We start from the raw sequence: 115343 nt of genomic DNA on the forward strand, positions 1-115343 counted from the left end.
GACTTCGTTGTACCCAAGCAGATGCGGCCACTGCGCGCCCAAGCCCGCCACCACCGGATGCTCCGCCACGACTTGCGGCGTGAATCCTTCGGGCACTTCCACGCGGTCGTCCCAGGCGAGACATCGCACCGGCAAGACTTCCTCGACCGGCGTATTGCGAAACCGTGCGCTGCCGTTGATGCCCTGAAAGCTCAGATAGCCGCCGATCATCATCAGCCCGCCGCCCGCTTCAACGTATTCGCGCAGCAGTTTGAGCCGGTTCGGCGTGCGCTTGCTGTGAACCCATGTGTCGGGATGCAGCAGCAACGTGTTCGCGCCAATGTCCGACAGAATGATCGCGTCGTATTCCTTGAGCCCTTCGAGCGTCGTCGGAAACTGTGTCTGTGCATCGTGACTCGGCATATGCGTGATCGCGTACTCCGCAGAGTCCTTGAACAGCGCGAGAAACTGTTCCGAACCCGTGTGATACGTCACCGATGCGAACAGGTCGAAACCCTTCACATGCGTCGCCGTGCTGGTCCACGATTCTCCGGCGAGCAGGACTTTCTTCGTCATTCAGATTCTCCGATTCTCCGTTTGCTTACGCCGGATGCCGCCGCGAAAACACGCGAACGGGATTGGTCACGAGCAGGGTTTCGATCTGCGCGTTCGTCACGCCATGACGCCTCAACCGCGGCACGAAATGTTCGAGGATGTAGCCATAGCCGAACCCGCCGTAACGCGTGAGCATCATCTTGAGGAACACGTCCTGCGAGAGCAGCAGATTGCCGATGAACCCCGCGTCGATCAGCCCGCGAATGGCGCGCGCGTTTTCTTCGTCGGAAGGCGATTGCGCGTCTTCGTCCGCGTAGTAATAGTCCATGCCGATCATGTCGTATTCGAGCCACGCGCCGCGTTGGGCAATCGAATGCTGATACTCGATGTCCGCATGGCTCGGATTCATGTGACACAGCACCGTATGCGCGAGGTCCGCGCCTTCATGCTCGACGATATCCAGCACACGATGCCCATGCCGCACCCATCCCGGCAGATGCACCGAAAGCGGCACGCGCGTGGCCGCGCTCGCACGCGCCGCCGCGCGTAGCGACTTTTCTTCCGCCGCCGTGAACGCCGCCGAGACGCCGATCTCGCCGATCAGTCCCGCGATCACATCGGGTTTGCGTTGCGCGCCGCCGACATCGAAGATCATCTGTTCGGCGAGTTCGTCGATGGACCGCTCGCGCACGTAAGCAGGATGCGAAGGCTCCAGATAAAACCCCGTCGACATGACGATATTCAGCCCCGTGCGCCGCGAGATACGCTGCAACGCGAGCGGATCGCGACCGATGCCGAGATTGGTCGGATCGACCACCGTCTGGCCGCCTAAGTCGCGAAACTTCATCAGTTCTTCGGCGGCGGCATCGACATCGAAAAGCTGGCAGTTGTCGCGGTTCATCAGCGGATTCATGCGCAGCGCGCCCAGAATGCCGACATGCACTTTCTGCTCGCCGATATGGCGCTCGCCGCAGCACGCGGGCGCGACCCACTTGCCGGAGGCATCGACCAGAATGTGTTCGTGCATCAGCGTGATGCCCATTTGCTCGACCGGCAGCGGGCCGAGCACGGTCATCACGTGACCGCTTTCGACGCCGATAGGCAGCGTCTCCGGATGTCCGAATACGGGTTTCGTCGATGTCATGCTTCAGCCCTTCTTGCCGCGCCGCGTGGAGAAGATGCGCGTGTTCAGCCAGATCGCGAACAGCATGATGGCCCCTTGAATGATCTGCGTATAAAACGGCGAGACGTGAACGAGGATCAGCCCGTTGCCGAGCACCGCGATGGTCAACGCGCCGAGCAAGGTGCCGAGAATCGTCCCGCGCCCGCCGAACAAATTCGTGCTGCCGAGCACGACCGCCGCGATCACCGCGAGTTCGAACCCCACGCCCTGATTCGACGATCCGCTGCCCAGCCGCGCCGTGGTAATGAGCCCCGCCAGCCCCGCCGCGATCCCGCTCAACACATAGACTTTGATGATGACGCCACGCGTATTCACGCCCGCGCGCCGCACGCCTTCCGCATTCGTCCCGATGCCGATGATGTAGCGCCCGAAGCGCGTATGCCGCAACACGACCCATCCGCCGAACATCACGGCCACCGCGATGACAGCAGGCAGCGGCAAGCCGAGAAACCACTCGCGGCCGAGCGCGACGAACCAGCCGTTACCATCGACGGGCACGGAATAACCTTGCGTGATGAGCAACGCCGCGCCGCGCACGATCGACAGCGTGCCGAGCGTGACGATAAACGCCGGCATGCCCGCAATCGCGATGAAGTAACCGTTCACCAGCCCGATCAGCCCGCCGAGCACGAGCCCGCCGATCAGCACGAGCGTGTCGTTCATGCCCGCATGCAACGCGATGGCCGCGAGCGCGCCGACGAACGCGAGCGTCGAACCCACCGACAGATCGATGCCCGCCGTGGTGATGACGAGCGTCATCGTCGTGGCGACGATCAAGAGCGGCGCGCTCTGCCGCAGCACGTTCAGCAGATTGCCGGTGGTGAGAAACGTGTCGGTGGACAACGTGAAGGCCACGACGCAGATCGCGAAGAACGCCGCGATGCTCGCGACGCCCGCGCGATGACCCAGCCGGTGCGACAGGGACAGCGCGTGGCGTGCGGGAGTTTCGGTGGACACGGTCGTACCCATGGTCAATGTTCGGCGTGAGGGCGCGCCGAACGCGCGTTGAATTTGTGCCCGACGATCAGATCGACGATTTCCTGAAGATTCGTCTCGCCGATGGGCCGGTCCGCGATGGCTGTGCCTTCGTACATCACCGTGATGCGGTCGCAGACCAAAAAGAGATCCTGCAAGCGGTGGCTGATGAGAATCACGCTGACGCCGCGCGCGCTCACCGTGCGCACGACTTCGAGCACCGCTTCGACTTCCGCGACTGCGAGCGCCGCCGTGGGTTCATCCATGATGAGCACTTTCGGGTCGAACGACACCGCGCGCGAAATGGCAATGGCCTGACGTTGCCCGCCCGACAGATTCTCGACATCGAGCTTCGTATCAGGAATGCGGATGCCGAGGCCATCGAGCATGCTGCGCGCGTCGTGGTGCATCTTCGCGTGATCGAGCATCGGCATGCCGAGGACGCGGCGCATCGGTTCGCGGCCGAGGAACAGGTTGCCCGCGACATCGACCGTATCGCACAGCGAAAGGTCCTGATAAACCATCTCGATGCGATGCAGCCGCGCATCGCCCGGATCGTTGAAATGAACCGTCTTGCCGTCGATCTCGATGGAACCGCTGTCGGGCACGACCGCGCCCGACAGCACTTTCGACAAGGTGGATTTGCCCGCGCCGTTGTCGCCGACGAGGCCGAGCACTTCGCCCGGCGCGACATCCAGATTCACGCCGCGCAGGGATTGAATCGCGCCGTATTGCTTGGTGATGCCGCGCATCCGCACGCGCAGCGGCACGGCCGTGTCTGCAACCGCCATGTGCGTCCCCTTACTTGAACACGCTCCGGTACTTCGCCACGTTCGCCTTGGTGACGATGGTCACCGGCACGGAAATGTTCTTCTCCACCGGCTGCTTGGCGATCAGCTTGAGCGCCGCGTTCACGGCCGCCTTGCCCTCGCCTTCCGGGTCTTGCTGCACGACCGCGACGACGAAGCCCTGATCGATACCCTTGATCGCCTGCGCGCTCAGATCCCAGCCGAAAATCTTCACGCGGTCGGTCGCGCTTTGCGCCGAGACGGCGGCAACCAGACCGATCAGCGCCGGTTCGCCGGTCGCATACACGACCTGCATGTTCGGATTGCCGGAGATGAGGTTTTCAGCAGCGGTCTGCGCCTGATCCTGCACGTTCTGGCCATCGACCGTGGAGACGATCTTCGCGTTCGGCGCGCCCGCGAGTCCCGACTTGAAGCCGTCCAGACGCACGTTCTGAATGTACGAATTCAGCGCGCCAACCACGCCGACGCTGGCCTTTCCGCCCATCGACTTCTTGATGTAATCCGCCGTGACCGTGCCGATATCCTTGCCGACCTTGAGATTGTCGACGCCTACCTGAACATCGTTGTCGCCGTTGACGATGGCATCGATGGTGACGACCGGAATGCCCGCCTTCTTGGCCTCCGCAATCGCGGGCTTGATGCCGTTCACGTCGATGGCGACCACCAGCAACGCATCCACCTTCTGCTGGATATACGTTTCGATGGCGTTGTTCTGCGCGTTCGGATCGTTGTTCGAATTGAAGATGGCGAGGTCCGCGCCCGCAGCCTTTGCGGCTTTTTGCGCGCCATCGTCCATTTGGGTGAAAAACAAAGCTTCCTGATTGATCTGGACCAGTGCGATCTTTTTCTTGTCGGCTGCGTGCGCGCCCGACATGGCAAACATCGATCCGGCGGTCGTCAGGGCGACCATCGATACGATTCGGCGTAACAACATGGCGTTCATCACAGCCCTCCATCGCGGGTTTGTAAACCGGTTTACCTAAGTTACTTCCGCCATGCCGCTCGTGTCAATCGGTCAAAATAAAAGTCGGCTGTGGTGAAAGTGGTTGGTAAAGCTAAGCAAGCTTGCGTCTGACGAATCTGCCGTTGCCAACGGCTGCGAGTGACCGCTGGGAGCGCTGGCTTGACGTACGTCATCCCTTGGACTATCACCAATTCATTTGGTCGGAAGCCACGCATCGAGTTTCCTATGACGACACTCCTGGTCTTCGCTATAGGTTTGCCTTGGTTACTGATCGTCTTCGGCTGCTGGTTCGGCTATCAGCTAGTGCGCCAACATGGGCGCATCTTGCTGAGTCTTGAGCGGCTCGAAAACGGATTTGCGGGCGGATTGCCGGAGCCGGGCCATGCTGCATCGACTGCCCCGAGTGGACTTCCGATAGGCTCCAAGGCCCCGGACTTCGAACTGCCCGACCTTTCGGGCACGCTTCATCGGCTGTCGGCGTTTCGAGGCCGGACTGTTTTGCTCACCTTCTTCAACCCTGCCTGCGGTTTCTGCACGGGCATGGCGCCGGAACTGGCGGCTTTCGCATCTGAAGGACAAGATGGCAAGCCAATGTTGCTGGTGATAAGCACGGGAGACGCCGAGGCGAACCGCAAATTTTTCCAGACGCACGGCATCGGCTGCCTGGTGTTGCTTCAGAAGGATACGGAAGTGGCCGCGCAATATGAGGCTCACGGCACGCCGACGGGCTACCTCGTCGACGAAAACGGAACGCTCGCCAGTGAGCTGGCTTTGGGTGCGGAAGCGTTGATGGCGTTAGTGACGTTAGCGGCGTCACCGACGCCCCATGCTTTGCGCGGAAACAAACCCTTGAACAAAAGCAGGCTGAATCGCAGCGGACTCAAAGCCGGAACGCCTGCGCCAAATTTTCGCTTGCCGAGTTTGGAAGGAAGAGAACTCACGCTTGAGAATTTTCGGGGCAAGCGGTTGCTGCTTGTCTTCACCGATCCCGGTTGTGGCCCATGCGAGCTTTTGGCTCCGCACCTGGAACGTGTGCATCGCGAGCGGAAAGATTTGGTGGTGCTCATGGTCAGCCGGCAAGACATCGAGATTAACCGGCAGAAGGTGGCCAAGCTCGGACTGACGCTCCCGATAGTGCTTCAGAGAAACTGGGAGGTCTCGCTTCAATACGCCACGTTCGCCACGCCGGTGGGTTATCTCATCGATGAGCGTGGCGTGCTGGAATCGGATATGGCGGAGGGTTCCGACGCCATTCTGGCCTTGGCGGCCAGACCCAGCGCTTCTTCGAACGACGATCAACTTCATGCCGAAGGTTATTTGTCATTGCGCGAACAACCTCTCTGATTCAATGCCCGCACATTTCAGGAAGCCGCCATGAAAGCCCACTCCACCGACTCAAACGCAAGGCAAACTCAATTCGATGAGTGGACCAAAGCAATCGCGCGCCAACCGGCCCGGCGCAAAAGCCTACAACTGCTGGGCGGTGGTCTGTTCGGTGCGTTGTTGACCTCGCTCGCAAGGAAAAGCTGGGCCGCGAGCAGTACGCCTACCGGCACTCAAGTCGATATCGCGCCTGCCGCCGCGCAGAAAGGACTCTCGATCTGCCGCAATCAGGAGTACGCGCTGTGCGCCGGTGTGCGCTGCTTTGTTTATAACAGCGTTGCCTATTGCCGCTGCAACTTGCTGTTCGGCGATAGTGTCAGCCGCAAATTGTCATACCCCGGCGGGGACGTGTGCACCTTCAACGCTGCAGGCGCGGGCAACGGCTTCGTGGTGAGCACCTTCAGCGTGCCACCCTCCAGCGTCGGAGGATCGGGGGACCGCGCGCTCTACTTTTGCCCTCCGTCGCCGGCTTCCGGCGCCTACGCCTCGTGCGACGGCGGGGTCTGTTTCTCAAGCACACGAGGCCAATCGTTTCCCGGTCTGGGCCGGCTCGGACAAGACCAGATCGTGTGCTCGTGCACGATCGCGTCGGGGTCCGCCGACAAGGCGGGCCACCAGATTTATGGTCCCAAACCCTGTCAAACCACTTTTTTCGACAACTGCAAAAGCACGGTCGCCACCGGAGAAAACGGCACGTACCTCTACGAAGCCGCGCCGACCGGCTCGTACGAAATAGGCGCGGTGGTGCTGAACGGCGTGCCTGCGCGCTTCAACATGTGCTTTCCCTGAGCGTTCTTAGACCGTTCTTGGACGTTAGTGCATCAACGAGGCGGCGCGACGGACGCTCGTTCGATCAACCGAACCGGCAAACGCCGAATGGTGGGCGCGGCATCGCCAGTCAGACGCGCAAGCAGCAACTCGACGCCCGTGCGCCCGAGATCGCGCGCGGACTGGCGCATCGTGGTGATGGGCGGCATCAGCAGGCTGGCGAACTCCATGTCGTCGAAGCCGACGATCGACATATCGCGCGGCACCTCGATGCCTCGATCGCGCAAGGTTTCGAGCAAGCCGACCGCAAGATAATCGCTCGCGGCGAAAATCGCGGTCGGCGGCAATGGCAACGCGAGCAGCCGCCCAAGCGCCGTCGCGCCGAACTCGCGCTCGTAGGAACCGAAGCAGACGAGCGCTTCATCGAACTCAATGCCTGCTTGCGTCAGCGCCCGCCGATATCCCTCGCAACGCTCCTGCACCGTGAACAACCCGCGCGGCCCGCTGACATGCGCAATCCGCCGATGCCCCGCCTGAACGAGATGCTGCGTCGCCAGAAAACCGCCCTGCTCGTTATCGACGAGGACCTTGGGCACTTCCGCGCCCGGCACGTCTTCATCGATCACGACGATATTGCTGCGCGTGCCGATCAACGCGCGCAACGAACCCTGATCCGGCCGGTTCGACACGAGAATCAGCCCGTCGAGATGTTGCGTGTCGAGCCAGCCAACGTACAGCGATTCACGCTCCGGCTGATTGCGCGTGATGCACAAGGACAGCCCATAACCATGCTCGGACGCGGCGAGTTCGACTTCATCCGCGATCTCGGCGAAGAAGGGATTGGCGACGTCCGGCATCGCGAGACCGATGGTTTCGCTGCTGCCCAGACTCAGGCGGCGCGCAAGACTGTTCTGCCGGTACTTCAGCGCCACGATGGCGGCATCGATGCGTTCGGCCGTTTCCGGCGGCAACGCGAGACTGCGGTTCAGATAGCGCGAGACGGTCGCTTTCGAGACCTTGGCGTACTCCGCGACTTCGCGAATCGTGGACACTTTGGGCACGGCGCTGTCCGATGCGGAAAAGTTGCAGTGTAACGCGCGGCTAAAAGACGAATTCCGTCAGGCTTCCAACAGATCGTCATATCTTCAGCGGGCACAATCCTTCCCGTATCGCGGCGCCGATTGTCGAGCGCTGCCTGTCGCATGCATCGGAGGAGAAATGGGCTGGAAGAAATTGCTGACGGAAATGCCGGTCTGGACCCTCGCGCGCTTCTATCCGCCGCGACACGATCCGCACCGCGACACGCCGCGCGAAATCCTCGTCCTGCGCCCGAACGACTTCGGCGAACTGCTGACCACCACGCCCATTTTCGAGGCGCTGAAAAAGCGCTTTCCGACGACGCGCATTGTCGCGGGCATCGGGCATTGGGGCCGGCCGATTCTGGAAAACAATCCGTATATCGACGAGATCGTCGAGATCGATGCGCCGTGGAACAACAAGATCGTCAAGGAACGCTCGCCGCGCGACATTCTGCGGTTTCTTTGGAAATCGCCGCAGGTCGCGGCGCTGCGCCAACGCGGCGGATTCGATGTCTGCATCGACGTGCTCGGCAGCTTCATGGGCGCGATCCTGATGATGCGGCTCGGGGCGCGCTATCGCATCGGCGTGCGGGGTTATCGCGGGGGTCATACGGGATGTCAGGAATATATCGATTTCGCACGCCGTCAGTCTGGACGTGCGGCGTTGGCGCAGGCGGAATTGCTGGGCGCGACCGAGCTTCCGGAAGCGCGGCCGCAGCTTTTTCTCACGGCGGATGAGCGTTCGCGTGCGGCGAAGTTCTGGAATGCCGCGCCGGTGAGCGGACGTGTGGTGCGCGTGCTGGTCGGCGTCGGAGCGGGCGTGCAGACCAAGGCGTGGGAACCGCGTCAGGTGGCGGCGGCGCTCGTGAAAATCGCATCGGCCGTGAAGCAGGCAGGCGACGTGTGCGACATTGTGATCGTCGGCAGCGAAGCCGACCGGGCGGCGGCGAACAAGGTCATCGCCGCAGTCGGGCAAAACGCACCGGTGCGTACGCTCGCCGGCGCCGTGCCGATGCGCACCGTCTTCGCCCTTGCCGAAGGCGCGAGCGTCGTACTGTCGAATTCGTCGATGCTCATGCACGTCGCCGCCGCGTTTCGCCGGCCGACCGTCGCGGTAGTGGGCGGCAGCATCACGCGCCCCACGGTCCACGATGCCATCTGGGGCTATCCGGAGCAGTATCGCAGCGTGTCGCCGGAAAGCTATGTCGAGAATCAGCATGAAAAGAACTGGCCGAGCGTGGATCGGGTGGTGCAAGCGGTGTTGGAGTCGGTGAATGTGCAGCAGCGCGTAGTAGCATCGACAGATCAAAGTCTTTCCTGACTTCGATCTTTCTTCGGGATGCCAACATGATTCGAGCCGCGCTCGGTGCTCTGCTGCTCATTCTGGCCGGATGCGCGGCGCAGGCGAGTTCGTCATCGCAGGATGGCGCGAGCCCATCCGCCGCGCCTACGCAAGTGCCTCACAGAAATCCCAAGATGGACGGACCGCCGGGCGAGTAAGCAGCCGCACGACGGCCGCACGCCCGAGAATCTGGTTCACACCGACGAGCGACGCCGGTTGCGTCACGACGTGCCACATCAACACGCCGCGCGCGTCGACCCACGGCACCCACAGCGCCACGATATCGCCTTCGACCAGGAACGCGACCCCGGCTTCCTTTCCGACCGAAACAGCCTCGGCGTGCGCCGCGCTCGCGACGGTGGGCTCCGGCGTGTCGCTGATGACGTGAGCGCGGTTGAGCACATCGAGCAGCGCCTTGTGATCCTGCGCGGAAATCGCATCGCGCAATTGATCGACGACACGCCGTTGTGCCACCGCGTCACTGCGCTTCGACAACGCGCCCGCGCGCGCCAGCTTGGATTTGGCGCGATGAATCAATTGCCGGCAATGCACCGCGTGCTTGCCGATGGCCTCGCCAATGGCGGCGTAATCGCTATCGAACGCCTCGCGCAGCAGAAACGCCGCGCGTTCGTCGGGCGAGAGCCGTTCGAGCAAGAGCATGAGGCCGTACGACAGTTGTGCGCCGTCGAGCACGCCCTCTTCCGCCGATGGCGCGAGCGCGTCGATCCACGGGTCCGGCAACCAGCCGCTTTCCTGCGCGGCGCGTTCTGTCTGCAACGCCCGCAGCCGGTCGATGGACAACCGTGTGACGATGGTGGTCAGCCACGCGGCGGGCTCGCGAAGTTCGGTACGGTCGGATGCATGCCATTTGAGCCACGCATCCTGCACGATGTCTTCGGCTTCCGCGCGGCTGCCGAGCATGCGGTAAGACAGGGACAGCAGGCGGCGGCGTTGGGTGTCGAAAACATCGAATGAGTCGGTCATGCTGAATGCTCCGTGCAAGTTGGGCCGGCGTCTTTAGTCTGCCAGAACGCCGTCGTTCATGCGTATGACGAAGCAAGCGCCTGAAACGTGACACGCCGCTTGAAAAATTTGTCTGTCACATGGCCGGGATGCGCGCCGTCATGTAGGTATTGTTCCTCGCCAATGGACGCCTTCATGCCGAACACGCTTTATCCGTCATCCGTGCCCGCCGCGCTCGGGCTGGTTCCCACTGTCGTCGAACATTCGGGACGCGGCGAACGCGCCTACGATATTTACTCGCGCCTGCTGCGTGAGCGCATCGTGTTTCTGGTCGGTCCCGTGGATGCGCAATCCGCCAGCCTCGTGGTCGCGCAACTTTTGTTTCTCGAATCGGAGAATCCGGACAAGGACATCGCGCTCTATATCAATTCGCCCGGCGGTTCGGTTTATGACGGACTCGCGATCTACGACACCATGCAGTTCATCAAGCCCGCCGTTTCCACGCTGTGCACCGGGTTCGCGGCGAGCATGGCAACGTCGCTGCTGGCTGCCGGACAAAAAGGCAAGCGTTACGCGCTGCCCAATGCCCGCATCATGATCCATCAGCCCTCGGGCGGCAGTCAGGGCACGGCGGCGGACATCGAAATACAGGCGCGCGAGGTGTTGTATCTGCGGAAAAGGCTCAACACGGCACTCGCGGACTGCACCGGGCAAAGCGTCGAGCAGATCGAGCGGGATACCGAGCGCGATAACTTCATGTCGGCGGATGAAGCCAAAAGCTACGGCCTGATCGACGATGTGCTTGCCGCGCGAGGTTCAAGTGCCTTAACCGCGTGAGTTCAGCGTCTTCAAGGTTTCGGCGAAGCGGTTTTCCTTCTCCGCGAAACGCAGGAACCCGACTCGCTTGACCAGCACTTCCGAAGGCGTCGGCTGCGTGTTCAGAAGAGCGATGACTTCATCCGCGAATTCGTTCAGCGGCTGGTAACCTTCGCGCGTTTCCTGACCCGGTGTGAGCGTCGTCTGCACGGCGGGTGGCGCGAGTTCGATCACTTCGACCTTCCCCTTGAGCACTTCGCGCAAGGACACGGTGTAAGAGTGAATCGCGGCCTTGGTCGCGGAATACGTCGGCGTGAAAATCAGCGGCACGAACGCGAGACCCGATGTGTTGTTGACGATCACCGCATCCGGCTGGCTCGAAAGATGGTCGATCAACGCGTTGATGAGGCGAATGGGCCCGAGCAGATTCGTCGTGATGGTCGCTTCGGCATCCGTAAGATCGCGCTTTTCGTCGAGCTTTTCCATGCGCATGATGCCCGCGTTATTGATGAGCACATTGAGCGCGGGACGTTCCGCTGTTACGCGCGCGGCGAAGGCATCGATCGATTTCGGATCGTCGATATTGAGTTCGACCGGCACGATGTTGTCGCGCCCCTGCGCCGTTTTTTTTAGCGTATCCAACCGGCGTCCGGCGATCAGCACGGTATTCCCCTGATCGTGCAGCCGATGCGCGAGCGCTTCGCCGATTCCCGAACCGCCACCGGTAATAAGGATGGTATTGCCCTGGGCTTTCATGTTTCGCTCCGTTGAAGTGGATGCGTCATCTTTTCACTGCTACGATATTTTGGGAAGAAGGCACCGAAAAGTCGGGTACTTACCAAAAGGAGAGTGAGATGAACGTTTCGGACGGAACGCGCGAGAAACCGTGGCCGGACAGCGATCCCGCCATCAACGCGCTCGTCATGGATATCATCGGGCGCGTGGCGGACAAATGGACGATGTTGATCCTCGAAGTGCTCGCCGATCACGGCGAACGCCGCTTCACGCAAATCAGCAAGCTGGTTCCGACCATCAGCCAGAAGATGCTCACGCAAACGCTGCGGCAGATGGAGCGCGACGGATTGGTGAAGCGCACGGTCCACCCGGTGATTCCACCGAAAGTCGAATATCAGCTCACGGATTTGGGCATGAGTCTCGGCGCGGCCTTTTGCGGCGTCTGGCTATGGGCGGAAGGAAACTTCAGCAAAATAGAAGCCGCGCGCGCCGATTTCGATGCGCGTCAAAAGACAAGCCATGTGGCGTGATGCGCCCTACTCGTCCAGCTTGACCAAGGTCGATTGTGAAGCTTCGGCACGACGCGCGAGACAGCGCGTTTCCTTGATGACCTGCGGCGCGCCCAGCAAAAAACTATCGACACGCATGTCGATTCGCCGGTCGAGTTCAGTCGGCGCAGGCAGCGCGTAAATCCATTTCCGCACGCCGATATAAAACACGCTGGAGTGCATCGACCAGATCAGTTCGATTTCATCTTCCAGTTCTTCTTCGTTGCGCGGTTCGGGAATATCGTATTCACGGCGCATTTCACGCGCGATGACAAGAAAGTGCCGCTCGCGCAATCGAGCGACATAACGCTGATTGATGCCTTCACGCGTCAAGCCCGCGGATATGAAAATGCGAATCCAGTCGCTCTTGAGGATATAGCGCGCGTAGTCCTTCAAATAGCGCTTGAGCCGGTCCGAAAGCGGTATCGTTCCATCCGCGAGCCAGTCTTCCCAAACCGGGTCCCACTTGCGCACGAATACTTCGTCGTACACACGGTCGAGCAGCGCTTCTTTTGTCGGAAAATAGTTATACAAAAGCGGTTGCGTGATTCCCAGTTCCCGCGCGATTTCATGCGTGCTCGTGCCCACGCCCCGCTCCGCGAAAAGCTGAATTGCCTTCTGGACGATCTGCCTTTCGCGTTCTTCCTTCGAGAGCCGAACGGTGGCGGCTTTCGCTCGGGGCTTGCTTGCTTCCGCCGGCTTCGCCTTGGTCGCTTTCATGCGCGTCTCCTCGAAGTACGGCGACTTCGCATCGTGCGAAATCGTCTTATTTATCGGCTGATAGTATAGACCAGCATGCCGTTCGGGTGAGCGCATGAGGCTTCGAAAATGCCTTATCCCAACTCGATGTCGCGGGTCATCCGGAGACGCGGCGCACGCCGGGCTTTCGTCAGGAACGCGAGCATGGAAAAGGCGATCGACACCGCACCCTGGAACCGCCACGCTGCATCGAAACCCCATTCGGTGGCGATCTTCGTGAACAGTGGCGGAATGGTCGCCCCGCCAATCGCCACGATGCTGAGCATGAGGCCCACGGCGGTCGGCACATCGGAGAGCATGAAGCGGCTGCCGGCCTCGCCCGGAATCGACACCCACGGCACGAACGCCGCGATCAATGCCGCGCCGACCACCGCCGCCGCGATCTGCACGCCGAACAGGTTGAGGTGCGGCATCAGCAAGAACATGATGCCTTCGACGACGCACGCGGAAACGAAAGTCGGCAGCAGTCCGAACACACGGTCCGTCAACCAGCCGCCGATGAGCCCGCCGAGAATGCCGCTGAGCATCAGAATGACGCCGATGGAATCCGCCGCGGCGGCGCCCACCTTGAGCTTTTCCTGCGCATAGTGACCGAGCAATTGCGCGGCGCTGAAGTAGCTGCCGTATGCGCCGAGCAACGCGAGTCCCATGATCCACAGCACCGGATTGCCGAACACCCGTCGCAGCGAGTTCTTGCCCAGATGATGACCTTCGAGCACGTCGCTGTCGCTTGCGGGCGGCGTGGGAAAGAACGCCAGTAGGAACACGAGCGTCGCGAGGCCGATCGCGGCGCCGGTGAGCAAGCCGTGCCGCCATCCGAGCGAAGCCACGACCGGTCCCCATGCGAACAGGCCGATGGCCGCGCTTACCGTGAAACCCGCGCCCTGCATGATGCCGTTTGCCGTCGCCAATTCCTTGCCGCGAAACCATGCGGCGGTCAGCCCGATCGCGCTGCCGATATAAACCGATCCGCCGATGCCGCACAGCAGCCGCCCGAACAGCAGCATCCCGTAAGAAGGCGACCACGACGAAAGCGCCGCGCCGATCGTCTCGACCACGATGCCGAAGATCATCCCGGCGCGCATCCCGTAGCGTTCCGCAAACCAGCCGCCGGGAATATGCGCGATTCCATAACCGGCGATAAACATGCCGACGATGCCGCCCACTTGCGTGAATGACAGGTTCATCTCCTTGGCTATATCGCCGAACGCAGGCACGATACAAAACCAGTTCAAGGTGAACTGTAAAAACGATATGAAAATAATGCCCAGCGCTAGCCAACGATTTTTCATGACCGCCCTCTGCTCGGTGGTGAATGGAAATTAAACAAAGCTCCGCCCTTGCGGCTTTGAAGTCCGCAATTCTTTAGCGTGTTTTTTCATGCTTGCAGACCAAACTCAAGCGTTCGGTCCGATTGATTTCTTAACTATCGCTACGACTGAATGCTCAGGATTCCGAAGATGAAGCGGGAAAGCTATAAAGCCGGTTCCAGAAAAGCAGCGGACGTCGTTCACTGGTGGCGAGACTCTTTACTTCGGCAATGAATAATCGATGCGAGCCGGCATCGACACCGGAAATCACCGAACATTCCGCCGATGCCGTCACACCCGACATCAACGGCTCGCAATCCTCGCCCTGACACACCCACGTGGCGCAGGAAAAATCGTAGGGCTCGCCCACGCGCGGCCGGCCCGCGAAGGTATCCGCGATATGCGCCTGATCTTCGGCGAGCATGTGTACCGCGAACGTACCGGTTTCGGTCAGCGCCTGACACATGCGGCTGTTTCGGTTGATGCACACCGAGATCAACGGCGGATCGGCCGAAACCGAGAGAAACGAACTGATCGTCAAGGCCATGCGCTGGCCTTCGAAACTCGTGGTCACCACGCATACGGGCGAAGCCGATTGCCGCATGGCGGTGAGAAAGGCATCGCGCGAAATGGGTTCGCGCTTTTCAATGGTGGATAAAGTGGGCATGTCGTGTGTCCTTTTTTGCGCGCGGGTGACTTAGTCGTCCAAAGCCGGAGAGCCGCTTGGAAGACCCAGCAGTACCCGGCCATAGGCCGATGCATTGACGTCCCAGTTCTGCGTGATATGACGATTGGCGACCGTCATGTCCAGCACGCAACGCGCAATGGGATTACGTTCGTAAATCACGCCACCGCCGCCCGCTTCCAGCACGAGATTCACCGCCGATGCCGCGAGCCTTCCAGCGTACGTCGCGACGGCCCTGTAACGCGTTCTGTCCTCGACGGTCGTCGTTCCGCCATTCTGAAACAGTGCTTCGACTTCTTTGAGCACCGAATAGATGAGTTGGCGCGCCGACAGCACAGCCGTCTTCGCTTCCGCTACTTTCACTTGCTGCGTCGTGAAGCTGGACACACCGCTGCCCGACATGGTGGAGGCCCGCTTGCGCGCGTGATCGATATAACGCTCGACGGCGGCCTCGGCAATGCCCAACGCCGCGCATCCGATATAGCATCCGAACAGCGCATACGTAGGAATCCTGTATTGCCAGCCCTTGTTCACCTTCGAGCCGGGACTGCGGCCATGGCCTTTGAGGTCTTCCATCGTGACCGTCATGTGTTTGGGAACGAATACGTCCTTGAGCACACAGTCCTGACTCGACGAACCCTGCAAACCGATGGTGTACCACGTATCGAGGATCTGAACCTGGCTGCGCGGCACGGCGAAATGAAGCTCCTCTTTCTCACCTGAATCGCCAATCGGGCAATCGCCGGTAAAAATAATCCAGTCCGCGATTTCCGAGCCGCTCACGAACGGCCAGCGCCCGGAGAGCGTATAACCGCCCTCCACCTTCACCGCGCGGCCTATGCCCGGAATCAAAATGCCGCTGACGAGCGCATCGGGCGTTTCACCCCAGATTTCGTCCTGCGCCTGTTCGGGCCATCCTGCCAGCATGAGGTTGTGCTGAATGTTCTGCGCGAGAATCCAGGCCGTGGAACCGCAACCGCGCCCGATCTCACGCAGGATGTCCGCGCCTTCGACCAGACCGCCTTCCGCGCCGCCGTAACGCTTCGGCTGCCAGAGCCGCGCGAGGCCGGTTTCCTTGAGCCGCAAGCGGACTTCCTCGGGCGGCCGGCGCATCGATTGGGTGAGCTGCTCCATTTCGCGCAGGAACGGAATCATTTCCTGCGCGTGGCCGACCAGTTCGGCGCCATTGACTTGACTGTTCGTCATCTTGATCAAGGTTTCCATTCGATGTTCTCCGTGCTGAGTCTATAGATTGGTTCGGTTGGTTCAGTCGTTTTCAGTCGACGCGCTGTACGTGAGCGCCTTGCATCGCATCCTGTTCTTCCACGGCCGGAAAATTCATTTCGATCGTCAGGCCCGATGGATCGGCGAAGAACATTTGCCTTAATCCGAGCGCGGGCAAGATCCGCTCGCGATACTCGATCTCACCGCGTTTGAGCCGGCGGCGAAAGCCTTCGATATCGGTGGCGAGGAACGCCAGATGGTCGAGCGCGCCCGTCCCTTGTCCGGCGAACGCTTTCTCGCCGAGGTAATCGGCGAGGCCGCGTCCCTCGCCTTGCGTGCCGATCAGATGCACCACGCCGAAGTCGGCCTCGTCGCCGCCCTGATACAGCCAGATGCCCGGGAAATCCAGCGGCGGGCGGTATCCCACGCGCAAGCCGAGAATCTCGACATAGAAGCGTTTGGATTCTTCGAGGCGCGACGTTCGAATCGAAAAATGTCCTAATTTCCTGATTGGCATGGCTTTACCTTTATTAATCGCCCAATAATCTCAAAAACGACAGCGTTGAGCCTGACTGCAGCGAGCTTTTCTCCCGTATGCCCCATAAAAGCAAGGCGCGCACCATCATGCATCTTTGCTCTGTGCTTATTGTTTGATAAACAATACACAAGATCAAAAATCATGTCCAAGAGATTTGCGATCAGGACAAACCCGGGTTCTGCGAGCGGTAAAGAGGGAAGCGTTGAGGCGCGAGCCTTAGCGAACGGACGTCCACTTGACGGCAAGATGCCGGCGTTCCGTCCATTCGATCAGGCATTGCGTGAAGACTCTGATCTTCGCGGGCTGATAGCGGCGGCTTTGATAAGCCAGATTGATGGTGAGGCGCGGCAACTGCCATTCGTCGAGAACGGGCACGAGCCGCCCCGCGACAATATCGTCGTAAATGATGTAGAGCGGCTGAATCACGATGCCCAATCCCGCCCTGCCCGCCGCGACGATCACTTGCCCTTCGTTGGAATCGAGCACGCTGGTGATCGGAATATCTCGCGTTTCTTCGCCGCGCGTGAAATGTAGGAGATAGGGGTCGGCTGCGAGGTTATAGACCAGCATCCGGTGCAGGCTCAAGTCTTCGGGACGAGATGGCTTCCCGTGTTCGTTGAGGTACGCGGGCGACGCCGCGAGCACGCGTGATGTATCCGCCAGCTTGCGTATTGTGATTCCCGAATCGCCTTCGTGTTCGCGCGTGCGAATGGCGATATCGATTCCTGCTTCGATAAAGTCCGGATAGCGATTCGCCGCCGTGACCTGCACGGAGATGTCCGGATACTTTCGATTGAACTCAGTCAGAAATGGCGCGATGTGGAGCGCGGCGAAGGACACCGAACTGGTCACCCGCAATATTCCGCTTGGGCGCAAGGTTGCTTCGTTCGCGGCGGCATCGGCTTCGGCCATCTCGGAGAGCACTGCCACGCAGCTTTTGCGGTAGGCGTGTCCTGCATCCGTGAGCCATTGCCGGCGCGTGGTGCGCTCGATCAGGCGAGCGCCAAGACGTTCTTCCAGCGCGCTCAACGTGCGGCTGGCCGCTGCATTCGACATTCCGAGGTGGTCCGCCGCCTTGGACAAACTGCCCAGTTCGGCCGTCAAAACGAATAATTCGATTTGCGTCCAGCGGTCCATTCTTGTGATTTATCCGCCTGATGGAAAAGTCATTTCACTATAGCGCATTTCTTTTCCACTTTAAGGCACTTAACCTTATCCTTCTCAATACCCGAGCGCACACAGGAGACACGAGCGATGCGCAACATCAGCGAAGACAACATTACGCAGGCCGTGCTCGCGTCGATGAGCGACCAGTGCGATGGCCGCCTGCGCACGATCATGACGAGCCTCGTGCAGCATCTGCATAGCTTCGCGCGCGAAGTCAAACTCACCGAAGCCGAATGGTTCAAGGCGATAGAGTTTCTGACCGATGCCGGGCATATCACCGGCGACAAGCGGCAAGAATTCATTCTGCTTTCCGATACGCTTGGTCTGTCGATGCTCGTCATGGCGCAGAACAACCGCAAGCCGGCCGAATGCACGGAGGCCACCGTATTCGGTCCGTTCTATGTCGCGGATGCGCCGGAATTTGCAAACGGTGCGGATATCGCCAACGGCGCGCGCGGTCAGCCATGTTTCGTGAGCGGACAGATACGCGGCCTGGACGGCACGCCAGTCGCGAACGCACGAATCGACGTGTGGCAATCCGACGAAGACGGCTTCTACGATGTCCAAAAAACGTCTGACGCTTCCATGCAGGCGCGCGGACGCTTGCGTAGTGATCCTGAAGGATACTTTCACTTTCGCTCGATTCTCGCGGAAGCCTATCCCATTCCGCATGACGGTCCCGTGGGCCGCATGCTCGAAGCCTTGGGACGGCATCCGTGGCGGCCGGCGCATCTACACTTCATGATCGAGGCGCCGGGCTTCGAAACGCTCATCACGCACGTGTTCCGGGACGGCGATCGATATCTCGATTCCGACGCCGTGTTCGGCGTTCGCTCGACCCTGATTGCCGACTGGACCCGACACGAAGCAGGCATGGCGCCGGATGGATCGAAGATGGAAAGCCCGTTTTACACGGTCGAATACGATTTCGTGCTGAGTCCTGCACATGCATGACTTCATCTATCAATCCCAGCCTTCGAAAGTCATCTTCGGTGCAGGCGCGCTGGCTCAAGTGGCGCCTGAAGTCGAAGCGCTGGGCGCTCGACGGGCCCTGATCCTTTGCACGCCTGAACAGACAGCACAAGCAAGCGAGGTTTCGAAACTCCTGGGACCATTGAGCGCTGGCATCTTCGCCGAAGCAAAAATGCACGTTCCGATAGAAACCGCGCGACGCGCACGCGAGCATGCGCGAAGCATCGGCGCAGACTGCGCGGTGGCAATCGGAGGCGGCTCCACGGTTGGGCTGGGCAAGGCCATCGCGCTTGAATCGAGCTTGCCGATACTTGCCATTCCGACAACCTACGCAGGCTCCGAAATGACGCCGATTTATGGCCTGACAGAAAACGGAGTCAAGCGCACGGGACGCGACTTGCGCGTCCTCCCGAAAACCGTGATCTACGATCCGATGTTGTCACTCGGATTACCGCGTGATTTGTCGTTCGTGAGCGGTCTCAATGCAATCGCGCACGCTGCCGAAGGACTTTATGCACGCAATGGCAATCCGGTCATGTCGTTGATGGCGGAAGACGGAATACGCGCTTTGGCAACAGGTCTGCGCGGCATCAAGAAAGACGCTCGCGATCCGCAAGCACGCAGCGACTGCCTATACGGTGCATGGCTGTGCGGTGCCGTGCTGGGTCATGTAGACATGGCTTTGCATCACAAGCTCTGTCACACCCTGGGCGGGAGCTTCGACCTTCCTCACGCGCAGACCCACGCCATTGTCCTGCCCCACGCACTGGCCTACAACAGCCACGCCGCGCCCGATGCCATGACACGAATCGCTCGCGCACTGCGAACCGAAAGCGCCGCGCCCGGCATCTTCGAACTTGGCCGCGAACTTGAGATTCCTTCAGGACTACGCGACATCGGCATGAAAGAGAGCGATCTCGATCGGGCCTGCGAGATTGCTCTGTCGAATCCGTACTGGAATCCCAGACCGATCGAGCGAGAAGCGCTTCGCTCCTTGCTTCAGGAAGCATGGAGCGGAAGCGCGCCTGTTTCAGATTACATCGGGTGCGCGGCTACGTAGCTCTTATACGCCGAGTACGCCGGCTTTTGCGTCTTGCCGTCGGCCTGCATCAAGCCGTAGTTGCCGTCGCCATCGTCATAGAGTTCGAACGACTGAATCGACTGAATGTTGTACGTTGCGGCAAGGCTCTGGAACTGCGCCATCATCAGACTGCCCGACAGATACGACGCGATCTGCTGATAGCTGCCGTAATTCGGACGCACGCCGAATTCGTTGATCCAAACCGGCTTGCCGAACGACGAGAGAATCGAAAGCATGTTGTAGCAACCGCTGCCGCCGCATGCGTGCGTCATGTCACCCTGATCCGAATACCAGTGCCACGCGGTGATGTCCCAGCTCACGGTCGGATGGCCATGCGTGCCGTCCGGTTGCGATCCGTCCGCCAGCATCTGGAAGAACGAGTAGTGAAGCCACGTGCCGTCCACGATGATCTTCGCCGACGTGTTCGTCGTCTTCACGCCCGCAATCAGGCCGCGGATCACGCCGCGCGCAATCATGAACGGCTGGTTCGAATAGTGTGTCCAGTTCGTGCCATCGACGTTTCCGTTGAGGGTCGCCGCTTCCAGTTCGTTGCCCACTTCAATGTACTTGTAGTTATAAGTACCGGCGACCTGCTTGCCAAGCGTGTAACCCGCGTTGTAGGCATCCTGCTCCGTGTTGAAACCCAATCCCAGCATGATCACGGGATACACCGTCACGCCGCCTGCGGCCATCGTTTGCGCGACCTTCGCCACGACCTTTGCCGAAGCGAGGCTGTATGTGTCGTTGCGGTAGATCTTCACACCGAGATCCTGCAGTTGTGCAAGCTGCGTGGTGGCCGCCGTGTTGTCGTACGCGCCGCCGTTCGTGTTATGACCGTTCGCGCCATAGAAGATCGAGGTGCTCGTCGCGGCCTTGGCGGTCGATTCCGGCAACGCGCTCTTGGCAACTGCGCCGTCGAGCGCGCCATCCGTGCCGCCGCCGCAGGCAGCAAGCAACACACTCGTCATCAGGGCCGTGGCGATCGACGAGACTTTCAGTGCGGAAAAGAGATTGAAAGAGCTTTTCATGGTCAGCTTTCGGTTAGTCATTTCAGTTAGTAGTGCTACTTTCTAGGAGCAATGCATGAGAACCACGACACACATCCCGGATCATTCGGCAGTTCAAAGTTCAAACGATCGGGCAGTAACGCAAACGATTGCTTCGGTGTCGGTCTTGCTTTCCATCTAACGACGCACGCGAAGACAATCTGAAGCCATGCGGTACTTCTGTCGCGGTCCTGCGAGCAAAACCCAAGCGCTCTTGTTGGCGAAGTCAAACAACCAATTGGTTCGCCTTAACGAGGCCCACGAAATGACTAAACGACTTCAGTTCAAAGGCCCGTGCCGGGAGATGGATGTTCTCAATTAAAAGGTATTTATTACCTATTCAGAGAAACATAAAGTCTCTATCCGGCAAACGTTTCCCAATTCAGGTCAACAGTGTGCAGAGTATCGTCTAATTTTTGGGCTGTAAATATTTGTTACGGGTAAAAACGTTATAGCAACTGCTTAACAACGCAATAGTTACTGTTTAGTCGCGAAATGACGCTAAAAATCCAGTGATTTGGCCTAAAGTTCTCTGAACTGGCTCGATGAGGTGGAATTGAACCAAGACATTTCGGTAATAAATGCAGTTTGATCGGTCTGATCCTGGCTATTTATGTTCGAACATTCGTGTTTTTATGATGATGAACAGTTCGAATTGAGACCACCGCCCTCGGGCATATAGACCCTTTTTAATGGTCAAGACACCGCGACGCCTGCTGCATTCGCAGCACGGTAAAAAAAGGATATCCGCAGCTAGCAATAGACATTAAGCAAGCCGGAATAGGAGGGAGCACTCGGTATGTTGGATCGTGCTTTAGCGCTCAAAGAGAAGCTGCATGAGCGTGCCACAATCGTGTCGCATGGTCTCTGTATGATCGACAAGGCCATCAACGACAGGTGTAGCCGCCGCGGCTCATGTCGCCGACTCACTTATAAAAAGCTAAGTGGTTTTTACTTTTGGGGCGACCGCTCTTGATTGCGGTGTGATGCCCCCGCAGAGAACAATAAAGATGCCCAACGGTGCAATAGAGCGCGAAAGCCTCGCGCAGATCGAGCGACACATTGAGATGATCGAAGCGTTCGTCGCGGACTTGTCAGCGGACATCGGTTGGCTGACACCGATGGAAGAACAAACGCTTCATGCAGAAAAAATGCTGCTCGAATCGCTCTATGAAGACCGGCAGGCCATTCTCGAAGGCCTGCGATTGAAGCACGACGCTTCCTTCGACAGAACTTAAGCACGAAGGATTCGAGGAGGAGAAGCACGCCCTCCTCCTCGTCACTGCGCTTTACAGCTTCAGTCCACCCACCAGGCTGCCGACCGAGTCCACTGACTTGGTGACGTTCTTCACGTCCACGCTGGTGTGTTGCGAAGCATCGACTTGCGTCACCGGCGCGACGTTGATCTGCGGGCTCGCGAACGACACGCCGCTTTGCAGGTTGCCATTGAAGGCAGAGTTCGAGAACAGCGACGTGCCGCCCTTCACAGCATCCATTTCGGCGCGGTCGAGGTTTTTCTCGGCAGACAGGTTCTTGATCGTCAGCATGATGGTCTCCTTAGCGCTTTAAATTAGAGCTTCACGCCAGCCATCAGGCTGCCGATGGACGTAAGCGACTTGTTGACGGTCGTGGCATCGACATTGGTGTGCGACGAAGCATCGATTTGCGTAACCGGCGCGACGTTCGACTGAGCCGAACCGAAGGACACGCCGCCTGCCTGAACGTTGGCATTGACGCCGGAATTCGAGAAGAAGGACGTACCGCCCTTGATGGCAACCATGTCTGCGCGGTCGAGGTCTTTGTCAGCGGCGATGTTGGCGATCGTGATCATTTTGAAGCTCCTTAAGCAGGTTGGGTGGATGAGAGCGTTTGGTTTGTTGCGCTCCACCACTCTATTGCGAGAGCCGTGCCAGGATATGCCGCGTATCCGCAATATCTTTATAACTCTATGATTTACCTCGCTAAAGCTTTTCACGCTTAGCTAATCGTCCGGCTCACGCTTCAAACTTAAGTTCGTTAGGTTCGAACACATTCCGCCAAGCATGTCGGGACATCAAAGACACTTCGAATCAACTGCTGATTCGAAGTCGAAAGCACATGCCAAGGCATCCGGGCACGCAGGAATTTTGAATCCATGATGCAATGACGCCTTCCCGCACGGACCCTCCCTTGTGTTTTCCATGCCCAGAACTCACTCGCACTCACCACGCATTTATCGACATCGCGGCGCACTGGGGCGAGCATGAGCGAGAAGCTCGAAATCAAACCGCTCCTCGGCCTGCTCGGGGTATTGCTCACTGCCATGGGCGGCGAGTTCAATGGACAGGTGTCTTCATCCGCGCTCGTGGACATACTCGGCGGCCTTTCGCTCAGCCATGATCCGGGCACGTGGATTCGCAGCCTCTACGTGAGCGGCGAAGTCATCGGCATGATCGTCGCGCCCTGGTGCTCGGTGACGTTCTCGCCTCGCCTCTTTCTCATGTTCGTGATCGCGCTCAATCTCGTCACGAGCGCATTGATTCCTTCCACGAACATTCTGCCCTTGATCTACACGCTGCGCGTATTGCAAGGCCTCTCGGGCGGTCTCGCCATTCCACTTCTGATGGCCAACGCACTGCGCGTGCTCTCGCGACCCATTCGCCTTTACGGTCTGGCGGTCTATGCGCTCACCGCCACTTTCACGCCCAATTTCGCGCCGACACTCGCGGCCCTTTGGGTCGATGTAGTCGGCTGGCGCTTCGTATTCCTGCAGGCCATTCCCATTCTCGCGCTTGCGGCCGCCTTGATTCTTTATGGAATGAACGGCACCGCCGCCACGCTCGATGTGGCGCGCGCGAATGCGCAGGCCGCGACCATCGAAGCCGCATTGCCCGCGCTGCGGATATCGCAAGCACGCCTGATCAATGCGATCGGACTGTTGCTCGGTGAAACGCCGCGCGCCCTCACCGACGAACTGGCCGGCGCCCAGGCGCAGCCCGATGTACCGCCCGCCGTGCCGGTCGGATTACCCGCCGGTTTGCTGCGCCAGCGTCCCGACATTCGCGAAGCAGAAGCGCGCCTTCATGCCGCGACCGCGCAAATCGGCGCGGCGCAGGCCGACTTTTATCCGGACATCTCGCTCACCGGAAACTTCAATCTGGAAGGCCTGCAATTCAAGAATATGTTTGCGATGCCCGATCGCGCGTTCAGCGTCGGCCCCGCGGTCAGTTTGCCGATTTTCGAGGGCGGCAGGCTCAAAGGCATGTTGCACCTGCGTGAGGCACAGCAACGCGAGGCGGCCATCGATTTCAGGAAAACGGTGCTCACCGCGTGGCAGGAAGTGGACGACGCCATGACCGCCTATGCAAGCCTTCAGGAGCAGCGCACCGCGCTTGCCATTGCCGAGCGTGAGGATCATCGTGCCTTGCTGGCTGCGCGCGAACAATACGTGCAAGGCGCGGCGGATTATCTCGATGTCAACACCGCGCTTGCCGCCGAACTGGAAAGCCGCCGCGCGATGACCGACAACCAGATGGCCGTGGAAAACGCTTTGGTGCAGCTTTATCTCGCGCTGGGCGGCGGCTGGCAACTGGCGGATGCCGTGGCCACCACACCGTGATCGGAACGTTCAGGCCAGCGCTTTTTCCAGAAAGACATCGTGCTGCCTTGCACCGTACGCGGTGTAGGAGATGGACGGCTCGAAACCCGCGCGCCAGAAGAACGCTTTCGCGGCACGGCTCGCCAGTGACGTTTCGACCAGCAACGTATGGTAGCCCGCAGCCGACGCACCGAGTTCGAGCTGAGTCAAAATCGCGCGGCCCACACCTGCGTTGAGCGGTCGGCTATAGATTCGCTTGAGTTCCGCGATACCGAAGTCGAAACGTCGAAACGCGCCGCAACCCACTGCATCGCCGTGCATGTCGCGTGCGACGACAAAGGCGCTGCGCGCGGAACAGACTTCCTCCAAGAAAAAGCGCGATTGGCCACTGCAGCCCGCATGCAGCGAAACCATCGCGCTCAGTTCATCGAGAAGAATACGCGCGTCTTCGGACCAGGGGTCTTCGCGTTGAACGACAATCAGGGCTGTCCGGGTCACGATGGGTGCTCCATTCGCTGTGTGCCGGCGATATGACGAGCAATTTCAAAGCCTGATCGGTATCGGTTTGATCCACGCGCCGCACGATCGATCGTTGTCCCAAGCGATTAAGGCTGCATCGCACGCACGTGCACCGGAATGGCCTTGGCCGCCGGAACCTTGCTGCGCTTGGCATGATGCGCCAGCGGAATCAATGGATTGCATTCCGGGTAATAGCCCATCGCGCAGCCGGCGGGAATATCGAACGCATGTGCGCGCAGTCCGTCTATGCTGCGCGAAACGCCATCGTTCGATACGGTGGTGACGGTCAACGCCTGATCCTCCGCGATATTCAATCGCGTCATGTCATCGCGATTCATCAGGATGACTTCACGTGTGTTGTACACGCCACGAAAGCGATCGTCGAGACCATACACGGTGGTATTGAACTGATCGTCGCCGCGCGTGGTCATCAGGCGCAAGGTCCGCTTGCCATCGAAGGACATATCCGGATCTTCGCCCATGCCTTCCGGCGTGATGAAATTTGCCCGGCCGTTCTTGGTCTTCCACTCGCGCTTGGCCGCCGGTATCGGCCGATGAAAACCGCCCGGCTGCGACATGCGCGCATTGAAGTCCTTGAACTGATCCGGATAGGTCTTCTCGATGGCATCGCGCACGAGCGAATAATCGGCGGTCCATGCATCCCAATCGACTTTCCCGCGACCCTGCAAGGTTTCCTTCGCAAGACCCGCCACGATGGCAGGCTCCGACAACAGCAGGTCGCTTGCCGGTTGCGCGAATCCTTTGGACGCGTGAATGCATGCCGTGCTGTCCTCCACCGTGACGCTCTGCGGACCGCTTGCCTGCCGGTCCACTTCGATTCGCCCGATGCATGGCAACAGATAAGCCGCTCGCCCATGCAGCAAATGACTGCGGTTCAGATGAGTGGCGATCTGCACGGTAAGCGGCAGCGTCTTCCATGCAGGTTCCAGCACATGATGGTCGGGCGTTGCGCGCGCGAAATTGCCGCCGAGACTGATGAACGCATCGAGCCCGCCATCGCGCAAGGCGGCGCAGGCATCGACCGTGGACATGCCTTCTTCGCGCGGCGGCTCGAACGCATAGAGTTCGGCCAGCTTGTCGAGCGGCACGAGCGCCGGCTTCTCCGTGATGCCGACCGTGCGCTGCCCTTGCACGTTCGAATGACCGCGAATCGGACAGATGCCCGCGCCCGGCTTGCCGATATTCCCGCCGAGCAGCATCAGGTTCGTGAGCATCTGCACGGCGAGCACGCCTTCACGATGTTGCGTGATGCCCATGCCGAACAGAATCATCACGGCCTTGGCGCGTGCGTATTCCGTGGCGGCGGCCTCGAGCGCACTGCGCGTGAGGCCCGACTGCCCTTCTATGTCGCGCCATTCGGCGGCGCGCATGGCATCGGCGAAAGTCTCGAAGCCATGAGTGTGTTCGGCGATGAACGCGGCATCCAGCACACGCGGTTCGTCGTTGCGTTGCGCGCGGTCATCGGCGTCGATCAATGCCTTGCAGACGCCCGTGACCGCCGCGATATCGCCGCCGATCTTCACTTGCAGATACTGCGTGCTGATGGCCGTTTGCTTGCTCGACAGCATTTCCACCGGCGATTGCGGATTCGCGAAACTCACGAGCCCCCGTTCCTTGACCGGATTGAACGTGATGATGCGCGCGCCGCGCTTTCTCGCTTCCTGCAAGGGATGCAGCATGCGCGGCGCATTCGTGCCCGTGTTGTGGCCGAAGAAAAAGAAGCAGTCCGTATGTTCGAAATCGTCCAGCGTGACCGTGCCCACCGGCGCACCGATGGTCTCGGGCAGCGCCACGGACGTGCTTTCGTGGCACATGTTCGAACTGTCGGGAAGATTGTTCGTCCCATAGAGTCGCGCGAATAACTGAAACATGTACGATGTTTCCAGCGACGCACGCCCGGACGTATAGAAAACCGTGCGCTTCGGTTTGAAGTCGCGCAGCATCGCGCCGATTTCCTCGAACGCCTGTTTCCACGGCACGGGCACATAGCGGTCGGAGTGCGGATCGTAGCGCATCGGCTCGGTCAGCCGGCCTTGCGCTTCGAGTTCCATGTCGGTCCATGCTTCGAGCGCGGCCAGCGTGTGATGTGCGAAGAAGTCCTGATCGATTCGCTTCTTCGTCAATTCCCACGCGGTGGCCTTGGCGCCGTTCTCGCAGAATTCGAACAGATGCGGGTCTGCGGGCTTGGCCCACGAACAACTCACGCACGCAAAGCCATCCGGCTTGTTCTGATGCAAGAGAATGCGCGCTCCATTGAGCGCGACGTGCTCTTTCACGAGCGCGGACGCGACTGCCTTCACCGATCCCCATCCGCCCGCCGGATGATCGTATTTTCTGATGTTCGGCAGCTTGCTCATGCTTGCTATTCCCTCAATGGTCGTGGATGTCGCGACGTTTCATCGGCGCATTATTTATGCATCGGACAACCGTTGAACTGGCCTCGAAACGCCGACGACATTTCATAAGCCGGCTTGCGCGAACGCATGACCCCGCCTAGCGGACGATGAACCGCCAGCCCGTGCCACGGACTGAACGCCATGCCGTCATCGATGGCGGCCGCGCGGGCATCGTCCCATGCGGGTTGCGGCGCCACCTTGATGCGCGCCACAGTGACATATGGGCTCTGGTCTTCCGGCCATTGCACGGACGCATCTTCAATAGGCATCGTTTCGATGTCGGTCGCAAGTTGAACGCGCACTTCCCATTCGCCGGTATGCGTGGCGAAGAATTCGTTCACGGCATCGCGCAGCGCATCGGGATGACCATTGACATCGAGCGGGGCATCGGTCAAGGCAGTCAGGTCGGGCGAAACCGGCGCGACGCTGAGCTTGCCGAAGTACGGTCCGTAGAGAATCGGCACGCACGTATAGAACGTTTCGCCGAGAATATGCGTTTCCGGATGGCCGCCGAGATTCTTCAGCGTCCCGCTCTCGCCGCCCACCGCCTCCACGACTTTCTCCGCGCCACGCAATACGGCGGACAGGATCTTTTTGCCAGCCGGTGCGCGGTCGGTCGTCTTGGCCAGCAGCTTCAGATTCGAGAGAAAGGCCTTGGGCGTGGCCGCCGTGAACGCCGGTGCGTTGACCATCACGAGATCTTGCGTGTTACCGCCTTCGCTGCCCGGCAGGCGCACGCCTTCGACATCCTCGATCTTGATGGCGAGGCCGCGCGGCGTCGAAACACTGTCATCGAGAATATCGCCGGGGTTCGTCGAGTACCGCATGACAACCTTGTGCGCGCCGGGTTGCGCGAAGATACCTTGAGCCAGCTCCACGGGCAGATTGTCGAGCACGGTAAGCTCGCCGTGGAGCAGTCCATGACTCTTGGCATGCACGCTGCGCACCGCATGCTCATAGTCGCTCGACGTCGTTTCGAGAATGCTGTGCATGGTTTCGACGAGTTCGCGCGTGGTCTCGGCTTCGTCTTCGGGAATCTGCTCGTAAGTCGGGTCGAACGGCAGCGGATGAATCGTCGATGTGTTGTTCATGTGGGGCTCCTGGGGAATGGTGTCGGGGTTTTGAGAGTTACCGCAATGGGTATGCCCAGGGTGGTATGACCAAACGAAAATCTGTTGTCGTGAATGACGCTGAAGATGGCATTTATGACCGTGGCCTTCGTGCCGGACCCTGCTTAGAATCAGCGCATCGAATCGAATCCGACATTCGGACGGGGCAATCAAATGGAACACGCCGAGGCGAATCAACTGGACAATCCGACATGGTTTTCACTCGTCACGCGTCAAAGGCATCTGGCGCGAGGCAACGACCTGGCTGTTCGCTACGATCCGGAAGTGGCGCCATTCGCGGCGGTGAAACGCATGACGCCGGAGGCTTTGAAATGCCTCGGAGAACTGATGAATCCGGGTGAATCGGTCTTGCTGCAGACTTCAGACAATGTTCCTTCAGCCGATGGCCTGCGTTCAGAATGGCTGTTCTCGGCCTTGCAGATGACAGACCGCGCGCGCCTGCCGCCTCAGGAAACGAGCGACGTGCATCGGCTTGACGCAAGCCACGTCGGCGAAATGCTCGAACTCGCCGGAAAAACCAACCCGGGACCGTTTGCGGGCCGCGCCATCGAAACGGGCAACTACATCGGACTACGCGAGCACGGGCGGCTCATCGCCATGGCGGGCGAGCGCATGAACCTCGATGGCTTTGTCGAGATCAGCGCCGTTTGCGTGGACGGCGATCATCGCGGCAAAGGTCTTGCCGGCCGGCTGATGAACATCCTGCGTCACGAAATCGCAGAGCGCGGCGATACGCCGTTTCTTCATGTGCGAGAGGACAATGCATCGGCGATCGCGCTTTATCGAAGATTGGGTTTTGAAGCACGCAAAGTATTTCCGCTATATCGCGTGACCCGAAGCGCGTAACGGTTGGTTATCAAGCGCAATCTTCAGACGGAAAGCATTCGTAAAGTACGTGCGTTAGGATAACGGTTTGCCTTTCGCTCCGGCTGAAAAGGACGCCCGTGTCATCTTTCAATTCGAGTGCACCGCCAACGGCCTGGAGTCGCACTGAGAAACCGGCGGACGAACGCGTGCCCGTGCTGTTTCATATCGTCGATTTCGGCGATGGCGGGATTGAATCGTCACTCGTGCAATGGCTGCGCGTATTCGACCGCGCGCGTTTTCGCGTCACGCTGTCGGTCATGTTCAATTCGCCCGCGTTCGAAAACCGTTTTCGCGCGCTCATCCCATCCGACGTCGAGATTGAAATCCTCGCCGACAAAGACTGGCTCAACGTATTCCAGACGCGCCGCTACGCGAAGCGTCTGTCGAAGCTCGGCCGCGTGGGACGCGATGTGTTCAACACGCTGGCCGTGCGTCCGTACATCAAGCGGCGGGTCGCGGCGCTTGCGCGACGTCACGCGCTGATCGTGGATTACGACATGTCGCTGCGGCGGATCGCGGGGAATTTCGGCGTGGCGTGGCTCGGCGTGAATCATTTCAGCTTCGATGCGCGCCTGGGCGGCCGTCCGGCCAAACAGCGCCGGCTCGCCGCGCAATACGCGCACTACGACGGCATCGCCGCGCTCAACGAGCACATGGCCGATGAAGCCCGCGCCATGTTCGGCAGCGTGCTGCAACACGTTTTCGTGCTGCCGAATCCGATCGACATCGCGCGCATTTGCGACAACGCACGGGCCGAACACGATTCGCCCTGCGACGCGCCCTATATCGTGTCGGTCGCGCGTCTCGATGAAATTCAGAAGGACCATCGCACGCTGTTGCGCGCCTATGCGCAACTGGTCGCGACAACGGACATTCGCGAGCATCTCGTGATCGTCGGGGATGGCGCGTTTCGCGGCGAGCTCGAAGCGTTGGTGCGTGAACTCGGCATCGTGTCGCGCGTGCATTTCTCGGGGTATCGCGACAACCCGCAAGCACTGGTCGCGCCCGCGCGCGTGCAGGTGCTCAGTTCGCGCTACGAAGGCATGCCGATGGTGCTGCTCGAAGCGCTCGCGCTCGGCAAGCCGGTGATCGCGAGCGATTGCCCGACCGGCCCGCGCGAGATCCTCGACGACGGGCGCTCCGGCATTCTCGTGCCGGTGGGTTCCGTCGATGCGTTGGCCGACGCGTTGCGGCGCGTGCTTACCAGCGAGGAACTGCGCGTCTCCATGTCCACACGCGCCCTGCGGCGCGCCGAGGAATATGGAATCGCGGCCAGCAACCGGCGCTTCGCGGGGTGCGCTGAGCAATTGCTTTCGGCATCGCGCCGCCGGTGGGCCAGCAGTCTTAGCTAACGATCGGTTCCGCGCTGTCGCCCGGCATCACGAGTTCGGGAATCTGACTGAAGCGGTACGATTTCCCGTTTTCGTCGAGATCGAACACCCAGATCATGTCGAAGCGCTTGCCTGGCCATTTCTGCGGCGCGGACGTGTTGCCGAGAATCGCGTTCGCAATGAGCGGAATGTGATGATGTTCCCAGCCGATCAGCACGACGCCTCCGCATGCCGTCGCGGCGCGCACCAGTTGCGTTTCCTGCCCCACGTCGAAGGTCGTGTTCACTTCGAGCGCCAACTTCTGCGCCACGATGCTCACGGTTTCCAGCGGACGCATGCTCGTCTCGCCCGACGCGTTGGAAGCCGCGAAAACGGTCTGCGGTGTCGCGATTTCAGGAACCTGCAACGGTCCGCGACTCGGCGCGAACAAAACGGCTAACGCACCCGCGCGCGCCCAGCCGGTCACGCGCAGCGATTCGGCGTTCTGTTCACCGTCGACATTCACGCCATAAGGCGGCAACGCGCCCTTGGGCTTCTCGCCGTGCCGGATCACCATGATCTTCTGTGCCTTCGCCATATCGCCTCCGAAATGTTCAACCGGCGTGAAGCTGATTCAGAATCTGCGTCCAGTCGGGCGGTTTCATCGTGTCGAACCAACTGTCGTGATCGGCCGTGGGCAACAGCATGAGTTGCGCATGATCGTGTTCGCGCGCGAAGCGGCGCGCGTGCGCGACCGGAATCAGCGTGTCCTGCTCCGCGCCGACAATGATGAGCGGCCCGCGATACCGCGCGACCGCCGCGACCGAGTCGAACTCGTCGTGCAGCATCCAGCGTACCGGGAACACGGGGTATTGTTCGGCGGCCACGCTTGCCAGCGAATCCCACGGGGTGATGAGCACCACGCCGTCGATCGCCGCTTCATTGCCTTTCACGACCTGCGCCGCCATGCCCGCGCCGAGCGACTCGCCCACCAGATAGAGCGGCCCCGGCCATTGCGCGCGCGCCGCTGAAAAAGCCTCGCGCGATGCCTGCATGGCCGCCTTCATCGTGCGTTCGCCGGGCCGGTTGCCATGCCCCGGATATTCGACGATCATCACGCGATAGCCCGTTCGCAGAAAGATATCGGCGAGCGGCAGCTTGGTCTCGGCCGACTCCTCATTGCCGTGATAGACCATGAACGTGCCGCGCGGCGCCTGTCCCGAAGGCGTGGCTACATAGCCGAAATAATCATCGCGCACGGTCCACAACGCGATGTCATCGCCGGGATGGATGGTCGCCCGCAGATCGGCGGCATCCGGCGTGGAGGGCAGAAGCAATCTGTCCTGCATGAGATAGAGCGCGAGCGCCGCGACGAGGTAGGCGGCGACAGCAAAACGTAGAAAATATGAAAGCATCCGCATGTAAAATTCGCGCGATCGGTTGGACGGGCCACCGCGCCAGTATAAGGACACTCGCCGTGGCGAATCCGCTTGCTGCCCGCACCTTCAAGCCACCTTGCACTTGCCTGCCAAATCAATTCTTAAAGCTTGACGTTTCGATGCCGTTAGAAGACGAAAGTCATACGGCGTATCAAATAAATGGAAGTCAAAAACTCTCGACGCTGGGCACCGCGCGGCCGTAGAAGATGGCTCATCGCAGGAGCGGCGCTTTTTGCCGCTGCCGCCATCCGGACGATGCTTCACCCGCTGCTCGGCCCCATCATGCCGGGAACCGCTTTTCTGATCGCAGCCGTGCTCGTGGAGTATTACTGCGGTCTCGCGCCTGCCGTCTGCGTCGTGCTCGCGGGGCTGTGTCTGGCGGATTTCCTTTTCGTGCCGCCGTATGGACGGATCGAGTACATCGACGCGTCGGACGTCAGGCTGCTGGTGTCGTATCCGCTCATCACGATTGTCGTGCTCACGCTGGTCGAGCGCTTGCGGCGCGCGCAGTATCGCGCCGAGCTGCTGGCGGCGGTGGCGCAATCGCGCTACGAAATGCTGCTTCGGCACGATAACGAACGGCTGCTGGCGCAACGCGCCACGGGCGAGATGCACCGCATGCTGCATCACATCGCGCAGTACAACCGCTCGCTCATTCTCATCAAGGCGATCGATCCGGCGAACAGCGCGTCGCCCGGCAGTCTCGTTGCCGCAGCGGCCACCGCGACGCCGGGCCGCGCCATCGACGACGACTTGCAGGCGGGCGTGGCCTATGGCGCGAAGCATTCGCAGGTGCACCAGGAAGACCTCGCGCGCGTGAGCGACCGGCTGCTGCCGGGGCATCACCGCATGCGGTTCCTGGCGGGCGCCGAGGACTGGCGTCCGGTCGAATGTGTGTGCGAACGATTCACCACGACTTCCGGCGAATTCCTGATTTTGCGGGCAGAAGACTGACCATGAACACGCCTCGTTTTTCTGCCACAGCGAGCAACGACCACGCTGTCCTGCTGTTGCACGGCTTGTCGAGTTCGCCGCTGGAACTGCGCTTTCTCGCCCGCTTTCTGGCTGAGGAAGGCTTCGCCACGCACACGCCCGAACTGCAAGGCTACAGCGCCGGCGCCGGTCATGAGCCAATGGAAAAGTGGATCGATGCCGCTCTCGCGCAGTTCGACGAGCTTGCCACGCGATATCGGCATGTTTCGGTGTGCGGACTTTCGATGGGCGCGACACTCGCCGCCGCCGTCGCTCAACGGCGCCCCGCCGCGCGCTCGCTGCTGCTGCTCTCCGTCACGCTCAACTACGACGGCTGGGCCATTCCCTGGTATCGCTTTCTGCTCGACTACGTGTACTACACGCCCATGCGTTCGCGCTACCGCTATCGCGAACACGAACCGTATGGCCTGCGCAACGAGGCCTTGCGCTCGAAGATCGCGCGCGCGTTGCAGAAGAACGAGATCAGCGAAGTCGGACCCGCGTCCATCTCGATGCCCGCGCTGCACGAAGCCAGCCGGCTCGCCGATTCGGTGCGCAAGTCGCTCAAGTCCATCGTCGCGGATTGCCTTATCATTCACGCCATCGACGATGAAACGTCCAGCCCGCATAACGCGCGACTCGTGGCGGCGAATGTCGGAGCATCGTTTCTGCGGACCATCTGGCTCGACGATTCCTACCACATGATTACTTCGGATAACGAACGCGAAGTCGTGGCGCGCGAATGTGCGCTCTTTCTGCGCGAAAGCGCGGCGGCGAGCGTTTCGAGCGACACGCCCACGCCCGTGGTATCGCGCGCTTTGGCACGCCGTCTGAGGCAACTGGCGACCGTCGCGGGGAAAGCATGAAGCGCGTTGTCGCGGGACTTGCGTGCGGTCTATTGTGCATGACGACCGTCGCCCATGCAGCGGATAGCGACTGGAAAATCTCCATCGGACCCGGCGTGTATTTCTTCCCCGAGTTTCCCGGTTCTTCCAAGCTTCAGGCGTTGCCCTTTCCCGTGCAGGACATCTCGTGGAAAGACACCGTGTTTTCGCAAGGCCCGGACGTGCTCGGCGTCAACGCGTTGCATGGTGAGAACTATCACGTCGGCATGTCCGTGAGTTTCGATTTTCAGTCGCGATCGTCCTCCGATGATTCGCGCCTCATCGGTCTGCCCAATGTGCACTACGGGCCTAAACTACGGCTCTTTGCAGACTACACGTGGTGGGCGTTCACCGGCGCGACGGCGATTTATCAGGACATCGGAGGAACGGGTCAGGGTCTCACGGCCATGGCCGACTTTCTCGTTTCCGCGCCGCTCGGCAAACTGCTTGTTTCGATGGGCCCCGGCGTGACATGGGCGAACGCCACCTACACGAACACCTTCTTCGGCATCTCGTCGCAAGAGAGCGCCGCATCGGGACTCGCTCGCTACAACACCGGTTCCGGTCTGAGAGATGTCCACTTCAATGTCGATGCGACCTATGAGTTCGACAAACACTGGTCCGCGAACGTCGCGGCCGTGGTCGGACGTCTCGAACGCTACGCCGCAGGCAGCCCTGTCACCGAACGCCGGCTCGATCTGAACGGCGTGGCGTCCGTAGCCTATCGCTTCTGAACGAAAGCCAACGGTTCACTTTGCTTTTTGTTCGGCCTACACTGAATTGGTCGTCCCCTTCCACCTGACCTCGTCGGTCTTCAAAGCAGATGCGTTTGACGTGCTCCGCGAGCCGTGCAAGCCAGGGTCGGTTCGTGCCTAACACCAATTTCAACGGGACTGAACCATCATGGCAGACACGAGCTACATGGCACGGAAATCCGTCGCCGATATCGTAGGAAGCGCCGATGCGGGAGAAGGCCATTCGCTGTCCAAAACGCTGGGCGCCACCAGCATCACGGCGATGGGGATTGGCGCGATCATCGGTGCGGGCATTTTTGTTCTGACGGGAACGGCCGCTGCGCAATTCGCGGGCCCGAGCATCACGCTGTCCTTCGTGCTGGGCGGGATTGCGTGCGCGTTCGTTGGCCTCTGTTACTCGGAACTCGCGGCGATGCTGCCCGTTTGCGGCAGTAGTTACACCTACACGTATGCCACACTCGGCGAGATCTTCGCGTGGATCATCGGCTGGGATTTGATTCTCGAATACGCGATGGGCGCGGCAACCGTAGCTGTCGGATGGTCGGGCTATATCGTGAGTCTGCTGCATAACGTGGGCATCACGGTGCCGCCGACGCTTGCGGCCGCGCCCGGCACCGTCATCAAGCTCGCGGATGGCACGACTGCGACCGGCATCGTCAATCTGCCTGCGGTGCTCATCATCGCGATCCTCACGACCATGCTCGTTCTGGGTACGAAGGAATCGGCGCGGCTCAACAACATCATGGTGGCGGTGAAGCTCGTGGTCGTGGTGGCGTTCATTGCGCTGGGCATCTTCTATATCAAGCCTGCGAACTGGCATCCGTTCATTCCGGCGAACACGGGCGAATTCGGCAACTTCGGCATGAGCGGGATTTTGCGCGGCTCGGCGGTGGTGTTCTTCGCGTTCATCGGTTTCGATGCGGTGTCGACCGCCGCGCAGGAAGCGAAGAAGCCGCAGCGCGACATGCCGATCGGCATTCTCGGCTCGCTCGTCATCTGCACGGTGCTGTACATCCTCGTGGCCGCCGTGCTGACGGGACTCGTGCCTTATGGCGAACTCAACGTGCCCGATCCCATCGCCAAGGGTGTGGATGCCATCGGCATGAACTGGTTCTCCATCCTCATCAAGATCGGCGCGCTCACGGGTTTGACCACGGTGATTCTCGTGTTGCTCTACGGACAAAGCCGCATCTTCTTCACGATGTCCACCGATGGTTTGTTGCCGAAGATGTTCGCGCGCGTGCATCCGCGCTTGCAGACGCCGCATTTGAGCCAGATCCTGATCGGTTCGATCGTGGCGATTGTGGCGGCGCTCACGCCCATCAGCGTGCTCGGTGAGATGGTGAGTATCGGCACTTTGTTTGCGTTCATCCTCGTGTGTGGCGCGGTCATTTACCTTCGCCGCAGCGATTCGGACGCCAGTCGTCCGTTCCGCGTGCCGGGCGTGCCAATCGTGCCGATTCTGGGCATTCTGTTCTGCCTCTTGCTGATGTCGGGTTTGCCGCTGGTGACGTGGGTGCGGCTGGTGGTTTGGCTCATCATCGGTATGGTGATTTATGTTTCGTATGGCCGGAATCATTCGAAATTGCGGTTTCCTGCGGGGCGTTGAATCGCTGCTAATTCTGCTCACATGCACGTGAAATATCCTCGTTTTACGATGTGTTTCGGGCTGGCTAGACTGATGACTAGTCGGCCTGTCGAGGAGTTTTATCGTGGATGCGAGCTTGTTCGAAATGCCTGCGGTATTGGTGATTCTTAGTGTTGTGTGTGTTGTGATTGTCAGGGCGTTTACTGCGGCGCGAACCGATGATTTGTAAGCAGCAGCGCTCGTGCTGATAGACGGTGTTTGTTTTTTTTCTGTCTGTCGTGCATGGGGCTGCTGTTGGTTGTGTCTTTATTGCAGTAGCCGCCTCCCCGGCGGGGGGGTAACTTTCTTTGCTGCTGCAAAGAAAGTCACCAAAGAAAGCAGCTTTTTAAACCATGCACGATGGCTGGGGAGGGTTGGTCTGGATTAACCGATACAGTGGCCGCAATAGGGCTTGCCACGCATAACAGACCGCTTAGGCAACCTGGCGATTACGCGCTCGAATCCTTCAGTCTTCGTGGACCGCATTCATTCATTCGGCCATGCGCTGCGCGCGCCGAGAGCTTTAGAACGGAATCCCGCAGCGTATTAGCGCCCAGCCACATCACACCGCATCGCACCTCTCCCATTGGGCCCTACCTTGGTAAGCGCTTTTGGGCAAAGCGCACACACCCACGCAAGTCAGCCTTTAGTCGGAGCACTAATCAAGGTAGGACCGAATAGCAATCTTGCGGAGAAGCGTGATGTGGCTGGGCGCTGATACGCTGCGGGATTCCGTTCTTACGTTCTCGGCGCGCGTAGCGCATGGCCGAAGGAATGAATGCGGTCCACTAAGTCAATAGAAATAGAGCGCGTGATCGCTAGGTTGCCTAAGCGGCAAGTTATGCGTGGAACGTCCTATTGCGGCCACCGTATCGTTAATCCAGACCAACCCTCTCCCGCCAGCGTGCATGGGGTAAAAAGCTGCTTTCTTTGGTGACTTTCTTTGCAGCAGCAAAGAAAGTTACCCCCCCGCCGGGGAGGCGGCTACTGCAATAAAACCCCAACAGACAGCAGCCCCTTGCACGACAGAACAAAAAAACCAAACGCAGCCCCAAAAACCGATAACCGCGGACCCGCGTCCCCCACATACGACATTCCCCTGAAACATAAAGCAACTATCTTTCCGCCCGCGTAACCCATCTCTCGGCGCACGCCGGGCGCACCTCGCGTCTGCCACCCCACAACGGAGAAAACCCATGCAGACGCCGGCCATTAAGCTGCTCGCCGCCATCGGCGGAACCGCACTCGCGCTCGCCCTGAGCGCCTGCCACGGCGATTCGGACTCGCCCACGCCGACTCCCACCGCCAAAGCTGCATGCGGCGGCGCAACGGTCGCCAGCACCGACATGCACTGCCCGCCCGGCTTCGTCCAACCAAAGTCCTGAATAGACAGGGGCAGTCCTGCGACGCCGCGCTCGCGGCCTCCGAGCATCCACATTCCGATCAAGACATGGCCACTCAATCACGCCGTAACTTCCTCAAGCTCTCCGCCGGTCTCGCCGGTGCGACCGCCGCAACAGCGCTCGTCCCCGATTCGATCCGCCGCGCGCTCGCCATCGAACCGAGCACGGTCACCGGCACCATTCAGGATGTGCAGCATATCGTCGTGTTCATGCAGGAAAACCGCTCGTTCGATCACTACCTCGGGCATCTGAACGGCGTGCGCGGCTATAACGACCGCTTCCCCGTCACGTTGCCGAACGGTCAGCCGGTGTGGTTTCAGCCGCGTCAGGAAGACGCAACGAAAGTCATCGCGCCGTTTCGTTATGACACGACGAACGCCAGCGTGAATGCGCAGTGCATCGGCGGATTGCCGCATACGTGGATGACCACGCACGGCGCCATCGACGGCGGCCGCGCGGACAAATGGGCCGCGCAAAAAACGAACATGACGATGGGTTATCACACGCGCGCGGACATCCCGTTTCACTACGCGCTGGCCGATGCCTTCACCGTCTGCGATCACTACTTCTGCTCGATTCCCGGCAACACGCACCCGAACCGCATGTATCTGATGACCGGCATGGTCGATCCGCTCGGCACGGGCGGCGGGCCGCTGCTCGACAACATCGATTACATCGACAATCAGTTCGATACCACGAAGCTCAATCCCTTCTCGTGGACGACGTATCCCGAACGTCTGGAAACCGCGGGCGTCTCGTGGCAGGTCTATCAGCAAGGCACGGACTTCGATAACTACACAGGCAATTACGGCACCAACATGCTCGCGTGTTTTCAGAACTTCGTGAATGCGCCCGCAGGTTCGTCGCTGGCTTCGCGCGGCATGAGCACGCGCAATCTCACGCAGCTCAAGGCCGATGTGCAGGCGGGCAATCTGCCGCAAGTGTCGTGGCTGCTGCCGCCCGCCGCGTATTCGGAGCATCCGAAATTCACGCCGCTTTATGGCGCGAACTACATCGCGACGATTCTGGATGCGCTCACATCCAATCCCGATGTCTGGAGCAAGACGGTTCTGTTCATCATGTACGACGAGAACGATGGCTTCTTCGATCACATGGTGCCGCCGCAAGCGCCGACGCTGCCGAACACGGGCGCGAGCACGGTGGATATCTCGCTGGAACGTCACACGCTGGTCACGGCCGCGCAGCAAGGCACGTACACCGCCGACAATCTGCCGTATGGTCTCGGGCCGCGCGTGCCGATGTTCGTCGTCTCGCCGTGGTCGCGCGGCGGCTATGTGAATTCGCAGGTGTTCGATCACACGTCGGTGTTGCAGTTCATCGAGAAACGGTTCGGCGTGAACGAGCCGAATATCTCGCCGTGGCGTCGTACCGTGTGCGGCGATCTGACGACTTCGCTCGACTTCAGCAAGTCGGATGCAACCTTCCCGACGCTGCCGAGCACGACGACCTACATCACGCAAGCCGATCAGCAATGCGCCCGGCCGACTTCGCAGACCGCGCCCGCCAGCACGGCGACGCAGACGATCGAGGCGCAGGAAACGGGCACGCGTCCGGCGCGCGCGATTCCGTATGAATTGCACGTGAACGGGCAGTTGCAATCGGGCGGCTATGTGGTGACGTTCGCAAACTCCGGCAAGCAAGGCGCGCATTTTTGGGTTTATACGTCCGACCCGACCGCCACGCCGCGTCACTACACGGTGGAAGCGGGCAAGCAGTTGTCAGACACCTGGGCGCTCGATGCCAACGGCAACTATGCGGTCAACGTGTACGGTCCCAATGGCTTTTTCCGTCGGCTTTCCGGCAACGCGGCGGCGGATGCGGCGGCTCATCCGGAAATCACGACTTGCTATGACGTGGCTAACGGGAACGTGTATGTCGCGGTCGCCAATACGGGGACGGCTGCGTTGACGGTGACCGCAAGCGATAACGCCTATGCGCAGGCACCGCAGACCATTTCGGTGCCTGCGGGCAAGACGGTTGAAGCGCATTGGGATTTGTCGTGCAACGCGCAGTGGTACGACTTGACGTTCGCGATTCAGGCTAACCCGGCATGGGTTCGACGCATCGCCGGGCATGTGGAGACGGGGCTGGCGAGTACAACTGATCCGGCGGCGACTGCGCCGGTTTCCAAGGCGATCTGATCGCTTTTTGACGAGCGCCGCTGCCTGCCATGAGGAGCAGCGGCGATTGTCTGGTTGTGCCAAACATCTTTCGCGGATGATGTTGGTTTATAGCGATCACAAAGCTAATTGATGATGCTCGTCGAAGCGCTTTGACTCAAGCCTAAATAAAATTTTTATTGTTTAATTTCAATAGATTGCAGCAATCCGACAGCCTTCGAAGATCATGCTGGCATACCTCTCGCATTAGAGTGGTAGAGCGCAACAAACCAAACGCTCTCACCCACCCAACCTGCTTAAAGGAGCTTCAAAATGATCACGATCGCCAACATCGCCGCTGAAAAAGACCTCGACCGCGCAGACATGGCTGCCGTCAAGGGCGGTACGTCTTTCTTCTCGAATTCCGCTGTCAATGCCAACGTTCAGGCAGGCGGCGTGTCCTTCGGTTCGGCTCAGTCGAACGTCGCGCCGGTCACGCAGATCGATGCTTCGTCGCATACCAATGTCGATGCCACGACCGTCAACAAGTCGCTCACGTCCATCGGCAGCCTGATGGCTGGCGTGAAGCTCTAATCCACTTATTGAAGCGCTAAGGAGACCATCATGCTGACGATCAAGAACCTGTCCGCCGAGAAAGACCTCGACCGTGCCGAAATGGATGCTGTAAAGGGCGGCACGTCGCTGTTCTCGAACTCTGCCTTCAATGGCAACCTGCAAAGCGGCGTGTCGTTCGCCAGTCCGCAGGTCAACGTCGCGCCGGTGACGCAGATCGACGCTTCGCAACACACCAGCGTGGACGTGAAGAACGTCACGAAGTCGGTGGATTCGGTCGGCAGCCTGTTGGGTGGACTGAAGCTGTAAAGCAAAAAGGGGAAGGCTGCGCGCCTTCCCCTTTTTTTACTCCATCTTTTCGATTTCCCGCGCTACGTCCTGCAATTTCTTGAAGGCCACGTAACGGCGATCGTGCAACGAAGCGATATCGCCCGTCGCCGGAGCATAGCGTCTGTCCACTTGCGCCATCGCGCTCATGGCCGTTCTCACATCGCCGAACAGGCCGCCTGCGACTGCGCCGAGCATCGCGGAGCCGAGCAGCACGGGCTCATCGGCTTGAATGGCCAGCACGCTTTTTCCCGTTGCATCCGCGAGTAATTGACGCACGAGATCGAGCCGCCCTGCGCCGCCACTTATCATGATTTGCTCGATGGGCGCGCCTGCCACGCTTTGCGCATCGATGATCTGACGCAACCCGTAGCCGATGCTGCACACGCCCGCCACATACAACGCGACGAGACTGTCCGCATCCGTTTCCATGCCGAGGCCCGCGATGACCGCGCGCGCATGCGGATCGGCGAACGGCGCGCGATTGCCGAGGAACTCGGGCACGACATGCAGCCCGTGCGCGAGCTTCACCACATCCGACAACCCGCGCGATTCGCGGCTTGCGAGGTCCGCGAGCATGCCCGGCAGCGATTGACCTGCTTCATGCGCACGTCGCGTTACTTCAGGCGCTGCAGGATGCATGGCGAGCAAGCGTTCGATGGCCGCGCCCGCGACCGACTGCCCGCCTTCGTTGAGCCACGCTTCGGGCACCATCGCGGAGAAATACGGACCCCACACGCCCGGCACGAAGACCGGTTCGCGCGTGGTCGTCATCGTGCAGGACGAGGTGCCGAACACATAGGCGAGGCTCGCTTCGGGATGGCCTTGCGCGCCGACCGTGCCGATGCCGCCCGCGTGTGCATCGATAATCCCCGCTGCCACTGGCGTTCCCGGCAGCAGCCCAAGTTCCGCCGCAGCGCGTTCGGTCAGCCCGCGTCCGAGCGGCGTCCCCGGCTCGACGATACGTTGTCCGATGCGCGCGAAGGCTTTATCGGCGAGCACACCCAGGCCCATCGTTCGAAAATAGCCTTCATCCCAACGATGCTCGTGCGCAAGATAAGTCCATTTGCAAGTGACCGTGCAAGTGGACCGCGCGAGATCGTCCGTCGCGCGCCACGTGAGGAAATCGGCGAGATCGAAGAACTGCCACGCATCGGCGAAAACGTGCGGGCGGTTTTCGAGCAGCCATAAGAGCTTCGGCGTTTCCATCTCCGGCGAAATACGCCCGCCGACAAACTTCAGCACTTCATGCCCAGTCGCGTTGATGCGTTCGGCCTGCCCAAGCGCCCGATGATCCATCCACACGATGATGTCGCGTTCCGCCTCTTCCGACGGCCCCACGGGCAACGGCTTGCCGCCCTCGCCCAACACGACGAGCGAACACGTGGCATCGAAACCAATCCCCGCGATGGACTCCGGCGCGACATCGGCCTGCGCCAACGCATCCTTCACCGCATGACACACGGCTTGCCATATCTCCGTGCTCGATTGCTCGACAATCGCCCCGCTCTCGCGATAAAGCGTGATGTCGTGCTTCGCGGTGGCGATGGTCGCGCCCGTCGCATCGAAAATACCGGCGCGGGCGCTGCCGGTGCCGACATCGATGCCGATCACATGTTTTGCATTCATGGTTCTTTCAATGATGTGCGATTCACAGATCGACGCTGTTCGGCAGAATCACCAGATCGCGGATGGTCACGTTGCGCGGCCGCGTCAGCATGAACAACACCGACTCGGCCACTTCGCGCGGCTGCATCAGACTGCCGTTTGCGAGCGCTTCTTCCATTTTCGCTTTCGGCCAGTCATCGAGCAAGGCGGTGACGACCGGACCGGGCAGCACTGCGCCGACGCGCACGCCATGCTTCGCCACTTGCCGCCGCGTGGTGTGCACGAACGCCTGCACAGCGAACTTCGATGCCGTGTAGATCGGCTCCCAGACGACCGGCACCATGCCCGCAATCGAACTCGTGAACAGAATATCCCCGGACTTCTGCGCGACCATATGCGGCAACACGGCATGCACGGAACGGAACGCCGCGTTGATGTTGAGGTTCAGCATGCGGTCCCATTCATCGGGATTGCCTTCCACGATTTCACCGCCGACATACGCGCCCGCGTTCGCATGAAAAATATCCAGCCCGCCCGCGAGATCGATAATTTTCGGCAACATCGATGAAACTTCGGATGGCTGAAGAAGATCGACGGACAACGCAAACGCATTCTCACCGAGTTCCGCGCAGCACGCATCCAAACGCTCTTTCGCACGATCCACAAGCACCACTTTCGCGCCCGCTTCGATCAACACGCGCGCACACTCCAGACCGATACCCGACGCCGCGCCGGTGATGGCGGCCACTTTTCCCTTCAGCGATTCAGACATGAATGGCTCTCCTGATTGATATTACGCGCGGCCATGCGACACGCGAGACTGACGGGCCAGCGAATCGACGATCACCGCAATCGCCAGCACCGCGCCGGTAATCATGAAGCGCAGCGACGACGACAGATTCAGCAGCGTCAACCCGCTCGCAATCGATTCGATCACGATAATGCCGAGCACCGCCGAATACGCGCTGCCGCGTCCGCCGAAGAGACTCGTTCCGCCGATCACCGCCGCCGCGATGGCGTTGAGGTTCACGTCGCCCGTGCCGGCCTGCTGACTCGCGGAAGCAAGACGCGCCGCCGTCAGAATGCCGCCCAACGCCGCAAAACTTGCGCACAGCACGAAGGCGCTCGTATAGATCGCATTCACCTTGATGCCCGCACGGCGCGCGGCTTCGCGATTGCCGCCGACCGCGTTCATCGAACGGCCCCAGCGTGTGCGCGTCAATGCGTAATCCATGATGACGGCAAGGCCGAGGAACACGCCGAACATGAGCGGCACGCCGCGTCCCGTGTTGAGATACGCCACCACGATTTCCAGAAACACGGTGATCGCACCGGCGCGCATCGCAAGGCTCGTCACGGATGGCGCAGACAACCGCGCGGCACGCCTGCGTTCACGCGTGCGCAGACCGAGCACCAGAATCATCACGCCCGGCAGCAGCGCGATGATGTGCGACACCAGCGCCGGGATAATCATCAGTTGCCCGAAGTTCACGATAGTCGTGGAATACGGCAGGTTGATCGAACCGGTCGCGCCGAGCACGTAAAGCTGCATGCCCAGAATCGCGAGCAAACCCGCCAGCGTCGAGACGAAACTCGGCATGCCGAGCTTGTTGAGCAGAAACGCGTACAGCGCGCCGATCAACCCGCCCACCACGATCGCCGCGATGATGGCGAGCACGATCGGCCAGCCTTCGTTCACCCATAACGTGCCGACCATCGCGGAGGCGAAGCCGCTCATCGAACCAACAGAGAGATCGATCTCCCCGACCAGCAGCACGCAGACGATGCCCAACGAAATCACGCCAATCGTCGAGCAATCGAACAGCAGATTGACGAGGTTGCCCGCCGACAGAAACACCGGATTCAGACTCGTGAACACGGTCCAGATGATGACCAGACCCGCGATCACCGGCAGCGATCCCAGATCGCCCGATTTCACGCGGTCGATGAACGCACTGATGGTTTCGCCCGCGCCGCTTGCGTGTTTGACGCGGACATCGCTGCGGTCGAGCAGCGTGGATGGCGGCGCGCCCTGTTCTTCCGGCGACGCCGCGCCTTGCGGTTGCTTGCTCATGATGATGTCTCCACTACGCGTTTTGCTGGGCCTGACGCCGGCCGGCGCGCCGCGACACGGCGTTCTCGGTCGCGCCGGTAATCGCGGCCACCAGTTCCTGATTCGACGAGTCCGGAAAGAACACGCCGTTATTCCGCCCCAGCCGCAGCACGACGATCCGGTCCGCCACCGCGCGCACGTCTTCCATGTTGTGGCTGATCATGATGACCGCGTGCCCGCGATCACGCACACGCTCGATCAGGTTCAACACTTCGGCGGTTTGCGCCACGCCCAAAGCGGCGGTTGGTTCATCGAGCATGATGAGCTTCGGGTCCAGCAACAAGGAACGTGCAATCGCGACCGTCTGACGCTGCCCGCCCGATAGCGAAGCCACCACATCGCGCACGCTCGGAATGCGCGCCGACAACTCATTCAGCAAGGTCCACGCGCGCACTTCCATCTGCACTTCATCCAGACGCATGGGATTCATCTCGCGGCCGAGATAGATATTGGCGACCACATCGAGGTTCTCGCACAGCGCGAGATCCTGAAACACGGTCGCGATGCCGAGATCCAGTGCCGCGCCTGGATTCGCCAGCGTGACCTCGCGGCCATCGAAGGTGATCGTGCCCGCGCTCGGTTGATGCACGCCCGCCAGCACTTTGACGAGCGTGGATTTGCCCGCGCCGTTGTCACCGACGAGCGCGACGACTTCGCCTGCGTGGACATCGAGTTCGATATCGGTCAGCGCCGAGACCGCGCCGAAATGCTTGGATACGCCGCGCAGACTCAGCACGGGCTGGCCGGAACGGCCATTGGGAATGGAATGTTCAGTCATGACGAAAACCCTTTCATGGCGACGGAATCCGGACGGTGCCGGATGCCGTCGCGGGTCGGACATCAGTTCGCGATGCCCAGCTTCTTGCAGCCCTCTGCATAGCGGTCGGTGCACAGTTCCTTCGCGTTCGCGAAGCCCTTGTCCACGACTTCGGCCTTGAGGTTTTGCGCGGTGATGACGGCGGGCTTGAACAATTGCGTCGGAGTCTTGAACAACGTGGTTTCACCCTTCGGCGCCTGGCCGGAGAGGAAGCCCACCGCCGCCTTCGCCGCCGCTGCCGCGACGATCTCGCTCGGCTTCAGGATCGTGTTGTACTGATCGCCCGCGATGATGAGTTGCAAACCGGCGATGGTCGCATCGTTGCCCGTCACCGGCGGCACGGGGTTCACGCCCGCCGCCTTGAAGGCCGCGACGGTGCCGCCCGCCGTGCCGTCGTTCGCGGCGACCACGCCGATAATCTGCGTGTTGAATCGCGTGATCTGGCCGCTGACCCATTGCTGCGCTTTCGGCGGCGCCCATTCCGGCGTGTCGTATTCCGCGAGCGTCTTATAGCCGCTGCTGCCCAGCCCTTCGTGAATGCCCTTCTTGATGAGGCCCGCCGCTGCATCGGTCGGCGAACCGTTCACTTCGAGCACGCCGCCTTTGCTCGCCGCCACGCCCGTCGACTTGAGATGCTCCACCAGCGATTGCGAAATGGCCTTGCCGATCCCTTCGTTATCGAACGAAACGTAGTAATCGGCGGGCGTCGAGGGCACCGGCCGGTCATACGCAATCACCTTGATGCCCTGACTCTGCGCCATATGCACCAGCGAAGCGGCGGAAGTCGAATCCACCGGATCGATGACGATGACCTTCGCGCCCTGCGCAATCACCGAGTTGAACTGTTGCTGCTGGGTCGCGGCATCGGCATTGGCGTTTTGGTAAAGCACTTTGCAATCGGGACAGAGCTTGCCCATTTCCGCCTTGAAGCCGGGGAAATCGTGTTGTTCGTAGCGCGTCGAGGCCTGATCCGGCATCAGGAAAGCGACCGTTCCGCTGGGCGCGGCGATGGCCGAAACACTGCTCATCAGGCCCAGACTCAGCGCGCCTGCGCCGATCAGGCGGTGGGATTTAAGCGGGTTCATCGCATGTCTCCTTTTTTTAACACTTCGTGGTGTGCGGCTTGTTGGGTTGCATCGACAGGCGCGCCGTCTTCGCTTGTCGATTCGTAGTCCGTATATAGATGGCGCGTCGTGAGCGCGGGCCGGGCTGACTGCTAGTTGCTTAATGCCAATTCGGACGACTGCTCCGCGCTGGCCGCATTCAGCCGTTGATCTCCTCGCCAACGCGACGGCGAGCGCTGTTTGAGCAACAGGAATTGCCGATTGAAATTCGAAAGATTGTTGAAACCCACCTGATAGCAGATGTCCGTCACGCTCAGTTCATCCGACATCAAAAGCTGACAGGCGAGATCGATGCGCAGCCGGTTCACATACTGAACGAACGGCATACCCGTATGCCGCCGGAAGTAGCGCGAAAACGCGCTCGGGCTTTGTCCCGCGAGTGCGGCCAGTTCGGTTTCGTGCAAGTCTTGCGAAAGATTCTTGCCGATGAAGGTCAGCACATGGTTGATGCGCGTCTCGCCATAACGGTCCGGATCGGCGCGATAGGCGGCGCTCGCGAGCTTCGCTGGCGCTTCGCTTCGGGTAAGCAGGTCCAGCAGTTCCGCGAACAGCGCGATGCGCCGGATGCCCTGCGCGTTGAGCATTTCGCGCATGATCGGCTCGGCGGCGGCTCCGGCTTCGGGTGCAAACAAAAGCCCGCAGCGCGCATCGTCGAGCAAGCATTCGGCGCGACGGAACTCCGGAAACGCTTCGGTGGCGCGCTGCATGAAGCCCGCATCGAACTGAAGCACCAGACATCGTTCGCCGATGCGATCGCCGCCCGGCACGTTGCTCACCCAGTTGTGCGGCACGTTTGCGCCGACCATCACCAGATTGCCGGGCGCGAAGTTGCCGATATGATCGCCGACGAAGTATTTACCCGTGGTGGCCGTGATGAGATGGATTTCGTATTCCGGATGGAAGTGCCAGCGCACCGTCCTGTATGGATAGCCATGCGACCATACCTTGAACGATTCGTCGCGCGGCACAGCGACTAGCTCCAGATCTGGTTCGGTCACTCTGCCGCGATGGGCGTCGGCGCGCGCCGGTGCTTTCCGGTCGAAGGTCATGGGTTGTCTCCTGCGGATTTTTTTTTGCGTCTTCGCGCGTTTCGAATTCGGCTGCCATGTATTTAAAGTAGCGCGGACGGGGTTATTTCACCACTTAAAATAAGACTGTGGGCTGATACTTTTTTGCATTCGGGTTAGTGCTTAGGGGTTTTGGGTCAAGAATTGTGCAGGGCAACAGGGGGTGGTTTTTGTTGTTCTGTCGTGCAAGGGGCTGCTGTTTTTTGGGCTTTTATTGCAGTAGCCGCCTCCCCGGCGGGGGGTAACTTTCTTTGCTGCTGCAAAGAAAGTCACCAAAGAAAGCAGCTTTTTACCCCATGCACGATGGCTGGAGAGGGTTGGTCTGGATTAACGGATACAGTGGCCGCAATAGGACTTTCCACGCTTAACCCGCGCGTAGGCAACCTCGCGATTTTGCGCTCGAATCCTTTTGCCTTAGTGGACCGCATTCATTCTTTCGGCCATGCGCTGCGCGCGCCGAGAGCTTTAGAACGGAATCCCGCAGCGTATCGGCGCCCAGCCACATCAAACCACATCGCACCCGCCCCATTGGGCCCTACCCTGATTAGCACTTCCATAACACGGCACACCGAAGGCGTTAGGCTTTGCTCGAAGTGCTGACCAAGGTAGGACCGAATAGCAATCTTGCGGGAAAGTGTGATGTGGCTGGGCGCTGATAGGCTGCGGGATTCCGTTCTAAAGCTCTCGGCGCGCGTAGCGCATGGCCGATAGAATGAATGCGGTCCACTTAGCTTTGATTATTCGAGCACGCAATCGCCAGGTTGCCTAAGCGGCTCGTGATGCGTGGCAAGTCCTATTGCGGCCACTGTATGGTTAATTCAGACCACACTTTCCAGCCAGCGTGCGGAGGGGTAAAAGCTGCTTTCTTTGGTGACTTTCTTTGCAGCAGCAAAGAAAGTTACCCCCCCGCCGGGGAGGCGGCTACTGAATAAACAACACAAACAACAGCAGCCCCTTACACGACAAAAACAAACTAAATGCAGCGCCATCTAACTACCCACCCCACCAAAGCGCCAGCAAAAAAAACTCACGCTATCTTAAGCTTCGAAGGCTCCGGAAACGCCTGTTTCCTCCAATCCCCCGACTTCGGAATCGGCAATCCAAGATTCTCCCGCAACGTCGAACCCACATATTCCTTACGGAACAACCCACGCCGCTGCAACTCCGGCACCACCAAGCGAACAAAATCCTCATATGCCCCCGGCACATGCGTCGGCGCAATCACAAACCCATCCACGCCACCTTCGACAAACCATTGCTCCATCTGATCGGCCACAGTCTTCGGCGTGCCGCAAAAAACCGGAAACTCGTCAATGCGCGCACGCTTCGAAAAGTCCACGAAATCGCGCACAGAAGGATTCTTCTTCCCCGACAACGTAACCACGCGATCACGAAAACCGGTCCATCCCGAGATGGCGGCCATTTCGGGATCGCTAAAAGGATCGTCATAGCCGCGCTTCGAGAAGTCCGTGTTCAGCACTTCGCACAAGAGCGCGAGCGAATCGATCGGCTTGGCGAGCGCATCGATATATTCGCGTTCCTTTTGCGCGATCTCGTCCGATTCGGCCACGATCGTGTAGCACGCCGTAGAAATTTTCACGTCGTCAGGATTGCGGCCCGCGTCCTTGAGCGCTTGCTTCATTTCTGCGTACTGCTTCTTGCCGACCGCCAAATTCGGATACACCACGAAAATCAAATCGGCCCAGCGCGATGCAAACGTGCGCCCCCGTCCGCTCTGCCCGGCCTGAATCAGCACGGGATGGCCTTGCTGCGAACGCGGCACCGTGAACGGTCCACGCGACTTGAAGAATTTTCCTTCGTGATCCAGACGATGCACCTTCGACGGATCGGCGAAGCGGCCGGTTTCCTTGTCGAGAATAAGCGCGCCCTCTTCCCATGTGTCCCAGTGGCCCATCACCGTTTCGACGAATTCATCGGCGCGGTCGTAGCGCAAATCGTGCTCCAGATGCGCGCTTTCGCCAAAGTTTGCTGGTTCCGAATCGTTGAGCGAGGTGACCACGTTCCATGCTGCGCGGCCTTTTGTCATCAGATCGAGCGTGCTGAAAGTGCGGGCGATATGGAACGGCTCGTAGTAGGTCGTCGAGTAAGTTGCCCCCAAACCAAGTTTCGATGTCGCCATCGCCATCGCAGTGAGAATGGAGACGAGGTCCATTTTCACGGCACGCACGCCGTGTTCTACCGTTTGCGCGTGATCGTTGCCATAGATATCCGGCATGGCGAGACGGTCATCGAAGAAGGCGAGATGGAACTTGCCCTCTTCGAGCGTGCGCGCGATGCGCTGGTAATACTCGGGCGTCGTGAAGTCCTGCATGGCAGCGCTGTGACGCCATGAGCCGGGATAGGTCGAGCAGTTCTGTGCTTGCAGAAAGCCGATCAGCGTCATTTGTCGATTGGGTAGAGTCATTTCGGTATCCTCGTTATCGGGTTGAGCGTCACGCATTGAGCGAGACTTCGCCTGCGGGCGCGGTTTCGGTGTTTCGGCGGATGGGTGCGCGCGTCATCAGGAGACTCACCAAAGCTCCCGCCAGCGCGAGCACGCCTGCGATATAGAAAGCGTTGTCGTAGCTGTGCGTGATGGCGACGACATAACCCGTCGCGATAGGCGCGATCATCGCGAACGATGCACCGCCCGTAATCAACAGCCCCGTGCCGCGCCCCGCTTCCGCCGATGACGGCAGCAAGTCGCCCAGCAAGGCAATGTTCATCGCGATGGCGGCTTGCGCGCCGGTCAGCGAGAGCGTGAAGACCGCGACCATCAACCACACGTCATCGACGAAGGGCGTCAGGAGCACAACCGCAGTCAGCAGCATGGAGGCCGCCACCACATTGCGCCGCCCGCCGCGATTGCACGCTTCAGTGGTCAAAATGCGATCACTGAGACGTCCGATGCCAATCGCAAGAATCACCGACAACGCATACGGCAGCGCCGTGAAATAGCCACTTTTCACGATGTTGAGATGCCGCTCCGTCTGCAAATAGCTCGGCAGCCATGTGAGAAACAGGAATTGCGCATACGAGCAGAACGCTTGCGTGATGAGCAGACCCCACACGCTCGTCGATTTCAGCAGATCGGGAATGGTGAGCGTCGGGCCTTCCGACTGATCGGGCAAGCCGCCATTGCGTTCGTTGAGAATGAACGCGCGTTCATCTTCATCGATGAAAGTGGCAAGCTCGGGCTTCCTGAACCACTTGAGCCAGCAGATCAGCCAGATCGCGCCCGAACTCCCGACGATCACGAAGCCCATGCGCCAGCCGAACATCTGCACCGCGAACGCGACGATCAGCGCACCGATGGCCGGTCCCGCATACGATCCGCTATTGAGCGTCGCCGCTGCAATGCCGCGCTCGCTTGCGGGCATCCATTCGCGGATTACTTTGCCGCCTGCCGGATACGACGACGCCTCGCCCGCGCCCATCACAAGCCGCGTGACGAGAATCGAGAAGTAGCTCCATGCAAAGCCCGTGGCGATGGTCGCCAGCGAAAAGATAGCCATGCCTGCGGCATTGACCCAGCGCGTGCCCCACTTGTCGAGCGCCAGTCCCCAGATAATCAGGCTAACGAAATAAGTCCAGATGAATGACGACAGCAGAAAGCCCATCTGAATCGGGCTGATGCCGAATTCATGCGCAATAGGCTGCGCCGCCACCGACAACGCCACGCGGTCGATGTAATTGATGCTGGTAAGCGAAAACAGAAAGATATAAATAAAGATGCGGCGATTTCGCATGTGTCTCCTCCGGTGCTCCGTGCGCGTGATGCCACGCGCCGGATGGTCTTTTATGAAGCAAGTTCCTCCACGCCCAACGCATACACGCGGTTGGCCGTTCCAGCGAGCATGTCGCGCCGCGCCGTCGCCGGATAAGCCATGCTGATGAGCTTGAACGCATTCCACACGGACACGTAATTGCAACTGCCCTTGTCCACCGGAAAATTGCTTTCGAACATGGCGCGCTCCGCACCGAACAAATCGATGCACGTCCGCACATAAGGCGTCCAGCGTTCGACGAGTTCGAGACAGCTCGCGGGCTTGTCCGCATCGGCGAAAGAGAGACCTGTGCGCGGCATGGCGAGGCCGCCCATCTTCACGATGACGTTCTTGTTTTCCGCCACGCGCGCAAGCGATTTGCTCCACGCAGCGCGCACCTCGGCACCTTTTCCCGCATACGGCCCGATGCCGAGCGGCCCACCGCAATGATTCAGCACGATAGCCAGTCGCGGATGCCGCGCCGCCAACGCCGCCGCCTGATCCAATTGTGTGTGGTACACCCACAAATCGAGCACGAGGCCCATTTCGGCGAGCAACGCGCAATAGCGGTCCAGTTCGGGCGATGCGATGGTGCCTTCGTTCGGTCCATCCGCAGGCGCGGCGAACGCGGGATCGGCATGCCACGCCGCACGCACGCGCACACCGCGCACGCGTCCCTGTCCTGCTTCGAGATGCGCTTCGAGTACACCACGCGCATTCGCCGCCAGCGGATCGCCACACGCGACGATGCCCTTGACCAATCCCGCATGCCCAGCCGAACGCGCCTGTTCCACCGCGAAGCGCGTCTCGCCGACCGGTTCGAATCCGGCGGGCGCGTCGGCATCGAAATGGGCTTTGCATTCGACGAACACCGTCGCGACCACGCGATGCCCGCTGCTCACATCGGCGATGAGTTCCGGCGCGTGATAGAACGCGCTCTCCACATCCCACAAATGATGATGCGGATCGATGACGGCAAGCTCCGGCTCCACCGCCGGTTCCGCGACCTGCGCCAGCCATTCGGGCCGCACGCGCGGGAAATTGCTGCGCTCATATTTCGCGTCGAACATTAGCGCTCCTTACGCGGTCATCGGCCAGAAACTGCCGAACTGTCCACTGAGATAGACGAGCGGCGCCATCGGTTGCGGTTCGATTTCCAGATGCTCGACCGCGCCGATCAGAATGGCGTGCGTGCCGTATTCGACGAGATCGTGCAGGCGGCAGGCAATCGATGCGACGCTGCCATCGAGCGTGGGCAAGCCGGAATCGCCCGTGCGCCATGCACCGTTGCTGAAGCGTGCATCGCCATCGGGTTTGCGCGAGAACGCCACGGCCAAATCCGCATGCGGTTGAGCGAGGAGATTGACGCAGAAGCGGCCGCTCATGACCAAGGCATCGAAGGCGGAAGCGTGGCGATTCACCGACACCACGAGCGCGGGCGGGTCCATCGTCAGCGACGTGACGGCGGTTACCGTCATGCCGTGACGCACGCCATCGTGTACCGTCGAGACGAGCGCGACGCCGCCCGCAAGACGCCGCATCGCCTGACGGAAAGTGGCTTGCAGGTCTTCGGCATCGACTAAGCGCGGCTGAAGGTCGGCTTCGCTCATCGCGTGTTCTCCAGTTGAATGGGAATGTCGATGTCGAGCAAGGGCGCGTGCTGCTGCGAACCGTACACGTCCGTATCGCCGATATCGCCCGAGGAAATCTCGCGCGGCAAGGTCGCCTTGAACGCACGCGCGGCGCGATACGGCGTGAACTGAACCTGCTCCGGCTTCACGTTATAAAGACGCGCGAACAACTCCGCCTTCAGGATGCCGGTGGCCGCCACGCGGTCGTAGATATCGTCGGTTTCGAACACGATATCGAGCGTGACCATGAACGGCCCCGCGTTCTTGCTGCGGCAAACGCTCGCGAAATCCTTAATGGCTGGCATGGCGGTCTCCGATATCTTCATAGCGGATCGGGAACAGCGACAACGCGTTCTCCGGTTCCACGAGATGGCAAATGGAAAAGCGATAAACCTGTCCCAGATCGAGGTCCGACGGCGAGAACGGAATGGCCATGTTGCCTTCCTTGCAGAGCCGTCCCGGAAACTCGGAGTGCAGAATGGTCGTGCGCGCGATCGCCAGCACGGCCTTCGCGGTATCGCGGTCTTGCGCCACGACTTCAGCGATGATCGCCGTCTCATGCGGATGCCGTTCCGCCAGCGGCAGCGGCTCGCGATCGCCCATCACGCCGTTCTGGCCGTAGACGCGGAAGTTGAGCGTGTAGGTATCGGACGGTGCGCCGAACGCAGTGGCTTTCTCGTTGACGATCTCGCGCGAGCGGGCCAGATAGCGGTCCATCTGCGCCTGCAGGACAGGATCGCGCGTCGCACACAGCGTAATCACGCGATGCCCGCGCGCTTCCACGCCTTCGAGCTTCACCGTGTACGGCGCCGCACGCCAGCGCATGCCGGACACACGCACCGCGCGCTCGCTCACCGCTTCGAACGTGCATTCGGAGGTATCGAGCATGCCGCCCGGCTCGTGATGATGAATCGGGCTGCTGTTCTCGTGCAGCGCGAAGTACGCGACCGAACGCGGCGTGCAGGCCTGCTCGGGATGCATCGGCTCCAGTTCGACGTGATCTTCGCGCAGCGTCGCGAGCAGGCATCCTTCGCGCTTGGGCAGCGCCGGTTCCGCGCCGCATTCGAGCATCTTGCCCGCGTACCAGCCGAGTTCCGGCGAGAAGCCCGCGCGGATCGCCATGGCGGCCCACGGCGCGGGATCGGTGCTGCGGCCCGAGAGGATCACTTGCGCGCCGGCATCGAGCGCGGCGATGTACGGTTCCGGGCCCATTGCGCCGACCACGCGCACGGCCTGATCGACGAGTTCGGGCGTCATCGCCGGCAAGCCGTACAGCGGGCGCGTCTTGCCCGCATTCACATGCTCGATGAGCACGTCCTTGGGCAATTCCGAGTTGATGACCGCGAGCTTGAATGACAGACTTCCTTCGCGGGCGATTTCCTTGACGATCTCCACCATCATCTGGAGATGCGGTGCGCCACCCGCGCCGCCGCATGTGCTGACGATCACCGGAATGCCACGCGGCACCGCTGCGGCGAGCATGATGCGCATATCGCGCTTGGTCGCCATGCGCGAGGTGAACGATTCGCCCGAGGCGAGATAGTAAGGACCGGGGTCGGAACTGCCGCCATCGGCGCCGATCAGGTGGGGATTGCGTTCCAGGCCTGCTTCGAATGCGCTCTGCGCGAAGCCGTAGCCGAGAATCGCGGTTGTGCTGAGCAATCTGAGTTCTTCCATTGCGCTGTCGTCTCCGTTGTACTCCTCGATGATCGAAGCGTAATTTGACGGGCTGCAGGCTGCTTGCATATCTGTTATGCATATCGGGCAGAATGACTGAAAAATAGCGAGGAGAGACGCACGTGGAGCTCAAGCAGCTCAGATATTTCAAGGTGGTGGCGCGCGAAGGCAGCGTGTCGCGGGCGGCGGCCATTCTCGGCATCAGCCAGTCCATGCTCACGCGTCATATTCAGATGCTGGAGCAGGAACTCGGGCCGCCGCTGCTGTATCGGAACGGACATGGCATGTCGCTGACGGAAGCCGGACAGAAGTTTCTCGCGCGGGCGAGCGATATTCTGGAACGCAGCGACGACACCGTGAACCACATGCAAGCCTTGCGCGCAGTCCCAGGCGGCACGGTGACGATGGGCGTTCCACCCATGCTCGGCGACTTTCTGCTGGTGCCGCTGGTGCGCCGCTTTCGCGCGGAATTCCCCGATGTGCGGCTGCGCATGCGCGAAGGTCTGTCGGGCTATATGCTCGAATGGCTCTTGAGCGGGCAGCTCGATATCGGCGTGTTGTACAACATCGGGCCGCACAGCACGATCAGCATCGAGCCGTTGTTGTCAGACGATCTGCTGCTGGTCGGGCCGACTTCCGCCAGCGTGCTCGAACCCGCGATGAAGCCGATCACTTTGGCCGAAGCCGTCGAACTGCCGTGGATTTTGCCCGCGCGTCCGCACGGTCTGCGCACCATCGCGGAAGATGCCGCACATGCGCGGTCGTTGTCGCTCAACATCGCCTTCGAGATGGACGCGATGATGGCGATTTTCGAACTCGTCGAATCCGGTCAGGGCTTTTCGGTCGCGCCGTATGCGGCGGTGCGCAGCCGGATCGAGCGCGGCACGATGAAGGCGCGGCCTATCGTCGAGCCGAATTTGCCGGGCGTGTTGTCGATCGCGTTTTCGCCGAAGAAGGAAGCGACGCTCGCCATGAAGGCGCTGTATCGGATCGTGCGGCAGGAAACGGATGCGCTCGTGCGCGACGGTGTCTGGCGCTCGATTGCGTGAGGCATACTGGCGGCAATTCTCTTTGCGACAGAAACCGATGTCCGATACGCCCACCGAGCGCCGCCCCGCCACCGCGCATGACGTAGCCCGTGCAGCGGGCGTGTCGCAATCGGCCGTGTCGCGTGCGTTCACGCCGGGCGCAAGCGTGTCGCCCGCGACGCGGGAACGCATCGTCGCGGCGGCGCGGGAACTGGGTTACCGGCCGAATCTCGTCGCGCGTTCGCTGATTACGCGGCGCTCGAATCTCATTGGCGTGACGGTGCCGGCCAACGCCAATCCGTTCTATCACGCGGCGCTTAACGCGCTGACCGCCGCGTTCGCGCGTGCGGGTTTCGGCGTGCTCATGTTCACGAGCGACCCCCTGCGCGGCTCCGATCCGGTGATGGAAGAAGTCCTGCGTTATCAGGTCGATGCGCTCGTGCTGATCTCCACGAGCCTGTCCTCGCGCTTCGCCGACGAATGCATGAACATCGGTTTGCCGGTGGTGATGGTCAATCGCAAGACGGACAGCGAAGCGGCTTCGAGCGTGACGGGTGAGAATCGCGACGGCGCGCGTTGTATCGCGGACTTTTTGCATGCGGGGAAGCATCGGCGATATGCGTATGTCGCGGGATTGGAAACCTCATCGACGAGCCGTGATCGTGAGGAAGGGTTCTTCGAGTTTTTGCAGGAGAAAGGCGTGAAGGCCATCGAGCGGCGCGTGGGTCACTACACGGCGTCGGGCGCGGAAGAAGCGGTTTCATCGCTGCTGTCCGCGAGCAAGCCGCCCGATGCCATCTTCTGCGCCAACGATCACATGGCGCTGGCCGCCATCAGCGTGGCGCGCGCGCGTTTCGGGCTGAACGTGGGCGAGGATGTGTCGATTATCGGTTTCGACGATATCGACATGGCGCGCTGGCCGGTCTTCGATCTCACCACCTACAGCCAGCCGCTCGACGACATGGTGCGACGCGCCGTGGCCGCCGTGCTGGCGCAACTCAACGGCACATTGGACGGCGCGTTGCATGAAGAAGCGCTGGGACGGCTTATCGTGCGCGGGTCGGCACGCAAGCCGCGTGCGGGTCTCGTCACTGCCGATGATGGCGCGCTTATCTGGTCAATGCGCGGGTAAACGTTAGCGTCGTCATCTCGCTCCCAAACTTGCAGGCATCGCGAAAACGGATTAATCTTCGAATCAGTTGCATACGTATGCAAGCATCAACGACATGGAGCAGACATGGCCAAATGGCTCAAGCATGGCGCGACGGCGGAAGTCATCAAGTCCGCGGCGAAGGCAGTGCGCGAAACCGTCGAAGCGACGCTGGACGACATCGAAACGCGCGGCGACGCCGCCATCCGCGATCTGTCGATCCGCTTCGACAAGCTCGACCGCGAAGACTATCGATTGACGCAGAAGGAAATCGACGGCTGTCTGGCTCAGTTGACGAAGCGCGATATCAAGGACATCGAATTTGCGCAGGAACAGGTGCGCAACTTCGCGCAGCATCAGCGGGATTCGATCAAGGATATCGAGGTGGAAACGCTGCCGGGCGTGATTCTCGGGCATCGCAACATTCCGGTGAATGCGGCCGGTTGTTATGTGCCGGGCGGGAAATATCCGCTGTTGGCGTCGGCGCATATGTCGGTGATTACGGCGAAGGTGGCGGGCGTGCCGCGCATCATCACGTGCGCGCCGCCGTTTCAGGGCAAGCTCGCACCGGCGATCGTCGCGGCGCAGCACATGGCGGGCGCGCATGAGATCTACTGTCTCGGCGGGATTCAGGCGGTCGGCGCGATGGCGATCGGCACGGAACGTATCGCGCCTGTGGACATGCTCGTGGGTCCGGGCAATGCGTTCGTCGCGGAAGCGAAGCGGCAGTTGTTCGGGCGCGTGGGCATCGACCTGTTCGCGGGGCCGACGGAGACGCTCATTATCGCCGATGAAACCGTGGACGGTGAAATGTGCGCGACTGACTTGCTCGGTCAGGCCGAGCATGGACCGGATTCGCCTGCGGTGCTGCTGACGACATCGGAGAAGCTCGCTCGCGAAACGATGGCGGAGGTCGAGCGTTTGCTGGGGATCTTGCCGACTGCCGATATCGCGCGGAAATCGTGGGCGCAGTTCGGTGAGGTGATCGTCGCGGAATCCGAGGAGGAGATGGTTAAGGTTGCTAACGATCTTGCGTTCGAACACGTTCAGGTGATGACGCGTGATCCTGATTACTTTCTCAAGAACCTGACGAATTTTGGGGCGCTGTTTCTTGGGCCGCGCACGAATGTGGCTTATGGGGATAAGGCCATCGGCACGAATCACACGTTGCCGACGAAGAAGGCGGCGAGGTATACGGGCGGGTTGTGGGTTGGCAAGTTCATCAAGACGTGTACGTATCAGAAGGTGATGACGGATGAGGCTTCGGCGTTGATCGGCGAGTATTGCTCGCGGTTGTGTGCGCTGGAAGGGTTCGCGGGGCATGGGGAGCAGGCGAATTTGCGCGTGCGAAGGTATGGGAAGCGGGATGTGCCTTATGGGGGGGCGGTGGAGGAGAGTGAGAGTACGGCTTTTTGAGGTGTGTTGGGCTGTGCTCGATCTATTGGACGGCTTCAGTCTAGGAAGAGAAGTAGCTCGTGATCGTGACAGGCCAACGTTGATCTGCGGCACGGACGATTGCCCCGCCGCAATGGTGGGGCAAAGTTCACTCCGAATATTTGCCGGTGTATTTGAGCGATCCTACAGACCCTGTGACGCCGAGGCCATCGATGAGCCCTTCGCTAACTCCGGTCAGAGCGATAAACGCTTTCGCCCGTAGCGACGCCAAAGGTGCGAAAGCAGCGACCGTAGAGGCTGCGAGCATGACCGGTTCAGGGATGCCGACGAACATGACCGTGACACCTTTGGCGATAAAGAGACCACCGCCCAAGTCCACAATGAAAGCAGCGCCGATGAAATCATCGATGGTCAACTCAGAGCCCTGAAAGGTGTTATTCACATAGACCTTCCCACTGCCCCAAAAATCAGTGGTCGCTCCGGAGCCGCTGATACTTGCTCCTCCGGGCAAAGGTATCTCAGGAAGTTGATATTTTTTTGGCATCCTGGCTAAACCCAGACCGAATCCGACATTGAGAAAGTCGAATCTGTGCGGCTGCTTGGCAGGATCGTCCAGCACAATCATGCCTCGGGTAATCGCGGCAGGTCCGAGCGAAAATGCGGCACTCGCACCTGTGTCGAAGGTCCAATTGCTTTTTCTGTAACTCATGGTTCTTATGAGAGGCGCGACACTGACTTACCGCGCAGGCCGGCGACGATGAACACGATGGCGACGATGATGGGTTCGAAGGTGAACAAGTTCATTATTTCGTCTACCTGCGGATCGAGCTTTGGGTCGTCCTTTTGATAACGCACGCCAACTCGATCCCCTACCGCTACGGAAAAGAACGCGTGACCACGGAAGGAGATGCGATTGCCATTGCTGGCCGTGAACTCAACTTCCGGATGGTGGCCACCGTGATTCAACTTTGTGACTTCTCCGACTGCCACTGCAGAGTGTGTGTAGAAATCCACTTGCATCTGCAAGAACGGCGAAAAGAATAGCAATACGACCACACCTGAAAGCACGCTGTACCAGTTGACACGTTTGAGATCAAACTTCACGGTTTTCTCGCAGGTCGTAGGCGGCGGCAATGCTTGTATCTCCCGGAAAAGGTATTTCAGTGAGTTGACACTTTTTTGGCATCCTGACTAAATTGAGGCCGAACCCGACATTGAGGAAGTCGAACCGGTGTGGCTGCCTCGCAGGATCGTTCAGCACGACCATGCCTCGGGTAATGACAACAGGTCCAAGCGCAGCCGCGACGCTCGCACCGGTGTTGTAGGTCCAACTGCTTATTCTGTAACTCATGATTTGTTTGAGAAGTACGATACCGACTTGCCGAGCAGACCCGCGATGATGAACACGATTGCAATAACGGCGGGTCCGATGTCGATCGGACCAAGTATTCCGTTGACTTTCGGGCCTTGGCTCGGGTTGTCCGTTCGATAGCGCACATCGAGTCGATCCCCTTCGTCCACGGAAAAATATGCGTGTCCGTGAAAAGAGATTCGTTCGCCATTGCTAGCCGTGAATTCAACCTCTGGGTGGTGTCCGCCGTGATTCAACTTTGTGACTACGCCTACGGTCACCGTGGAATGCGTGTAGAAATCGGCTTGCATCTGCCAGAACGGCGACCAAAGGAGCAATACGATCACACCCGCAACCACGCTGTACCAGTTGACACGTTTGAGATCAAACTTCACGGTTTTCTCGCAGATCGTAGGCGGCGGCAATAACGCCACCGCTGCCGCCCTTGTCGTTCTGGACGGTGTATTCCTGTTTGATTCTCGCGAACCGTAGTTTGATGTTCTCGATGTACACGCCGCCCGAGCCGACGGGATTGACATGGCTTATCCTGACGTTCTCCATTGTGAACTTCAGAAACGGGAGCGGCACTCCGCCCGGCTTGCGCAACGTCAAGATGGCTTTCTCTACTATTTTTCCAGTCGTTGCATAACGCATGAAGTTCGGACTTGCGCAATCGACAAGGTGCGAAAGGTCCATGTCATGCACTGTCGCCTTGCCAGCACCGCCAGAATGAGCGGAGTCGGCGCGAATGCTCCACGACCAAGCGAGTATCTCAATCTCACCGACGTGACCAAACTCTTGGGACTCGCCTTTGATGCCGTCCATCTTCAGAAAAATGTCTGCCATACGTCTCCGTTGTTTAGTTTTTTTAAAAAGACCGCACGAGGCGGGATGAAGGCTCCTACAGCAGTGATGTGAATCATCCCCGGGGAAGAGGTCACGGCGCGCATTATCTGTGGAGCATGAGAAAAGCCGAACACGGAAATTCTTAATCTGGTGTCCGACAAGTAACTTGCACATGGTAGCTGGCGGATGATGAGTTCGAAACACGTGCAGAGCACAGGAATGCGCATGATGTGCAAGGTCTATCTCCGCATACTCGGAGGGACCTTCGCGTTCGCCTGCTGGTTCTGCCAAACCTGAGGTCTATCTCCGCATATGCGGAGGAACCATGACCCACGCGGTAGCCTGCTGTTTGCCTACCGGTCTATCTCCGCATACGCGGAGGAACCAAGCGCCAACTCGGGATTGATCTGCATCACGAGGGTCTATCTCCGCACACGCGGAGGAACCCGGTCGAGACTTTCTCGATGCTCTCGGCGGCCCAGTCCATCTCCGCACGCGCGGAGGAACCGTCGACTAGGCAAATGACCGCTTCTTCTCCGTAGGTCTATCTCCGCGCGGAGGAGCCCATTTTTTCCACGGCTACGCTTTTGCCCTATTCGGTCTATCTCCGCACGCGCGGAGGAACCGAATGTCGCCCGCAGGGGTATGGGCCATTCGAAGGTCTATCTCCGCACGCACAGAGGAACCGCATTTGTTCTCAAAAACGTCGGTAAGTCTTTGGGTCTATCTCCACACACGCGGAGGAACCCAGCGTCCAGCGCATGAAAAATGCGGTGATACCGGTCAATCTCCACACACGCGGAGGAACCATGCGCGACCACGAGACCGCATCAAAAGTCGTCGGTCTATCTCCGCACACGCGGAGGAACCGCATGATCCGCGATCGCAGCTCTTGTCTGTTTGGGTCTATCTCCGCACACGCGGAGGAACCGAAGCGGGGCTGTTGCGGTACATCGCGGAGCGCGGTCTATCTCCGCACACGCGGAGGAACCTCGCGGCGATATCGATCCGGGTCGCGTGCTCGGGGTCTATCTCCGCACACGCGGAGGAACCGCATTACGGTCTTCGACGTAAAGGCAACCACGCGGTCTATCTCCGCACACGCGGAGGAACCGTTGAGCATGAGGAATGACTGCGTTTCGATGTAGGTCTATCTCCGCACACGCGGAGGAACCGTAGCCGAGCGCGTCCGCGTTAAGCGTGAAGCGGGTCTATCTCCGCACACGCGGAGGAACCTCACGCCCCTCGACTATCTCGGTCGGCACCAGTGGTCTATCTCCGCACACGCGGAGGAACCATGAAGGCATAGCGCGGATGCCGCAGAATCGCAGGTCTATCTCCGCACACGCGGAGGAACCGTTCTGCACCAGAAGTTTGCTTCCGTCTGCCAGGGTCTATCTCCGCACACGCGGAGGAACCCAAGGAAACAACGTGCAGTTTCATGCGCTCTCCGGTCTATCTCCGCACACGCGGAGGAACCATCCCAATGCGCAACCCGATGCAGTGAAAGCGGGGTCTATCTCCGCACACGCGGAGGAACCCTCCAGGGTGAGGCACGCTGCCTCTCCGACCTGGGTCTATCTCCGCACACGCGGAGGAACCGCATTCAAAACACCGCTGGAAAACACGCCCTGAGGTCTATCTCCGCACACGCGGAGGAACCCAGAACCCAGCGCTCACGCAGGTGGCGGGTGATGGTCTATCTCCGCACACGCGGAGGAACCTCAAGCTCGCATTGCACGCCCGGAAAGCACAGCGGTCTATCTCCGCACACGCGGAGGAACCCCTAGATCATAACGTCTTGACCCACAAAGAGAAACAGCCAAACCCATCTCCCAAACGAGCACGAATATAAAGACTCGATTTAACTGCTAGCAAGCAATTAATTCCATCGCAATCAATAAGCAAAAAACGCAACGCTAGATCAAATGCCGCGGTCAAAACCCGAAGCTCGACCAACGCCATCACGCATCACTCAACTTCATCCATCTGCCACCATCGACACCAACCCCTCCGGCACCACCTCCCCCAACGCCCGAAACGTCGTCTCCGTAATAATCCTCCTGAACGTCCGTTCCGCGACATCCGGATCACCCGTCTTCAGCGCATCCACGAACTCATGATGATGATGCACCACACTCCCCCCACGCACCTCATAACTCTCATTGCCCTGCTGATATAACCTCACAAGTGAACTGATCGAATGCCAAGTATTCCGTAACAACGCGTTATCCGCCAACGTGCAAACCAGTTCATGAAAATCCCAATCGACGTCCCTGAAAACCCCCGCATCGCGATTCCGCTCCGCACGCTCAAGCTCCGCCAGCGACGCTTCCAGCCGCACAACAACCTCCACCTCATGCCGGCACCGCACCGCGACAAACCGCGCCGCGAACCCTTCGAGCACGGCACGAACACCGGTCATCCGCACGAAGTCATCGCGCGACACAGCCGCCACATAAGTCCCCTTCCCGCGCACCGTAAAAACAAGCCCATTCGCCTCAAGCGATTTAAGCGCCTCCCGCAGCGGCCCGCGACTCACGCCCAGCCGCGCGGCCAACTGAGTCTCCACGATCCGCTCACCCGCCCCAAGCTCGCCAGCACGAATCGCCGTGACGATGCGCGCCTCGACCAGCCGCGGCAACGAATGCTGCTGCGGAAGATCCCATGTCTGATCGTTCGCGTTCATGGTCAACCGCGCGGCATCAGATCGCGCCTTCTTCCCTGAGCGTCGCAAGCTGTTCCGTATCGAGGCCGAGCAACCCGCGATATATCTCATCGTTATGCTCACCGAGTTCCGGCCCGAGCCAGTCGATGCCACCCGGCGTCGCCGACAAACGCGGCACGACATTCGGAATAGCCAGTTCTCCGATACGTTCATCGCTCACGTACTTGATGTTCTCGCGCGCCGCATAGTGCGGGTCCTCGAAAATTTCATCGACGCCATAAACCGGACCGCACGGCACCTGAAACTGCTCGCATCGAGAAAGCACTTCATCGCGGGGAAATTGCGCGGTCCAGTCGCTTACGGTCTGGTCCACCATCGCGCGGTCGCGCTCGCGGCCCGAAATATGCCCCCACTTGCCGCTGCCCGCGACCTCCGGCATGCCCATCGCTTCGGCTAAACGCGCGAAGATTTTGTCGCTCGTGCAGGCAATCGCGATCCAGCGTCCGTCCTTCGTCGGATAGTGACTATGCGGCACCACGTTCACCGTGCCCGGACCCATGCGCTGCCGCACGAAACCATTCTGCTGAAACGAAGGCGCGAGTTCATCGAGGATGCGGAAAATAGGTTCATAAAGCCCGATATCGATGAACTGCCCTTCGCCGGTCCGCTCGCGCGCCTGAATCGCCAGCAAGGCACCGAACGCGCCGTAGAGTCCGGCCATATAGTCGGGGATGGTCGCGGAACCCGGCGTCACCGGCGGCCGGTCCGGATAGCCCGCGAGAAACGACAACCCGCCGAACGCGTTGCCAATGCGCCCGAAACCCGGCCGGTCGCGATACGGTCCCGTCTGCCCGAACCCCGAGATGCGCACCATGATGAGCCGCGGGTTCACCTCATGCAGCACGTCCCAGCCCACGCCCCACTTCTCCAGCGTCCCCGGCTGAAAATTTTCGACGAGGATATCCGCATCCGCGACGAGCTTTTTAAGCAGCGCCGCGCCGCCGGGCTTGCGCAAATCGAGCGTCACGGACTTCTTGTTGCGGCACTCGGACAACCACGGCAGCGTCACGCCCGCCTCCGTCATCGAGCCGAAACGGCGCAGCGCGTCGCCCACTTCGGGCAGTTCCGCCTTGATGACTTCCGCGCCGAACTCGCCGAGTTGCGTCGAACAGAACGGTCCCGCCAGAAAGCTCGATACATCGATCACGCGGATGCCATCGAGCGGGCGCACATTGCGCATCGTGTCGCCGGTTGTTGATGCGGTCATTCGAAGTCTCCTGTCAAGATTGATTGGCGCGCGCATCGATCTGCGCCGCGAAATCGAGCACGCGCTTGGCGCGATAAGCCACCGGATAATCGATGAACGCACCATCGAGCCGGATCGATGCCACGCCTTCCGCCTCGGCACGTTCGAACGCGGCGACCACTTGGCGCGCATGTTCGATCTCTTCATGCGTCGGCGAGAACGCGCGATTCACCACCTCGCACTGCGCGGGATGGATGCACAACTTGCCCTGAAAGCCCATGCCGCGCGCACGATTCGCGGAACGCGCGAGACCTTCTGCATCGTCGAGGCGAATCCATACGGTATCGATAGGCGCCTGCAAGCCCGCCGCACGCGACGCCAGCACCAGCGCACTGCGATACGCCTGCAATTCGGCTTCGTCCTCGCTCCACGCCAGATTCATGTCGAGACAGAAATCGCCCGCACCGAACGCGAAGCGCTTCAGACGCGGCACGCGCTGCGCAGCGGATGCGCACATCGCACCGATAGCAGCGAGTCCCGTGCCCGTTTCGACGATCGGCATCAACTCCACCGAATCCGCCGCAAGGCCGCGTTCGCGTTCGTATTGCGCGATGAGCCAGTCCGCCGTGTGCAATTGTTCCAGCGATTCGAGCTTAGGCAGCACGATGCCATCGACGCCCGGCGCGACCACGGCTTCGATATCGCGGAACGCATAATCCGTGTCGAGCGCGTTGATGCGCACGTAACCGCGCGCACGATGCTTGACGCTCAGCGCTTCGACCACTTGCGAGCGCGTCGCGGCCTTTTCGCTCGCCGCGACGGCATCTTCGAGATCGAGGATTGCGGCATCGACATCGGCGGCGAGCGCTTTCTCCACGCGTCGCGCATGATTGCCGGGAACGAACAGAAACGTGCGGGACAACGCCATCGACAATCTCCTTAACGTGATGAGTCTTTTCGGTCGAGTCCGGCTTCGAGACTTTCGAGCGTCCTGCCGCGCACGTTCGGTCCGAGCGCGGCGAGCAGAATCGCCATCACGACATAAGCGACGCCGATCGACGACACGATATAGAACGGATTCCTTAACGTCAGCAAAGCGGCCGCAACGGCGAACGGCGTGATCGCGGATGCGAGCCGTCCGATCAGCGCAGCAGTGCCGAGTCCACGCAACCGCACACCCGTAGGCAAAATTTCAGGGATGTAAGTGGCAAAACCCACCGACGATATAAAGAAGATCGCGCTCACGAGCAACAGGCCGATGCACATCAGCCCGAGCGGCGAAGTCTGCTGCGAGTACGCGATGCCCGCCGCCGCCGCGATCAACGCCGCCGCCACCAGCGACCAGCGCCGCTCGATGCGATCCGCCAGCACGATGCCAAGCAACGGCCCGATAAAGCCGCCCATGAAGCTCACCGCCGCGAACGTGAACGTCGAGCCGAGCGTGAGCCCGCGCGAGACGAACAGCGTCGGCAACCAACTGATGAGCACGAACAAGCCCGTGAGATGGCATATGTTGAACACGATGGCGAGTGCGAAACGTCCGCGCACGAGCGGCGAAAACAGCGCATCCCAGCCGAGATGACGCGCGGGATCGCGCGATGCTTGTGCATCGGGCAAAGGCTTGCCTTGCTGCCGCACGATGGCTTCTTCGAGCATATCGAGCACGCGCGCGGCTTCTTCATCGCGTCCGACAGACGCCAGCCAGCGCGGCGATTCCGGCAGCAACCGCTTGTTCGCAAAGACCAGCAGCGCGGGAATCACGGACAGCAGAAACAGAATGCGCCAGCCCGTTTCCACGGCGGTGTTCGGCACGATGACGCGCGCCATCAACGCACCGAACGGCAAGCCCGCATTGAGCAGCAACGCGACCGCCGACTGGAAGCGTCCGCGATAGCGCTTCGGCGTGAATTCGTTCAGATACGCATAGCCTGTCACCGTGACCGTGCCGATGGCGAACAGGTTGATCGTGCGAAACGTGAGCAGCATGCCGTAGCTCGTCGCCAGTCCGCAGCCGATGCTCGACAGACTGTAGGCCAGCACCGTCGCCTGAAAAAGCCGTCTGCGCCCGATGCGGTCACCTAGCAAACCCGCCGCGATGGAACCAAACGCCGCAGCAACAAGCGGCACAGAAATGAACGTCGCGGTGGTCGCGGGCGTGAGCCAGCCGTGTTTGTGCAGCGCCGGAATCACGAAGCCGGTGACCGTGAGATCGTAGCCGTCGAAGAACATCGCGACGCCGAGGATCGCGAACAGTGTCCAGTGAAAGCGCGCGAGCGGCAGCCGTTCCATGCGTCCGGCAATGTTGAGCGATTCGGTATGCGCGTGTGTTGTCGCGCGTGCATCGTCATCGTCGTATGAACCTAGCGTGGCGGGTTTCACGTTCATGTGCGCCCCCTTCGGCTCGATGCATGCGCCGCGAGTTCGAGCACACGCTCCATGCGCGGCACGAGATCGATCGCGACGAATTCACCATCGACGATGGCCGTGCCTTCGCCACTCGCCTTCACCGCCTCGAACGCTTCGACGATGCGCCGCGCCCGCGCGGTTTCTTCCTCGCTCGGCGTGAAGGCGCGATTGACCGCATCGACCTGTGCGGGATGAAACACGACCTTGCCGCTGAAGCCCAACTCGCGCGAACGCAGCGCGTCGTCGTGCGTGCCTTGTGCGTCGCGCAGACCGTGCAGATACGGCGCGTCGATGGCGTCGCATCCGACCGCACCCGCCGCCGCGACGATGGTCGAGCGCGCCCACAGCAACGCGTTCGGTGTGATCGCCGCGCCGGTTTGCATCGAGTAATCGCCTGAGCCGAAGAAGAACGCGCAGCAACGCGGCGACGCATCGCCGATGGCGAGCGCATTCAACACGCCGCGCGGCGTTTCGAGCGTCACGATGATCTTGAGCGGCTGCGTGCATTGATCGCGTTGCCAGGCTTCGCTGGCGGCGAGCGTATCGTCGAGCCAGCGAAGTTGTTCGGGCGATTCGACTTTCGGCACGAGCAGCGCATCGCAAAAGGCCAGCGGAATAGCGTCGAGATCGCGCTGGCAATCATTCGTGCCGATCGCGTTGATGCGCACCACGCGCTCGCGTCCGCCGAAGTCGAGCGTCGGCATGAGTTCCGCGAGATGCCCGCGCGCTTCGTCGCGACGCGCGGGCGGCACGCCGTCTTCCAGATCGAAGACGAAGGAATCGACATCGAGTTTCATCGCGCTCACCATGCGATCGGGACGATGCGCGGGCGTGATGAGCATCGAGCGGCGGATGCGCCGGGCGAGTGCATTGGACATTCGAAACGTCTCCTGAACAGCTTCTCCGGGACATGGCCGCAGAGGCTTCCAATTCATTCTGTCAGGCTGTCGACAGTCGAACGATCAGGGTTAACTCTTTCATGCAAGTCAGTCAAGAAGGCTGCAAAAGCCCGTGTAACAAGGCTTTAGCCAATCATGCGTCCGGCGATATGCATTCCCCGCATAACAGGTATCTGAGCAGGTCTTACGAACTGTCAATACGCTTGACCACGATCCGCCCGCCGCATCCAGAGCGGGCACAGCCAATTCTTCAGGGTAGGAGACGCCCATGAGCATCGACGCGATCGACGGCGCGCACACGCAAGCCATCGACCAGGAAAAGCTGTATCGCAAGCTCCTATGGCGCATCGCGCCGATTCTCTTTCTCTGCCACCTGTTTTCTTTTCTCGATCGAGTCAACATCGGCTTTGCGAAGCTGCAAATGCTGGGCGATCTGAAGATCGGCGACTCGGCGTTCGCGCTCGGCGCGAGCATGTTTTTCGTCGGCTATATCGCGTTGGAAATTCCGAGCAATATCGTGCTGCACAAGGTCGGCGCGCGGAAGTGGATCGCGCGAATCATGCTGACATGGGGCCTCATTTCCGCAGGCACCATGTTCACGGCGGAACTCGCGCATGTGTTCGGCGTACAGAACGCGACGATGTTCTACATCCTGCGGCTCTTGCTCGGATGTTGCGAAGCGGGTTTCTATCCCGGCATGCTTCTCTACATCAATTACTGGTTTCCTTCCGACCGGCAGACCAAAGTGACTTCGGGCCTGTTGCTCGCGTTGCCCACGAGTCTCATGTTCGGTGGTCCGCTCTCCGGCTGGTTGATGCAACACTCGCATGGCGTGCTCGGCTACAGCGGCTGGCAATGGATGCTCGCCATCGAAGGCTTGCCCGCCATCGTGCTGGCGTTTGTGGTGTTCTTCGGCCTGACCGACAAGATCCGCGATGCGACCTGGCTGACCGAAGCGGAAAAGCGCGTACTAGCAGCCCGTTGAAATATCCCTGAATGAACGCGCGCTCGTTTATCCGCAAGAGCTAGCACGATGCAGTGTTTCAAATGAATTGACGCCAACTTTTCTTTGATTCATCTGCTGCCAATGCCGCTTTGCTTCTCGCTTACGTTTTCAAGCTGCCCGAGCAGCAAGCGTTCGCATGCGGGTCAAGTTGTACGCCACCTGAGTCAGCAGAAAAAGTTGGTCGACTCGCTTCAGACCTCGATACATCGCCTGCCGAATCCGCCCGACGGTCTTGCCCCATCCGAACACCTGCTCGATGCATTTGCGTTTGCACTGACTCATTGCATAGCCGGGCCATCGCGTGGTTCGAGCGTCGATCGCGGAACCGCCCGCGCGTGCATCGTTTTGCGCCACGTGCGGTGTCACGTTGTTCGCGCGACACGTCGCCACGAAGCCAGCCGTATCGTAGTTCTTGTCGGCACCGACCGTTATGGTCGTACCGGCACATTGCGCAGCATCCGCAAGCATCTGCGCGGCAGCGTCGCGTTCGGCCGTGCCGCTGGCCTGCGTGACCTGCGCGTTGACCACGAGACCATGCCGGTTATCGGTCAGCACGTGACCCATGTAGCAAAGCACCGCGCCCGTGCCACGACTCTTGCGGAACAGTCGTGCCTGATTGTCCGTGCTGGATTCGTGTGTGTCGTTGCTGCGTTTCTCGCCGCGCCAGTTCTCCTGCGAGCCGTCTCCGCCCTCAGGCGGCGAATCGTCATCCGGTTTCGTCTTGGGCACGAAACTCTTGTGCCCCGCCCACGCCTGAATGAGCGTGCCGTCGACGCTGAAATGCTCGCCCGACAGGTGACCTCGCCCGCGCGCCGTCTCGACAGTCTCGTTGAACAGGCTGACCATGACATCGTGGACCATCAGCCGGTCGCGGTTCTTGCTGAAGGTGGAGTGGTCCCAGACCGCATCGTCCATCGCCAGTCCGACGAACCATCGAAACAGCATGTTGTAAGAGATTTGCTCCATCAGCATGCGTTCGCTGCGAATCGAATACAGCACCTGCAACAACAGCGCGCGTATCAGTTTCTCCGGCGCGATGCTCGGGCGACCGCCCTTGGCCTCGCTCTCGTACATGCGCGAAAACACCGCGTCCATGCGCGTGAGCGCCTCGTTCAGCCACAAGCGAATGGGTCGCAGCGGATGATTGGCCGGAACGAAATCGTCCAGTCTGGACATCGTAAACATCGATTCGGTATAGCCGTCGGGGCCGCGCATCGCTTTGGTCTCTGTGTCGTTCGATTCTTTAGATCAACGTTTCTGCCTTGCGTATGGATGACTCGGGAGGAGGGTATTTCAACAGGCTGCTAGAAAACAACGTGAGCGCGGAACGTGCGCACAAGTCCTATGAATTCGGCGCGGCATTGCGCGACTATCGCGTGTGGATCGTGGCGGGCATCATCTTCACGTATGCAACGGGATGGTACGGGCTGTCGTTCTGGCTGCCATCGATCGTGCGCGAATCGGGCGTGAAGGATACGTTCCACATCGGCTTGCTGACCGCCATCCCTTTCTTCTTCGCGTTCCTCGCGATGGTCTTCAACGCGTGGCATTCGAGCAAGACCGGCGAGCGCCGCTGGCATGGCGCGATTCCCGCGTTCATCGGCGGCGCGGGGTTGATTCTGAGCGCGGTGTTCGCGGGGAATGTGCCGGTGGCGATCTTCTGCCTGTGCATCGCGGCATCGGGCGTGCTGGGGCTGACGCCGGTCGTGTGGACGTATCCCGGCAGTCTGTTGTCGGGCACGGCGGCGGCTGCGGGCATCGCGATGATCAATTCGTTCGGCAGCTTGTCGGGCATTGCGGGTTCAATGATTACGGACGTCGTCAAACGCATGACGGGGAACATCAACAACGGCACGTTCGCGCTCGGCATCGTGCTGCTGTGTACCGGTGTGCTCGTGTTGTCGATTCCTGCGGCAACGTTCAGGCGTGGACAGGCGGCATCCGTTCGAGAAGAAGACGACACCGTTCCCGCCGATGCACTGACCCGGTTCTGATCACTCCACCGCGCGCCAGACACGCCGGGCAGCGTCGCGGCGCGTGACAGACTGCCTTTATCGGCACGTCTCAGGTCTTGTCGTTATTATTTTGAACTTCTGCTACTTTCACGGTCTGCATAACAGATATGCAAGCGATGCGACACGCGCGTCGATACGCTTGCCTCCCAGCCAGCCAACCACCGGAGCACGCATGCTGCCAAAAACGCCGAGCTTTTCTTTGAGCGGCAAGACCGCGTTGATCTCGGGCGGCGGACGCGGCATCGGGCTTGCGGCCGCTGCGGCGCTTGCAGAAGCAGGCGCGCGCGTGACGCTCGTCGCGCGCTCCGCCGACGAACTGAAGCACGCATGCAAGCAAATCGACGACGCCGGCGGCGAGAGCCGCCATATCGTGCTCGACGTGACGGATGCACGCGCCATCGATCAGGCCATCGACGATCACGGTCCCTGCGACATCCTCGTGAACTGCGCGGGCATGAACCGCCCGAAGCCGCTCGTCGATACGCCGGACGAAGACATCGACGCCGTGTTCGATCTCAACGTAAAGGCTGTGTTCTATATGTCGCGCGCCATCGCGAAAGGCATGATTAAGCAGGGCAAAGGCGGCTCGATCATCAACGTGTCCTCGCAGATGGGCCATGTCGGCAGTGTGGGGCGTACCGTGTATTGCGCGTCGAAACACGCGATCGAAGGCATGACGAAAGCGCTCGCGTGGGAACTCGGGCCGCACGGCATCCGCGTGAATACGCTGTGCCCGACGTTCATCGAAACAACGCTGACGGCCCCCATGTTCGAGAAGCCCGGCTTTCGTGAATGGGTCACGTCGCGCATCGCGCTCGGGCGCGTGGGCCGTGTGGAAGAAATGATGGGCGCGGTCGTGTTTCTGGCAAGCGATGCATCGACATTGATGACCGGCAGCGCGCTCATGCTCGACGGCGGCTGGACGGCCGCCTGAACGATAATTCGGAGAATAAAGATGACGAAGCAAACGGGGATTCCATTCGATAAGCCTGTCGCGGTGATCGGCGCGGGACTCGTGGGCGCGGGATGGGCCATCGCGTTCGCGCGCGCGGGCCTCAAAGTGCGCGTCTACGATTCCAATCAAAGCACCGCTGCCGCCGCGCTGCCATGGGCGCTCAATCAACTCGAAGCGCTGCATCGGCATGGCTTGATCGATGAAGAACCCGCGCAGGTCGCCGCGCGTCTTACGCTTGCCGGTTCGCTTGCGGAAGCGCTCGATGGCGTCGCGTACGCGCAGGAATCCGTGCTGGAACGCGTGGACGTCAAGCGCCGTCTCATGGAAGAACTCGATGCCGTCGCCGATACGAATGTGGTCATCGGCAGTTCGAGTTCGGGCATCAAGGCATCCGACTTCGCGCTCGATCTGCGCATTTCGCCGCGCGTGCTGATTGCGCATCCGGTGAATCCGCCTTATCTCGTGCCGGTGGTGGAACTGGTGCCGTCGTCGCAGACATCGCCGAATACGGTGGCCTTCGCGGATGAACTCATGCGTGGCATCGGCCAGAGCGTGGTGCATGTGCGCAAGGAGATCGAAGGCTTCGTGCTGAACCGATTGCAGGCGGCGTTGCTGCGCGAAGCGTGGGCCTTGCAGCGCGATGGCGTCGCGAGTTGCGAGGACATCGACAAGACCGTGCGCGATGGGCTCGGCTGGCGCTGGTCGTTCATGGGGCCGTTCGAAACCATCGATCTGAACGCGCCGGGCGGCGTCGCGGACTACGCGCGGCGGCTCGGGCCGCTCTACCATTCGATCACGCGTTCGCGCACGGAAGACGGTGGTTGGGATGACGAACTGATCGCGCGCGTGGAAGCGGACCGCCGTCAGCACTTGCCGGAGGATCGACTCGCCATGCGCCGCGACTGGCGCGACGAACGGTTGATGCGCTTCGCCGCGAGCCGCAATGCGAACGGTGGCGGCGAAGATCGTTAGTCGCGAATTCTCGATGTATCGCTGAAATCACACCCAAGCACCCCAAGGTTTTCCCTCCCCCACCTGTTCCGGGTAGGTTCCCACTCCCTCCGAGGCATTACCGTGACGTTACGAGACCCGTCATAGCGATAACCCGCCAGCGCACGCCGCATGGCCGGGAAGCACTCAGGAGACAAGCATGGAATCAAGGCGCCACGCGGCCAGTTTCGACACGAGGCCTTCGCCCGATTTCCAGCCGCGCTCCGCATGGACCATGACCGTCATGCTCATGGTCCTTTCTCTGATCAATTTCCTCGACAAGATCGTGCTCGGGCTGGTCGCCGTGCCGCTGACGGCGGAACTGCATCTGTCGCCGCAGCAATACGGGCTGGTTGCGGGCAGCTTCTTCTGGCTGTTCTCGGCGTCCACCGTGGTCGTCGGATTCATCTCCAACCGCATTCCCACGCGCTGGCTCCTGCTCGCAATGGGCTTCGTGTGGGCGGTCCTGCAAGTACCGCAAGCGCTGACGACGAGCGTGATCGGTTTGCTGCTCTGCCGCGTCATTCTCGGCGCGGCGGAAGGCCCGGCGTTTCCGGTTTCCGTGCATGCGCTCTTCAAATGGTTTCCGGATCGCAAGCGTAATCTGCCGGTCGCTGTCATCACGCAGGGAGCCGCCGCTGGCATGTTGCTCGCGGGCATCATGATTCCGCTCGTGACGCGCGAATGGGGCTGGCGCATGAATTTCGTGCTGCTCGGCGCGATCGGCGCGATCTGGTGCCTGCTCTGGCTGTGCATCGGGCGCGAAGGGCCACTCGACGGTCAACGCTCGACGCGTGGTGCGGACGCTTCGGCGCCACGGCTGCCGTATCGGCGAATCCTCACGGACCGCTCGGTGCTTTCCGTGTTCGCGCTCGGCTTCACCGCCTACTGGACGCTCGGCCTTAGCCTGACGTGGCTGCCCACGTATCTGGAAAAAGGCCTTGGCTTTTCCGGCGTCGATGCAGGCCGATGCTTCGCCGCCGTCGTCGCCACGGCCACACCCGTGAATCTCGCGCTGAGCGCGCTTTCGCAGCGCATGCTGGCGCGCGGCGCATCGAGCCGGCGCGCGCGGGTCCGGCCGCTCTGTCTGAGCGCCACCGCAGGCGCGCTGATGTTCGTCGCGCTGATCCTGCTGAACGCATCGCCCATTCAGAAAGTCGCGTTGCTGGCGATTGCCTGCGCGCTGCCGACCCTGAGCTTCACCCTCGCGCCCGCCCTGCTCGCGGAGATGGTGCCGAACAGTCAACGTGGCGCGCTGGTCGCCATCAACACGGCGCTGGCGAGTCTGGGCGCCGCCATCGCGCCAGCGGTGATGGGCCGCATCGTGCAGATTCACGGCGGCGGCAACAGCCACGCGTACGAACTCGGCTTCGTCGTGAGCGCCGTGTTGCTGGTTGCGGCGGCGCTGGCGGCGCTGCGCTGGCTGCATCCCGAGCGCTCCATTGCGACGCTCAGACACGTTGCCGCGCAAGCCACCGCCTGAAGCACAGAACTGCCCGAACGAACGATGGCCATGACTAGACCTGAGAGAAACGCCGCGCCCCATGCAGGCGCGGCGGAATATGACTACATCGTCGTGGGTGCGGGATCGGCCGGATGCGCGGTGGCGGCGAGACTGGCCGAAGATCCGTCGGTGACCGTCGCGCTGCTCGAAGCCGGTCCGCACGATCATCACCTGAGCGTCTGGGCGCCGATCGGCCTCGCCGCCACGGCGCGCAAAGCGGGTCCGCGCAATTACGCCTATTACACCGAGCATCAGCCCGAACTCGACGGACGCCCTTCCTATCAGCCACGCGGCCGGGGATTGGGCGGCAGTTCGTCGATCAACGGGATGGTGTACATCCGCGGACATCGCAGCGATTACGACGCCTGGGCGAATGCCGGATGCGCCGGATGGAGCTACGACGACGTGCTGCCCTACTTCCGCCGCAGCGAGTGCAATCAGCGCTTTCGCGGCGATCCGTTGCACGGCGATGACGGTCCGCTGCACGTCAACGACCTGCGCACGCCGAACCCTTTTTCAAGGCGTTTCGTCGATGCCGCGTTGCAGGCGGGGTATCCGCATAACGACGACTTCAATGGCGCGGAACAAGAAGGCGCGGGCCTGTATCAAGTCACCCAGCACAACGGCGAGCGATGGAACGCCGCGCGCGCGTATCTGCATGGCGGCGATCAACGCGATCCGAGTCTCAGCGGCGGCCGCCCGAATCTCGCCGTGCTCACGGATTCGCAGGCGCTGCGTCTCACGTTCGACGGCAAGCGCGCGAGTGGCATTCGCGTGATTCGCGCGGGCATCGAGCAGACCTTGCGGGCGCGGCGCGAAATCGTGCTCAGTTGCGGCGCGTTCAACTCACCTCAATTGCTGATGGCGTCGGGCATTGGTCCGGGCGAGCATCTGCGCGAGCATGGCATCGATGTGATTCACGATCTGCCGGGCGTCGGCGAGAATCTTCAGGATCATCTCGATGTCATCGTGAACAAGCAGGTGAAGTCAACGGATCTCTACGGTTATTCGGCGGGCGGCTTCTTGCGGCTCATGTCCGAGATCGTGCGATACCGGCGCGACCGCACCGGCATGGTCAGTTCCAATTTCGCGGAAGCAGGCGCGTTCGTGAAAACGCGCCGCGAACTCGCGGTGCCGGACGTGCAACTGGCGTTCGTGCTGGCGCTGCTCGGCGACCGCAGCGGCACGAAGCGCTCGAAGCTCGGGCACGGTTATTCGTGTCACGCGTACATTTTGCGGCCCGAGAGTCGCGGGCACGTGCGTCTGCGAACGTCCGACATGCGCGATGCGCCTTCCATCGACCCGCGCTTTCTGACTGCCGAAGCCGACATGGAAGCGCTGATTGCGGGCGTGAAAATCGTGCGCCGCATCTACGCGCAGCCCGCGCTCGCCAATGCAGGCGGCAAGGAAATGCTCACCGACGACTTCGGCCCCGGCGATTCGAACGACGACGCCATCCGCGCGTTCGTGCGCAAGCAGGCGGACAGCGTGTATCACCCGGTCGGCACTTGCAAGATGGGTATCGATGCAAAAGCCGTGGTCGATCCGAGCCTGCGCGTGCGCGGCATCGAAGGCTTGCGCGTGGCGGATGCCTCGATCATGCCGACGCTGATCGGCGGCAACACGAACGCGCCGGCCATCATGATCGGCGAGAAAGCGGCGGATCTGATCCGCGCCGCGAACAGATAGAAACAGACAGAGATAGTTCGGACAGCTTCACATGGAGCACGATATGCACGCAATAGAAAGCGCATCCCTTTTCAACACCGAGCGGGCCGCATGGCCTTTCTCGGTCGAACGCCATACGCCGACCATCGGCGCGACGATTGGCGGCATCGACCTGCGCGAGCCGCTCGACGACGACACCTATCGGGCATTGCGCCGCGCGCTGCTCGAATTCAAGGTGTTGTTCTTCCGCGATCAGGACATTACACCGGCGCAACACGTCGCGCTGGCGGGGCGCTTCGGCGAACTGGAGATTCATCCGGCTTTTCCGCATCACCCGGACCATCCCGAACTGGTGATTCTGGGCCGCAACGAAACGCGCCGTGGCCGCGAAAACCTCTACCACTCCGATGTTTCGTGGCGCGAGATTCCGTCGATGGGTTCCATGCTGCGTTGCGTGCAGTGCCCCGAAGTGGGCGGCGATACGATCTGGATCAACATGGTCGCGGCCTACGCCAACCTGCCCGATGAGATCAAGACGCGTATCGCGCAGCTCGAAGCGGTGCACGATTTTCTGCCTCTGTTCGGCACGGCGTTGCCTAAAGAACAACATCCGGCCATGCGGCAGAAGTTTCCGCCCGTCACGCATCCGGTGGTGCGCGTGCATCCGGAAACGGGCGAGAAGATTCTCTACGTCAACGAAGCCTTCACCACGCATCTGTCGAATTATGGGCATGTGACGGCGCAGGAGTATCGCGTCGGCTTCGACTACAAGCTCGCCGAGATGGACTTGCTGCAATACCTGTTCCGTCAGGCGCAGGCGCCCGAGTATCAGGTGCGTCTCAAGTGGCAGCCGAACACCATCGCCTTCTGGGACAACCGCGCCTGCCAGCATTACGCCGTGCAGGATTATTTCCCCGCGCCGCGCCATATGATGCGCGCCACCGTGATCGGCGATCGTCCGATTCGCGTGGCCTGAATGAGGCCTGAAGGATACCTGATGAAAATCCTGAACTCGTTTTATATCGGCGGCGCGTGGACCGAACCGTCCGCGGGCAGCACGCTGATCGATATCGTCGATCCCGCCACCGAGGAAGTGAGTGGCACGCTCGCCATGGGCACCGCAGCGGATGCGGACCGCGCAGTGGCGGCCGCGCGCGCCGCGTTTCCGGCGTGGTCGGCATCGAGCCGGGACACGCGTATTGCGTTGCTGGAACGCGTGATCGAGCGGTATCGCGCGCGTCTGGACGATCTCGCGGATGCCGTGCGTCGTGAAATCGGCGCGCCCGTCGCGCTGTGCAAGCATCTGCAAGCGCCAATCGGACTCGCGCAGTTTCAGGCGGCGCTGGAAACGCTGCGTCATTTCGAGTTCGAAACGCAGCATGAGAAAAGCTACGTGCGGCGCGAGGCGATCGGTGTGGCCGCGCTCATCACGCCGTGGAACTGGCCGCTGAATCAGATTGCCGCGAAGGTCGCGCCCGCGCTTGCGGCGGGCTGCACGGTCGTCTTGAAGCCATCGGAAATCGCTCCGCTCGACGCGGTGATTTTCGCGGAAGTCATGCATGAAGCGGGCACGCCGCCCGGCGTCTTCAACATGATCTTCGGCGATGGCCGGGTCGTGGGCCAGCGCTTGTCCTCACATCGCGATGTGGACATGGTGTCGATCACTGGCTCTACGCGCGCCGGAATAGAAGTCGCGATGAGCGCTGCGCCTACTGTCAAGCGTGTGGCTCAGGAACTCGGCGGCAAGTCCCCGCTGCTGATTCTCGACGATGCCGACCTCAACGCCGCAGTGACAAGCGGCGTCGCTCAGTGCATGGTCAACTCCGGGCAGACCTGCGTGGCGCCTACCCGCATGCTGGTGCCGCGTGACCGTTATGAGGACGCCGTGACGATCGCCGCTGCCGTGGCGAACGGGGTTATCGTCGGCGACCCCGCCGATCCGGCCACGAAGATGGGGTGCATTTCGAATCGCGCGCAGTATGAGAAGGTGCAGCGCATGATTCGCGTCGGTCTGGAAGAAGGCGCGCGGTTGGTGGCGGGTGGTGCGGGAAGACCCGAAGGCCTCTCCCGTGGCTTCTACGCGCGGCCCACGATTTTCGCGGATGTGCATAACGCGATGACCATCGCGCGTGAGGAAATCTTCGGGCCGGTGGTGGTGATGATCGCCTATGACGACGAAGAGGACGCTATCGCGATCGCCAACGATACGGACTATGGGCTGGCCGCTTATATCGCCACGGGTGATGCGGAGCGGGGTCGGCGGGTCGCGGCGCGGCTTAGAGTGGGGTCTGTGCGCGTTAATGGCGCGATGATGGATATTTCGGTGCCGTTTGGCGGCTATAAGACTTCGGGGAATGGGCGTGAATGTGGGGTGGAGGGGTTGCTGGAGTTTTTGGAGTGTAAGGCGGTGACGGGGTGAGATTTGTTGGATTGGGGTGTCTGTATGTCGGGCAAGGGGCTGCTGCTGTTTGGGCTTTTATTGCAGTAGCCGCCTCCCCGGCGGGGGGGTAACTTTCTTTGCTGCTGCAAAGAAAGTCACCAAAGAAAGCAGCTTTTTACCCCATGCACGATGGCTGGAAAGGGTTGGTCTGGATTAACCGATGCAGTGGCCGCAATAGGACGTGCCACGCATAACGAGCGCTTAGGCAACCTAGCGATCACGCGCTCAAAGTCTCTACGCTCGTTGGACCGCGCTCATTCTTTCGGCCATGCGCTGCGCGCGCCGAGAGCTTTAGAACGGAATCCCGCAGCGTATGAGTGTCCAGTCACATCACACCGCATCGCACCTCTCCCATTCGGCCCTACCTTGGTAAGTGCTTCTGGGCAAAGCGCACCCACCAACGCAAGTCATCATTTAGTCGGAGCACTAACCAAGGTAGGACCGAATAGCAATCTTGCGGGGAAGCGTGATGTGGCTGGGCGCTGATACGCTGCGGGATTCCGTTCTTACGTTCTCGGCGCGCGCAGCGCATGGCCGAATGAATGAGCGCGGTCCACTGAGGCAAAAGAAATCGAGCGCGAAATCGCCAGGTTGCCTAAGCGGCAAGTTATGCGTGGCAAGCCCTATTGCGGCCACTGCATCCATTAATCCAGACCAACCCTCTCCAGCCATCGTGCATGGGGTAAAAAGCTGCTTTCTTTGGTGACTTTCTTTGCAGCAGCAAAGAAAGTTACCCCCCCGCCGGGGAGGCGGCTACTGCATAAAAAGCCCAACCAGCAGCAGCCCCTTGCACAAAAAAAAACAAACTCAAAGCGTAGACAACGTGAGCGCATTCCTCACCGACTTCACCCCTTCCACCCCTTGCGCGGCCTGCGTCGCCAACCCGATCTGCGCCTCTTCAGGCACCATGCCTTCGAGAATCACCGCACCATCATGCGCACGAACGGTAATCCCCGCCACCCGCAGATCCTTCGTCTTGCTCAACGCACGCAGCACGTTCTTTTGCAACGCGCGATCGGCCGCCTTGCCCGCCTTTGCATCAGATACGGATGACGCCGCCGCCGCAACCTCACTCCCTTGCGCATAAGCACCAGAAACCACACACAAAGCGACAGCGAGCAATAAAACCCGCATCGTTCTAATCGTTCCCATCAAAATTTCCTCGTCGTATTCGTCTTCAGAAGCGATGCGTCATACCAACCACGCCAAGCGCCTGTTTCGACCCGGCCGCCACCCCCGTCACACCCGGCCAGCTCATGTTGCCGCTTCCATTGTTCTTCACATAACCCGCGCGCATATACAGACTCGTGCGCTTCGAAAGATTGTGATCGACGCCCACTTCAACGCCGATGTTGTTATCGTGAACGCCCCGCACGCTGCGCTGAATGCCAGCAATCTCGATGACATCGAACGGCGTAGCCTGAATGGTCGCGCCCAGTTCCATGATGCTGTACGAATGCACCAGCGACGCCAGCGGCAAGCTCAAGGCAGGCGTGACGTTGACCACCGCGCCTTGCGGCACGTCCTTCGGACGGTTATACGAATAGTTGAACTGGAAGTTCACGATGCCAAGCCGATACGCCAGCGCACCCGTTAAATGCTCGGTCGCCATCAACGGAAAGCTCACCAGCAACGAAGGCGCGGTCGGCACCAGCGGGGCGCTTTCCTTCGCGCCGTGCTGGTACTGATAGCCGACGCCCGCGTAAAAGCCATAGCCCGAATAACTCGCCGCCAGATCGAGCATGTTGCCCGACGCGATGTTCACCGGCTGCGTCACCGTGGCGGCGAACGCATACATGGCAAAGAGCTTGAAGCCGTTCACATCGGGCGACTGATACACAATCGAATTGCTGGTCCGCCCGGACACATACTGCGTGGCGATGGTGGAACGATCGGTCGCGCCCGCGAGATCGGCGGCGGCGAGCGGCGACATCACTTCGTTGCCACGGAAAGGGTCCGTGAAATACACCGCCCAGAAGCTCGGCTGATACTGACGCCCGAAACTCAGTTGGCCGTACTTGTCGTGTTTCAGCCCGACCCACGATTGCCGGTAAAACATCGCGGTGCTGTCCGCGAAGTACGAACCGTTGTTGATGTTGTAGCCGCTTTCCACATCGAACACGGCTTTCAGTCCGCCGCCGAGGTCTTCCGAGCCTTTCAATCCGACCAGCGAACCGGTCGAACCGCCGCTCCGTTCGGAATACGAATGTTTGCCGCCATTATCGAGATACTGAACGAAGACGTCCGCTACCCCGTACAAGGTCACGCTCGACTGGGCGGACGCGACCCCGGCGGCGAGCATCAACACGGCCCCGCAAACGGGCCTGATCCTGAAACGCATGCATGTCTCCTATTGGTGTTGCCGAATCCGGAGAACATGAGCAATGCAAAATGTTGACGATGCTCCCCGGCCAACGCACCCGTCACACCTGCCGGCGTTCGGGATCGAGATCGGCGTCTCTTTCGTTGCGATTACATCTTGCAGGGATGGCCCGACCGAGCAACTACCCGAACGGAGGGGGCACGGGAATACCCCGAGCGCTGCAAGGCCGCCCCGCTTGGCGCAAAAAGGCGGCCTCGGGTGCTGCGCTACAATGAGCCGGTCATCATTTTGTTCTCCGGAGCGACCCGTTCGGGCACGCGATCGGAACACGCAAGGCGCAGGTCAGCATGTCGCACATTTCCCCTTCCGAAGCCGGCACGATCGAACCTGAAATCCACTCCCGTCTGGTCGCGCCGCGCCGCACGACCCCTATCGTGGCGCGCGAACGTCTGCTTGCCCTTCTGCTCGATGCGCGCCGCAAACGTTGCGTGGTCCTTCAGGGTCCGGCCGGTTGCGGCAAGACCGGCGTGCTGCTGGCCTGGCGCGAAACGCTGCTGTCGCTCGGCTTCGATATCGCGTGGCTCACGCTTGCGCCGAAAGACAACGACCTCGCCCGATTTCTCGATTCTCTCGTCGCGAGCCTGGCGCTTGTCGATCCCGCGATCTCGCGCGAAGCCGCGCTGCCGGGCGCACACGGCATGGACGAGCAAGCCGTGGAGCGCACTGTCATCGCGCTGGTGCGCGGCATCGCGGAACATCCGGGCGATGTCCTGCTGGTGCTGGACGACCTGCATCACATCACGCATGCGCGCAATCACGAAGCGCTGCAATGGCTGATCGATTACGCGCCCGCCAACCTCCATCTCGTGTTCGTTTCGCGCGGCAACGTGCCGCTTTCGCTCGGCCGCGTGCGCGATGAGGGGCTCGCGCTCGAACTGGGTCCGCGCGATCTTCGCTTCACTGTTGCGGAATCCGAAACATTCCTGCGCGCACAACTCGGCGAAATCAGTCAGCGCGATGCCCGCCACGCCCACACGCAAACGGATGGCTGGGCGGCAGGCTTGCAGTTGTTCGCCACGCGCCTCAAGACAAAGTGCAATCCGCCGACGGCCGGCAAGCTGCACCCTGCGCGCGATTTCGCTGACTATTTCGAACGGGAAGTGTTGTCGCATCTCGCCGACAGGGAAGTCGATCTGCTGATACGCATGTCGTGTTGCGCGCGTTTTTGCGCGTCGCTGTGCATCGCGCTGATCGGTCAGGAACAGTCGCCGGACAGCATTCGGCTTTTGCTCGCACGGCTGGAGAGCGAGCATCTTTTCATCGAGACCGTTGAAAGTTCGGATGCCGAATCGTGGTATCGATTCAATCCGCTGTTTCGGGAGACGCTGCGGGAACGCTTTGGCGCGCGCGGCGAAGCGCATCGGCGCGCGGTGCATCGGGCGGCGTGGGTCTGGTTCCGCGATCACCATCACCCGGATGACGCCGTTCGCCACGCGCTGCTTGCCAACGAAGCCGCCGCTGCCGCCGATCTCGTCCAGCACGTGGCGCGCAGCATGCAGATCGACGGGAAGTTGCGCGAGCTGGTCGCGCTCATGCGCCTGCTTCCGCAAGAAGAAGTGCAGGCGCGCATCGGCTTGCGGCTGTGGCGGGCGCATCTGCACCTGTACGCGCGCGAATTCGATGCCTGCGCGCAAGCCATCACGCATCTGCAAGAAGCCATCGCGCCCGGCGACACCCATTCGCATCACCGTCTGACGCTTTTGCGGACAGCGCTCGCCGTGCAGCGCGACGATCCCGACGATGCCGCCACGCTGCTCTCGCCGCTCCTGAACATATCCGCCGATGCCGACCCGCTCGCGACTGGCGGCCGCAACAACCTGCTGTCGTGGATCCACATGCGCCAGGGCGATTACAACGCGGCGCGGCGCATTCAGACCGAAGGCACACGCTTACTCGCCGGAACGCCCGCAGGCACCTTGAACGGCCGTTGCATGATGGCGTTCAGCCACGCGCTGGAAGGCAATTTCGTGCAGGTCGAGCGCATTGCCCGCGACGTGCTGCACGAAGCCCGCGCGCTCGGCCATGCTGCCGCGGAAGCCGCCTCTTTCGCCACCGCGCTGCTGGGCGAGGCGCTGGTCGAATCCGGCGAGTGCGATGCCGCGTGCAAGCTGCTGGAGGCGCGCATCGACGTGCTGGAGCGCGTCTCCATTCCCGATTCGGTGCTGCGCGTGTTCGGCGTGCTGGCGGCCGCGCACTGGGCGGCGGGGCATCGGCGGGGTGCGCGCGCGTACCTCGAACGGCTCGAAGATCACGCGACGAAGCATGGGCTCGTGCGGCTCGTCGCGCATGCCGTGGCGGCGCAGGCGCGCCAACATCTGTCGTGCGGGCAGTTCGACACGGCGCGAACCGCGCTTGCCCGCCTCGACACAATGGCAGCGCTCGACGACGCCCCTTCCACGACCATCGCCGAGATTCGGACGATGGCGCAACGCGCGCATATCGACTCCTGCATCGCGCACGAAGACTGGGACGGCGCGGCCGTTCGCCTGCAAGCGCTCGTTCCTGAATGCGAAGCGCGCGGCTGGCAGCGCCACGTCGCCATCTTGCAGATGCAGTCGGCCTGCGTCGATACCCGGCGTGGCCGGCACGACGCCGCGCGGCTGGCCGCGCTCGCCGCGCTCAGGCGAGGTCATCGGCTCGGTCTGGTGCGCAGTCTGCTCGATGCGGCGCCCGGTGCGCTCGATCTCATCGCCCGTATCGAGCAAGGCGAACCGCATGATCCCGTGCTCAGCTTTTACGTAGACCGGCTGCGTGACGTGCAACAAGGCACGCCGCGCAATGCGGCTAAAAACGGCCCGTGCGGCGGAAGTCAAACCAGCAGCATCGATACGCTGAGCGAGCGCGAAACCCGCGTGATCGGACTATTGGCGCACGCGCTGCCGAACAAGAAAATCGCCCGCACGCTCGGGATTTCGCCGGAAACCGTCAAGTGGCATCTGAAGAACATCTACGGAAAACTCGGCGTGGCCAGCCGTGATGAAGCCGTGGCCCGCGTGCGTGATCTCAACCTCGGCAATTCGTCGCTCGGCTCCGTGGGCTGAACGCTTCCGTTGCACGGTTGCGCCACCCGCTACGGGTGGGTTCGTCGCAGCCGCATCGTCTTATCCTTGAACTCAAGGGAAGGTGTGCGGGTTCATCGCGCGTCATTCCCATAAAAAATGCTAGTGCTCGCCGTGACGCGCACTGAAGCTCAGGAGACAGGCGTCATGACAACGCTCAAGGCTGATGATTTCACCGTAGCGCCCTACCGTCCCGTGCGTTTCCCGGAGCGCCGCCCGCGCATCGAGCAGCGTTCGGATGGCACGTTGATCCTGAGTTCGGCCAGCGCGCCGCCGTCCATCGCCGAGCGCAGTTTTGCCGCGTTCATTCCGAAATGGGCGGAACGTCGCGGCGACAGCGCGGCTTTCGCCGAGCGGGATGCAACCGGCGAATGGCGCACGATCACCTGGCGCGAACTGTGGGTTCAGGTGCAGACGGTGGCCGCCGCGCTGCTCGAAATGGGTTTGGGCCAGCAACGGCCGTTGATCCTGCTCTCGGGCAATTCGATCGAACAGGCGGTGCTGCTGCTCGCGACCGAATATGTCGGCATTCCGTGCGCGCCAGTGTCGCCTGCGTACTCGCTCGTCAGCAAGGATTTCGCGCGTCTGAAGGGCGTGTTGCGGATGGTCCCGCCCGCTGCGGTGTTCGTGCAGGACGAGGCGCTGTTCGAACGCGCGCTTGCCGAACCCGTTTTCGCGGATACGCCGGTCATCACCGTGCGCAATGCCACGCGTGGTCATCGCACATGGTTCGAACTGCTGGCGAGCGGACTGACGCCCGCGCGCATCGCTGCCGTGGCGCAGGCGCATGCTTCGATCAGCGAGGCGCATACGGTTCGCGTGCTGTTCACGTCAGGCTCGACGGGCGTGCCGAAAGGCGTCCCGCTCACCTACAGCAACTTCAAGGCCGTCGCGTCCTACTACGCCGACAACCTCGGCTGGCTGCTGGAAACGCAACCGGTCTTTCTCGACTGGCTGCCGTGGCATCACGGGCTGGGCGGCGTGCTCAATCTCGGCCGGTCCATCCAGTTCGGCTCGACCCACTATATCGACGATGGCCGCCCGCTCCCCGGCATGATCGAGCGGACCGTGCGCAATCTGCGCGAAGTCTCGCCTACCGTGTTCACGAGCGTGCCTTCCGCGTGGGCGGTGCTGGCGGGCGAACTCGAACGCGATCCCGTGCTCGCGCGCAGTCTTTTCGCGGATGTCCAGTATTTCGGCTACGGCGGCGCCAGCCTGCCTGCCGATGTGTGGAACCGCGTCCAGCGCGTGGCTGTGGAGACCATCGGACGGCGCATCGTGTTTTCGACGGGACTTGCCTGCACGGAAACGAGCGGCATGGGCACGTATTGCGGCTGGCCATCGAAGGATCTCGGCAATATCGGCGGGCCGGTGCCGGGTTCGGAAGTGAAGCTGGTGCCTCTCGATGGCGGCGACGGGCGCTATGAAATTCGCATGCGCGGCGCGAATGTGTTTCACGGCTATCTCGGCAATCCCGAACTGACTGCGGCCGCTTTCGACGACGAAGGCTTCTTCCGCCTAGGCGATGCCGTGCGTCTCGCCAACCCCGCCGACGCAGGCGAGGGTCTGATCTTCGCGGGCCGCGTGGTGGAAGACTTCAAGCTCACCAACGGCACGTGGGTGCGCACGGGCGCGGTCCGTCTGGGCTTGCTCGAACTGTGCGCCCCGCTTATCGCGGATGCGGTGATCTGCGGCCACGATCACGACTATCTCGCCGCGCTCGCATGGCCGAACGTGGCCGCGTGCCGACGCCTCGCGCCCGAGCTAGCCGAACTGGATGCGCACGCGCTGGCGTGTCACCCGCTCGTGGTGGCCACGTTGCGCGAACGCCTCGGCACGCAGAAAGGCGGCGGCGCGAGCCGCACCATCGAACGCGTGATGTTGATGGCCGAACCGCCTTCCATCGACGCCAACGAAATCGCCGAGAAAGGCTATGTCAATCAGGCCGTCACCCGTGCGCGCCGCGCGCATTTGATCGGCCCGCTCTTTCACGCCGAACCGGCCGCGCATATCGCCTGCGCGCGGTAATTTTCCATCCGCGAATCTGGCGGGATCATCTCTTCGCAGGAACTTAGTCATGCATATTACACGGACCGTCTTTCGCGACGATCATGAGATGCTGCGCACCAGCATTCGCCGTTTTCTGGAGCGGGAATGCGCGCCGAAGCAGACCGAATGGGACAAGACCGGGCGCGTCGATCGCGAAACGTGGCTGAAGGCGGGCCGCGAAGGGCTGCTCTGTCTCACGTTGCCGCCCGAGTACGGCGGCGGCGGTGGCGATTTCGGCCATGCGGCGGTGCTCAACGAGGAAGTGAATCGCGCGGGCCTGAGCGGACTGGGTTTCGGCGTGCATTCGGACATCATCGCGCCGTATATCGCGCGCATCGGCAATGACGAGCAGAAGCAGGCTTGGCTGCCGAAAGCGTGTTCGGGCGAAGCCATTCTCGCCATCGCGATGACCGAACCCGGCACCGGCAGCGATCTTAAATCCGTGCGGACCACCGCCATCCGCGACGGTGACGAGTACGTCATCAATGGCAGCAAGACGTTCATCAGCAACGGGCTGAATGCGGACCTCATCATCGTGATCTGCAAGACGGACCCGAGCGCGGGTTCGAAGGGCGTGAGCCTGATCGTGGTCGAATCGACGCGGCATGGTTTTCGCCGTGGCCGCAAGCTCGACAAGGTCGGGCTGCACGGACAGGACACCGCCGAACTTTTCTTCGACGATGTGCGCGTGCCGGTCACCAACCGTCTCGGCGAGGAAGGGCAAGGCTTCGCGTACCTGATGGGCGAGTTGCCGCAGGAGCGCTTGTCGATCGCCATCGGCGCGGCGGCGAAGCTCGAAGCCTGCCTCGAACACACGCTCGATTACGTGAAGGATCGCCGCGCGTTCAATCAGACCGTGTGGGACTTTCAGAACACCAAGTTCAAGCTCGCCGATGTCAAGACGCAAGCCACCGCCGTGCGTCTGATGGTCGATCACTATCTGGCCGAACACATTCGCCGCCGTCTGACGCTGGAAGAAGCGGCCATCGTCAAGCTCTACGCCACTGAAACGTTGGGCCGCGCGCTCGACGAGATGGTCCAGCTTCACGGCGGCTACGGCTACATGCTGGAGTATCCCGTCGCCCGCGCGTTCGCCGATGCGCGCGTGAACCGCATCTACGGCGGCACGAGCGAGGTCATGCGCGATCTCATTTCGCGCAAGCTGTGAGCCGAACTTTCGCACCATCGAATTCATTTTTTCACGGAGCAGTGATATGACTCGTAACGTTTTCGTCGCCGGTGTCGGCATGATTCCGTTCAAGAAGCCGGGCACCAGCGACACCTACGACGTGATGGGCGCGGGTGCCGTGCGTCAGGCATTGGCCGATGCCGGGCTCGACTACGCGCTCGTCCAGCAAGCCTATGCCGGTTATGTGTACGGCGATTCGACCTGCGGCCAGAAAGCGCTGTATCAGGTCGGCATGACGGGCATTCCGGTCATCAATGTCAACAACAACTGCGCGACGGGTTCCTCTGCCCTGTTCCTCGCGCGTCAGGCCGTGCAGAGCGGCGCGGTGGATTGCGCGCTCGCGGTCGGTTTCGAGTTCATGCAGCCGGGCGCGCTGTCGTCGAAGTGGAGCGACCGCGCACCGGCTCTTGAGCGTGCGTTGAACCTGGTCAATGAACTGGTCGATCGAATGGACTTGCCTCCGGCCATCCGGCAGTTCAGCGGCGCAGGCCGCGCGCACATGCAGAAGTACGGCACGAAGCTCGAAACCTTCGCGAAGATTCGCGCGAAGGCCAGTCAACATGCCGCGCGCAATCCGCTGGCCGTGTTCCGCAATGTCGTGACGCCGGAAGACGTGCTCGCTTCGCCGATGATCTGGGAAGGCGTGCTCACGCGCCTGATGGCCTGTCCGCCGACGTGTGGCGCGGCGGCGGCGATCGTCGTGTCGGAAACGTTCGCGCGCAAACACGGCTTGCGCACCGATGTGATGATCGCCGGCCAGTCGCTCACCACGGATCAGCCGAGCACTTACGACAGCCGCGACATGATCCGCGTGGTCGGCTTCGACATGACGCAAGCGGGCGCGAAGCTCGCGTATGAGCAGGCGGGCGTCGGTCCCGAGGGCATCGACGTGATCGAACTGCATGACTGCTTCGCGCAGAACGAACTGCTGACTTACGAGGCGCTCGGTCTGTGCGGCGAAGGTCAGGCAGAAAAGCTCGTGAACGATGGCGACAACACGTATGGCGGCAAGTGGGTGGTCAATCCGTCGGGCGGGCTGCTGTCGAAGGGGCATCCGCTGGGCGCGACGGGCCTGGCGCAATGCTACGAGCTGACGCATCAGATGCGCGGCACCGCCGATCAGCGTCAGGTGGACAACGCGAAAGTCGCGCTGGCGCATAACGTCGGCCTGGGCGGTGCGTGCGTCACGACCATCTACAAGCGCGCGTGAGACTCCGACATGATCGACAAGAAACACATCGGTAAGGTCATTCCGGCGTTTCGCACGGTGGCCGAAGCGGGACGGCTGCGCTTTTTCGCGAAGGCCATCGGCGAGACCAATCCGATCTATTTCGATGAATCCGCCGCCCGCGATGCCGGCCACCCCAACCTGCCCTTGCCGCCCACCTTCCTGTTCTCGCTCGAACTGGAACAGCCCGACAAAAGCTGGCGCGACGAGATCGGCATTCAGGTCGCGCGTATTTTGCACGGCGAGCAGTCGTTCACGTATCACCGGATGGCCTACGCGGGCGACGTGCTGCACTTCGAATGCCGCATCGCCGATATCTACGACAAGAAGAACGGCGCGCTCAGTTTCGTGGTGCGCGAAACGCGCGTGACCAACCAGCATGGCGAGCATGTCGCAGATTTGCGCAGCGTGCTGGTGCATCGCAACGGGTGAGGAAGGCTCGAATGACTATGTTGAATTTCGATGACATCAAGGTCGGCGACACGCTGCCGCCGCTCACGCTGGAACCCCTGAACCGCTCGACGCTTGCGCTCTTTGCAGGCGCTTCCGGCGATCACAACGCGGTTCACATCGACCTCGATTTTGCGCGCCGCGCCGGCATGCCGGACGTGTTCGCGCACGGCATGTTGTCGATGGCCTGGCTCGGCCGCCTGCTCACGCTATGGACCGATCAGCGCAATTTGCGGCATTTCGGCGTGCGCTTTGTCGGCATCACGCATCTCGGGCACCGGATCACGTGTAGCGGACGCGTGGTGGCGAAGTCCGAGACGAATGGCGAGCGTCTCGTGAAGGTCGAGATTCAGACCGCCAATCAATACGGCGAACCGCGCGTGCTCGGCGACGCGCTGCTCGCACTGTAGTTTCGCATTCAACGAGGAGAGCAAGATGGGTAAGCTTGACGGCAAGGTGGCGCTCGTCACCGGTTCAGGACGCGGTATCGGTCGCGCCATCGCGGAGAAACTCGCGAGCGAGGGCGCGCGCCTCGTCATCAACGATCTCGACGCCGATCCGGCGCACGAAACGGTCGAAGTGCTGAAGAAGATGGGCACGGAGGCGGTGGCGGTCGTCGGCAACGTGAGCGCGCCGGACTTTGCGGAGCGCTTTATCGGCACGGCGATGAGCACGTTCAAGGGCATCGATATCATCGTGAATAACGCCGGTTATACGTGGGATGACGTGGTGCAGAAGATGACCGATGAGCAGTGGTACGCGATCATCGACTGCCACATGACTGCGCCGTTTCGAATTCTGCGCGCGGCGTATCCGCATATCAAGGCGCTGCATGCGGCCGATAAGGAAGCCGGGCGTGATGTGTATCGCAAGGTCGTCAATATCTCGTCGGTGTCGGCGCTGACGGGCAATGCCGGGCAGATGAATTATTCATCGGCGAAGGCGGGTGTGATCGGCATGACGCGTGCATTGAGCCGCGAGTGGGGACGCTTCAACGTCAACGTGAATTGCGTGGCGTTCGGGCTGATTCACACGCGCATGACCCGTGCGGATGCCGATTCGGGCGCGACGGTCAAGATCGATGGGCGGGATATTCGCGTGGGCGTCAATGCGGACCGGTTGAAAGCACATGCGCAGATGAATCCGCTGGGTCGCGGGGGGACGCCGGAAGAAGCGGCGGGTGGGGTTTATTTGTTTTGTTCGCCGGAGTCGAATTACATTACTGGGCAGACGGTGGCGGTTGCGGGAAATTTGCAGTGAGGGATTTTTTTGGGGGGGGGGTGTATATGTCGGGGAAGGGGCTGCTCTTGTTTGTTTGGTTTATTCAGTAGCCGCCTCCCCGGCGGGGGGGTAACTTTCTTTGCTGCTGCAAAGAAAGTCACCAAAGAAAGCAGCTTTTTACCCCTCCGCACGCTGGCTGGAAAGTGTGGTCTGAAAGTGGCCGCAATAGGATGTCCCACGTTTCGTTAAGTGTATTAGCTGGTACTCGACCTATCGGACAGCGTCAGGTGACGTTTCGCCTTCTCTGTCTGTCAGGTGAAAGGCTTCTGTGTATATGTTGTGCAAGGGGCTGCTGTTTATTGTGCTGTTTATTCAGTAGCCGCCTCCCCGGCGGGGGGGTAACTTTCTTTGCTGCTGCAAAGAAAGTCACCAAAGAAAGCAGCTTTTTACCCCATGCACGATGGCTGGAGAGGGTTGGTCTGGATTAATAGATACAGTGGCCGCAATAGGACTTCCCTCGCATAACAAGCCGCTTAGGCAACCTCGCGATTACGCGCTCAAATCCTTTGGTCTTAGTGGACCGCATTCATTGTTTCGGCCATGCGCTTCGCGCGCCGAGAGCGTGAGAACGGAATCCCGCAGCCTATAAGCGCCCAGCCACCTCACACCTCCCCGCAAGATTGCTATTCGGTCCTACCTTGGTTAGTGCTCCGACAAAAGGTGACTTGCGTTGGTGTGCGAGCTTTGCCCAGAAGCGCTTACCAAGGTTGGGCCGAATGGGAGAGGTGCGATGCGGTGTGATGTGGCTGGGCGCTGATACGCTGCGGGATTCCGTTCTTACATTCTCGGCGCGCGAAGCGCATGGCCGAAAGAATGAGCGCGGTCCAACGAGCGTAGAGACTTTGAGCGCGTGATCGCTAGGTTGCCTAAGCGCTCGTTATGCGTGGCACGTCCTATTGCGGCCACTGCATCGGTTAATCCAGACCAACACTTTCCCGCCATCGTGCATGGGTTAAAAAGCTGCTTTCTTTGGTGACTTTCTTTGCAGCAGCAAAGAAAGTTACCCCCCCGCCGGGGAGGCGGCTACTGAATAAACAGCACAAAAACCAGCAGCCCCTTCCACGACAAAACCAAACTACCGCTCTACCTGATACCCCAACCCACACCCCCGCATCCGCGCAATAGCGACATCATCAAAACCCCAATCCTTCAACGCAGCAAAACCGCGTTCCCCACGCTGCGGCGCAGGATGCGCAATCCTCGACGGCGTCTCCGAAAACCGCGGCGCCGGCGCAGGCTGAACCACCCCGCCCACCTCCACAAAACTCCCCCTTGCCCGATGCTGCGGATGCGCCGGCGCTTCCGAAAAGCTCAACACCGGCGCGACGCACGCATCGACTCCTTCAAAGATGGCGCACCATTCATCGCGTGTGCGGGTGAGAAACGCAGCGGCGAAACGCTCGCGCAGAATGGGCCAGCCGTCGCGGTCGTTTTGCGCGGGAAGGCCCGCATCGGCGAGGCCGAGCTTCGACAATAACTCTGAGTAGAAGCGCGATTCCACCGCCCCCACCGCCATGTAATGACCATCACGCGTGCGATAACTGTCGTACCACGGCGTGCCGCCATCCAGCAGATTGGAGGCGCGTTCCTCGCGCCAGTTACCCGATGCGAGCATGCCCCAGATCACCGAGCCCAACTGCGCCGCGCCTTCGATCATCGCGGCATCGACGACCTGACCCGCGCCGCCGCGCTGCACGTTGAACAGCGCCGCCACCACGCCGAGCGCGAGCAGCATGCCGCCCCCGCCGTAATCGCCGACGAGGTTCAGCGGCACCACCGGCGGTTCGTCGGCGCGACCAATGCCCGACAGCACACCCGACAATGCAATGTAGTTGAGATCATGTCCCGCGCGCGCGGCAAGCGGACCCGTCTGCCCCCAACCCGTCATGCGGCCATAAACAAGCTTCGGATTGCGAGACAACGCAGCCTGCGGCCCAAGCCCGAGCCGCTCCATCGTGCCGGGTCGATAGCCTTCGACCACGACATCGGCACGCGACATCAGATCGAGCGCGGCTTCGATTGCTTCGGGCTGCTTCAGATCGAGCGTGACCGAACGACGCCCCCGCCCCGTGATGTCCACGCGCTTGCCGTTGGTCTTCGGACCCAAATCGGCGGCGGGCACCGGCCGGTCGATGCGCAGGACATCCGCGCCCATGTCGGCCAGCAACATGGCGCCGAACGGTCCCGGACCGATCGCCTCGAATTCCAGCACGCGTATTCCGCTGAGTACACCCATCGTCTCTCCACTCTTTTAGATTGTTCGGCGGCGCATTGGGAGCGCCACCACCCGGCACGGGTGGCGCGCGCTATCCCTTGAACGAAGGCGGCCGCTTTTCGATAAACGCCGTCACCGCTTCCCGATGATCCGCCGTCTGATGCGCCAACGCCTGATATCCCGCCGACATTTCCAGCAGCGTATCGAGCCGGCAATGCATGCCCTCGCGCAGCAGCCGTTTGGCGAGCCGCACGGCATGCGGCGGATTGGCCGCGATCTCTTCAGCCAAACCACGCGCGGCCGCGAGCAGCGCATCGTGCGGAACGACGCGTGACACCAGATTCCATTCGAGCGCCTGTTGCGCATCGATCATGCGCCCCGTGAAGGTCAGTTCCGCCGCGCGCGACAGGCCGATAATGCGCGGCAGCAGCCAAGCGCCGCCATCGCCGGGAATGATGCCGAGCTTGACGAAGCTCTCCGCGAACTTCGCCTTTTCCGATGCAATGCGGATATCGCACATGCAAGTCAGATCCAGCCCTGCGCCGATCGCCGCGCCATTCACCGCCGCGATGACCGGCACTTCCAGATTGAACAACGCGAGCGGCAACTGCTGAATGCCGCGCCGGTACTCCTGACGAATCTCCATGCCGGACAGGGAGCCGGAGGCATGCCGCTCCATGTCGTTGACATTGCCGCCAGAAGAAAACGCGGTGCCCGCACCCGTCAGAATCACGGCGCGCACGGACCGATCGTTCTCGATTCGAGCAATCGCCTCGATCAACTCGCTGACCGCCGTGTTGCCGGTCAATGGATTGCGGCGCTCGGGCTCGTTCATCGTCAGGGTGACGATATGGCCGTCCTGCTCGTACTTCAGAAAGTCGCTCATGAGCATGATGTGAGGAAGTGAGGCGCGGTGCGCGCGAAATCGGCGAGCGTGGGCGTGTTATGCGCGAGGACGCTTTCTCCGACCATGCGGTTCCAGAAAGTTTCGGAGCCATCGGCCATGCGCCATTCGTGCAGTCTGCGCGTGTAGAGCTGAAGATCGTATTCCGCCGTCACGCCGATTGCGCCGTGCAACGCGTGCGCGGTCGATGCCACCAGCGGCGCGGCCATGCTCGTGCGCGCCTTGGCCATGGCCGTCGCGATTCGCTCGGGCACCGCGCCATCGCCGCAAAACGCCAGTTCGGCCGCAATCGCCGATGCCGCCGTGTGCTCCGCCATCACGCTCAACTGATGCTGCACTGCCTGAAACTTGCCGATGGACTTGCCGAACTGCGAGCGGTCGTTGCAGTACTGAAGCGTCATGTTGAACACGCGATCCATCGCGCCGGACAACGCCGCCGCGTGGATGGCCGCGCTGAACAGTCGCACTTCCTCGCCGGTCCGCGAGAGCGGCGCGGGAACGTGGTCGCCGCGCCAGGTGAGCGTCGCGGTAAGACTGCCTTGCACGCCGCTTGGCTTGCGTTCGGCGTGACGTGCATCGAGCAGAAAGAGATCGCCGTTCAGATTCGCGAGTACGTGCTCGCAGATCATGCCGAACGGCGTGAGCGGCGCTTCGAGCCAGAGAGGGTCATCGTTCGGATGGCGGCAGCCACCCGCCAGCGTAATCATGCCCGCCGGAACCGCGATGCCGCGCTCACGCAACAACGCGCGCGCCGCGATGCTCTGCGCCACCGGCACCGGCGTGGCAAACCGTCCCAACGCCGCGAAAATGGGCGCGAGCGCGGACAACGCGAGTCCCGCGCCGCCTGCGCTTTCCGGCGTCAGCAGCTCCAGAAAACCGGCCTCTTCCAATGCACTCCAAATGGCCGAAGGCACGCCGCCGTTTTCGATCGCGCGGATGGCGTCAGGCGTCGCATGATCGCGCAGGATGGCTTCGATGGCTTCCGTGAACATGAATGTCTCTTTCCGATACTGATGCGCGCACGTCAGCGCAAGCCGAGGCCGCGCGCGATCATCCCGCGCAGCACTTCGCGCGTGCCGCCGCGCAACGAAAACGTGGGGGAAATCTGGCTGAGATACGCCACCGTGCGATAAAGCTCGGGTGGAATGGCGCGAGCCGGATCGGCCGTGATCGCGGCTTCCAGCAGCGCGGGAATGGCCTGTTCGAATTCCGTGCCGATGTCCTTCACCACCGCCGCTTCGACCACCGGACTTTCGCCGCGCGCCAGCCGCGCCGTCACCGCGATGGACATGCCGCGCAGCGTGGCGAGTTGCGTGGCGAAGCTGCCGAGCAACGTCAGATCGGCCTCGCTCGCGCCTTCACGCCGCAAATGTTCGATCCAGCAATCGAGCAGCACCACGCTCGAATACAGCCGTTCCGGGCCGCTGCGCTCGAATGCCAGTTCCGCGTTCACCTGTTCCCAACCTGCGCCTTCTTCGCCGATGAGCGTGTCGTCGGCGAGAAATACATCGTCGAAGGTGACTTCGGAGAAGTGCGCATCGCCCGCCAAATCCACGATGGGCCGCACTTCCACGCCCGGCAGCTTCAGATCGACGATGAACTGCGACAAGCCCTTCTGCCGGTCTTCCGGCACGCCCGACGAGCGCACCAGCGCGATCATGTACTGGCAGTGCTGCGCATTCGTCGTCCAGATTTTGCGGCCATTCAGCCGCCAGCCGCCTTCGCAGCGCACCGCGCGCGTGCGCACGCTGGCGAGGTCCGAACCCGCGTTGGGTTCGCTCATGCCGATGCAGAAAAACGCCTGCGCCGCACAAATGCGCGGCAAGTAAAAGTCCTTCTGCGCCTCGGTGCCGTAACGCAGAATCAGCGGTCCGCTCTGCCGGTCCGCGATCCAGTGCGCCGCCACCGGCGCGCCGACCGCGAGCAGTTCTTCCACCAGCACGAAACGCCGGAACGCATCCATGCCCGCGCCGCCGAAACGAGCAGGCAGCGTCAGCCCGACCCAACCGCGCGCGGCGAGACGCCGGCTGAACGTGGCATCGAAACCCATCCATGAACGGGCGCGAACGTCAGCGGTGACACGCGGCAGATGGAGCGCGATAAACGCCTTCACTTCCGCGCGAAAGGCTTCCGCTTCGCCCGGCAAGGCGGTCAGATGAAACGCATCGAGCAGCGTGCTCACGTCAATGCCTGCCGTAAAGCGTGACCACGCATGCGCCGCCCAATCCGAGGTTGTGCTGCAACGCATGCCGCGCGCCTTCGACCTGACGCTTGTCCGCGCTGCCGCGTAACTGATGCGTCAGCTCATAGCATTGCGCCAGTCCCGTCGCGCCCAGCGGATGCCCCTTCGACAGCAGCCCGCCCGACGGATTCACCACGACCTGACCGCCGTAGGTGTTGTCGCCATCGCGCACGAACTTTTCCGCGCCGCCTTCCGGACAGAAGCCGAGCGCCTCATAACTGATGACTTCGTTGTGCGCGAAGCAGTCATGCAGTTCGCACACGTCGATATCTTCCGGTCCGATGCCCGCCTTCTCGTAGACCTTGTTGGCCGCCGAACGCGTCATGTGCGTGCCGACATAATTGAGCATGGAAGGCGGATCGAACGATGCGGGCGGATCGGTCGTCAACGCCTGCGCGACGATGCGAACATCGTTACGCAAGCCGTGTTTCTTCGCGAAGCGCTCGGACACGAGAATGGCCGCCGCGCCGCCGCACGTGGGCGGGCACGCCATCAGGCGCGTCATCACGCCGGGAATCAGCACCGTGTCGTTCATGACGTCTTCGGTGCTCAACGGCTTGCGGAACAGCGCCAGCGGATTGTTCGCGGCATGACGGCTTGCCTTCGCGCGCACGGCGGCGAAGGTTTCCAGGCTCGTGCCGTGACGCTTCATGTGTTCGCGTCCTGCGCCGCCGAAGGTCCGCAAGGCTTGCGGAAGGTGCGCAAGGTCCGCCGTCAGACCATGCATGATCGGCACGAAACGGGCGCGCGTCACCGGACGGTCGTCCCAGTGCGACTTCAGCGCGCCGGCCTGCATCTGCTCGAAGCCGAGTGCGAGCACGCACTCCGCTTCGCCCGTGGCGATGGCCTGACGCGCGAGATAAAGCGCCGTCGAACCGGTCGAGCAATTGTTGTTGACGTTGACGATCGGAATGCCCGTCATGCCCACTTCGTACAGCGCGGTCTGGCCGCAGGTCGAATCGCCGTACACGTAGCCGGTGAAGGCCTGCTGTACGAGATCGTAGGGAATGTTTGCATCCGCGAGCGCGCGGCGCGTGGCTTGCGCGCCCATTTCGATATAACTCAGGCTCGCGCCCGGCTTGGCGAACTGGATCATTCCGACGCCCGCCACCAGCACTGTCTCGCTCATGAATTTACTCCGATGATGGTAGGAATACTTATAACTTTCGTGAGATCAGATCGCGCAGCACTTCGCTCGTGCCACCGAAGATGCGCGTCACCCGCATGTCCGCGAACGCGCGCGCGATCGGATACTCCAGCATGTAGCCGTAGCCGCCATGCAACTGCACCATCTCGTCGATGCACTTCCACATGGTTTCAGTGGCGAACAGCTTGGCGATGGCCGCTTCCTGCAAAGTGAGCTTGCGCGCCATGTGTTCGCGGATGTAGTGATCCACCATCGTGCGCACGGCAACGGCCTGCGCCTTGACATCGGCCAGCTTGAATTTGGTGTTCTGAAAGTCCCACACCGTCTGATTGAACGCGCGCCGATCCTTCACGTATTGCAGCGTGAGTTCGAGCTGACGCTCCAGTTTCGCCGCGCTATACACCGCGATGATGAGCCGTTCCTGCGGCAGTTCTTCCATGAGGTGGATGAACCCGCCGTTCTCCTGACCGATCAGGTTCGTGACGGGCACGCGTACATCGTCGAAGAAAAGTTCGGCGGTGTCGGCGGCGGCCTGACCGACCTTTTCCAGCTTGCGTCCGCGACGAAAGCCCGCGCGCTCCGTCTCGACCATGATGAGACTCACGCCCTTCGCGCCAGCCGAAGGATCGGTCTTGCAGACCACCACGACCATGTCGCAGTTCAGTCCGTTGGAAATGAACGTCTTGCTGCCGTTGATGACGTATTCGTCGCCATCGCGAACCGCCGTGGTGCGGATGGATTTGAGGTCCGAGCCCGTGCCCGGTTCGGTCATGGCGATGGCGAGAATCTTCTCGCCGCGACAGATGGGCGGCAACCACTCGCGCTTCTGTTCCTCGGTGCCGAGCCGCACGATATACGGCGCGGTGATATCCGAATGCACGGACAAACTGAAGCCCGACACGCCCGCGCGATGCAACTCCTCCGCGACGATAGCCGAGTGCCCGAAGTCCCCGCCGCCCCCGCCGTATTCTTCCGGCACGGTCACGCACAACAGGCCTTGCCGGCCAGCCTTCAGCCAGGTTTCGCGATCCACGCAACCGGCTTCGTCCCACTTCGCCTGATGCGGCAGGCATTCCCGCTCGAAGAATCGCCGCGCGGTGTCGCGCAGCATTTCGTGGTCTTCGCGATAGACAGTACGCTTGACTTCCACCGAACGCTCCTCATGACTGGTTGGCGCGGGCGTGCCGCGTCGATGAGGTCATTCTGCTTGGCGTTCGGGTCGAACAAGCCCACCCGCGTGGAGTAGAAACGCAACGTCAACCAGCGTTGAGGTCGCGCATGCGGGCGACGGCGCCATCGCGTCCGGTCACGTTCAGCTTGCGGTAAATGTTCTTCAGATGCCACTTCACGGTGTCGAGCGATACATCCATCACGCGCGCGATTTTCTTGTTCGGGAGCGCGAGGGCAAGGAGATTCAGCACTTCGGCTTCGCGCTCGCTCAACAACTCGGTACATGCGTGCGCGCCGCTCGCCTCGGCGGCAACCGGCGCGCCGGGCTTCGCGGCATCGAGCAAACGCTGGGCGTAGAAGGCGAGCACCGGATCGAAGTCCGCATCCGACAACACGCTGCCGAGCACCGCGCGCAGATCGCCGGGACCGTCGAGCGCGCTGCGCATCGAGCCGAGACGATGCCCCACGCGCAACGCTTCGACGGCATGCTCGCGGGCAGTCTTGCCGTTGCATCGTCCCTGCTCGGCAATGGCCAGTTGCAGACGCAAACCCGCCACGCGGCACCAGCGCCCGCCCGCCTCGGACAGCGCGACGAGCGGCTTGAGACGCGCCACCGCGCCATCGAAATCGTTCTGATGCAGACACATCGCGATGCGCGCGAGATCGGCGAACACGCCGATCTCCCACGCCGTGCTGTGCACCGTGCCCGAGTAACGCGCCGCGAGCGCTTCCAGCCGCGACAGCGCGGTATCGGCTTCATCGACGCGGCCTTCTTCGAGCAGCCAGCGCGAACGCCAGTGCAGCGCGCCCGCCAGCAGCCGGTCGACCTGACGGCGCACCGCGTAGTGTTCGAGACGCGTCAGGCAATCGAGTGCTTCGCCGCGTCTGCCCGCGAGCCAGTGAGCATGAGCCAGCACGGTCAGGGCGCGCAGGACGGTATCGGGAATCGACACGCGTTCGAGCAGATCGATGCGATTTTCCAGCAACGCCCGCGCGGCCTCGACATCGTTGAGTTCGTAGAGCGCCTCGCCCAAGAGCGCCGCCGACATGCACGCGATGCCGAGATACGCCGCGCCCTGCTGCTCGGCTTCGGTCAGCACGTCGCGAAGCACGCGTTCGGCGAGCAGCACGTGTCCTTCGGCGGCGTGCGTCATGCCGCCCATGCAGCGCCCGAGCAGGATGCCGCGCGGCGCGCCCGCGCGCGATGTCCCTTCTTCCAGCACCTTGCGCGCTTCGGCGTATTCGCCGCGATGAATGAACATCCACGAGAGGATGTTGCTGCGCCCCGCGCGCGTGAAGGCATCGGCGTCGGGCGGCACGCGCTGTAATTCCGGCAGCAAGGCGGCGACGGAATCGGCATCGTCGCGCTGCAAGGCCAGCCCGCCGCGCAGCACGGCCAGCGCGTAGCGCTCACGCGGGCCGGATCGTTCGCTGTGCAAGGCAATGTGTTCGATGCCGTGCAGCAACGCGCCGGTGTCGCCAGCATACATATGCAGATAGGTCTGCATGACGAGCAGATCGAAGCGCGCGCTCACCTGTTCGCGCGGCAGACGGCGCATGAGGCTCGCGAGTTGCCGCAATTCGCCGCGCGCCAGCAGCGTGGGCGCGAAGCCCTCCACCATGTCGGCGGCGGCGTTCGTGTTGCCCGCCAGCACCGCGTGATGCACCGCCTCGTCCATGTGGCCGTGCGTGTCGAACCAGTGCCAGGCAGCCGAATGCAGTTCATGTTGCGCGTCCACCGGCAGCCGCGCGATCCGGCTCAACAGCACGCCGCGCAGCAGCGGATTCAATCGATACCACGCGTGTCCGTCACGCTCGCCCGCGACCTGCGAGACGAACAGATTGTCCGCTTCGAGGCGCACGAGTTGCGCGGCGATATCGTCGATGAATCCGTTCGTCTGACTCAGCAAAGCGGCACAGAAGCGGTCGCAGAGCGCCGCGTGTGTCAGCAAGAGCAGATCGGCGTCATCGAGGCGAGCAAGCACTTCGCGCTCGAAGTAGCCCGCGAAAATCGTGGAGTCGAACACGCTGGCGGGCGTGAACGAGGCGCCCTGTCTGCTCTTGAATTCCGTCGCCAGCAAATGAAGGCCGGTGGCCCAGCCGTCGGCGAGTTCGTGCAGAACGCGGGCGTCGCGTTTGCCGATGCGGCCCAGTTGCTCGCTCAGAAAGCGTTCCGATTCCTCAGCCGAAAACCGCAGGTCGCGTTGATCGAACGCCGTGGCCTGACCTTGCGCGCGCAACCGCCCGAGCGACAGCGGCAACGGCCTGCGCGATGTCACCGCGAGATGGAATTGCGGCGGCGCGTAGTCGATCAGCCAGCGCAACGCGTCCGTAATGCGCGAGTCCTTGAGATGGTGCGCATCGTCGAGCATCAGGACGAGTTCGCGCGGGTGGCCCGCCAGGCCGCGCACGAGGGCGATCACCCACAGTTCCACGGCGGGTTCATGGTCACGCGCGAGAAGCCGTTGCGCTTCGCGGACGATGGACGCATCCACCATGGCGAGGCTTGCCAGCAGATTGCCGAAGAACGTGCGAACGTCGTCGTCCGCGGTGCCGAGGGAGAGCCACGCCACGTCGAAATCGAGCGTCAGCAAAGCCTGCCGCCAGGCCATGAGCGTGCTCGTTTTCGCGCTTCCGGCCGGACCCTGAATGGTGACGCAACGCTGCCGGCGCGCGTCGAGCAAACGCGGCATCAAGGCGGTTCGCGGCATCAACTGACGCGCGCCGCGTGGCGGCAAGCGCGTGTGCGCCGCGCGCGCGGACGACTCGGAAAATTCGACTGCGGGTTCGCCAAGGTCGGACATGCGGGACTCTGAAAGCGTGGACCGGAATGCGTCACCGATTGTAGGACCCGGTCGATGCCTTTCGATCACTGCTTAGGCCCACCCACCCGATTCGGGTGGGTAGGCCGCCAAACCACCCCACCCTAAGCTACCAGCACATATACCCGCCGTCCGCCACGACGATGGAACCGGTCATGAGGCTCGCGGCATCGCTCGCCAGAAAAAGGATGACCGAGGCGATCTCGTCCACGCGTCCCAGCCGGTTCATGGGCGTGCCGCCGACCCAGTATTGGCGCATGCGCGGGTCCATCGACACGTTGCGGACCAGATCGGTATCGATGTAGGTCGGCGCGACCGCGTTTACCCGCACGCCGCGCGCGCCCCATTCCGCCGCCAGCGAGCGCGTCAGATGATGCACCGCCGCCTTCGACGCGTTGTAGTTCACCTGCTCCTGCGGCCGCGTCGCGATGAAACCGGCCATCGAGCCGACGTTTACGATCGCGCCGCCGCCGCGTTCCAGCATCGACCAGCCGAAGGCGCGGCAGCAGCGGAACAGGCCGTTGAGATTGACGTCGACGACCTTGTTCCACACCTCGTCGGACATGGTTTCGGCGGGCACGTTGGAAATGGCGATGCCCGCGTTGTTCACCAACACATCCACCGGGCCGATGCGCGCGGTAATGTCGTCATGGATGCGTTGCGGTGCGAGCGGGTCGGTGACGTCGAACTGCACGCTGTGGGCATCGATGCCTGCGCCGGTCATCTCGCGCACGGCGGCATCGAGCGCGTCGGCGTCGAGATCGGTGAGCACCACGCGCGCGCCTGCTTCGGCGAGTGCCTGCGCCGTCGCGAAACCGATGCCGCGCGCCGCGCCCGTCACGACCGCCGTCTTGCCATCGAGCCTGAATTTGTCGAGATACATGAATGGGCCTTTGGGTTCAACTCAGCACGATGCCGCCGCACACGTTGAGCGATTGCCCCGTGACGAAAGCCGACGCATCGGACGCGAAGAAACACACGGGACCGGCCACATCCTCCGGTTGCCCGAGCCGCGCGAGCGCCGTCTTGTTGATCCACTGTTGCGCGATGACCGGATCTTCCAGATTCGTGCGCCCCATATCCGTCACGATGATCCCCGGACACACCGCGTTCGCCGTGATGCCGAACGTCCCGACCTCCTGCGCGAGCACGCGCGTGAAGCCCATCACCGCCGCCTTCGAGGCCGAGTAATGCGCCTGCAACGGCGCGCCGTGCTTGCCGCCAATCGACGCGATATTCACGATGCGCCCATAACGCCGCGCTTTCATGTGCGGCAGCAACGCCTGAATCACGAGGAACGTGCCTTTCGCGTTGACGTCGAGCACGGCGTCCCATTCGTTTTCCGCGAGTTCATCGACGGCGCGCGCGATCAGAATGCCTGCGTTGTTCACGACCGCATCGACCTGTCCGGCCTGTTCGATTGCCGACGCCACCATGTCGTTCACCTGTTTTTTGTCGCTCACATCGGCAACCAACGCGAACGCGCGCCGCGACTTGCCGCGAATCTCCTCCGCGACCGCTTCGAGTGCTTCGCGCTGACGCTCGATATCGTTGATGACCACATCGAAACCTTCATCGGCCAATCCCAATGCAAGCGCCCGTCCGATGCCCCGGCTCGCGCCCGTCACCAGCGCGACGCGTCCGTTCGATTCCTTGCTCATAGCGTCTCCTTGTTTTTAGCGGAAGAAGCGAATCTCGCCGCGCAGCACCGCAAGCCCGACCGCCGCCACCATCACGATGCCGCGCACGATGTTCTGCAGATAAAACGGCGCACCGACGAGATTCAGCCCGTTATCCAGCATGCCGATGATGACCACGCCGACGAGCGTGCCCTGAATGGTCGCGCGGCCCGGCTTGAACGCGGTCATGCCGAGAAACACGGCGGTCAGGCTGTCCATGAGATAGGCGTCGCCCGCACCGGACTGGCCGGTGCCCAGCCGTGCGGTCAGCATCACGCCGCCGAGTGCCGCGCCCGCCGCCGAGAGCACCAGCGCCGTCACGCGCGCCCGGTTCACCTTGATGCCCGACAGACGCGCCGCCTGAATGTTCGCGCCCGTCGCGATCACGCTGCGGCCCAGACGCGTGCGGTTCAGCAGCACGTAGAACACCAGCACCGTCACCAGCGCGATGACGATAGGCATCGGCACGATGCCGAACACGCGGCCCTTGGCGATGGCGTAGAAGCTGTCGGGCATCGTCGCGTAGATGGAGTCGCCGCCGGTGTACGCGTAGTTCACGCCGAGCGCGATTGGGCCCATCGCCAGCGTGGCGATCAGCGACGGAATGCGCAGCAGCGTCACCAGCATGCCGTTGAGCAAGCCGATCACGACGCCGGATGCCAGCGCCACCGCGATCGCCACCGGCACCGACTGATGCGCCAGCACCAGCATGCCGGCCACGAGCACGCCCGCGAGACTCGCCGCCTGCCCAATGGACAGATCGAACTCGCCGCTCGCCACCGCAACGGTCAGGCCCGAAGACACGACCATCAGCACGGAAATCTGCACGAGCACGTTGCTCAAGTTGTCGATCGACACGAAGCGGTCGCTGCACAGCGCGAACGCAATGAAGATGATGACCGCCGCCGCGACCGTGCCCCAGCGGCTGGCCAGTTGACTGAAGTCGAAGCGATGCGCGCGCGTGGCGTGTTCGTCGGGTGTCTTGGCGGCCAAGGTGTGTCCTTTGGAAGTCATGTCAGTTCACCTCCAGCAAGAGTCTTGCTTCGGAGAAATCGTTGCGGCCGAGGCATTCGCCCACTGCGCCATCCGCGATGCAGTAAATGCGATCGCACAGTTTCAGCATTTCCTCGAACTCCGCGCTTGCGATCAGCACGCTCGCGCCCGCCTTCACCAGGTCGTGAATCAGCGCGTAGATTTCGGCCTTGCTGCCGACATCCACGCCTTCGGTCGGATTGTCGAGCAGCAACAAGGGCTGCTTCGCGGAGCCGCTTCGTCCCATGCGAATGAGCCATCGGCCGAACGAGACTTTTTGCTGATTGCCGCCCGACAGTTGCAGCACGTCCTGCCCGATACCGCTGCATTTGATGCCGAGTTGCGCCACCGTGTCGCGCGCCAGCGTGCGCGTGAGCGTCTGCTGCATGAAGCCGCTGCGGCTGCTCGTCTGTCCGAGCGCACCGGTCATCAAATTTTCTTCGACGGTCAGGCCCGGGAACAGCGCCTTGCGCAAGCGTTCGTCCGCGACGAGATACACGCCGCGCGCGATGGCATCGGCGACATCGCGCGGAAAACCCCGCTCGCCGTTCACGATGCATTCGCCTTGCGTCTTCACCGTCGCCGATCCGGCCAGCGCTTCCAGCACGCCGGTCTGCCCCGCGCCCATCACGCCCGCGATACCGACGATCTCGCCCGCATGCACCACAAGCTCCGGCACATCCAGCGCACCGATGCGCGCGCCGCGAATCCGCGTCATCACGTTGTCCTGCGACGCCGACGACGCCCATTGCTGATTCTCGATGCGCCGTCCGACCATGAGATGCACGACTTCCTGCAAGCTCGTGTCGGCGACCGGACCGTCATGCACTTTCGCGCCGTCCTTGAGCACGGCCACGCGGTCGCATTGCTCGAAGATTTCGTTGAGATGGTGCGATATAAAAAGAATCGACAGACCATGCGCTTTCAAATCGCGTAGGAAAGCGAATAATTTTCGGCTTTCGTTGAGCGTGAGCGAGGCCGTGGGTTCATCGAGAATAAGGATGGCCGGTTCGCTCACCAACGCTTTGAGGATGTCGAGAATCTTGTTCTCGCCGAGCGTCAACTCGCCGCATTCGCGATCCAGATCGATATCGATGCCAAAGCGCTGCGCGAAGCGGCTCGCCTCGGCCCGCAGCGCGCGCGTGCGGATGAATCCGCCGCCCAGCGGTTCGCGCCCGAGCATGATGTTCTCGGCGGCGGTCAGCGTCGAAATCACCGCGATCTGCTGATGCGCCACCGCGATGCCCGCCGCCAGCGCATCGCCGACGCTGCGCACATTGACCGGCTTGCCGTCGATGGACAGCGAGCCCGCGTCCGCTTGCTGCGCCCCGCAGATGATCTTCACGAGCGTCGACTTGCCCGCGCCGTTCGCACCGACCAGCGCGAGCATTTCGCCGCCGTACAGGTCGAGATCGACGCCGCGCAGCGCCGGATTGCCGTGGAAGCGTTTCTCCACGCCACGCGCGCTCAGACGCGGGACGCCGCCCGCCGGATTGTCGTTCATGTGTCTTGTCTCCTGACACTTGCATGCCGCAACGCCGGGCCACACAGCGTGGCACCGGCGCGTCCGTCATTACATGCCCGCCACCGCGCGGTCGCGATAGATGTAGTACAGGTCTTTCGCGTTATAGGTCGGCTCGCCCGGCGCGGGAATGTTCACGCCGCGCACCAGCAGCGGCGCGGGAAATTCCACGGTCGGCACCGGAACGAGTTTCTTCGCGTTGCCGCCCTTCGCCACGATCTCGTTGATGAGCCAGCCCGTGTACGCGCCCCACACTTCGAACGCCTGCGCGGTCGTCGCGATCAGCGGATAGTTCGGCTGGCGCATGCGTTCGAGCGCCGTCGGGTGTCCGTCATGACCGATCACCATGATCTTGTCCTGCATGCCACGCGACATGACCACTTCGGCGGCGGCCATCGCGGGTTCGTCCCACGGGCACCAGATCACGTCGAGATCGCGGCCATACGTGGTGAGCCAGTCGTTGACCGTGTTCTGCGTCGCTTCGAAAAAGCCGGAATACTGGATCACGCGCTCGTTCTTGAGCGAGATCCATTCGTTCTCCGTCAACGCCGTTTTCATCACCTTGCCGCGCTTGCGGGTGCCGTGGTGGAAGTTGGCGATCACCGCGCACATGTTGGCCTTGGTCTTGCCTTCGGCGAGCAGCGTGTCGATCATGAATTGCGAGGTCTGCGCGCTCATCGCGTAGTTGTTGCTGGTGATGTCGGCAATCGCGGGCGCCTGCCAGCCGGAGTCGAGACTGAAGAACGGAATCTTCGATGTCGTCAAATGGTCGAGCGCGCTCTTGGCTGCCGTGAGCGTGCCGTAGAGCACGAGGATCGCATCGGACTTGGCGGTGATGGCGTCCTCGATCTGGCTGACGAGCTGGCCCGGATCGCCCTTCGCGTCGGTCTGCTTGATCTGCCAGGTCTTGTCGAGGCCGGACTTCTTGAGCCATTGCTGAAAGCCGTTCCATGAACGCTGATCGGACTGCGCGGACATTTGCTGGGCGACCACTGCGACCTTCAGCGGCTTGCCCTTCGCGGCGGGCGCGGCGGTTTGCGCATGTGCGTTCGTTGCGCCGAACAACATCTGCGCGAACTGCGTGCCGCCCACGGCGAGCGCCATGCCGAGCATCTTGCGACGGGAAAATTCGGGGTCCTGGCTAGTGCTGTCTTCCATGCTGTGTCTCCTTTGTACTGGACTACGTGTTATTCAGCGAAAGATCGTGCTTTTTGCGTGAGTCAATCGAAAAGTGCCGCCACTTTCTGCGCCTGATCCCAGTGCGGCATGTGTCCTGCCTGAGGCACGAAATACACGGGCGTGCCGGGTCCCGCGCGGCTTGCGTGATGCCACGGAATGATGTGATCGTCGAGTCCCCAGATGATGCGCACGGGTGCTTTGATGCTTGCGAGGTCGCCGCTCAAGTCGATCTGCTGACGCCCCCCGCTCACGATGTTTTCTGCAAGTGCCAATAGCGCGCCGCGCGTGCGAATCTGGTTCGCCATCTGATCCAGTTGGGTGGCCGACAAGAGCGGCGGGTTGAGCGCGGCGCGTCGTAAAAGATGCATGAGGCCGCCGCCCTGCCGCACGTTCGCCATGCCATCGATGAAATCGCCGTCTATCTCGGAGCCGAGACCAGCGGGCGCGATCAGCGTCACACTGCGCGCTTTCACGCCGGACGATGCGGCCACTTTCGCGGCAACCGCCGCGCCCAGCGAATGCCCGGCGAGATCGAATTCGCCGATGTTCAGTTCGCGGATCAATGCGGTGATGGCATCGGCCATGACGGTGATATCGGTACTGTCGAACGCGGTCGCGCCATGCGAAGGCAGATCGGGCGCGATGACATGCCGTCCACGCCGTTGAAGCTGACTGGCGAGCGCGGACCACACGAGGCCATCGCCGCCGAAGCCGTGCAGCAGGACGAGCGGTGCGCCCTTCGCATCGGCACCACGCCATTCGCGATACGCGATGCGTCCGCGCGCCACGTTGCGGTACTGCACGCCTTCTACGTTTGCAGGTTCACCGCGCCCTTCGACATCGTGCGTTTCGATGCGTCCACGCCGCCCGGTGCCTTCGATATCGCTCAACGTGATGCCGTTCTGCCGCGCGACTCTTCGTGCAGCGGGCGTGGCGCGCAGACGTGTGGAATCGCTTGCCGGTGCTTTCGCAACGCGTTCGACGGAAAGGGTGATTTCTTCCTTCTCTTCCGGCGCAGCGCTGCTTTCCTCGCCAATCGCATCGTATTCCGCGAGCGGTGCGCCCACGTCCACGTCCTCACCGACATCCGCGAGAATGCTGCGCAACACGCCATCAAAAACCGCGGGCATTTCCACGACCGTCTTGTCCGTCTCGATCTCGACGAGCGTTTCGCCGCGCGTGAACGCATCGCCCGGTTTCTTGAACCATTCGACCACGCGGCCCTGTTCCATCGTTTCGCCCAAACGCGGCAGCAACAAGGACTTGCTCATGCGGGCACCATGCTGAAAATCGTATCGACGATGAGTTGCGCCGTCGGAATACTCGCGCTTTCAAGCGCTGGCGACACGGAAATCGGCACGTCCTCGCCCGCGATGCGCAGCACCGGGTCTTCCAAAAAATCGAAGCATTCCTCGGAGATGCGCGCCGCCACTTCCGACGCAACGCCGCACGTCGAAGCCGACTCCGTGACCACGACCGCGCGCCCCGTCCGGTTCACCGACGCCACGACCGTTTCCATGTCGAGCGGATTGAGCGTGCGCAGATCGATCACTTCCACTTCGATACCGTTCTGCGCCAGCGTTTCCGCCGCTTCCAGCGCGACGTGAACCATGCGCGAATAGGTGACCAAGGTGACATCGTTGCCGTTGCGGCGCACCGCAGCCTTTCCCCACGGCGCAATGGGCGTGGTCAGGTCCGCGTCTTCCTTGCGTGCATAAAGCGCCTTATGCTCGATGAACACCACCGGGTCCGGCAGCGTCAGCGCATGACGCAACAAATGATAGGCATCCGAAGCAGTCGCAGGCATGACGAGCCGCAAGCCCGGCGTATGCATGACCATCGCTTCGAGACTCTGCGAATGCTGCGCGCCCGCCGAACGCCCGGTGCCGCCTTGCGTGCGCAGGATCATCGGCACACCAATTTGACCGCCAAACATATAGCGAATCTTCGCGGCCTGATTGCCGACCTGATCCATCGTCATGCCGAGAAAATCGACGTACATGAGTTCCGCGACGGGACGCAAACCTGTCATGGCCGCGCCCACCGCCGCGCCGATGATGGCCGGCTCGCTGATCGGCGTATCGATCAACCGTCCCGCGCCGAACTCTTTGATGAGGTCCTTCGTCACGCCATACGCGCCGCCGTAGACGCCGACTTCCTCGCCGATCACGACCACGGTTTCATCGGCCTGCATCGCATCGCGCAAGGCCTGGCGCAGCGCATCGCGATAAGTGATTCTGGTCAGGCTCATCGTGTCAGCTCCTTGCGAGCACGCGTTCGAGACGCGCGCGGACGGATTCCGGTTTCGGTTCGCCAACGCCATAAACATCTTCGAACATGGTGTCGAACGCGGGCGCGGCGGCCTTTTCGGTGAAATCGATGGCCTCGCTCATCTCGCGGGCAATCTCCGTATCCAGCGCGTCGATGTCCTTCGCCGCGGACTGGCCGCGTTCGATCAGCTTCGAGCGTGCACGCAAGATCGGATCGCGCTTGCGGCCCGTTTCTTCTTCTTCGGGCGTGCGGTAAGGACTCTTGTCCATGCGGCCATGCCCGAAGAAGCGGAAGCACGACACCGCCATGAACGCGGGCTTGCCTTCGCGCGCGCCCGACACCAGATCTTCGGCCACGGCGAGCACTTCTTCGACATCCTCACCATCGACCATGCCGGTACGCAACCCGAACGCGGCGGCGCGCTGATCGAAGGCGATCGAACGTGTGGCCTTGTCGATGCGTGTGCCCATGCCATATTGATTGTTGATGCACACGAACAGCACCGGCAAATCCCACAGCGCGGCCATGTTCATGCTTTCGTAGAGAATGCCTTGCTGCATCGCGCCATCGCCGAAGAACGCGACGGACACGGCATCTTTCTTCAGCACCTTGTAGCTCAGACCCGCGCCGACCACATGCGAGATGCCGCCGCCGACGATCGCGTTCGCGCCGAGATGCCCGAGCGCCATGTCGGCGATATGCATCGAGCCGCCCTTGCCACGGCAATAGCCTTCCGCCTTGCCGCCGATCTCGGCCATCATGCGGTTCGGCTCCGCGCCGCGCGCCAGAAAAATGCCGTGCCCGCGATGATGCGTCGTGAAGCTGTCCTGCGGCTGCAACGCACCGACCACACCGGCCGCCGCGCCTTCTTCGCCGATGGACAGATGCAACATGGAGCCCGCCGACAACTCACGCGCATAGAGTTCCGCGACGTGTTCCTCGAACGTGCGGATGCGGCGCATCGTTCGATACAGTTCCAGCAATGAAGACTTGGGTGGAGAAAGCATGATCTCGACTCTGAGTAAGGGTTTTGACCGAAATTACGTCGGGGAAGACGGCCGCTGCGAGAAGCCTCTCAACGCCGGATAGAGTTTCTGATACCTTTCGAATATTTCGTCATACTGAACGGCTTCGGCGTGACGAGGTTCGATCCGGCGGCCCGGCTTCACCATCGCTTCGATGCCTTCGTCGATGCTGCCGAAATGGCCCATGCCGGTGGCCGCGAGAATGGCCGAGCCGAGCGACGGCGCTTCGCTCGCCTTCGGCACGCTGACCGGCAATCCGGCGATATCCGCATGCAGTTGCAGCCACAGTTCGGACGCCACCACGCCGCCGCCAATGGTAATTTCCGTCGCCGGAAAACCCGCCTGCGCCATGCGCTCGAAGATCGCGCGCGAGCCGAAGCAAATGCCTTCGATCACCGCGCGAAACAAATGAGGCATGCCGTGCGCCAGCGTCAGCCCGACGAACGCGCCGCGCGAGAGTGCATCGACATAAGGCGTGCGGTTGCCTTGAAAATGATCGAGCGAGAGCAGGCCGTCGCAGCCGGGCGCGATCTTGCGCGCTTCGTCGTTGAGCGCGGCCAGATCGAGATTGCCGCCCGCCAGCCGCCGCAGCCAGTTGACGATGGAACCGGTCGACGTCTGCCCGCCTTCGATGATGTGCCGCTTCGGATAAACCGCATCCGCATACGTGCCCCACAGACCTTTGGCCGAAGCCGAGCGGTCCGACACGCCGAACATGAGATGCGACGACCCGGTGATAAGCGCGACCTGCCCCGGCTTCGCCACGCCAATGCCGATCATGCCGATGAGCGCATCCGCGCCGCCCTGCACGACCTTCACGCTTGGCGGCAGACCGAGATGTTCGGCGGCGCGCGCGGTCAACGTGCCGACGACTTCGCCCGGCGCAATCACCGCATCGGGCCATTTATCCAGCAAGGAATCGAGCTTCAGCGCGGCCAGCAAACTCTTGGCGTAACCGCCGCGTTCGGTCGAATAGTGCCAGCGGATCGACACGTTATCGAGGCTGGCGCAGCGCCGTCCCGTCAACCGTAGATTCATGAAGTCCTGGTATTCGCAGATGGTCGCCGCGCGCTCGTAGACCTCGGGTTCATGACGCGCGATCCATAGCGCTTTGGGGATCATCCATTCCGCTGAAACCGGGCCTTCGCCCGCGCCGTTGACGACGAGCGCGGGATCGTTCGTGGCGAGCACGTCGGCGGCTTCGGCTTCCGCGCGCACATCCATCCAGATGATGGCGGGACGCAGCGCGTGGCCGTCTGCATCGAGCGCGACGACGCTGCAACTCGTCGTCGCGAGCGCCATTGCGTCGACGTCCGAAGACGCGATGCGCGCTTCGCTCACGGCCTGCCGCACGGCGAGCGCCATCGCGCTCCACCAGTCCTCGGGATTCTGCTCGGCGCGCGCGCCAGCCGAGAACTGCGTGACATACGGATGCGCCGCCGAGCCAAGACACGCGCCCGACAAATCGAACACACGTGCACGAATGCTTTCCGTTCCGCCATCGACTCCAATGACGTAGCTCATGCTGTCTCCTGTACGTTCTGCACATTCTGCACATTTGTCGTCTGTGGCGACATTTGTGATGAGTTTGATTTTCGGGGATGCCTTTGTCAAGATGGTGAACGTAGACAAAGGGGAAACACCTAAAATGCTCGAGTTGAATCTTGCGCACGAATCCGACGACGCACTGATCGTCCGAGCGGCATGGATGTATTACGTTGGCGGTTTGAATCAGGAACAGACGGCTTCGCGGCTCGGGCTGCATCGCAGCCGCGTGAACCGGCTGTTGTCGGAGGCGCGCGATCGTGGTCTCATCAGCGTGACGATCAATCACGAGTCCGCGCGGGACATCGAGATCGAACAGGCCATCGCGCGAAACTTCGGTTTGGACTTCTGCATTGCGACGCCCGCGCTCGGTTTCGCCGATGGCCCCGTGGACCCGAAAGCGGACCGCATTCGCGCGTCGATCAGCCGGCGTGCGGTCGGCGCGGCGGGCGCGAGTTTCCTGAAGGGCAAGTTGTCGGAAGGGCCGATCACCATCGGCGTGAGTTGGGGACGCACGATCGAACAGGTGGCAACGCAACTCGCGGGCGTGCGCAATCCGGAAGCGCGCTTCGTGTCCTTGCTGGGGTCGCTCAAGCGCAATTCGACATCTAATCCGTTCGAAGTCGTGCAGTTTTTCGCGGCGCGCACGGGTGGCGAAGTGCATTTTCTGCCGGTGCCGTTCATCGCCAATTCAATGGCGGACGTGAAGGTGTTCCTGCAGCAACGAATTGTGCAGGACGCCATACAACTTGCGCGCGATGCCGATCTCTATCTCATCAGCGTCGGGGAACTTGAAGAAACGTCGGTATTGCGCACGCAGGACATCATGACGTCCGATGAGATGCGTAATATCAAGGAAAGCGGCGCGGTCTGCGATTCGCTCGGCAAGCTGTTCGATATCGAAGGCAATGAAGTCAATCATCCGCTGAGTCATCGCACGGTGGCGATTGCAACGGACGATTTGCGCGGGCGCAATGTCGTGTTGCTCGCGGGCGGTTTGGAGAAGGTGCGTGCGACGATTGCACTGTTGCGCAGTGGTATCGTGAAAGGCCTGATTATCGATGGCGATACGGCGATGGCGCTCGCGCAATCGCTTCAGCTTCTGGAAAAACCGCCGGGACGGGAGTAATGGATACCACGCTGCACGCGCTGCTCGACGAGGTTTGGCGTCTCTTGATATCCGGCGCCGACCCCACCGGCGCACGCTCGCCCTATACGATGATGCAACTCGCGACCATCGGTGTCGATGGTTTGCCGAAGGTGCGGACCGTCGTCATGCGCCGCGCTTTCAAAGAGCGCTCCGTCCTGAGTTTCCACACGGATGTGCGTTCGGAAAAGGTCTGCGAGATCGAACATGAACCGCACGTTGCGATTCATGTCGGCGATTGGAATGCGGGCATTCAGATCCGGCTGGAAGGTGTGGCGCGGCCTGTCGAAGATAGTGAGGAAAGGCTCGGTGTATGGGACGCGAGCCGCCCGCATAGCTTGGATATCTATCGCACATCGATACCGCCCGGCACGACGATTGACGATCCTTCGACAAGGCCTCCGGCAACGAACGGGTTCGAGAACTTTTGTTTGATCGATGTTCACGTTCGCTGCATCGACTTTCTCGATGTTTCAGACGTCGTGCAACGCCGCGCGCAGTTTTCCCGCAGGCGTGACGCATGGCATGGCCATTGGGTCACGCCCTGACTTCAGGATTACTTGGCAACGGTCTGCGGCATGTTCGCGTTCTCGGACATGGTCTGGTCCGGCGCTTCGTGCGACCGATCCATGTTCTTGCTGAGATTGCCCGGCACACGGTTCCAGGGGCTCGACACCGGTTCGCTGTGATAGGTCATGCCGGACGTCGCCGCGCCATGCGCACCGCCGCTGCCATTGCCGCCATTGCCATTACCGCCCGCGAAGGCCGGCATCGAAACGAGCGCACACACGGCTATTGCCGACATGCAGGTCTTTCGGACATACGACGCATTGTTGGTCATTTCAAGCTCCTGAAGGTGTGGGGAGTGCTATCGACCTATACGACGAGGCCGCGTCGAAAGATGCAGCACGTTCGTTAGTCCGAACGCGGCGGCTCGGCGATCACGACCGTGTTTGCAATGCGGTCATGCAAGGCCTGCTTGCGCGGGTTGAAGAACACCCACGCAAATCCCGCTCCACAGGTGGCGAATGTGAGCAGATAACCTATCGTGCGTAGCAGCGCTTGCTTCCTTGTCATCGGTAGTTCGCTGTCGGCATCCACGATTCTGATTCGAACGACACGTTTCCCCGGCGACGTTCGCCACATCGCCCACAGAACACCGGTAATCAGAATGGGCACGAGTTGGGCTTCGAACGCCGACAACAAGAGAAAGGTGGCGATGCCATCGGTCGATAAAGGAATGTCCTCGATCGACGAGCCGAGAGGAATGAAAAGCGCGATGACGGTCCACCAGATCGAATCGAGAAACAATGCACGAGAGCGCTGGGAGAACGTCGCGTAATGCGTGAGACGGGTCATGACTTCCTGAGGGACATACAAAGAGAAAACAGCCTGAATTCCCGTCAAGCATGAGCGGCGCAGATAAAAAAAGCCTGCGATACGAATATCGCAGGCTCCATCTGGTCGGTCATTTTAACTCTGCACCAGCGAATGCTTCCGCCGTCCGAACTGACTTGTTCTTGGTGTGTCCGGCACAGGCCCTCGGAAGCAGTCAAAATATCAGACCTTAAAAACCGTAAGCAAGAATTTCGCTTAGTTTTCGTCCATGTCGCGCGTGAACAACGTCATTTTTACGTCAGTTCGGTCGTTCTTTTTTTACTCTAACGAATTCATAGGAACGCGAAGCAAAGAAAGAAGGCGTTGCTGTAAGCAGCAACGCCTTAAAAGTTCAAGCCACCGAGGGCCGGCTGGAACCTGAGAGAAGGACTCGCCGTGCATCGCGAGTGAGTTCACTATAGCATCGCTATTCCTTAATGAAATATGCACGGCGGAAGCCTATTCTGCATCGGTCAATTGCTCGTGAATCATATTATTGCGGCGCTTCAGGCGCGCAATCGTTTTCGCCTTTGACCTTTCAAAGCGCAAACGCTACCTATTCGACGGAAATCGAAGGGATTGCATTGAGGGCAGAAGGAAAATGGTTTTAGAGCATTTGCTCAAGTTTCATACGATTGTATGAATACGGCACAAAACGCTTAACCAAGCTGCTCGTCGATGGTTCGCGTGAGCGGCGACACCACATCGCCGGTGTGCTTCGTCTGAACCGGCTCGATCAGCATGATCCAGCATTCCTCATCGGCGATGGGATTGTGCAGCGTGGCTCGTGGCACGACATGCATCGAGCCTGCGGACAAATCGACCGCGCGCCCGCCTTCGTATTCGATCCTGAGACGCCCGCGCACGATGAAAAACAACTCATCCTCGTGCGCGTGGTCGTGCCAGACGAGTTGCCCTTTTACTTTCGCGACCTTCACATATTGATCGTTGACCTGCGCGACGACTTTTGGCGACCAGTACTCCGTAACATCGTCGAAAGCCGTGTTCAGATCGAATATTTCCGCAAAAGGATGAGTTGGCATGATTACGTCCAGGTTGGAATGACAGAGACGGCGAGCAGCACGCCCATTGCAAGATTGAGCATGCGCCATTGCCGCTGCGTTCGAAAGAGCCGCGCAAGCAGCGCGCCGAGCGCGCACCAGAGCGCAAGCGACCCGCACGCGGCAACGCCAAAAGCCGCGCCGAGCAGCATCGCGAGATGAGTGGGATTGTTTGCAAGCAGCGCGAACGATGCCGCCGCGCCAACCGTCATCGCCCAGCTCTTTGGATTGAGCCAGAGGAGCAGCGCGCCATTGACGAGCGTGACCGGCTGCGTGGGTCCGTTGCTCGCATTCGGCGGCCCGCTGCGCGCGATGCGCCACGCAAGCCACAGCAGATAAGCGGAACCGAGTGCCTTGACGATGGTTTGCAGCGCAGGCATCGCCAGCAGCAGGCTGCCGAGTCCGAGCGCGGCGACGGCGGCGAGCACCGCAAGACCCATCGCGATGCCGAGCATCAGCGGAATCGAACGCACGAAACCGAAGCGGGCGCCGGACGCGGTGGCCAGCGTCGTCGCGCCGCCGGGCGTCACGGTTGCCACCAGAACGAAAAGAAGAAGTGCAATCACGGAGGCGAGCATCGAATCGAACGAGTCTTGCACTCTACGGAACGCGCACGCATCATGAAAGGCAATAATCTTGATGCCGTGCATTACGGAGCATAATGCGTCGATGAGCCGAAACCTCGATCTCGATCTGATCCGCACCTTCGTGGCCGTCGCCGATAGTGGCAGCATGACGGTCGCGGCCAATCTCTTGCACATGACGCAAGGCGCCGTCAGCCAGCAGATAAAACGTCTTGAAGACGTGCTTGATTGCCTGCTGTTCGTGCGCAAGACGCGCAAGCTGGAACTGTCCCGGCAAGGCGAACAGTTTCTCGTGAAGGCGCGGCAACTGCTGCGGCTGAACGACGAAATCTGGTCCGACATGACCGCGCAATCTTTGCGCGGAAGTCTGCGCGTGGGTGTTCCCTACGATCTCGTGACGCCTCTTGCGCCCGCCATGAAAGCGTTTGCGGAAGCGCATCCGCATGTGGAGATATCGCTTGTGTGCGCGGCGTCGCCGGAGTTGAGCGAGGCGGTGAATGGCGGGCGCGTGGACGTGTCGCTCGTCGAATACGTGGCGAGCGAAGCCGAAGGTGAAGTGGTGCGGATCGAGCCGCTCGCATGGGTGAAGGGACGCGACAGTGATGCATGG

Annotated in this window: 107 protein-coding genes and 1 CRISPR repeat array (2 of these 108 running past the window's edge); of the genes, 40 read left to right on the top strand and 67 right to left on the bottom strand. The window is 61.3% G+C overall.

Going from position 1 to position 115343, the window contains the following annotated elements; translation table 11 throughout:
• The 5 genes in view from ACZCWR_RS32540 to ACZCWR_RS32560 are tightly spaced (at most 49 nt apart) and all read right to left on the bottom strand, a layout consistent with a single transcriptional unit that may run on beyond the window.
• Positions 1-555, bottom strand: partial view of a glutamine amidotransferase gene (locus ACZCWR_RS32540; RefSeq protein ID WP_487306796.1) — the 5' portion only. 198 nt of this gene lie to the left of the window's left edge; 555 of the gene's 753 nt are visible here — the first part of the coding sequence; its start codon is at positions 553-555; its stop codon lies beyond the left edge, outside the window.
• Between the two features lie 25 nt (positions 556-580).
• A complete protein-coding gene (locus tag ACZCWR_RS32545; protein ID WP_487306797.1) occupies positions 581-1678 on the bottom strand; it encodes a phosphotriesterase family protein in 1098 nt (365 codons plus the stop codon).
• 3 nt (positions 1679-1681) lie between these two features.
• Positions 1682-2686 (bottom strand): ABC transporter permease, encoded by a 1005-nt coding sequence (locus ACZCWR_RS32550; RefSeq protein ID WP_487306798.1) that lies wholly within the window; start codon positions 2684-2686, stop codon positions 1682-1684.
• 2 nt (positions 2687-2688) lie between these two features.
• The gene (locus tag ACZCWR_RS32555; RefSeq protein ID WP_487306809.1) at positions 2689-3444 is read right to left on the bottom strand and encodes an ATP-binding cassette domain-containing protein; all 756 of its coding nucleotides are present in this window, start codon (positions 3442-3444) and stop codon (positions 2689-2691) included.
• 49 nt (positions 3445-3493) lie between these two features.
• The gene (locus ACZCWR_RS32560; RefSeq protein WP_487306810.1) at positions 3494-4384 is read right to left on the bottom strand and encodes a substrate-binding domain-containing protein; all 891 of its coding nucleotides are present in this window, start codon (positions 4382-4384) and stop codon (positions 3494-3496) included.
• 306 nt (positions 4385-4690) lie between these two features.
• Between ACZCWR_RS32560 and ACZCWR_RS32565 the strand changes: the two genes are divergently transcribed.
• Both ACZCWR_RS32565 and ACZCWR_RS32570 read left to right on the top strand, forming a co-directional pair.
• A complete protein-coding gene (locus ACZCWR_RS32565) occupies positions 4691-5809 on the top strand; it encodes a peroxiredoxin family protein (protein WP_487306799.1) in 1119 nt (372 codons plus the stop codon).
• 30 nt (positions 5810-5839) lie between these two features.
• On the top strand, positions 5840-6637 hold the full coding sequence (locus ACZCWR_RS32570; RefSeq protein WP_487306800.1) for a hypothetical protein: 798 nt from the start codon (positions 5840-5842) through the stop codon (positions 6635-6637).
• Positions 6638-6669: 32 nt separating this feature from the next.
• Here the strand turns inward: ACZCWR_RS32570 and ACZCWR_RS32575 are convergent, their stop codons facing one another.
• Entirely contained in the window at positions 6670-7677 is a 1008-nt protein-coding gene (locus ACZCWR_RS32575) for a LacI family DNA-binding transcriptional regulator (protein WP_487306801.1), read from the bottom strand.
• Positions 7678-7834: 157 nt separating this feature from the next.
• On the opposite strand from ACZCWR_RS32575, the gene ACZCWR_RS32580 reads away from it, so the two are divergent.
• Entirely contained in the window at positions 7835-9016 is a 1182-nt protein-coding gene (locus ACZCWR_RS32580) for a glycosyltransferase family 9 protein (RefSeq protein WP_487306199.1), read from the top strand.
• A gap of 126 nt (positions 9017-9142) precedes the next feature.
• Here the strand turns inward: ACZCWR_RS32580 and ACZCWR_RS32585 are convergent, their stop codons facing one another.
• Entirely contained in the window at positions 9143-10021 is an 879-nt protein-coding gene (locus ACZCWR_RS32585) for a sigma-70 family RNA polymerase sigma factor (RefSeq protein WP_487306200.1), read from the bottom strand.
• A gap of 174 nt (positions 10022-10195) precedes the next feature.
• Here ACZCWR_RS32585 and clpP point away from each other — a divergent pair, with 174 nt between their 5' ends.
• Complete coding sequence (gene clpP, locus ACZCWR_RS32590) at positions 10196-10837, top strand: ATP-dependent Clp endopeptidase proteolytic subunit ClpP (protein ID WP_487306201.1); 642 nt, start codon at positions 10196-10198, stop codon at positions 10835-10837.
• Here clpP and ACZCWR_RS32595 read toward each other — a convergent pair.
• Entirely contained in the window at positions 10826-11572 is a 747-nt protein-coding gene (locus ACZCWR_RS32595) for an SDR family oxidoreductase (protein WP_487306202.1), read from the bottom strand. The genes clpP and ACZCWR_RS32595 overlap by 12 nt on opposite strands.
• Before the next feature lie 98 nt (positions 11573-11670).
• Between ACZCWR_RS32595 and ACZCWR_RS32600 the strand changes: the two genes are divergently transcribed.
• On the top strand, positions 11671-12081 hold the full coding sequence (locus ACZCWR_RS32600) for a winged helix-turn-helix transcriptional regulator (protein WP_487306203.1): 411 nt from the start codon (positions 11671-11673) through the stop codon (positions 12079-12081).
• A 6-nt stretch (positions 12082-12087) separates the two neighbouring features.
• Here the strand turns inward: ACZCWR_RS32600 and ACZCWR_RS32605 are convergent, their stop codons facing one another.
• The 6 genes from ACZCWR_RS32605 to ACZCWR_RS32630 form a co-directional block, all read right to left on the bottom strand.
• Positions 12088-12819 carry a TetR/AcrR family transcriptional regulator gene (locus ACZCWR_RS32605; RefSeq protein ID WP_487306204.1) on the bottom strand — a complete coding sequence of 244 codons (732 nt, stop codon included), beginning with the start codon at positions 12817-12819 and terminating at the stop codon, positions 12088-12090.
• 113 nt (positions 12820-12932) lie between these two features.
• Positions 12933-14150 (bottom strand): MFS transporter, encoded by a 1218-nt coding sequence (locus tag ACZCWR_RS32610; protein WP_487306205.1) that lies wholly within the window; start codon positions 14148-14150, stop codon positions 12933-12935.
• A gap of 154 nt (positions 14151-14304) precedes the next feature.
• Positions 14305-14835: a flavin reductase family protein gene (locus ACZCWR_RS32615; RefSeq protein ID WP_487306206.1), complete on the bottom strand. Its 531-nt coding sequence runs from the start codon at positions 14833-14835 to the stop codon at positions 14305-14307.
• A gap of 30 nt (positions 14836-14865) precedes the next feature.
• Positions 14866-16077, bottom strand: a complete 1212-nt coding sequence (locus tag ACZCWR_RS32620) for an acyl-CoA dehydrogenase family protein (protein ID WP_487306207.1) — start codon at positions 16075-16077, stop codon at positions 14866-14868.
• 52 nt (positions 16078-16129) lie between these two features.
• The gene (locus ACZCWR_RS32625; protein WP_487306208.1) at positions 16130-16594 is read right to left on the bottom strand and encodes a VOC family protein; all 465 of its coding nucleotides are present in this window, start codon (positions 16592-16594) and stop codon (positions 16130-16132) included.
• 237 nt (positions 16595-16831) lie between these two features.
• Positions 16832-17752, bottom strand: a complete 921-nt coding sequence (locus ACZCWR_RS32630; protein WP_487306209.1) for a LysR family transcriptional regulator — start codon at positions 17750-17752, stop codon at positions 16832-16834.
• A 117-nt stretch (positions 17753-17869) separates the two neighbouring features.
• Between ACZCWR_RS32630 and ACZCWR_RS32635 the strand changes: the two genes are divergently transcribed.
• Positions 17870-18736 carry an intradiol ring-cleavage dioxygenase gene (locus ACZCWR_RS32635; RefSeq protein WP_487306210.1) on the top strand — a complete coding sequence of 289 codons (867 nt, stop codon included), beginning with the start codon at positions 17870-17872 and terminating at the stop codon, positions 18734-18736.
• On the top strand, positions 18729-19814 hold the full coding sequence (locus tag ACZCWR_RS32640; protein ID WP_487306211.1) for a maleylacetate reductase: 1086 nt from the start codon (positions 18729-18731) through the stop codon (positions 19812-19814). The genes ACZCWR_RS32635 and ACZCWR_RS32640 overlap by 8 nt, the downstream gene beginning before the upstream one ends.
• On the opposite strand, the gene ACZCWR_RS32645 is transcribed toward ACZCWR_RS32640, so the two are convergent.
• Positions 19790-20863 carry a lipopolysaccharide biosynthesis protein gene (locus ACZCWR_RS32645; protein WP_487306212.1) on the bottom strand — a complete coding sequence of 358 codons (1074 nt, stop codon included), beginning with the start codon at positions 20861-20863 and terminating at the stop codon, positions 19790-19792. The two genes, ACZCWR_RS32640 and ACZCWR_RS32645, sit on opposite strands and share 25 nt — an antisense overlap.
• Positions 20864-21825: 962 nt before the next feature.
• On the opposite strand from ACZCWR_RS32645, the gene ACZCWR_RS32650 reads away from it, so the two are divergent.
• Positions 21826-22119: a hypothetical protein gene (locus ACZCWR_RS32650; RefSeq protein ID WP_487306213.1), complete on the top strand. Its 294-nt coding sequence runs from the start codon at positions 21826-21828 to the stop codon at positions 22117-22119.
• 51 nt (positions 22120-22170) lie between these two features.
• Here the strand turns inward: ACZCWR_RS32650 and ACZCWR_RS32655 are convergent, their stop codons facing one another.
• Positions 22171-22428 carry a hypothetical protein gene (locus tag ACZCWR_RS32655; RefSeq protein ID WP_487306214.1) on the bottom strand — a complete coding sequence of 86 codons (258 nt, stop codon included), beginning with the start codon at positions 22426-22428 and terminating at the stop codon, positions 22171-22173.
• A gap of 23 nt (positions 22429-22451) precedes the next feature.
• Positions 22452-22712, bottom strand: coding sequence for a hypothetical protein (locus ACZCWR_RS32660; protein ID WP_487306215.1), 261 nt, complete (start codon positions 22710-22712; stop codon positions 22452-22454).
• Between the two features lie 411 nt (positions 22713-23123).
• Between ACZCWR_RS32660 and ACZCWR_RS32665 the strand changes: the two genes are divergently transcribed.
• Positions 23124-24479, top strand: coding sequence for an MFS transporter (locus ACZCWR_RS32665; protein ID WP_487306216.1), 1356 nt, complete (start codon positions 23124-23126; stop codon positions 24477-24479).
• Between the two features lie 9 nt (positions 24480-24488).
• On the opposite strand, the gene ACZCWR_RS32670 is transcribed toward ACZCWR_RS32665, so the two are convergent.
• The 3 genes from ACZCWR_RS32670 to ACZCWR_RS32680 all read right to left on the bottom strand — a co-directional run bounded on the left by ACZCWR_RS32670 (position 24489) and on the right by ACZCWR_RS32680 (position 28485).
• A complete protein-coding gene (locus ACZCWR_RS32670; RefSeq protein WP_487306217.1) occupies positions 24489-24956 on the bottom strand; it encodes a GNAT family N-acetyltransferase in 468 nt (155 codons plus the stop codon).
• Positions 24957-25063: 107 nt separating this feature from the next.
• Positions 25064-27355, bottom strand: coding sequence for an FdhF/YdeP family oxidoreductase (locus ACZCWR_RS32675; protein WP_487306218.1), 2292 nt, complete (start codon positions 27353-27355; stop codon positions 25064-25066).
• Positions 27356-27405: 50 nt separating this feature from the next.
• Positions 27406-28485, bottom strand: a complete 1080-nt coding sequence (locus ACZCWR_RS32680) for a catalase family protein (protein WP_487306219.1) — start codon at positions 28483-28485, stop codon at positions 27406-27408.
• A 192-nt stretch (positions 28486-28677) separates the two neighbouring features.
• On the opposite strand from ACZCWR_RS32680, the gene ACZCWR_RS32685 reads away from it, so the two are divergent.
• Entirely contained in the window at positions 28678-29370 is a 693-nt protein-coding gene (locus ACZCWR_RS32685) for a GNAT family N-acetyltransferase (protein WP_487306220.1), read from the top strand.
• A 167-nt stretch (positions 29371-29537) separates the two neighbouring features.
• Entirely contained in the window at positions 29538-30743 is a 1206-nt protein-coding gene (locus ACZCWR_RS32690; RefSeq protein ID WP_487306221.1) for a glycosyltransferase, read from the top strand.
• Here ACZCWR_RS32690 and ACZCWR_RS32695 read toward each other — a convergent pair.
• Both ACZCWR_RS32695 and ACZCWR_RS32700 read right to left on the bottom strand, forming a co-directional pair.
• Positions 30736-31299 carry a hypothetical protein gene (locus ACZCWR_RS32695; RefSeq protein ID WP_487306222.1) on the bottom strand — a complete coding sequence of 188 codons (564 nt, stop codon included), beginning with the start codon at positions 31297-31299 and terminating at the stop codon, positions 30736-30738. The genes ACZCWR_RS32690 and ACZCWR_RS32695 overlap by 8 nt on opposite strands.
• Before the next feature lie 16 nt (positions 31300-31315).
• Positions 31316-32122, bottom strand: a complete 807-nt coding sequence (locus ACZCWR_RS32700; RefSeq protein WP_487306223.1) for an alpha/beta hydrolase — start codon at positions 32120-32122, stop codon at positions 31316-31318.
• A gap of 177 nt (positions 32123-32299) precedes the next feature.
• Here ACZCWR_RS32700 and ACZCWR_RS32705 point away from each other — a divergent pair, with 177 nt between their 5' ends.
• From ACZCWR_RS32705 to ACZCWR_RS32740, 8 genes are all read left to right on the top strand, one after another.
• Positions 32300-33094 (top strand): DUF4118 domain-containing protein, encoded by a 795-nt coding sequence (locus ACZCWR_RS32705; protein ID WP_487306224.1) that lies wholly within the window; start codon positions 32300-32302, stop codon positions 33092-33094.
• 2 nt (positions 33095-33096) lie between these two features.
• Complete coding sequence (locus tag ACZCWR_RS32710; RefSeq protein WP_487306225.1) at positions 33097-33978, top strand: alpha/beta hydrolase; 882 nt, start codon at positions 33097-33099, stop codon at positions 33976-33978.
• Positions 33975-34730: a MipA/OmpV family protein gene (locus ACZCWR_RS32715; protein WP_487306226.1), complete on the top strand. Its 756-nt coding sequence runs from the start codon at positions 33975-33977 to the stop codon at positions 34728-34730. The genes ACZCWR_RS32710 and ACZCWR_RS32715 overlap by 4 nt, the downstream gene beginning before the upstream one ends.
• A 169-nt stretch (positions 34731-34899) precedes the next feature.
• Positions 34900-36360: an amino acid permease gene (locus ACZCWR_RS32720; protein ID WP_487306227.1), complete on the top strand. Its 1461-nt coding sequence runs from the start codon at positions 34900-34902 to the stop codon at positions 36358-36360.
• Positions 36361-37574: 1214 nt separating this feature from the next.
• Positions 37575-37763: a hypothetical protein gene (locus ACZCWR_RS32725; protein ID WP_487306228.1), complete on the top strand. Its 189-nt coding sequence runs from the start codon at positions 37575-37577 to the stop codon at positions 37761-37763.
• Between the two features lie 65 nt (positions 37764-37828).
• A complete protein-coding gene (locus tag ACZCWR_RS32730; RefSeq protein WP_487306229.1) occupies positions 37829-39943 on the top strand; it encodes a phosphocholine-specific phospholipase C in 2115 nt (704 codons plus the stop codon).
• Positions 39944-40234: 291 nt separating this feature from the next.
• Entirely contained in the window at positions 40235-40495 is a 261-nt protein-coding gene (locus ACZCWR_RS32735) for a hypothetical protein (protein WP_487306230.1), read from the top strand.
• 30 nt (positions 40496-40525) lie between these two features.
• Positions 40526-40783 (top strand): hypothetical protein, encoded by a 258-nt coding sequence (locus ACZCWR_RS32740; protein ID WP_487306231.1) that lies wholly within the window; start codon positions 40526-40528, stop codon positions 40781-40783.
• Positions 40784-40819: 36 nt separating this feature from the next.
• On the opposite strand, the gene ACZCWR_RS32745 is transcribed toward ACZCWR_RS32740, so the two are convergent.
• From ACZCWR_RS32745 to ACZCWR_RS32800, 12 genes are all read right to left on the bottom strand, one after another.
• The gene (locus tag ACZCWR_RS32745) at positions 40820-42430 is read right to left on the bottom strand and encodes an FGGY-family carbohydrate kinase (protein WP_487306232.1); all 1611 of its coding nucleotides are present in this window, start codon (positions 42428-42430) and stop codon (positions 40820-40822) included.
• A 22-nt stretch (positions 42431-42452) separates the two neighbouring features.
• On the bottom strand, positions 42453-43181 hold the full coding sequence (locus ACZCWR_RS32750) for an SDR family oxidoreductase (protein ID WP_487306233.1): 729 nt from the start codon (positions 43179-43181) through the stop codon (positions 42453-42455).
• Positions 43182-43202: 21 nt separating this feature from the next.
• A complete protein-coding gene (locus ACZCWR_RS32755) occupies positions 43203-44483 on the bottom strand; it encodes a sugar ABC transporter permease (RefSeq protein WP_487306234.1) in 1281 nt (426 codons plus the stop codon).
• Positions 44484-44496: 13 nt separating this feature from the next.
• Positions 44497-45300, bottom strand: a complete 804-nt coding sequence (locus ACZCWR_RS32760; RefSeq protein WP_487306235.1) for an ATP-binding cassette domain-containing protein — start codon at positions 45298-45300, stop codon at positions 44497-44499.
• A gap of 62 nt (positions 45301-45362) precedes the next feature.
• The gene (locus ACZCWR_RS32765; protein WP_487306236.1) at positions 45363-46424 is read right to left on the bottom strand and encodes an ABC transporter substrate-binding protein; all 1062 of its coding nucleotides are present in this window, start codon (positions 46422-46424) and stop codon (positions 45363-45365) included.
• A gap of 131 nt (positions 46425-46555) precedes the next feature.
• On the bottom strand, positions 46556-47512 hold the full coding sequence (locus tag ACZCWR_RS32770) for an AraC family transcriptional regulator (protein ID WP_487306237.1): 957 nt from the start codon (positions 47510-47512) through the stop codon (positions 46556-46558).
• A 1045-nt stretch (positions 47513-48557) separates the two neighbouring features.
• On the bottom strand, positions 48558-49955 hold the full coding sequence (locus ACZCWR_RS32775) for an LLM class flavin-dependent oxidoreductase (RefSeq protein WP_487306238.1): 1398 nt from the start codon (positions 49953-49955) through the stop codon (positions 48558-48560).
• A 28-nt stretch (positions 49956-49983) separates the two neighbouring features.
• Positions 49984-51279: an MFS transporter gene (locus ACZCWR_RS32780; protein WP_487306239.1), complete on the bottom strand. Its 1296-nt coding sequence runs from the start codon at positions 51277-51279 to the stop codon at positions 49984-49986.
• A 50-nt stretch (positions 51280-51329) separates the two neighbouring features.
• Entirely contained in the window at positions 51330-52367 is a 1038-nt protein-coding gene (locus ACZCWR_RS32785; protein ID WP_487306240.1) for an amidohydrolase family protein, read from the bottom strand.
• A 9-nt stretch (positions 52368-52376) separates the two neighbouring features.
• A complete protein-coding gene (locus ACZCWR_RS32790) occupies positions 52377-52907 on the bottom strand; it encodes a flavin reductase family protein (protein ID WP_487306241.1) in 531 nt (176 codons plus the stop codon).
• Positions 52904-53233 carry a DUF4387 domain-containing protein gene (locus tag ACZCWR_RS32795; protein ID WP_487306242.1) on the bottom strand — a complete coding sequence of 110 codons (330 nt, stop codon included), beginning with the start codon at positions 53231-53233 and terminating at the stop codon, positions 52904-52906. The genes ACZCWR_RS32790 and ACZCWR_RS32795 overlap by 4 nt, the downstream gene beginning before the upstream one ends.
• Positions 53220-54605 carry an acyclic terpene utilization AtuA family protein gene (locus tag ACZCWR_RS32800; RefSeq protein WP_487306243.1) on the bottom strand — a complete coding sequence of 462 codons (1386 nt, stop codon included), beginning with the start codon at positions 54603-54605 and terminating at the stop codon, positions 53220-53222. The genes ACZCWR_RS32795 and ACZCWR_RS32800 overlap by 14 nt, the downstream gene beginning before the upstream one ends.
• 122 nt (positions 54606-54727) lie before the next feature.
• Here ACZCWR_RS32800 and ACZCWR_RS32805 point away from each other — a divergent pair, with 122 nt between their 5' ends.
• From ACZCWR_RS32805 to hisD, 3 genes are all read left to right on the top strand, one after another.
• Positions 54728-55654: a LysR family transcriptional regulator gene (locus tag ACZCWR_RS32805; RefSeq protein ID WP_487306244.1), complete on the top strand. Its 927-nt coding sequence runs from the start codon at positions 54728-54730 to the stop codon at positions 55652-55654.
• Between the two features lie 37 nt (positions 55655-55691).
• Positions 55692-56765 carry a LacI family DNA-binding transcriptional regulator gene (locus ACZCWR_RS32810; protein ID WP_487306245.1) on the top strand — a complete coding sequence of 358 codons (1074 nt, stop codon included), beginning with the start codon at positions 55692-55694 and terminating at the stop codon, positions 56763-56765.
• A 105-nt stretch (positions 56766-56870) separates the two neighbouring features.
• A complete protein-coding gene (gene hisD / locus ACZCWR_RS32815; RefSeq protein WP_487306246.1) occupies positions 56871-58199 on the top strand; it encodes a histidinol dehydrogenase in 1329 nt (442 codons plus the stop codon).
• Positions 58200-58326: 127 nt separating this feature from the next.
• On the opposite strand, the gene ACZCWR_RS32820 is transcribed toward hisD, so the two are convergent.
• The 10 genes from ACZCWR_RS32820 to ACZCWR_RS32865 all read right to left on the bottom strand — a co-directional run bounded on the left by ACZCWR_RS32820 (position 58327) and on the right by ACZCWR_RS32865 (position 67573).
• Positions 58327-58887 (bottom strand): hypothetical protein, encoded by a 561-nt coding sequence (locus ACZCWR_RS32820; RefSeq protein WP_487306247.1) that lies wholly within the window; start codon positions 58885-58887, stop codon positions 58327-58329.
• A 5-nt stretch (positions 58888-58892) separates the two neighbouring features.
• Positions 58893-59282, bottom strand: coding sequence for a DUF3592 domain-containing protein (locus ACZCWR_RS32825; protein ID WP_487306248.1), 390 nt, complete (start codon positions 59280-59282; stop codon positions 58893-58895).
• Complete coding sequence (locus tag ACZCWR_RS32830; RefSeq protein WP_487306249.1) at positions 59272-59529, bottom strand: hypothetical protein; 258 nt, start codon at positions 59527-59529, stop codon at positions 59272-59274. The genes ACZCWR_RS32825 and ACZCWR_RS32830 overlap by 11 nt, the downstream gene beginning before the upstream one ends.
• Positions 59526-59924: a DUF3592 domain-containing protein gene (locus ACZCWR_RS32835; RefSeq protein WP_487306250.1), complete on the bottom strand. Its 399-nt coding sequence runs from the start codon at positions 59922-59924 to the stop codon at positions 59526-59528. Before ACZCWR_RS32835 ends, ACZCWR_RS32830 begins: the two co-directional genes overlap by 4 nt.
• On the bottom strand, positions 59914-60375 hold the full coding sequence (locus tag ACZCWR_RS32840) for an Hcp family type VI secretion system effector (protein ID WP_487306251.1): 462 nt from the start codon (positions 60373-60375) through the stop codon (positions 59914-59916). The genes ACZCWR_RS32835 and ACZCWR_RS32840 overlap by 11 nt, the downstream gene beginning before the upstream one ends.
• Positions 60376-60973: 598 nt before the next feature.
• Positions 60974-62160: a CRISPR direct-repeat array (repeat unit 28 nt; unit sequence GGTCTATCTCCGCACACGCGGAGGAACC).
• A 196-nt stretch (positions 62161-62356) separates the two neighbouring features.
• Positions 62357-63064, bottom strand: coding sequence for a GntR family transcriptional regulator (locus ACZCWR_RS32845; RefSeq protein ID WP_487306252.1), 708 nt, complete (start codon positions 63062-63064; stop codon positions 62357-62359).
• Positions 63065-63080: 16 nt separating this feature from the next.
• On the bottom strand, positions 63081-64310 hold the full coding sequence (locus ACZCWR_RS32850; RefSeq protein WP_487306253.1) for a CaiB/BaiF CoA transferase family protein: 1230 nt from the start codon (positions 64308-64310) through the stop codon (positions 63081-63083).
• A gap of 13 nt (positions 64311-64323) precedes the next feature.
• Positions 64324-65217 carry an HpcH/HpaI aldolase/citrate lyase family protein gene (locus ACZCWR_RS32855; protein ID WP_487306254.1) on the bottom strand — a complete coding sequence of 298 codons (894 nt, stop codon included), beginning with the start codon at positions 65215-65217 and terminating at the stop codon, positions 64324-64326.
• An 11-nt stretch (positions 65218-65228) separates the two neighbouring features.
• Positions 65229-66674, bottom strand: coding sequence for an MFS transporter (locus ACZCWR_RS32860; protein ID WP_487306255.1), 1446 nt, complete (start codon positions 66672-66674; stop codon positions 65229-65231).
• On the bottom strand, positions 66671-67573 hold the full coding sequence (locus tag ACZCWR_RS32865) for an HpcH/HpaI aldolase/citrate lyase family protein (RefSeq protein WP_487306256.1): 903 nt from the start codon (positions 67571-67573) through the stop codon (positions 66671-66673). Before ACZCWR_RS32865 ends, ACZCWR_RS32860 begins: the two co-directional genes overlap by 4 nt.
• A 289-nt stretch (positions 67574-67862) precedes the next feature.
• Between ACZCWR_RS32865 and ACZCWR_RS32870 the strand changes: the two genes are divergently transcribed.
• Positions 67863-68579 (top strand): MFS transporter, encoded by a 717-nt coding sequence (locus ACZCWR_RS32870; protein WP_487306257.1) that lies wholly within the window; start codon positions 67863-67865, stop codon positions 68577-68579.
• A 129-nt stretch (positions 68580-68708) separates the two neighbouring features.
• On the opposite strand, the gene ACZCWR_RS32875 is transcribed toward ACZCWR_RS32870, so the two are convergent.
• Positions 68709-69815, bottom strand: coding sequence for an IS5 family transposase (locus tag ACZCWR_RS32875; RefSeq protein WP_487302694.1), 1107 nt, complete (start codon positions 69813-69815; stop codon positions 68709-68711).
• Positions 69816-69916: 101 nt separating this feature from the next.
• Here ACZCWR_RS32875 and ACZCWR_RS32880 point away from each other — a divergent pair, with 101 nt between their 5' ends.
• The 7 genes from ACZCWR_RS32880 to ACZCWR_RS32910 all read left to right on the top strand — a co-directional run bounded on the left by ACZCWR_RS32880 (position 69917) and on the right by ACZCWR_RS32910 (position 78151).
• Positions 69917-70594, top strand: coding sequence for an MFS transporter (locus ACZCWR_RS32880; protein WP_487306258.1), 678 nt, complete (start codon positions 69917-69919; stop codon positions 70592-70594).
• A 193-nt stretch (positions 70595-70787) separates the two neighbouring features.
• Positions 70788-71549 (top strand): SDR family NAD(P)-dependent oxidoreductase, encoded by a 762-nt coding sequence (locus tag ACZCWR_RS32885; protein ID WP_487306259.1) that lies wholly within the window; start codon positions 70788-70790, stop codon positions 71547-71549.
• A gap of 21 nt (positions 71550-71570) precedes the next feature.
• Positions 71571-72542, top strand: coding sequence for a 3-hydroxyacyl-CoA dehydrogenase (locus tag ACZCWR_RS32890; RefSeq protein ID WP_487306260.1), 972 nt, complete (start codon positions 71571-71573; stop codon positions 72540-72542).
• 178 nt (positions 72543-72720) lie between these two features.
• The gene (locus ACZCWR_RS32895; protein ID WP_487306261.1) at positions 72721-74043 is read left to right on the top strand and encodes an MFS transporter; all 1323 of its coding nucleotides are present in this window, start codon (positions 72721-72723) and stop codon (positions 74041-74043) included.
• Positions 74044-74073: 30 nt separating this feature from the next.
• On the top strand, positions 74074-75753 hold the full coding sequence (locus tag ACZCWR_RS32900; RefSeq protein WP_487306262.1) for a GMC family oxidoreductase: 1680 nt from the start codon (positions 74074-74076) through the stop codon (positions 75751-75753).
• A gap of 43 nt (positions 75754-75796) precedes the next feature.
• The gene (locus tag ACZCWR_RS32905) at positions 75797-76708 is read left to right on the top strand and encodes a TauD/TfdA dioxygenase family protein (RefSeq protein ID WP_487306263.1); all 912 of its coding nucleotides are present in this window, start codon (positions 75797-75799) and stop codon (positions 76706-76708) included.
• Between the two features lie 21 nt (positions 76709-76729).
• Positions 76730-78151 carry an aldehyde dehydrogenase family protein gene (locus ACZCWR_RS32910; protein ID WP_487306264.1) on the top strand — a complete coding sequence of 474 codons (1422 nt, stop codon included), beginning with the start codon at positions 76730-76732 and terminating at the stop codon, positions 78149-78151.
• 828 nt (positions 78152-78979) lie between these two features.
• On the opposite strand, the gene ACZCWR_RS32915 is transcribed toward ACZCWR_RS32910, so the two are convergent.
• Together ACZCWR_RS32915 and ACZCWR_RS32920 are read right to left on the bottom strand one after the other, a co-directional pair.
• On the bottom strand, positions 78980-79324 hold the full coding sequence (locus tag ACZCWR_RS32915; RefSeq protein ID WP_487306265.1) for a BON domain-containing protein: 345 nt from the start codon (positions 79322-79324) through the stop codon (positions 78980-78982).
• A 25-nt stretch (positions 79325-79349) separates the two neighbouring features.
• Complete coding sequence (locus tag ACZCWR_RS32920; RefSeq protein WP_487306266.1) at positions 79350-80513, bottom strand: porin; 1164 nt, start codon at positions 80511-80513, stop codon at positions 79350-79352.
• Positions 80514-80842: 329 nt separating this feature from the next.
• On the opposite strand from ACZCWR_RS32920, the gene ACZCWR_RS32925 reads away from it, so the two are divergent.
• From ACZCWR_RS32925 to ACZCWR_RS32955, 7 genes are all read left to right on the top strand, one after another.
• Positions 80843-83596, top strand: a complete 2754-nt coding sequence (locus ACZCWR_RS32925) for a winged helix-turn-helix domain-containing protein (protein WP_487306267.1) — start codon at positions 80843-80845, stop codon at positions 83594-83596.
• A gap of 165 nt (positions 83597-83761) precedes the next feature.
• Positions 83762-85642: a feruloyl-CoA synthase gene (locus tag ACZCWR_RS32930; protein WP_487306268.1), complete on the top strand. Its 1881-nt coding sequence runs from the start codon at positions 83762-83764 to the stop codon at positions 85640-85642.
• A gap of 49 nt (positions 85643-85691) precedes the next feature.
• Positions 85692-86831, top strand: a complete 1140-nt coding sequence (locus ACZCWR_RS32935; protein WP_487306269.1) for an acyl-CoA dehydrogenase family protein — start codon at positions 85692-85694, stop codon at positions 86829-86831.
• A 46-nt stretch (positions 86832-86877) separates the two neighbouring features.
• A complete protein-coding gene (locus ACZCWR_RS32940) occupies positions 86878-88062 on the top strand; it encodes a lipid-transfer protein (protein WP_487306270.1) in 1185 nt (394 codons plus the stop codon).
• Positions 88063-88071: 9 nt separating this feature from the next.
• Positions 88072-88512 (top strand): MaoC family dehydratase N-terminal domain-containing protein, encoded by a 441-nt coding sequence (locus ACZCWR_RS32945; RefSeq protein ID WP_487306271.1) that lies wholly within the window; start codon positions 88072-88074, stop codon positions 88510-88512.
• Positions 88513-88523: 11 nt separating this feature from the next.
• Positions 88524-88940: a MaoC family dehydratase gene (locus tag ACZCWR_RS32950; protein WP_487306272.1), complete on the top strand. Its 417-nt coding sequence runs from the start codon at positions 88524-88526 to the stop codon at positions 88938-88940.
• Positions 88941-88965: 25 nt separating this feature from the next.
• Positions 88966-89790, top strand: coding sequence for an SDR family NAD(P)-dependent oxidoreductase (locus ACZCWR_RS32955; protein ID WP_487306273.1), 825 nt, complete (start codon positions 88966-88968; stop codon positions 89788-89790).
• A gap of 1096 nt (positions 89791-90886) precedes the next feature.
• On the opposite strand, the gene ACZCWR_RS32960 is transcribed toward ACZCWR_RS32955, so the two are convergent.
• The 16 genes from ACZCWR_RS32960 to ACZCWR_RS33035 all read right to left on the bottom strand — a co-directional run bounded on the left by ACZCWR_RS32960 (position 90887) and on the right by ACZCWR_RS33035 (position 110543).
• Positions 90887-92047 carry a CaiB/BaiF CoA transferase family protein gene (locus tag ACZCWR_RS32960; protein WP_487306274.1) on the bottom strand — a complete coding sequence of 387 codons (1161 nt, stop codon included), beginning with the start codon at positions 92045-92047 and terminating at the stop codon, positions 90887-90889.
• A 70-nt stretch (positions 92048-92117) separates the two neighbouring features.
• On the bottom strand, positions 92118-92912 hold the full coding sequence (locus ACZCWR_RS32965) for a crotonase/enoyl-CoA hydratase family protein (protein WP_487306275.1): 795 nt from the start codon (positions 92910-92912) through the stop codon (positions 92118-92120).
• Positions 92909-93922 (bottom strand): acyl-CoA dehydrogenase family protein, encoded by a 1014-nt coding sequence (locus ACZCWR_RS32970; RefSeq protein WP_487306276.1) that lies wholly within the window; start codon positions 93920-93922, stop codon positions 92909-92911. Before ACZCWR_RS32970 ends, ACZCWR_RS32965 begins: the two co-directional genes overlap by 4 nt.
• A gap of 32 nt (positions 93923-93954) precedes the next feature.
• Positions 93955-95112 (bottom strand): acyl-CoA dehydrogenase family protein, encoded by a 1158-nt coding sequence (locus ACZCWR_RS32975; protein WP_487306811.1) that lies wholly within the window; start codon positions 95110-95112, stop codon positions 93955-93957.
• A 1-nt stretch (position 95113) separates the two neighbouring features.
• Positions 95114-96301 carry a lipid-transfer protein gene (locus ACZCWR_RS32980; protein ID WP_487306277.1) on the bottom strand — a complete coding sequence of 396 codons (1188 nt, stop codon included), beginning with the start codon at positions 96299-96301 and terminating at the stop codon, positions 95114-95116.
• Positions 96302-96329: 28 nt separating this feature from the next.
• Positions 96330-97469 carry an acyl-CoA dehydrogenase family protein gene (locus ACZCWR_RS32985; RefSeq protein WP_487306278.1) on the bottom strand — a complete coding sequence of 380 codons (1140 nt, stop codon included), beginning with the start codon at positions 97467-97469 and terminating at the stop codon, positions 96330-96332.
• 106 nt (positions 97470-97575) lie between these two features.
• On the bottom strand, positions 97576-100293 hold the full coding sequence (locus ACZCWR_RS32990; protein WP_487306279.1) for a LuxR C-terminal-related transcriptional regulator: 2718 nt from the start codon (positions 100291-100293) through the stop codon (positions 97576-97578).
• 127 nt (positions 100294-100420) lie between these two features.
• A complete protein-coding gene (locus ACZCWR_RS32995; protein WP_487306280.1) occupies positions 100421-101194 on the bottom strand; it encodes an SDR family NAD(P)-dependent oxidoreductase in 774 nt (257 codons plus the stop codon).
• A 16-nt stretch (positions 101195-101210) separates the two neighbouring features.
• Entirely contained in the window at positions 101211-101972 is a 762-nt protein-coding gene (locus tag ACZCWR_RS33000; protein WP_487306281.1) for an SDR family NAD(P)-dependent oxidoreductase, read from the bottom strand.
• Between the two features lie 15 nt (positions 101973-101987).
• Positions 101988-103004: an ABC transporter permease gene (locus ACZCWR_RS33005; RefSeq protein ID WP_487306282.1), complete on the bottom strand. Its 1017-nt coding sequence runs from the start codon at positions 103002-103004 to the stop codon at positions 101988-101990.
• Between the two features lies 1 nt (position 103005).
• A complete protein-coding gene (locus ACZCWR_RS33010; RefSeq protein WP_487306283.1) occupies positions 103006-104526 on the bottom strand; it encodes a sugar ABC transporter ATP-binding protein in 1521 nt (506 codons plus the stop codon).
• Between the two features lie 69 nt (positions 104527-104595).
• A complete protein-coding gene (locus ACZCWR_RS33015) occupies positions 104596-105702 on the bottom strand; it encodes a sugar ABC transporter substrate-binding protein (RefSeq protein WP_487306284.1) in 1107 nt (368 codons plus the stop codon).
• 62 nt (positions 105703-105764) lie between these two features.
• A complete protein-coding gene (locus ACZCWR_RS33020) occupies positions 105765-106994 on the bottom strand; it encodes an acetoin dehydrogenase dihydrolipoyllysine-residue acetyltransferase subunit (protein WP_487306285.1) in 1230 nt (409 codons plus the stop codon).
• The gene (locus ACZCWR_RS33025) at positions 106991-107974 is read right to left on the bottom strand and encodes an alpha-ketoacid dehydrogenase subunit beta (protein ID WP_487306286.1); all 984 of its coding nucleotides are present in this window, start codon (positions 107972-107974) and stop codon (positions 106991-106993) included. The genes ACZCWR_RS33020 and ACZCWR_RS33025 overlap by 4 nt, the downstream gene beginning before the upstream one ends.
• Before the next feature lie 4 nt (positions 107975-107978).
• On the bottom strand, positions 107979-109001 hold the full coding sequence (locus ACZCWR_RS33030) for a thiamine pyrophosphate-dependent dehydrogenase E1 component subunit alpha (protein ID WP_487306287.1): 1023 nt from the start codon (positions 108999-109001) through the stop codon (positions 107979-107981).
• A gap of 33 nt (positions 109002-109034) precedes the next feature.
• Positions 109035-110543, bottom strand: a complete 1509-nt coding sequence (locus tag ACZCWR_RS33035) for an FGGY-family carbohydrate kinase (protein ID WP_487306288.1) — start codon at positions 110541-110543, stop codon at positions 109035-109037.
• Positions 110544-110667: 124 nt separating this feature from the next.
• Between ACZCWR_RS33035 and ACZCWR_RS33040 the strand changes: the two genes are divergently transcribed.
• Together ACZCWR_RS33040 and ACZCWR_RS33045 are read left to right on the top strand one after the other, a co-directional pair.
• Positions 110668-111693, top strand: a complete 1026-nt coding sequence (locus tag ACZCWR_RS33040) for a sugar-binding transcriptional regulator (RefSeq protein WP_487306289.1) — start codon at positions 110668-110670, stop codon at positions 111691-111693.
• Positions 111693-112259: a pyridoxamine 5'-phosphate oxidase family protein gene (locus ACZCWR_RS33045; RefSeq protein WP_487306290.1), complete on the top strand. Its 567-nt coding sequence runs from the start codon at positions 111693-111695 to the stop codon at positions 112257-112259. Before ACZCWR_RS33040 ends, ACZCWR_RS33045 begins: the two co-directional genes overlap by 1 nt.
• Before the next feature lie 8 nt (positions 112260-112267).
• Here the strand turns inward: ACZCWR_RS33045 and ACZCWR_RS33050 are convergent, their stop codons facing one another.
• The 4 genes from ACZCWR_RS33050 to ACZCWR_RS33065 form a co-directional block, all read right to left on the bottom strand.
• Positions 112268-112552: a hypothetical protein gene (locus ACZCWR_RS33050; protein WP_487306291.1), complete on the bottom strand. Its 285-nt coding sequence runs from the start codon at positions 112550-112552 to the stop codon at positions 112268-112270.
• A gap of 74 nt (positions 112553-112626) precedes the next feature.
• Positions 112627-113070 carry an RDD family protein gene (locus ACZCWR_RS33055; protein WP_487306292.1) on the bottom strand — a complete coding sequence of 148 codons (444 nt, stop codon included), beginning with the start codon at positions 113068-113070 and terminating at the stop codon, positions 112627-112629.
• Positions 113071-113747: 677 nt separating this feature from the next.
• Complete coding sequence (locus ACZCWR_RS33060) at positions 113748-114131, bottom strand: cupin domain-containing protein (protein WP_487306293.1); 384 nt, start codon at positions 114129-114131, stop codon at positions 113748-113750.
• Positions 114132-114133: 2 nt separating this feature from the next.
• On the bottom strand, positions 114134-114727 hold the full coding sequence (locus ACZCWR_RS33065) for a LysE family translocator (protein WP_487306812.1): 594 nt from the start codon (positions 114725-114727) through the stop codon (positions 114134-114136).
• Positions 114728-114818: 91 nt separating this feature from the next.
• Here ACZCWR_RS33065 and ACZCWR_RS33070 point away from each other — a divergent pair, with 91 nt between their 5' ends.
• Positions 114819-115343 carry the 5' portion of a LysR substrate-binding domain-containing protein gene (locus ACZCWR_RS33070; RefSeq protein WP_487306294.1) on the top strand. 363 nt of this gene lie beyond the right edge of the window, so the window shows 525 of its 888 coding nt (coding positions 1-525); its start codon is at positions 114819-114821; its stop codon lies off the right edge, out of view.

The sequence above is a fragment of the Caballeronia sp. A2-2 genome, assembly GCF_057612605.2.

Coding starts and splice junctions, on each gene's coding strand:
- ACZCWR_RS32545 (WP_487306797.1), bottom strand. CDS start 1,678: ATGACATCGACGAAACCCGTATTCGGACATCCGGAGACGCTGCCTATC.
- ACZCWR_RS32550 (WP_487306798.1), bottom strand. CDS start 2,686: ATGGGTACGACCGTGTCCACCGAAACTCCCGCACGCCACGCGCTGTCC.
- ACZCWR_RS32555 (WP_487306809.1), bottom strand. CDS start 3,444: ATGCGCGGCATCACCAAGCAATACGGCGCGATTCAATCCCTGCGCGGC.
- ACZCWR_RS32560 (WP_487306810.1), bottom strand. CDS start 4,384: ATGTTTGCCATGTCGGGCGCGCACGCAGCCGACAAGAAAAAGATCGCA.
- ACZCWR_RS32565 (WP_487306799.1), top strand. CDS start 4,691: ATGACGACACTCCTGGTCTTCGCTATAGGTTTGCCTTGGTTACTGATC.
- ACZCWR_RS32570 (WP_487306800.1), top strand. CDS start 5,840: ATGAAAGCCCACTCCACCGACTCAAACGCAAGGCAAACTCAATTCGAT.
- ACZCWR_RS32580 (WP_487306199.1), top strand. CDS start 7,835: ATGGGCTGGAAGAAATTGCTGACGGAAATGCCGGTCTGGACCCTCGCG.
- ACZCWR_RS32585 (WP_487306200.1), bottom strand. CDS start 10,021: ATGACCGACTCATTCGATGTTTTCGACACCCAACGCCGCCGCCTGCTG.
- clpP (WP_487306201.1), top strand. CDS start 10,196: ATGCCGAACACGCTTTATCCGTCATCCGTGCCCGCCGCGCTCGGGCTG.
- ACZCWR_RS32595 (WP_487306202.1), bottom strand. CDS start 11,572: ATGAAAGCCCAGGGCAATACCATCCTTATTACCGGTGGCGGTTCGGGA.
- ACZCWR_RS32600 (WP_487306203.1), top strand. CDS start 11,671: ATGAACGTTTCGGACGGAACGCGCGAGAAACCGTGGCCGGACAGCGAT.
- ACZCWR_RS32605 (WP_487306204.1), bottom strand. CDS start 12,819: ATGAAAGCGACCAAGGCGAAGCCGGCGGAAGCAAGCAAGCCCCGAGCG.
- ACZCWR_RS32610 (WP_487306205.1), bottom strand. CDS start 14,150: ATGAAAAATCGTTGGCTAGCGCTGGGCATTATTTTCATATCGTTTTTA.
- ACZCWR_RS32615 (WP_487306206.1), bottom strand. CDS start 14,835: ATGCCCACTTTATCCACCATTGAAAAGCGCGAACCCATTTCGCGCGAT.
- ACZCWR_RS32620 (WP_487306207.1), bottom strand. CDS start 16,077: ATGGAAACCTTGATCAAGATGACGAACAGTCAAGTCAATGGCGCCGAA.
- ACZCWR_RS32625 (WP_487306208.1), bottom strand. CDS start 16,594: ATGCCAATCAGGAAATTAGGACATTTTTCGATTCGAACGTCGCGCCTC.
- ACZCWR_RS32630 (WP_487306209.1), bottom strand. CDS start 17,752: ATGGACCGCTGGACGCAAATCGAATTATTCGTTTTGACGGCCGAACTG.
- ACZCWR_RS32635 (WP_487306210.1), top strand. CDS start 17,870: ATGCGCAACATCAGCGAAGACAACATTACGCAGGCCGTGCTCGCGTCG.
- ACZCWR_RS32640 (WP_487306211.1), top strand. CDS start 18,729: ATGCATGACTTCATCTATCAATCCCAGCCTTCGAAAGTCATCTTCGGT.
- ACZCWR_RS32645 (WP_487306212.1), bottom strand. CDS start 20,863: ATGAAAAGCTCTTTCAATCTCTTTTCCGCACTGAAAGTCTCGTCGATC.
- ACZCWR_RS32655 (WP_487306214.1), bottom strand. CDS start 22,428: ATGCTGACGATCAAGAACCTGTCTGCCGAGAAAAACCTCGACCGCGCC.
- ACZCWR_RS32660 (WP_487306215.1), bottom strand. CDS start 22,712: ATGATCACGATCGCCAACATCGCCGCTGACAAAGACCTCGACCGCGCA.
- ACZCWR_RS32665 (WP_487306216.1), top strand. CDS start 23,124: ATGAGCGAGAAGCTCGAAATCAAACCGCTCCTCGGCCTGCTCGGGGTA.
- ACZCWR_RS32675 (WP_487306218.1), bottom strand. CDS start 27,355: ATGAGCAAGCTGCCGAACATCAGAAAATACGATCATCCGGCGGGCGGA.
- ACZCWR_RS32680 (WP_487306219.1), bottom strand. CDS start 28,485: ATGAACAACACATCGACGATTCATCCGCTGCCGTTCGACCCGACTTAC.
- ACZCWR_RS32685 (WP_487306220.1), top strand. CDS start 28,678: ATGGAACACGCCGAGGCGAATCAACTGGACAATCCGACATGGTTTTCA.
- ACZCWR_RS32695 (WP_487306222.1), bottom strand. CDS start 31,299: ATGGCGAAGGCACAGAAGATCATGGTGATCCGGCACGGCGAGAAGCCC.
- ACZCWR_RS32700 (WP_487306223.1), bottom strand. CDS start 32,122: ATGCGGATGCTTTCATATTTTCTACGTTTTGCTGTCGCCGCCTACCTC.
- ACZCWR_RS32705 (WP_487306224.1), top strand. CDS start 32,300: ATGGAAGTCAAAAACTCTCGACGCTGGGCACCGCGCGGCCGTAGAAGA.
- ACZCWR_RS32710 (WP_487306225.1), top strand. CDS start 33,097: ATGAACACGCCTCGTTTTTCTGCCACAGCGAGCAACGACCACGCTGTC.
- ACZCWR_RS32715 (WP_487306226.1), top strand. CDS start 33,975: ATGAAGCGCGTTGTCGCGGGACTTGCGTGCGGTCTATTGTGCATGACG.
- ACZCWR_RS32720 (WP_487306227.1), top strand. CDS start 34,900: ATGGCAGACACGAGCTACATGGCACGGAAATCCGTCGCCGATATCGTA.
- ACZCWR_RS32725 (WP_487306228.1), top strand. CDS start 37,575: ATGCAGACGCCGGCCATTAAGCTGCTCGCCGCCATCGGCGGAACCGCA.
- ACZCWR_RS32730 (WP_487306229.1), top strand. CDS start 37,829: ATGGCCACTCAATCACGCCGTAACTTCCTCAAGCTCTCCGCCGGTCTC.
- ACZCWR_RS32735 (WP_487306230.1), top strand. CDS start 40,235: ATGATCACGATCGCCAACATCGCCGCTGAAAAAGACCTCGACCGCGCA.
- ACZCWR_RS32740 (WP_487306231.1), top strand. CDS start 40,526: ATGCTGACGATCAAGAACCTGTCCGCCGAGAAAGACCTCGACCGTGCC.
- ACZCWR_RS32745 (WP_487306232.1), bottom strand. CDS start 42,430: ATGAATGCAAAACATGTGATCGGCATCGATGTCGGCACCGGCAGCGCC.
- ACZCWR_RS32750 (WP_487306233.1), bottom strand. CDS start 43,181: ATGTCTGAATCGCTGAAGGGAAAAGTGGCCGCCATCACCGGCGCGGCG.
- ACZCWR_RS32755 (WP_487306234.1), bottom strand. CDS start 44,483: ATGAGCAAGCAACCGCAAGGCGCGGCGTCGCCGGAAGAACAGGGCGCG.
- ACZCWR_RS32760 (WP_487306235.1), bottom strand. CDS start 45,300: ATGACTGAACATTCCATTCCCAATGGCCGTTCCGGCCAGCCCGTGCTG.
- ACZCWR_RS32765 (WP_487306236.1), bottom strand. CDS start 46,424: ATGAACCCGCTTAAATCCCACCGCCTGATCGGCGCAGGCGCGCTGAGT.
- ACZCWR_RS32770 (WP_487306237.1), bottom strand. CDS start 47,512: ATGACCTTCGACCGGAAAGCACCGGCGCGCGCCGACGCCCATCGCGGC.
- ACZCWR_RS32775 (WP_487306238.1), bottom strand. CDS start 49,955: ATGACTCTACCCAATCGACAAATGACGCTGATCGGCTTTCTGCAAGCA.
- ACZCWR_RS32780 (WP_487306239.1), bottom strand. CDS start 51,279: ATGCGAAATCGCCGCATCTTTATTTATATCTTTCTGTTTTCGCTTACC.
- ACZCWR_RS32785 (WP_487306240.1), bottom strand. CDS start 52,367: ATGTTCGACGCGAAATATGAGCGCAGCAATTTCCCGCGCGTGCGGCCC.
- ACZCWR_RS32790 (WP_487306241.1), bottom strand. CDS start 52,907: ATGAGCGAAGCCGACCTTCAGCCGCGCTTAGTCGATGCCGAAGACCTG.
- ACZCWR_RS32795 (WP_487306242.1), bottom strand. CDS start 53,233: ATGCCAGCCATTAAGGATTTCGCGAGCGTTTGCCGCAGCAAGAACGCG.
- ACZCWR_RS32800 (WP_487306243.1), bottom strand. CDS start 54,605: ATGGAAGAACTCAGATTGCTCAGCACAACCGCGATTCTCGGCTACGGC.
- ACZCWR_RS32810 (WP_487306245.1), top strand. CDS start 55,692: ATGTCCGATACGCCCACCGAGCGCCGCCCCGCCACCGCGCATGACGTA.
- hisD (WP_487306246.1), top strand. CDS start 56,871: ATGGCCAAATGGCTCAAGCATGGCGCGACGGCGGAAGTCATCAAGTCC.
- ACZCWR_RS32820 (WP_487306247.1), bottom strand. CDS start 58,887: ATGAGTTACAGAAAAAGCAATTGGACCTTCGACACAGGTGCGAGTGCC.
- ACZCWR_RS32830 (WP_487306249.1), bottom strand. CDS start 59,529: ATGAGTTACAGAATAAGCAGTTGGACCTACAACACCGGTGCGAGCGTC.
- ACZCWR_RS32840 (WP_487306251.1), bottom strand. CDS start 60,375: ATGGCAGACATTTTTCTGAAGATGGACGGCATCAAAGGCGAGTCCCAA.
- ACZCWR_RS32845 (WP_487306252.1), bottom strand. CDS start 63,064: ATGAACGCGAACGATCAGACATGGGATCTTCCGCAGCAGCATTCGTTG.
- ACZCWR_RS32850 (WP_487306253.1), bottom strand. CDS start 64,310: ATGACCGCATCAACAACCGGCGACACGATGCGCAATGTGCGCCCGCTC.
- ACZCWR_RS32855 (WP_487306254.1), bottom strand. CDS start 65,217: ATGGCGTTGTCCCGCACGTTTCTGTTCGTTCCCGGCAATCATGCGCGA.
- ACZCWR_RS32860 (WP_487306255.1), bottom strand. CDS start 66,674: ATGAACGTGAAACCCGCCACGCTAGGTTCATACGACGATGACGATGCA.
- ACZCWR_RS32865 (WP_487306256.1), bottom strand. CDS start 67,573: ATGTCCAATGCACTCGCCCGGCGCATCCGCCGCTCGATGCTCATCACG.
- ACZCWR_RS32870 (WP_487306257.1), top strand. CDS start 67,863: ATGAGCATCGACGCGATCGACGGCGCGCACACGCAAGCCATCGACCAG.
- ACZCWR_RS32875 (WP_487302694.1), bottom strand. CDS start 69,815: ATGCGCGGCCCCGACGGCTATACCGAATCGATGTTTACGATGTCCAGA.
- ACZCWR_RS32885 (WP_487306259.1), top strand. CDS start 70,788: ATGCTGCCAAAAACGCCGAGCTTTTCTTTGAGCGGCAAGACCGCGTTG.
- ACZCWR_RS32890 (WP_487306260.1), top strand. CDS start 71,571: ATGACGAAGCAAACGGGGATTCCATTCGATAAGCCTGTCGCGGTGATC.
- ACZCWR_RS32895 (WP_487306261.1), top strand. CDS start 72,721: ATGGAATCAAGGCGCCACGCGGCCAGTTTCGACACGAGGCCTTCGCCC.
- ACZCWR_RS32900 (WP_487306262.1), top strand. CDS start 74,074: ATGACTAGACCTGAGAGAAACGCCGCGCCCCATGCAGGCGCGGCGGAA.
- ACZCWR_RS32905 (WP_487306263.1), top strand. CDS start 75,797: ATGCACGCAATAGAAAGCGCATCCCTTTTCAACACCGAGCGGGCCGCA.
- ACZCWR_RS32910 (WP_487306264.1), top strand. CDS start 76,730: ATGAAAATCCTGAACTCGTTTTATATCGGCGGCGCGTGGACCGAACCG.
- ACZCWR_RS32915 (WP_487306265.1), bottom strand. CDS start 79,324: ATGGGAACGATTAGAACGATGCGGGTTTTATTGCTCGCTGTCGCTTTG.
- ACZCWR_RS32920 (WP_487306266.1), bottom strand. CDS start 80,513: ATGCGTTTCAGGATCAGGCCCGTTTGCGGGGCCGTGTTGATGCTCGCC.
- ACZCWR_RS32925 (WP_487306267.1), top strand. CDS start 80,843: ATGTCGCACATTTCCCCTTCCGAAGCCGGCACGATCGAACCTGAAATC.
- ACZCWR_RS32930 (WP_487306268.1), top strand. CDS start 83,762: ATGACAACGCTCAAGGCTGATGATTTCACCGTAGCGCCCTACCGTCCC.
- ACZCWR_RS32935 (WP_487306269.1), top strand. CDS start 85,692: ATGCATATTACACGGACCGTCTTTCGCGACGATCATGAGATGCTGCGC.
- ACZCWR_RS32940 (WP_487306270.1), top strand. CDS start 86,878: ATGACTCGTAACGTTTTCGTCGCCGGTGTCGGCATGATTCCGTTCAAG.
- ACZCWR_RS32945 (WP_487306271.1), top strand. CDS start 88,072: ATGATCGACAAGAAACACATCGGTAAGGTCATTCCGGCGTTTCGCACG.
- ACZCWR_RS32950 (WP_487306272.1), top strand. CDS start 88,524: ATGACTATGTTGAATTTCGATGACATCAAGGTCGGCGACACGCTGCCG.
- ACZCWR_RS32955 (WP_487306273.1), top strand. CDS start 88,966: ATGGGTAAGCTTGACGGCAAGGTGGCGCTCGTCACCGGTTCAGGACGC.
- ACZCWR_RS32960 (WP_487306274.1), bottom strand. CDS start 92,047: ATGGGTGTACTCAGCGGAATACGCGTGCTGGAATTCGAGGCGATCGGT.
- ACZCWR_RS32965 (WP_487306275.1), bottom strand. CDS start 92,912: ATGAGCGACTTTCTGAAGTACGAGCAGGACGGCCATATCGTCACCCTG.
- ACZCWR_RS32970 (WP_487306276.1), bottom strand. CDS start 93,922: ATGTTCACGGAAGCCATCGAAGCCATCCTGCGCGATCATGCGACGCCT.
- ACZCWR_RS32980 (WP_487306277.1), bottom strand. CDS start 96,301: ATGAGCGAGACAGTGCTGGTGGCGGGCGTCGGAATGATCCAGTTCGCC.
- ACZCWR_RS32990 (WP_487306279.1), bottom strand. CDS start 100,293: ATGTCCGACCTTGGCGAACCCGCAGTCGAATTTTCCGAGTCGTCCGCG.
- ACZCWR_RS32995 (WP_487306280.1), bottom strand. CDS start 101,194: ATGTATCTCGACAAATTCAGGCTCGATGGCAAGACGGCGGTCGTGACG.
- ACZCWR_RS33000 (WP_487306281.1), bottom strand. CDS start 101,972: ATGAGCAAGGAATCGAACGGACGCGTCGCGCTGGTGACGGGCGCGAGC.
- ACZCWR_RS33005 (WP_487306282.1), bottom strand. CDS start 103,004: ATGACTTCCAAAGGACACACCTTGGCCGCCAAGACACCCGACGAACAC.
- ACZCWR_RS33010 (WP_487306283.1), bottom strand. CDS start 104,526: ATGAACGACAATCCGGCGGGCGGCGTCCCGCGTCTGAGCGCGCGTGGC.
- ACZCWR_RS33015 (WP_487306284.1), bottom strand. CDS start 105,702: ATGGAAGACAGCACTAGCCAGGACCCCGAATTTTCCCGTCGCAAGATG.
- ACZCWR_RS33020 (WP_487306285.1), bottom strand. CDS start 106,994: ATGAGCAAGTCCTTGTTGCTGCCGCGTTTGGGCGAAACGATGGAACAG.
- ACZCWR_RS33025 (WP_487306286.1), bottom strand. CDS start 107,974: ATGAGCCTGACCAGAATCACTTATCGCGATGCGCTGCGCCAGGCCTTG.
- ACZCWR_RS33030 (WP_487306287.1), bottom strand. CDS start 109,001: ATGCTTTCTCCACCCAAGTCTTCATTGCTGGAACTGTATCGAACGATG.
- ACZCWR_RS33035 (WP_487306288.1), bottom strand. CDS start 110,543: ATGAGCTACGTCATTGGAGTCGATGGCGGAACGGAAAGCATTCGTGCA.
- ACZCWR_RS33040 (WP_487306289.1), top strand. CDS start 110,668: ATGCTCGAGTTGAATCTTGCGCACGAATCCGACGACGCACTGATCGTC.
- ACZCWR_RS33045 (WP_487306290.1), top strand. CDS start 111,693: ATGGATACCACGCTGCACGCGCTGCTCGACGAGGTTTGGCGTCTCTTG.
- ACZCWR_RS33050 (WP_487306291.1), bottom strand. CDS start 112,552: ATGACCAACAATGCGTCGTATGTCCGAAAGACCTGCATGTCGGCAATA.
- ACZCWR_RS33055 (WP_487306292.1), bottom strand. CDS start 113,070: ATGACCCGTCTCACGCATTACGCGACGTTCTCCCAGCGCTCTCGTGCA.
- ACZCWR_RS33060 (WP_487306293.1), bottom strand. CDS start 114,131: ATGCCAACTCATCCTTTTGCGGAAATATTCGATCTGAACACGGCTTTC.
- ACZCWR_RS33065 (WP_487306812.1), bottom strand. CDS start 114,727: ATGCTCGCCTCCGTGATTGCACTTCTTCTTTTCGTTCTGGTGGCAACC.